We start from the raw sequence: 101514 nt of genomic DNA, 5'->3' as shown, positions 1-101514 counted from the left end.
AGGTGTTCAGGATGGCGATGACCGGGCGGCCCTTCCACTCCTCCGGCGCGTAACCCTGCTGCATCGCGCGCGAGCGATGGCCAAAGGCGCGCAGATCATCCGGCGCAAACCAGCGCGCGCTGCGGAGCTGGTCAGCGGTCTTGTTGCGAGTCGTCATTTTCCACCCTGCTATTTTTCCGCAATGTTGCAGGATCAGGGGTGGGTGGCAATGCAGCGTTCGACCAGCGCGTCTGCGCCGTGCCTTCAGCCTTTCAATTGTCGTCCCCGCTTTCACGGGGACGACAATTGACTTAATCGATGATCGCCACCGCCCGCGTCCAGCCGGCGGAGGCCTTTTCGATCTTCACCGGGAAGCACGACACCGTGAAGCCCGTCGAGGGCAGCTGTTCCAGATTGTGCAGCTTCTCGATGTGACAGTAACCGATATGACGGCCGGCCTTGTGGCCTTCCCAGATCAGGCTGGCGTCGTGAGTCTCGGCGTATTTCTTGGCGGTGTAGACGAACGGCGCGTCCCAGCTCCAGCCGTCGATACCGGTCAGGCGCACGCCGCGCTCCAGCAGGTACATCGTCGCCTCGTAGCCCATGCCGCAGCCGGACGTCACGTAGTCCTGCTGACCATATTTGATGCCGGCGGAGGTGTTGACCACGACGATTTCCAGCGGGCTCAGCGTATGGCCGATGCGCTTCAGCTCTGCCTCGACGTCGGCGGCGGTCGCGACATAGCCATCGGGGAGATGGCGGAAATCCAGCTTGACGCCGGGCTGCAGGCACCATTCCAGCGGCACTTCATCGATGGTCCACGCCTTCTCGCCGCGGTTCATCGTGGGGTGGAAGTGATAGGGCGCATCCAGATGGGTGCCGTTATGGGTCGAGAGATGGACCATCTCGACCGCCCAGCCCTCGCCGTCCGGCAAGTCTTCCTTCTTCAACCCGTCGAAGAACTGCAGCATCCGCGGCAGGCCCTGCTGATGGTCAATATATTCGATCGTCGGATGGTTGCCCGGCGGATCGGCGGGCACGTCGTTCTGCAGGGGAACGGAGATATCGATGAAGCGGCGAGCCATGGTGTTTCTTCCTAATGTTATTTTTCGCGTGTCATTCCGGGATGCGCGTCGATCGGCGAAGCCGTCCGGCGCGCAGACCCGGAACCGCGAATTGTTCAACTATCTCGGGATTCCGGGTTCGCGGTCGCCGAGTGGCGTCCGCGCCCCGGAATGACAGTGTGTAACAATCACCGTCAGTCCTGCCGAACGACCTTGTTCTTCAGGACGCCAATCTTCTCGACTTCGAGTTCGATCTCGTCATTGTGCTCAAGATACCAGCCGAGTTCGAGGCCGCAGCCGTTGCCGACGGTGCCGGAGCCGATGAATTCGCCGGGCATCAGGGTCTCGTCCTGGCTGATATAGGCGATCAGCTCCTCGAACGGGAACAGCATGCCGTCGGTGACGCCCGTCGAGCGCACCTTGCCGTTGACGCGGGCTTCCATCTTCAATGTGTAGGGATCGCCGATCTCGTCGGGGGTGACGATCCACGGTCCCATCACATTGCCGCCGTCGAAGCTCTTGCCCTTGGCGGGGCCGAGCCGACCTTCCATTTCCAGCCGCTGCGCGTCGCGTGCCGAGAAATCGTTGAAGATCGTGTAGCCGAAGATGTGGTCCTTGGCCTTGGCGGCCGTGATGTTGGCGCCCTTGTTCTTGGTGATGATGCCGAATTCGAGTTCGTAATCCATCACCTTGCTGTAGCGCGGCCATTTCACCGTGGTGTTGGTGCCTTTCACGCTGAAGCGGTTGGTGATGTAGAAGATCGGCTGGCGGCGATACACTTCCGGCAATTCGCCCAGCGGCTCGGCTTCGATACGCGCCAGTTCTGCCATGTCATTCTTGGCGCGGGCGGCGAGCTTGAGCTGGCCGCGCGGCGCCTGCAGGATGTGCAGCGGGAACGACATACCATCGCGACACTGCCGCGGCTCCGGCACCGGCGCGAGAATATCAGCGCCGACGACAGCCACCGACAGCGATTCGTCGCTGGCGTTCTTGTCGAACAGGCCGCGCGCCACATCGAGCGCGGCAGGGCCGGCGTCAATCAGCGCCAGCATCGACGCAAAGGCCGGATTGGCCCCGCCGGCACGGCTGGCAGCCGCGGCCACGTCGAACAGTTTGGTATCGTTTTGATGGACCAGACCAACCTTGTCCTGGCCGTTGGTGCGAAATGTCGCAAGTTTCACAGACGTCTCCCCTTGTTCTTGGATAAAATATATGATCAAAAAAAATATCGATAAACAAGAGGCGATGCAAAATATCGCGATCAGGGGGGAGGCTTTGATGAAAAATTGGATGGCAACGGCGGCATTCGCAGCGATGGTGATCGCTGGACCGGCGCACGCGCAAACCAAACTGCAGATCGGCTGCACGGCCACGACGGATTGCGCTTCCGCGATGGTCGCCGTGGATGAAGGTATCTTCAAGAAGCACGGTCTTGACGCCGAGATGATCCTGATCGGCATCAACTCCAACATCCCCGCGGCGATCCTGTCCGGCTCGATCCAGATCGGCGGACCGACCTCGACCGTGTTCCTTCAGGCCGCCGATGGCGGCCTCGATCTAGTGGCCGTGGCCGGCGCCACGATCATGAACCCGTCGTCCAACGCCAACATCACCGCCTTCGTGCGCAACGGCATCACCATCAAGGAGCCGAAGGATTTCGTCGGCAAGAAGGTCGGCGCGCCCGGTCTCGGCGCGTTCCTGCACGTGCTGTTCGTCAAGTGGCTGGTGGAAAAGGGCGTCGATCCGAAGAGCGTCAACTTCGTCGAAGTAACCTTCCCGACCATGCCCGACATCATCAAGTCCGGCGGCGTCGATGCGGTGCTGACGGCGGAACCGACGGTTTCGCGCATGCTCGCGGCCGGTAGCGGCACGATCGGCGCCCGTTATGCCTCAGAGCTAGAGCGCACCGAACCGATCATCTTCTATGCCTCATCGCGCGAATGGGCCGAGAAGAACCCGGAGACCGTCAAAAAATTCCGTGCCGCGATCGCCGAGGCCGCGCCGATCGTGAACAACGACAAGGAAAAGGCATCCGCCGCGATCGCCAAATTCACCAAGCAGACCATCGAACTCGTGAAGGCGTCGCCGCCGAACAAGTCCGAGCCGGTTCTCAAGGCCGAGCAGCTGGCATGGTGGATCGACATCATGTCGTCGCAAAAAATGTTGCAGACCAAGCTTGATCTCAACAAGCTGATCCTGAAGTAGGACTCAGACTGAAACAGGCAGCGAACATGGCAGGCTTGGCGCAGGATGGCCCGGCAGATGCGAATGGATCGGACACGCTGAGCGAACGCGCCGCCAGCCTGGTCGAACATGACATCATCGCCGGTCGCCTGGCGCCGGGCGCCAGACTCGGCATCGTCGATCTCGTACAGCGCTACGAGATCGGCGCCACGCCGCTCCGCGAGGGCCTGTCACGGCTGGTATCACGCGGGCTGATCGTCGGCATCGGCCAGCGCGGCTTTCGCGTCGCCGAAGTCAGCCGCGAGGATCTCGCCGACATCACCCGGATGCGTACGGTGGTGGAGATGGAAGCGCTGCGCCTCGCCATCCAGAACGGCGACGATGCCTGGGAGGCCGGCATCCTCGGCGCGCTGCACCAGATGCGCCGCCATATCGAACGGATCGGCGACAAATTTCGCGAGGGCGCACCGGATTTCGACCGGCTGCACAAGGGGTTTCACACCGCGTTGCTGGCGGCCTGCGGCTCGAAGCGGCTACTTTCCGCACATTCGGAATTGTACGACCAGGCCTACCGCTACCGCCGCGTGATGATGCGCGGCTTCGACAGCGGCACGCATTTCGTCGCCGCGCACCAGGTGCTTGCCGATCGCATCCTGGCGCGCGATATCGGCGCTTCCCAGGCCACGCTCGAATCGCATCTGCGTTCGACGCTGGCCTTTGTCTATCCGCCCGGTCAGGGAGATTGAAGATGATCATGTCCGCCACCGCGCGCCCGCAATCCACCACTGCCGCAACTGCGCCGGGAAAAGCGCAGATCGCTTTCTCGCATGTCACGCTCGATCTCGGCGGCAAGACCATCATCAAGGATGTCAGCCTCGACGTGAAGCCCGGCGAATTCCTCTGCATCATCGGCGCGTCCGGCTGCGGCAAGACCACCGCGCTGCGGCTCGCTGCGGGCCTGTATCAGCCGACGTCGGGTGACGTGATGTTCGACGGCGCGGCGATGCGCGCGCCGCGCCGCGACGTCGCCATCGTGTTCCAGGATTACGGCAAGGCGTTGCTGCCGTGGCGCACCGCCGCCGGCAATGTCTCGCTGGCGCTGGAGACCATCGGCATGCCGGCGTCGCAGCGCCCGGCGCGGATCGACGAACTTCTCAAGAAGGTCGGTCTGCCGAACCACGCCGACAAATATCCGGCAGAGATGTCCGGCGGCATGCAGCAGCGGCTGCAGATCGCGCGCTGCCTGGCGCAGGAGCCCAAGGCGCTCATGATGGACGAGCCGTTCGGCGCGCTCGATGCCATGACCCGGCAAGGCCTGCAGGACGAGGTGCTGGAGCTGGTCCGGGCGAGCGGCGCCACCGTGATCTTCGTCACCCACGATCTCGAAGAGGCGATTTATCTCGGCGATCGCGTCATCGGCCTGTTGCCGCATCCCGGCCGGATCGGCATCGAACTGAATATCGACCTGCCGCGGCCGCGCGACCAGCTGGCGACGCGGGAGATGCCGGAATTCCTGCGTCTGCGCCGCGAATTGTTCGACTTCATCAAGGCGTCGGAAGCATGAACCGCGAACGCCTGAAGGCGGCGATTCTGCCGGTCACGCTGCTGCTCGTGCTGGAAGTCTGTGCACGCTCCACCGAGATTCACAGCGACGCGCTGGCGCCGCCGAGCGCGGTCGCGATGGCGCTGGTCGAGGCCTTTGCCGACGGCTCGATCCTCGGCGCCACCCGGGACACGCTGGCCTCGGCCTTTGCCGGCCTGGTGGTCGGCGGCGCGGTCGGCTTGGCTTTCGGGATTGCACTTGGCATCTTCCAGCCGTTCGACCGACTGATGGAAGTCACCATCGAATCGCTGCGGCCAATCCCCTCGATCGCGCTGCTGCCGATCGCCCTGATCGCGCTCGGCTTCGGCTACCGCATGGAAATCGTGATCGTCGCCTTCGCCTGCGTCTGGCCGATCCTGATCCTGTCGCGCGCGGCCGTGCGCAGCATCGAGCCGCGGCTGATCGAGGTGTCGCGCGCGCTCAAACTCTCGCCCGGCGACCGCGTGCGAAAAATCATCATTCCGGCCGCTTTGCCGCGGATTTTTCTCGCCTTTCGCCTCGCCGCCGGCATCGCGCTCATTGTCGCCGTCACCGTGGAAATCGCGATCAATCCGATCGGGCTCGGCGCCGGCATCATGATCGCGCAGCAGGCGCTGCGGCCTGATTTGATGCTCGCTTATCTGTTGTGGATCGGGCTGATCGGCTACGCGCTCAACACCGGCCTGGTAGTGGCGCAGCGGCACCTGTTCGGGCCTGCAGCGCTGGCGGGAGAAGCCCGATGAACGCCACCGTCGTGATGTGGCGCGTCGCCAGCTTCCTCGTTGCCGCCGGCTTCGTGACGCTTTGGCAGCTGGTCGCCAACCTCAAGCTGGTGTCGCCGGTATTTCTCCCCGGCCCGGACCGCGCCTGGGCCTCTTTGGTTCGCGGCTTCACGTCGGGCGACCTGATGGCAAAGACCATCGGCACGCTGGAGCATATGGCCTACGGCTGGCTGCTGGCCTCGATCGTCGGCATCGCGCTCGGCGCGATGATCGGCTCCTCGAAGGCGATGCGCAGCTATGTCGCGCCGTCGCTGGAATTCCTGCGGCCGCTGCCGGTGTCGGCGATCATCCCGGTGGCGATCGCGGTATTCGGTCTGACGCAGGGTATGGCGCTGTTCGTGATCGCATTCGGCGCGATCTGGCCGATGCTGCTGGCGACCGTGCACGGTTTCGCCGCGGTCGAGCCGCGGCTCTACGAGGTGGCGCGCTCGCTGCACATGTCGCGGCTCGCGGTGATCTTCAAGATCGCTTTGCCCTCGGCCAGCCCCGACATCATCTCCGGCATGCGGCTCAGCCTGACGGTGTCGCTGATCCTCGCCGTGGTGTGCGAGATCCTGGCCGGCCTCGACGGCCTCGGCCACTGGGTGCTGCTCTCGGCACGCTCGTTCCGTTCGGCAGATTTGTTCGCCGGCGTGATCCTGCTCGGCGTGATCGGCTATATCACCGCGCAGGCGATGTCGATGGTCGAGCAGCGGCTGCTACGCTGGCGCACCAGCGGGCATTGAACTATATTTATCGATCCGGGAAGTGCGCGGCGCAGCCTCGCGCGAACCCGGAACCTCGATATGGCGAGTCTCATGTGGGGATTTCGGGTTCGCGACCGCCTCGGCGTTCGCGCCCCGGAATGACAGTCAGGCCGCAAACACCTTCGCGATCGAGGCCTGCGCGTCGTCCTGGATCTGGCGCAGGTGCTCCGGGCTGCGAAAGCTCTCGGCGTAGATCTTGTAGACGTCCTCGGTGCCCGAAGGCCGCGCCGCGAACCAGCCGTTGTCGGTCGAGACCTTGATGCCGCCAAACGCAACGCCATTGCCCGGCGCTTCGGTCAGCGTCGAGGTCACGGGATCGCCGGCCAGCTCGGTCATGGCGATCTGCGCGGGCGATAATTTCTTCAGCAGGCTCTTCTGCTCGACCGAGGCCGGCGCGTCGATGCGCTCGTAATAGGGCACGCCGAATTCCTGCGTGAGTTTTTCAAAACGCTGGCTCGGATCGTGCTTCGTCACCGCGGTGACCTCCGCCGCGAGCAGGCCGAGGATCAGCCCGTCCTTGTCGGTGGTCCACACCGTGCCGTCGCGGCGCAGGAACGAGGCGCCGGCACTCTCCTCGCCGCCGAAGCCGAACGAACCATCGTTCAGGCCATCAACGAACCATTTGAAGCCGACCGGCGTCTCGACCAGCTTACGGCCCATCTTCTTCACCACGCGGTCGATGATCGCGCTGGAGACGATCGTCTTGCCGATCGCAGCGTCCTTGCCCCAGTTCGGGCGATGTTCGAACAAATAGGAAATCGCGGAGGCCAGATAGTGGTTCGGGTTCATCAGGCCGCCTGAGCGGGTGACGATGCCGTGGCGGTCGGCATCTGTATCGTTGGCGAAGGCGACGTCGAACTTGTCGCGCATGCCAATCAGGCGCGCCATCGCGTAAGGCGACGAGCAGTCCATCCGGATCTTGCCGTCCCAGTCGAGCGTCATGAAGCGGAAGGTGGGATCGACGACGTCGCTGACGACGGTCGCATCGATCTTGTAGCGTTCGATGATCGGCTGCCAGTACTGCACGCCGGCGCCGCCGAGCGGATCGATGCCGATCTTCACCCCGGCGTTGCGGATCGCCTCCATGTCGACGACGTTGCCGAGGTCGGCGACGTACGGCGTGATGAAATCGTAACGCTTCACGAATCCCGATTTGCGGGCCCGCGCATAGGGGATCCGCTTGATGCCGGCGAGGTCGTTTTCGAGAAAGCCGTTGGCGGCCTTCTCCATCACGCCGGTGATGTCGGTATCGGCCGGGCCGCCGTTCGGCGGATTGTATTTGAAGCCGCCGTCCTCCGGCGGATTGTGCGACGGCGTCACCACCACGCCATCGGCGAAGCCGGAACGGCGGCCCTTGTTGTAGGTCAGGATCGCGTGCGAGATCACCGGCGTCGGCGTATAGCCATCGTGCTGGTCGATCATCACATGGACGCCGTTGGCGGCAAACACTTCCAGCGCGCTGACCAGCGCCGGCTCGGCCAGCGCATGGGTGTCGATACCGATGAACAACGGACCGTCGATGCCGGCTCCCTTGCGATAATCGCAAATCGCCTGGCTGATCGCGAGAATGTGGTTCTCGTTGAACGAAATGTTGAGCGCCGAGCCGCGATGCCCGGATGTGCCGAAGGCAACGCGCTGCGCGGCGATCTCTGGATCGGGCTTGCCGGAGAAATAGGCGGTGACGAGACGCGGCACGTTGACCAGCAAGGACGGATCGATCGTCTTGCCGGCCAGCGGATCTATATGGGAAGCCACATCATTCTCCTTCGCAAACCCTGGAACCGCCCCGCGCAAACGACGCGGGACGCCCCCTCATGGCATGTTTCGAAGGATTAATCAGCTAATTGGCCGGGGTCCAGAGGCCGGGTCGGGGGTCAGGCCTTGGCTCAGACCTTGGAGGTCTGCTGCACGGCCCAGGCTACTGGCACGGCGAAGCCAATGAACATCAGGACGACGCTTGCGGCGACCAGCATACTGTCGAGGGGCATTTTGCTCTCCATTGATTGACGGAGAGATTTTAGGCGGGGCGCGTCGGACCGCCTTGAGCTGAATCAAAAATGCGGCTGGATCGATTACAGCGCAGCGAGCTTGTCCAGCCGTTCGGGGGTCAGCAGGCGGATGCCGTCCGGCACCACCACGATCACCTTGGCGCGGGCCAGTTTGGTCAGCGTGCGGCTGACAGTCTCGATAGTGAGGCCCAGATAATCGGCGATGTCCTGCCGGCTCATCGGCAAGGGCACGTTGACGGAAACCGGGCCGATCCGGCTGTAGCGGGCCTGCAGATTGAGTAGAAAGGCGACGACTTTCTCTTCGGCCGTGCGGCGGCCGAGCAGCAGCATCTGATCCTGCGCGAGGCTGAGTTCATGGCAGACAAACTGGTGCAGCCGGCGCAAAAGATGCGGCTTGGTGTCGAGATATTCGACAAAGGCAGCGCGGGCGAAGCGGCAGACCTTGACGTCGGTGACGGCTTCGGCAGCTACGCCGTAGCGTTCCATAAAGGCAAGACCGAGGAAATCGCCCGGCAACGCAAAGCCTACGATCTGGCGACGGCCATCGGGCAGCGACTTGTAGAGTCGTACGCAACCTTCCGAGACGTTGTAGACGTTGCAGGCCAGCGCGCTCTCATCGAACAGCATCGTCCTGGCGGGGTAGGTCTTGGGTTGGCTAACTCGGGCGACTTCGTCCATTTCCGAAAGTTCCAGCGCACCGCAGACGCTGAATTTCCGCACCATGCAGACGCAGCCATTCGCACCGCGACCAACCCTGCAGTAGAACGCTTCTGCGCCGGCCGCGAAGACAACACTGGGCGCCTCTGAGGCAACGACAGGAGCCTCAAGGAGAGCGTTGGGTTCAGTCATGCTGCGCGACATACGGCAGCTTACCGGTGGCTCGCCAGATCGTTTTGATCCAGATCAACTGCCCCCGATCAGGCGCCCTCGTCCAACGCGACCAGTTCGCGCTTTCGGCGAAACGACGGCAGCAGCGGACCGACCAGCAGCACGACGGCGAGCGCCAGACAGACCGCGGAGATCGGCCGCTCGACGAAAGTCATCAGGTCGCCCTGTGACAGGATCAGCGATTTCCGCAGATTGTTCTCCAGCAGCGGCCCGAGCACGAAAGCCAGCACCAAGGGCGCCGGCTCATAGCCGAACTTGCGCATGAAATAGCCGATCACGCCGAAGCCGATCATGACATAGACATCGAACACGTTATTGCTGCTGCAATAGACGCCGATGATCGTGAACAGGATGATCATCGGAAACAGCACGTTGTAGGGCAGCTTCAGGAGTTGCACCCACATCCCGATCAGCGGCAGGTTCAGCACCAGCAGCATGACGTTGCCGATATACATGCTGGCGACGATGCCCCAGAACAGGCCGGGGTTCTGCGAGATCAGCAGCGGGCCGGGCTGCAGCCCGTGAATGACGAAGGCGCCGAGTAGCAGCGCCATCACCACGTTGGGCGGAATGCCCAGCGTCATCAGCGGAATGAAGGCGCCGCCCGCCGCGGCGTTGTTGGCGGCCTCGGGCCCAGCTACGCCCTCGATGGCGCCGCGGCCAAAACGCTCCGGCGATTTCGACAGCCGTTTCTCCAGCGCATAAGACGCGAACGAGGCCACCACCGCGCCGCCGCCCGGCAAGATGCCAAGGAAGAAGCCGAGCAGCGTGCCGCGCCCGATCGGGCCGGCGCTGGCCTTCCAGTCCTCCTTGTTGGGCAGCAGCTGCGTGATCTTCGCATTGATGATGTCGCGCTTGATCACCTGCTCGGTGTTGAGCAGCACTTCGGCGAGGCCGAACAGCCCCATCACCACGGGCACCAGGCCGATGCCGTCGATTAGCTCGATGCGGCCGAAGGTCAACCGCGGCTGCGCGGTGATGCCGTCGAGACCGACGAGGCCAAGTACGATGCCGATACACGCCATCAACAGCGCCTTGGCCATCGAGCCTTGCGTCAGGAAGGTGAGCACCACCAGGCCGAGCACCATCAGGCTGGCATATTCCGCGGGGCCGAAGGCGATGGCGACAGAGGCGAGCTTCGGCGCTACCAGCATCAGGGCGACCAGCGAGAAGGTGCCGGCGATGAAGGAGCCCAAAGCGGAAATGCCGAGCGCGGGCCCCGCCCTGCCCTGCTTGGCCATCTGGTGGCCGTCGATACAGGTGACGACGGAGGCCGCCTCGCCCGGGATGTTGACCAGAATCGAGGTCGTCGAGCCGCCATACATCGAGCCGTAATAGATGCCGGCCATCATGATGATGCCGGATTCCGGCGTGCCGGACAGCGTGATCGGCAGCAGCAGCGACATCGCCGAAATCGGCCCGATGCCCGGCAGCACGCCAACTAACGTACCGATGAAGACGCCGAGGAAGCAGTACAGGATATTGATCGGCTGCAACGCGACGCCGAAACCCTGCATAACATTGGTAATAACGTCCATGATGCGTGCTTTCGATCAGCCGATTTCAAAGATGCCCGAAGGCAGCTGGATCAGGAGCCCGCGCTTCAGCACCCACCACACGCCGAGCGGCGCCAGCACCGCGAGCGGCACCGCCAGCCGCCAGCGCACCGGATCGATCGCGCGCAGCAACAGCAGCATCAAAGGGATGGTGGAGATCAGGAAGCCGAGCTGATCAAGCGCTATCGCATAGGCGACCAGACTGGCGATGATCACCACCGGCTTCGCCCAGCGCGCGCCGTCCCACCGCGAACCGAAGGTTGGGCCGCCCTCGGTGACCGCGGCGATGACGATGGAGATCGCGAACAGGCACATCAGGACGCCGGTGTAGAACAGCACGTAGCCGGAGCCGGGATCGTTGATGCTGCCGAGTTTCAGTTTAAGCCCGGAGCGGATCACGAACAGGCCGAGCGCCAGGCCGAGTAGCCCGGTCCAGAATTCGGAATTATTGAGGCGGAAGGTGGGGCGGGTGGGAGAGGTCATGTCGGATGCTTTCGATTAACGCGAGACACTCATACCCCGGACGCGCTGCAGCGCACCGCCGTTGCGGCGGAATGCTGTGCAGATCCGGGGTCCCGGTTGGGCGAATAAAAACCGGGATCCCGGATCTGCGGAGCGGCATTTCGGACGATGCTGCGCATCGTCACTCACGCCGCACCGCGTCCGGGACACGCTTGCGCTAGTTCGCCTTCTTGCCAAGCCCTATGCCGTCGATCACCTTGCGCTCGGACGCCGTGACCTCGGTGACGAACTTCTTGTAGTCTTCAGTGTTCTTGTAGTTCGGCACCATGTCATATTTCGCCAACGTGGCGACGACGGCGGGGTCCTCGACCGCCTTCTTGAAGGCGTCGTGCAGCTTCGCCACGATCTTCGGATCCATGCCCTTCGGTCCGGCAATGCCGAACGGGGAATCGTAGACCATCGGATAGCCGATTTCCTTCAGCGTCGGCACATCAGGAAAATTCGGCGAGCGCACCGCGGTCCAGACCATCAGGAGGCGCAGCTTGCCGGCATCGACCAGCGGCCGCCAGCCCGTGGAATCAGCCTGCAGCATGGTATGCTGACCGAGCACCGCAGCGTTGGTCTCGGCGCCGCCCTTGAACGGCACCTGCGTCATCTTGATGCCGGCGAGTGCGGCGATCTGCTCCATGCCGACATGCAAAGAAGTGCCGGTGCCCGGCGTCGCATAGGTCACCTTGCCAGGATTGGCCTTGGCGAATTCGACGACATCCTTCCAGCTTTTGAACTGCGATTCCGAACTGGTGGTGACTCCGAACGTGTAGCCGGTGAGGTGGATGATGTAGCTGAAATCCTTGTCCGGATTCCACGATACTTCCTGCATCAAGGGCAGACGAAACACTGTGATCGGAATTTGCGAGATGGTGTAGCCGTCGGGCTTCGACGCCGCCGCCATCGTTGCCGGTCCCACCGTGCCGCCACCGCCGCCCTTGTTGTCGATGACGATCGGCTGGCCGAGATGTTTGGAAGCAGCGTCAGCAATCGCGCGCATCGAGATATCGGTGGAGCCGCCGGCAGGCCACGGCACGATCAGGGTGACCGGCTTGGTCGGATAGTCCTGCGCCACCGCGACGCCGCTGAACAGAGCAGCGACAGCGATCACGGCAACAGCAAAGCAATTGCGCTGCAACATCAAATTCCTCCCTGTGCGGCCATCAGGATCAAGTTCTGGCGATCAAGTCCCGGCCTGCATTCTTATTTTGCGATTGCGTCGCACGGGGATCAACGACTATTTTTCGAAGCCGCACAATGCGTAGCAGGTCATGTGCGACATTCGGTCCGCATGCGCGTGCATTCGTTGACGGAGAATTCCGCCAGCGAAAATATTTGAGCGCAGATGTCGGATCGCCGCACCGCCAGCCGTCCTCTGCGGGAAGTTCAGCAAAAGGAGATGCCAGTGGCCAAGATGATCTTCGTCAACCTGCCTGTCACCGACCTGCCCCGCGCTACGGCCTTCTACGAGGCAATCGGCGCGCAGAAAAACGAGATGTTCTGCGACGGCACAGCCTCCTGCATGGTGTTCTCCGACACCATCCACGCGATGCTGCTGACGCACGAGAAATTCAGCCAGTTCACGTCGAAGAAGATCGTCGATGCCAAAACAAGCAGCGAGGTGCTGATCTGCCTCTCTGCCGACAGCCGCGACGACGTCGATGCCCTCGTCAACAAGGCGACGAAGGGCGGCGGCGGTGCCGATCCGTGCCCGAAGCAGGACTACGGCTTCATGTATGGCCGCAGCTTCGAGGATCCAGACGGCCATATTTGGGAAGTAGTGTGGATGGACATGGCGGCCGCGATGGCCGCGCAGCCTGCCGCCGCGGATGCGTAACGAGGGAATCAGGGAGAACGCCGATGTCGAAGATTGCACCCTGCCTGTGGTTCGCGACCGAGGCCGAGGAAGCCGCGAATTTTTACGTCTCGCTGTTGCCGGATTCGAAGATCTGCAAGGTCCAGAAGAACGTCACCGACAGCCCGGGCGGCAAGGCCGGGTCGGTACTGGTGGTGATATTCACGCTCGCCGGCCAGGAGTTCATGGCGCTGAACGGTGGCAAAAAGTTCGATTTCACCCATGCCGTATCGTTCAAGATCGATTGCGCCGACCAGGCCGAGGTCGACCGATTATGGGATGCGCTGCTGGAAGGCGGGTCGCCCGAGCAATGCGGCTGGCTGAAAGACCGCTACGGTGTATCCTGGCAGATCGTACCCGCCGGGATGCCGGGACTGCTCGGCGGACCCGATCCGGCCGGGGCGCAGCGGGCGATGCAGGCCATGCTGCAGATGGTGAAACTCGACATTGCCCGGCTAAAATCCGCCTATGCCGGCGGCTGAAACGCCGCTTGTTATCTAAGCAGCTGATTTTGTTAGAATTTCAGGAAACACCATCGGGGATGCGGGCGATCTTTATTCGCGCCAAGCTTGCTTGACATCGAGTCCCCGGCCTCCTTATATGCCGCGCGTCCCGAGGGTTGTTTGGCCCACGCGGACCTGTGGCGGGGTAGCTCAGTTGGTTAGAGCACGGGAATCATAATCCTGGGGTCGGTGGTTCGAGTCCACTCCTCGCTACCAAATATCTCAATATTTGCAGCGGCTTACAGTCGAGCAGGTTGAGACACATTCAATCCAGATGACCTCTTGGCAGATCCGCAGCAAATGTTGCCTCGGTTCTCGCTCGACCTGTTCGGCGTTGCCGCGGGCGTCAGGCTCCGCTGCGATACGTCGCCCAGCCAGCCAGCCGAAAGCGAGCGCGGGACCGAGCGTGATACCCGGTCCCGGACAGGTGCCTTCCGTGATCGATGCCATGTCGTTCCCGCACGCATAGAGGCCAGCGATTGGCGATCCGTTTGCGGAGAGAACGCGCGCCCGCGCATCGGTCACGATGCCGGCTGACATCCCGAGATCAGCCGGATAGACCGTAACTGCAAAACACGGAGGCTGACGGATCGGCGCCTGCGCTTCCAGCGCGTCGGCTCGCTTCAGGTTTCGGCAACGACGGGATTGCGAAGAATGCCGATGCCGCTGATCTCCACTTCAACGATGTCGCCGTGCTTCATCCAGAGCGGCGGAGTTCTCTTGGCGCCGACGCCTCCCGGCGTGCCGGTCACGATGACATCGCCGGGCTCAAGCGTCATGATGGTCGAGCAATAGCGGATCAAGGCAGGAATGCCTGTGATCAGGAGATCCGTCGTCGATTTCTGAACAATCTGTCCGTTGAGGCGCGTTTCCAGCGAGAGTTTGGACGGGTCCGGGATTTCGTCTGCAGTGACCAGCCATGGTCCGAAAGACCCCGTCCGGGCGAAGGTCTTGCCGGCTACGAATTGCGACGTATGGCGCTGCCAGTCGCGAATGCTGCCCTCATTGTAACAGGCGTAACCGGCGATCGCGGCCAGCGCGCGATCTTCGGAAATGCGCCGACCACCCTTGCCTATCACCAGAGCCAGTTCACCTTCATAGTCGAAATGATCGGACTCCAAAGGCTTCACGATCGGCTGCAGATGACCGACCTGGCTCTCGGGGTATCTGGTGAAGATTGAAGGATTTTCCGTCACGGTGCGCCCGGTTTCCTGGACGTGGTCGCGATAGTTGAGGCCGATGCAGATGATTTTTCCAGGATCGGGGATCACCGGAAGGAATTCGACGTCGCCGAACTTCCAGTCCGGCGCGTTTTGTTCAACGAGCTGCTTCGCCAGATCCATCGCGTCCGCGGCAATGAGCTGACGGAGCGACGTTATCCCGCGATCTTTCAGAAGCGGTCCGAGTTCGACGATCCCCTCGCCCTTGACGGCGCCAAAGCGTGCGACCTTGTTAGCTTCAAACGATACAAACTTCATGGATAGCCTCTTCGGTTTCAAGTTGAGAAGATGGTGGGAAGGGGTTCAGGCCGCGCAGGACTTTCGATCCGCCGATGGTGAAAGACGCAGCGCGTGAGTGAGCAGGCCTGCGGCATCAGCCGACGTCTCGGCAACGGCGAGCACGTATCGATCGGGCCTGACGAGCGCCGCCGAAATTCCGGCCTGATCCAGCCACGCCTGAAGCGGGCCTGCTTCGTCGGCCGCCACGAAGGCCACGCCCTGCTGCTGGCACTGCCGCCGCAAGGCGTCGTCCGCAGCCGCGTCGCTGGCGCGCGCGATCAGCGCGAAGCCATATCCGACGCGATCGTCGAAAAGCCGGCCGTCGGGCATTCTCGGCTGCGGCGCGGGCGTCCCGACGGGGCGCTCCGAACTCAGCGCCAAACCGCGACCGAGGCTCGGCTTGATCGAACTCATGCGGACAGGCTCATCACCAGCCGATGCACCCGGCAATGCGCGCTCGACGGCGCGGGTATTGATCAGTCCGCCCAGGCGCACGGCCAGCTCGATATATTCCGTGACATGCGGAATGCGTTCGCTTGGGTAGGAATCGAGCAACGTACCCGGCGCACCGCCGCGAATGACCGCCGCGAGCTTCCACGCCAGATTGCTGGCGTCGCGAATCCCTGCACATAGGCCCTGGCCGAGAAACGGCGGCGTTTGATGCGCGGAATCGCCGGCGATCAATAGCCGTTCATGCCGCCATTTGCGCGCGACCACCGAGTGAAACATGTAGACGGCCGCCCGCTCGATATCGGCATCCTCGGGTGTGATCCAGCGCGACAGCAGTTGCCAGATCTTGGCCGGCTCCATCAGAGCCGCGTTGCTCTCACTATCCTTCGCGGTGATTTCCCAGCGACGCCTTTGTCCCACACCCCGCACATAGGTCGCGGGCCGCTCCGGCTCGCAAAACTGGATGCTGTGCTCGCCGAGCTCCGGCTTGTCGCGCTTCAGCAGACAATCGATCACCAGCCAGCGTTCGTGAAAGCCGAGATCGACCGACGTCGAACCGATCAGGCGCCGCACCAGCGAGCGCGCGCCGTCACAGCCGACCACGTAACGCGCCCTTACACTTTCAAGCTGGCCTGACGCCAGATCCTCGAAGCGCAACGTAGCACCGTCCGGATCCTGATCGATCGCAAAGACGTCGCGCCGGGCGAGCACCGTTACCGACGGCGCCGTCGAAAGCTTGCGGCGCAAGATGCGTTCAAGATCCGGCTGATGAAAGCGGTAGCTTTCGTGCCAGCCTTGCGGGCCGATATTCATGGCACGCGACCAATCGAGCAGCCGCCGCCCGGCCGCATCGACGAACAACATGCCGGGTGACAGATGTGTATGCGGCAGTACCTCGTCCGCGACGCCGATGGTCTGAAGGACACGCATCACCTCGTCGTCGAAATGCACCGCGCGCGGCAAGGTATAAGGTTCCGCCTCGCGTTCCAGAACAACGACAGAAAGGCCGGCCTGACCGAGCAGCAGGGCGAGCGTCGCGCCGACCGGCCCCAGACCGACGATGGCCACATCGGCGATAGCAGCCGGTTCATTGCTCACGGACATTCCGCGCTACTCCGCCCGGACCACGGAATCAAGCCACGCGCAATTGGCCGGGTTGGGCACGCGGACGCCGCGCCGGGCGGCATCGAGACGCATGTCGCGCAGCCGCGCGCGCTGCTCCTCGGGCATGTAGAGCCGTTCGTGTCCCCACAGGCTCGGCCCGTCAAAGGTCTCGAACGGCTCCCATGTCGTGGGTTCGATGACCTGCGCACCCCAGCCGTACTCGACGAAGAAATTCGACGGTGAGTGGGCATAAAACGACGTCATGTGATCGTTGGTATGGCGGCCGAGCGTGTAGGCAACCCGCCCCTCGTCGAGTTGGGCGAGATCGTAACCTTGCCCGACATCGTCGAGGCTCTGCAGTTCCACCATGAAGTGATGAAAACTCTGCTTGCCGGACCCGACCATCGCAAAGCTGTGATGACGCCCGTTGATATGAAAGAAATACAGCGGATAGGGCTTCAAGCCGTAGTCGGTGACGCTGAAACCGAGGACGTCGCGATAGAAAAGCATCGCTGGTTCGATATTATCGACGTTCAGAACGACGTGCCCCATGCCCAGCGGCCCGGTCTTGAATCCGGAAATCGGCCGGCCGGGAATGAACGGATCGGTCGTGATCTCCGGCGAATGGAAAATCTCGACACGGTGACCATTGGGATCGGTGAAGATGATCAGATCGGCGACGCGTCGCTCATCCGCCAGCGCGCGCGTCCCACGCTTGACCCGGACACCGTGTGCCTCCAGCCGCGCTGCCATCGCTTGCAGGTCATCGTGATTTTGGACTTCCCAGCCGAGAAAACCGAGCCCTTCACTGTCCGCGCCCGTCACCAACAGCCGCTGCTTGCGGTCGTCCATCCTGAACGTGCGGACGGCGCCGCCGCGATCGTACGGCTGCATGCCCAGCAGATGGGTGGCGAAACCGCTCCAGTCGTCCAGCTTGGTGGACTGGATACCGATATAGCCGAGAGACTTGAGAGCCATTGTATATCTCCTCAAAGAATCGCCATTGGTGCCGTGCCGCTACTGACGCTCGATGCCGCGGGCATCGATGACCTTGTTGAATTCGGAAATCTCCCGCTTCACGCGGCCAGCGAACTCGGCTGCGGTGCTCGGTGTCGCGTTGGCGCCGAGCGCGCGCATTTCTTTCTGGAAGTCGTCCGATTTCACGATCGCGACGACTTCTCGGCGCAGCCGGTCGGCGACGTCAGCCGGAATGCCCTTCTTCGCGGCAATGCCGAGCCAGGATTCGTATTCGAGCCCCGGCACTATATCGCCGGAGAACGCCACGTCCTTCATCTCGGCGGGCACCTGACGCGTGGTCACGGCGAGCGGCCGGACGGCTCCCGCGACGGACTGCGGGTAGGCAAACGTCATCGTATCGATCATCACCTCGACACGTCCCCCGAGGAAGTCGGCCAGCGCGGGTGTACTTCCGCGATACGGCACGTGGACCAGCCCCGCACCGGTCGCGGCATTGATCCATTCGCCCAGCAGATGATGGGCGGTGCCGAAGCCAACCGAATAGAAATGGATGGTGCCGGGCTTTTCCTTGGCCGCCGCAATCAATTCGGGCAGCGAACCGTATGGCGATCCCGGGCGAACGCCGACGACCATGCCGTAAGTCGCCACGGTGGAGATCCATTCGAGGTCATCAACCGGATCGAACGGCAACTTGGCGCGCATCGCGGCCGCCACCGAATGCGCACTCGCCAGCAACAACAGCGAATAGCCATCTGCCGGCTCGTTCAGAACCTGCGTCGTGGCCGACATACCGCCTGCACCGGGCTTGTTCTCGATCACCACCGGCTGACCAAGCCTCTTGGACAAACGCTCTCCGACCAGCCGCGCTGCGGTGTCGGAGCTTCCTCCGGGCGCAAAGCCGACGACCATGCGTATCAGCCGACTTGGATACTCGTCCGCCGCCCGCCCTTCCCTCGCGGTGAATGCGAGGGCAACGGCGATCGCCACCGCTGCCTTGACCCAAGACCCCAAGAGTCTCCGCCGTGTCATGAGGCGAGTCCTTCTTCCTTGAAGACGCGCACCGCCGCGTCGGTCGCTTTCAAGGCGGCGTAACGTTCCGAGCAGGCCGGCGGCGCGTCGAGCTTGACGCGATCGATGGTCCAGAACAGCACGTAGAACAAAGCTGCATCGGCAAAGGTCGCACCGCCATGCAGCGCACCGCCGGGCTTGAGCTCTCGTTCGACGACGGCAAGCCCGGCCTGAACGATCTCGCGGCCCTGACGCTGGATGGCTTCGTGAGAGGCTGGATCTTCGCAGAACTTCGCCGGCCGGAAGATGCGCGAGAAACCCTGCATATGCAGGGTCGCGACGAGGTAGTCGGTCAGCTCGGCGGCCCGCAACGCCCGCTCGGGATCGGATGGCACCAGCCCTGCCTCGGGCGCAGATGCTGCGAGGTAGTGCGCGATCACCGGAAATTCCGTCAACAGCGATCCGTCGTCACGCAGCAATGTCGGCACCTTGGCCTTCGGATTGATCTCCATAAACCACGGCTGGCGGTTCTCGCCGTTCTTAAGATCGAGCGTCTGCCGCTCGTAGGGACGCCCGATCTGCTCCAGCAAATAGTGGATGCCGATGGAACAGGCCCCGGGCGTATAAAAGAGCTTCATTGGTCGGTCCCCTAGTGAAGGCTGGTGGCGGAATTGTCGGGACGCCACGCCAAAGCACGGCGTTGAAACAGGCGCAGAACGGCGTCCGCGAGCAGCACAAGTGCAGCGGTGATGACCATCCCCGCATAGACGCCGGTGATATCGGCCATATTGTAGGAGTGGTGAATGTAGTAGCCGATGCCGTTTTCAGCGGCGAGGAATTCACCGACCAGCGCCGCGTTGATAGCCCACGGCAATGCAGCTCGCAGCGCCGCCCAGACGAAGGGCTGCGATGAATTCCAGAATACCTCGCGCGCGATCTCGACCTTGCCGGCCCCGAAGATGGCGACCGTCCGAATGAGGTTGGGTCCAACCGAACGAATGCCGACAAAGGTCGCGACGAAGACGAGAAAGAAGGTCATCAGCGCAACGAGCGCGATCTTCGACGTCAGGCCGATACCGAACCACATGATCAGGATCGGGCTCAGCGCCAGTTTCGGAATTCCGACCGCGGCCCGGGCAAACGGCTCGATCACCGCGGAGAGCCGTGGCGACATCTGCACGAGGAACGGCAGGACCACACCAAAGCCGGCACCGATCGCGAGTCCGCCGACGGTCTCCAGCACCGTCACCCAGACCATCGGGACGATCTCGCCGCTATGCACAAGTTCAACCAACCGCAGCAAGGTCGGCAGTGGGCCCGCGATCAGATCGGGCACCATCCGCCCAAGGCTCTCCCAGGCGAGCAGCAACACGACCGCGACGGCCGTGCGGGCCAGCGCAAGCCACGGCATCGCGCCCCGGCGCGGCAATGGACGCGCCAATTGGGGGATGATCTGGCTGATCGACCGGCCCATCAGACTTCCGCCCGAATGCGGCCGAAAATGCCAGGATAGTGCGGCTCGGTAACGAGGCTGTCGACCGAGCGCGGCCGCGGAATATCGATCAGGTGTTCGCCGCGAATACTGGCCGGCGACTTGGTCAGCGTCAGGGTACGATCGCCGAGCGCAATGGCTTCGGTGATATCGTGGGTGACGAACAGGATGGTCTTGCGGCCAAGCTCCCAGAGCCGGACGAGGTCGTTCTGGATATGCAGACGCGATTCGGCATCGAGGGCACTGAACGGCTCATCCATCAGGATCACGGGCGGGTCGTAGGCCAGCGTGCGGATGATCGATGCGCGCTTGCGCATGCCGCCCGACAGTTCGTGCGGATAATGGTTCTCGAAGCCGCTGAGGCCGACGGCCGCAATCAGCTCATCCACCCGCTTTCGGAACGGTGCATCGAGACGCCCCTGAATCTCGAGCGGGTATTCGACATTGGCGCGCAGCGTCCGCCACGGCAGCAGGTTGTCGTCCTGCATGATGTAGCCGATGCGACCTTGCGAGCCTGCATTCAGTCCCTGCTGTGATGGACTACTGATGACCTCGCCATGAAGCCTGATGTCGCCTGCGGACGGCGTGTCGATCTGGGCCAGCAAATTGAGCAGCGTGGATTTTCCGGAGCCGGAAGGACCGACCAAAGTGACGAACTCGCCTTCGCGCAGGGTGAAAGAAAGTCCCCGGATAATCCACCGCTCGCTCTGCGTGCCCCTGTCGGTGAAGGCTTTTCCGAGATCGCGAACTTCGAGAACGGGTGCGCAGGTCATGTCAGGCCGCCTTGGGAAGGCTGGAGGTCAGTTGCGGACGCCATGCCAGAAGCTTCGCCTCGGCTGCGGCGACTGCGATGTTGGTCAGCGCCACGATCAGCGTAAGGGCAGCGATGGCTGCGAGCGCGCCGGTGATCTCGAAATTGCCTGCGGAGGACTGGATCAGGTAACCGAGCCCGCGGTTCGACGAGATCAGTTCGGCAATCGCGGCGCCGCCGATCGACAGCGGCAGCGCTATCTGGATCGCCTGAAATATGAACGGCGTCGCCGCCGGTAACACCACGGTACGCAGCAGTTGCGTCTCGTTGGCGCCCACCACCTTGGCCATCCGGATCAGCCGTGGATCGACCGCCCGCACGCCCTCGGAGGTGCTGAAGAACACGATGAAGAAGCTGACGCTGGCGACCAGCGCGACCTTGCTCCAGATACCGATCCCGAACCAGACGATGAACAGCGGGATGAAGGCGATCTTCGGCAGTCCATAGCCGATCATGATGAAGGGATCGAGCACGGCGGCCAGGAACACCCGCCGACGCAGCACCAGCGGCAGCAGCAAGCCGGGAACCGCGCCGATCAGGAAGCCGAGCAGCGCCTCAAGCACGGTGTAACCGACATGGCCGGAGAGCACGCCGGACACGGTCCAGATATAAAGCTGCTGCATCACGAGGATCGGAGAGCTGATCTGCTCCGGCCCGGCCCACGCGCTTCCACCCTGCCAGATGGCAGCCAGTACAGCAGCAAAGATGATCCGATCCCACATCCGACGGTTCCATCGCTCTCAGTTGGCAGAGGCCGCCGAATACAGTTCGCTCGCAGGCGGGACCTTGGCATCTTCCGGAATGATGCCGCTGATCCGATCGAACGAAACGACGTTGCGATACATGTCGTCGGTCAGTTCGAGATCGGTCCGCGCATATTTGGCAAAGATGTCGAAGGACTGTTTCAGCGCGCCCGGCTCCATCTTGTCGAACGTCTTGCCCAGCGATGCGAGACTGGTGGCGGGATCGCTCTTCATCAGCGCAATCGCCTTCTTCAGCGCGGTCACGAAGCCGCGACAGATCGCAGCCTGCAACTGGCAATGATCCGGCCGAACCAGCACGGTGTTGTAGGGAAACGTCTTCATTTCCGGCAGGTCCACATCGGGACCGGTCACCCACATCACGCCGCCGTCTGCGACCGCCGTCAGCGAAAACGGCGGCGAGAACGCCATGGCGTCGATCGTTCCGCTCTTCATCGCCGCGACCATGGCCTGCGGCTGCAACGCCGTGATCGTGAAGTCCGTCTCCGGATTCATGCCGGCCTTGCGGGCCAGATAACGCAGGAAACTGTGCGGCAGGCCGTTGACGGCGTCGATACCGATCGTCAGCCCCTTGAGCGCCTTGACCTTGTCGAGCGCACTCGCGGACGAGGCCGTGCCGAGCTTGTCGGCAACCGCCTTGCGAACGATGATGTCGGTGGTGACGCGATCCTGGGTATTGGCAATTGCTACCAGCTTCTGATTGCGCACCGCAGCCGCAATCTGGATGCCGCCGGAGATCATGGTGAAGTCGGCACTCTTGCCGAGCACGGCAGGAATGACGCCGGGCCCCGCGACATAGATGATCTTGGGATCAATCCCCTGCTCGCGAAACAGACCGCGTTCGACAGCGATGTAAGCCGGTCCGAACAGCAGCGACTGCGCAGGCAACGCGATGGTCACGGGTGTTTCAGCCGTCGCCGTGCTGCCGCCCGCTCCGAGCAGCAGACAGCCCATCATCATTGCCGCGAACGGCATCCTTTGCTTGGTCATCATCACGTCCCTCCCCTGATTGTTAGCTACCTGTCTTTTGCAGGAATGCTTCTTGATCCGAAGTTCGCCTCGGCTTTTGTCCGAGCGCGACATCGAGTGCCCCGCCGAGAATGTCGGGTGGCCCCTCGCCAAGCTCCGTGGCCGTAGCCCGAACGGCAACATAGCCGTCGGGCCGCACCAGCACCGCGCCACCCTGGGGCAGCCCGTACAGCGCACCGAAGCGCCCGGACGGATCATTCAGATCGCCGCCCGCGCCGACGGTCCAGGCGCGCCCGTGCAATTGTCGATCCGCGATCGCCTGCATAAACGTTGCCCGCCATTCGGCACACTCGGGCGTCGTGAAAAACGTGAACTGGCCATGGCCGAGGATATCGATGGTCGATATCAACTGGCCGTCCTGCTCCAGCCAGAGATGCGGCGCACGATGCCCGGGACGCGCATCCGGCGCGTAGTCCATCACCGAAAAGGCCGGGGCCGCGGTGCCATCGCTGACGAGGGCGCCACTGTGATAGACAGGCCCGAACGTCTGGCCGAGGTAGTCGAAATGCTCCCTGAGCCCCGGCACGACGTTGCGCATATGCGTCTCGGCCGCCTCCCGGCCGTCGCCATCGAGGCTCCTTGCCATGGAACTGTCGGACGTCGCCATGCCGGACAGGCCCAGTTCGGCCATCTTCATGGCATTGGCGACGCTTTGATCGATGTTGATCTGCGCAATCGGCCGTCGCTCTGAATTGTAGGTGTCGAGCAGCGCCCGGGGTGCCAGCCCCCGCAGCACCAGCGCCAGTTTCCAGGCCAGATTGTGAACGTCCGCGATCCCCGTATTCATGCCCTGCCCGCCGGTCGGCGGCAGCGGATGAGCCGCATCGCCGGCCAGAAATATCGGACCGTTATTCATACGATCGGCCAACCGCGCCTGCATTCGCCACGGCAGGATCGAGTGGATCTTGATGTCGATCCCGTCGATGCCGATGACCTCACGCAGAACCCTGGCGCATCGCTCTGGCGTGAAGTCGGCCGCCGTTTCCTTCTGCTCGTCGAAGGCAAAATTGTAGGTCCAGCGATGACGCCCATCGAGGGCAATCAGTACCCCGCAGGTCTGTGTATTGTAGATCCACCACAGCAGGTAGGGGCGATCCTCGACGAGCGACCACAGATCCGCTTCGAAGTAGATGCCGATCTGGCGCCCGATGCGGCCAAGCCCGGACATTTCGATGCCGGCCTGCTGCCTGACGAGGCTGCGCGCGCCATCGGCGCCGACCACAAACGGCACCGTCATCTCGAAATCACCGTCGGGACCGATACCGCTCAGGCGCACCACCTCACTATCGCGCTCGACGCGACGAACCTCCGTTGAAAAGCGGAGCTCGATATTCGGGTCGCTCTGCGCAGCGCGCAGCAGCACCGGCTCCAGCCTGTCTTGCGGACAAGACGCGCGCAGGCTCGGACTGGCGGCACGGTGCGCCTCATCGCGCTCCGGCACGCCCCGCGTACGCAGCACTGCGACGGCGGGTTCGGCGAGCCGCCTCAAAAAAGCAACGCCTTGATTGCGGTCGGCCGGGAGACTTACAGATCGAACGGGCTCTTCGAGGCCGATGGAGCGAAAAATTTCCATGCTGCGTGCGTTGACGACATGCCCACGCGGGTGCGTGGACGTCGTTGCATTCCGCTCATAGATGACCGTCGAAATCCCCTGCTGCGACAGCAGAAGGGCGCACGTCAGCCCAACAGGACCCGCGCCGACAATCGCGACCTTGGGCATCACTTCCTCCACGAGCGACGCATTATGCTGCGTCAGCTTTATTGACTGCCAGTCAACATCCGATTTGATCGGCCGTCAAGTCGCTGTTTATAGATTTTGCGGTGCATCCTTTGCGCCCAGCAGGTGCGCTTGCGCCATCACGACAGGGAACAACCGGAGCGACGAGACGATCACGCCATCGCGCGGAACGCCGCGATCCTGGATCCATTCGAGGACCAGTTCGTCATAGTATCCAAGCCACGCGCGGGTCGCGACAACAAGGGGCACGGAGGGTTGTGCCACGCCGAAGAAGCCAAGGACGAGATGAATCGCATTGCTACGGGAATTCTCCCAGATCGCCTGGATCGCGGGCGTCGCGCCGCCGCGCGAATGGAAGACGTAGTCGGCACGCCGCTGCGACACCGCATCCATATGGCTTTCCAGGAAAGCGCGGAGCTTGTCATTCGGCGTCTTCGCAGCCTGCGTCGCTTTTATGTGAACCAGATCAAGCCGATCGGCGGCAGACTGCGATACATCTTCGTAAAGCCTGGCCTTGGTGCCAAAGTAGTGAAAGACGAGACCGTGGGCGACGCCAGCCAGCCGCGCGATTTCCTCCACGGGCACGTCCTGAAATCCAGTTTGCGTGAAAAGCGTCGTTGCCGCCTGAACGATCTTGTCTCTGGAGTCCGTTGCGCCGGACTTTGTCCTGGACCGCTTCATTGATGCCATCGCCCTCTTCACCGCCCCCCTGCTCGTTCCCGATCAGTCTGCGCTCACGATGAGGGATAGTTGCTGACGCGATAAAAGGCGATCAAAAACTTGTCACACACCACAGCCGATATCTTGGAGTTGCCCTCAATCGCCAGCTCCAAAGCAAAGGCGCAGCCTGCAATTCTGCTGAAATATTGGTTCGGTCCGTACGCCGCTAGCCAGTGTCCGACTTGCGCCACGAGCCGCGGTTCCAAAGCCGCGGACATCAAATCCGAAACTCAGTTGTGAGATCCCAAATCGCGGGAGCCCGGCATATAGGCAACGTCGAAATTGGGACGGACTTGACACGTTCCAGCCAACCAGCCACGGCCGGCCTTCGAGCCCAAAGGTCAGAACGCCCGCAATCCTCCAGCCGAACAATCGTGGGAGTCAAGCTGACGTCCGCTAACGTATACTGATCACCGACAATCCACGATCCGCCGTCGCGGTGCCGCTTCCATTCGATCGAGAGTCTGGCTCAGGCGCTCCAGCGAAGCATCTATTTCTTCTTGCGAAGATCCTTGGCGACCCATTTTTCTATAGAAATGTTTCCGAAGAGGAAGTCGGAATCCGCCGCAAGCTTGGTCGTCGCGACCTCGCACTAATCTGAAGCGCTATCAGAAAACAGGCTTTGCGCCAGAAGCGACCGTGCTCGGCTCTGCCCTCGGGCGACGCCCTATGGTTCAGCGAAGGTCTGCTTATCCTGCAGAATGACGTCTGCCGTCTGCCTGTAATGGGTGGTGAGCAGGTCGACGGCATGGTCGGCATTCCCGCTCAAGACAGCATTCATGATCGACTGATGCTCGTCGGTCACGTGTCGGGATGGAAAGGCTTTCCGGATCGACAGACGCCGGTATCGGTAGAGTTGGTCGGCCAGTTGTCCGCAGAACGCGATCAGGGACTGTGAGCCGCAATTCCCGATCAGCGTCCGGTGGTAGACGCGATGCAGCCGCTCCCATTCCGGATTGTCTTCGAAATGCTCGGCGTTGAGCGAACGCGGCGTCCGGCCGAGACGATGCTGCGCGAGCAAAAGCTGTTCTTCCCATTCCGACGTCGAGGCTGCCATGGATTCACGGAGAGCCAGGCTCTCGACCCAGCAGCGGGTCTTGGTCAGTTCGACCAGTTCGCTCCGGCTGATATCCGCAACGTAAAACCCGCGCTGCTCGCGACAATCGACCAGGCCATCGGCGGTCAGCCGGTTGAGCGCTTCACGCAGCGGGGTCTGCCCGGTCTGATACAGCTCGGTCAGGAACCGCATCTGCAATTTCCGGCTCGGCTCGAGCCGCCCGGACAGCAGATCCTCCCGCAACCGGTCATAGACGGTGCTGGCCTGTGTCGATGACGACGGCGACGGTGCTGATCCCACTGATGTTACGTCCACGCTCATAGGTCCCCAAAACCATCCTGTCGGCCGATTTCCGCTTCTATATACTTTTTCTAGTTTTTACATAATCTATAAATTTCTGTTGTTAAGCTAAGTTTCTATAGGTTATGAGTTCCGCAACGTCCTGAGAAACGGGTGGGAGGCAAGGAATGTTGGGCAAGACGGTCCAGGCGCGTGCAGTATCGGCTGTTCTCACGGCTACTCGGTTGCGCGTGGCCGGATTCCGAAGGCCATGAGCGCAATCTCCCGATGCGGCTGCGGGATCGATATTCACGCGCATGTCGTGCCCGCGTCCTTCCCGCTTTATATGGGCGCCACGGTGCCCGCCGATTGGCCGTCGATGGCCGACGCCAAGCCCTGCCACAAGCATGTCATGATGGCCGGCCGCGTCTATCGCACGGTGTCGGATCGTTGCTGGGATGTCGGCAAACGCGTTGCGGACATGGCGGAGATGGGACTTAGTCTGCAGGCCATTTCGCCGATGCCCGAGCTACTGTCCTACTGGATGGCAGCCGGACCGGCCAACGACCTGCTCCGCTACATCAACGACCAGATGGCCGAGATGATCGCCCATTCCGAGGGCCGGCTGGTCGGCCTCGGCGCGGTACCGCTGCAGGACATCGACCGCGCGATCACCGAACTGCATCGACTCAAACATGAACTCGGCTTTGCCGGCATCGAGATCGGAAGCAACATCAACGGCAAGCCGCTCGGCTCTCCCGACTTCGAGGGTTTCTTTGCCGAAGTCGCGAAGCTCGACATGGCGGTGTTCGTCCACGCCTTGCGACCGTGCGGCATGGATCGCCTGGTCGGCCCGGCGCAGTTGCAGCAGGTACTGGCCTATCCGTCCGATGTCGGCCTTGCCGCCGCATCGGTGATCACCTCGAACCTGCTGCTGCGTCACCCGCGCCTGCGCATAGCGTTCAGCCATGGCGGCGGCACGCTCGCTTCGCTGCTGCCGCGGCTTCAGGAAGGATATCAGGTATTCCCCGTGCTGCAGGAGAGCATTCTGGAATCGCCATCCCAGCAGGCACGCCGGCTCTATTACGACGCGCTTGTCTATGACGACCCGACGCTCCTGCATTTGATCGCCAAGTTCGGCGAAACGCAGATCATGCTCGGCACCGACTATCCTTTCGCATTTCACGATCGAACCCCGGTGACGCGCGCCGCATCAGCCATCAGCGACGAGACCACGCGCGATCTCGTTGTCTCTGCCAACGCGAAACGCTTTCTTGGTATTGGGGAGCACGTTGCACAATGACCCATTTTCCGATCACCGCGTTGCGCAGCGTAAATCTCGAAACTCCTGATCTTCCACGATCAGAGCAGTTCTACACCTCGGTCTGGGGTCTCGATCTGGTAACACGCCACGAGGGCGTCACCTATCTTCGCGCCAGCGGCACCGATCATCATGTGGTCGCCTTGCGGCAGGGCGATCGCCCCGCACTGAGGTCCATCACGTTTCGGCTGCACTCGGATGCGGCATTCGAGACGATCGCCTCCGCATCGCTGAAGCATGGCGCGACGCTGCTCGCCGGCCCCGCTCCAAATCCGGCGCCCGATGGCGGGATGGTGATGAGCATTCTGGCACCGAATGGCGGCGCGCTGCGCTTCGTCAGCGGTGACATGCGACACACTGACACCCTTGCAGGAGCCAATCGGCCGACACGGCTCGCGCACGTCAACGTCAACAGCACGCATGTCGATGGTCTCGCCGCGTTCTACGAACAGGCGCTCGGCTTTCGCCTCACCGACCGCTCCAGGATGATGGCCTTCGTCCGCTGCAACGGCGACCACCACGCCATCGTCATCGCCGACGCGGCGGTGAACGGACTCAATCACGTAGCCTTCCTGATGCCGGACCTGGAAGCGGTGATGCGCGGCTCGGGGCGCATGATCGACGCCGGATTCCCTATCGCCTGGGGCGTGGGCCGCCACGGCCCCGGCGACAACGTGTTCGCCTACTTCATCGATCCGGTCGGGACCGTCATCGAATATACCGCCGAAGTCTTGCAGGTCGATGACGGCTATGCGGTTCGCGGGCCGTCGGAATGGGTCTGGCCACCCGGCCGCACGGATCATTGGGGCATCGCCCCGCCCAAGCCAGATCACGTCAAGGCGGCGCAGACCGCCGTTGCCTACGCCGACAGAGGTCCTGAGTGACGCATACTTCCCAACAGCATCGCAGCGACTTTCAGGTCGTCGTGGTTGGCCATGGCCCCTCGGGCGCGATCGCGGTCAGCCTGCTCGGCGACAGGGGCATCCGCACCTTGGCCATCGACCGTCAGCACGACGTCTACGACAAGCCGCGCGCGATCGCGATCGATCACGAAATCCTGCGCCTGCTCGATAACCTCGGCGCCGCCGAGCGCGTGCTGCCCTATATCGCACCGTTTCCTGCCTCCCAGCATTTTGGCGCAAAGGGTCAGTTGATCCGCCGGATCGACATGGTCGCAGAGCCCTACCCGCTCGGCTATACGCCCAGCATGGTGTTCACGCAGCCGCCGGTCGAGGCCGCGTTGCGCGAGCACGCCGCGGCCTATCCCAGCGTCAAAGTTGAACTCGGCACCGAACTGCTTGGTTTCGAGCAGACGGCCGACCATGTGAAGCTGCATCTGCGCGACGATCGCGGCGCGACGCGCGACATCACCGCCGACTACGTCATCGCCTGCGACGGCGCGTCGAGCGGCACGCGGCAACAGCTTGGCATCGCCTTTGAAGACCTCGTCTTCGACGAACCCTGGCTGGTGGTCGATCTGCAGGTCAACCAAGGCGCCTTCGGCAAATTACCGGAGACCGCAGCGCAATTCTGCGATCCGTCGCGACCGACAAGCTTCATCATCGGTCCCGGCAACCATCGTCGCTTCGAAATCATGCTGCTGCCCGGCGAAGATCCGCGCGAGATGGAGTCGGCGGCGCAAGTCTGGCGACTGCTTGCGCGCTGGATCACCCCGGATGACGCCACGCTGTGGCGCGCCGCAAGCTACCGGTTTCATGCGCTCGTTGCGCAGGAATGGCGGCGCGGCCGGATCTTCCTCGCCGGCGATGCCGCGCATCAACAGCCCCCCTTCATCGGTCAGGGCATGTGCCAGGGCATCCGCGATGTCGGCAATCTCGTGTGGAAGCTCGATCGCGTTCTCGGCGGGAAATCCGACCCCAAACTGCTCGATACCTATGGTGAGGAACGTAGCGAACATGTTCGCCAACTCACCTCCCGTATCAAGGCGATCGGTCACGTGATCTGCGAACGCGATCCGGATACGGCGGCAATGCGCGACGAACGCATTCTTGCCGAAGGCGGCGGCGTTCCCCGCACCCTCACTCGCCAGGAGATCGTCCCGCCGTTGCAGACGGGCCTGCTCGCCTTCCCGCTGCATGCGGCGCATGGCACGCTGTTCCCGCAGCCCTGGATCCGGACGGCAGAGGGACGGCGCCGTCTCGACAGCGTTGCCGACACCGGCTGGCGGCTCGTGCTGGATGCGCGAAGCGCGCTGGAACCGGGTCCCGATCTGCAAGCGATCATGGCTCACCTCGATATCCGGCCGATCCGCGTTGGTCCTGCCGCCAGTGATGTACTCACGGAAGAGGACGGCGTTCTCGCCGCCTGGTTCGACCGTCACGGCTGCCGCGCCGCGATCGTCCGGCCCGACCATTACGTCTTCGGTGTCGCCAGTGACGCCGGCGCGCTCGGCATGTTGCTCACCGACCTTGCGGAGCGGCTGCGATGATGCGCCCTGCCATACAGCCTCACCATGCAAACACAACTCACGAACACGCAGCTTTTAGAGCAAGGACATCACGATGAAATTGGCAAGTTTTCAGATCGACGGAAAGACCACTTGGGGCGTGATCGATGGCGACCAGGCGCTCGATATCGGCGCGGTCCTCGGAGATCGCTACCCCGACCTCAAATCTGTCATCGCAGCCGACGCCCTGTCGGCCGTGCGCGACGCAGCCAGCAACGCCAGGCGGACGCCCACTGCCGGGATCACCTGGCTGCCGGTCATTCCGAACCCGGACAAAATCCTCTGCATCGGCTTGAACTACGAAACGCACCGCAAGGAAACCGGGCGCAGCGAGGTCGAAAATCCCACGGTGTTCGGTCGCTTCGCCAACAGCCAGACCGGGCATCTCGCCAATATCATTCGGCCCAAGGTCTCGACCGATCTCGACTTCGAAGGCGAGCTCGCCATCATCATCGGCAAGCCCGGGCGGCACATCGCGCGCGCTGACGCATGGGACCACATCGCCGGCTATGCCTGCTACAATGAAGGCAGCGTGCGCGACTTCCAGCGCCATACGCATCAGTTCACACCCGGCAAGAATTTTCCGGAGACCGGCGGCTTCGGCCCGTGGATGATGACACCCGACGAACTCGGCGATGTTGCGCCGCTGCGGCTGCAGACCCGCGTCAATGGACAGGTCGTGCAGGATGCCACCATCGATCAAATGATTTTCGATATCCCGCGTCAGATTGAATATTGCTCCTCGTTCACCCGTCTCGAGCCTGGTGACGTGATCGCTACCGGCACGCCCGGCGGCGTCGGCGCCAAGCGCACGCCTCCGCTGTGGCTGAAGCCGGGTGACACCGTCGAGGTCGAGATCGAACGACTCGGCGTGCTGCGCAACGGCGTCGCCGACGAGACTTGATGCAACAACAGCCCGCGCCGCCAGCGCCGCGGGCTGCTTTCTGACGACAAGACCTGCACGTTCACAAAAGCAAGCCTCAACAAGCGATCGCAAATCGCAGGCTAACCATTCCGGAGGAAGCCCATGCTTACATTGTCCCGCCGCGTCCTGTTGACCGGAGCCATCGCTTGTCTCGCAACTCCCGCTTATGCGCAGTCATGGCCGCAGAAGCCTGTGACTATCGTGGTGTCTCAGGCCGCCGGCAACAGCCCGGACGTGCTGTGCCGCATCATCACCGACAAGCTCTCCCGCGCGCTCGGACAGCAATTCGTGGTCGAGAATCGCCCGGGAGCCGCAAACCTGATTGGCACGCAGACCGTCGCGCGCGCCGCGCCCGATGGCTACACTTTCCTGTTCGCCACTTCCGCAGCGCTGGTCACCAATCCCTATACGTTCAAAAAACTGCCTTACGATCCCGTGAAAGATTTCATACCGGTGGCGATGGTGGCGCGGAGCAATCACGTCCTGCTCGTCAATCCCGACGTAAAGGCAACGACGCTGACCGAATTGATCACGCTCGAAAAATCGGCCCCCGGTTCCTTGAGCATGGCGGTCGACGGCCCGCGCAACATCTCCGGCCTGATCGCTCAGACCATCAACAAGCAGGCCGGCACAGGTTTCGTACTGGTCCCCTACAATACCATCACCAACGCGATTCAGGACAGCTTGACCGGGCGCACCCAGGTGACGATCCAGTCGGCCTCGGTCGCCGAGTCCTTCATCAAGGCCGGCACGCTACGGGCGATCGCCATTGCCGGCAGCAAGCGCGTCGCTTCCATGCCGGAGGTGCCTGCGATCGCAGAGACTTTGAAGAGCGCCGACCTGCAAGGCTGGTTCATGATGATGGCCCCGGCCGGCACGCCGAGCGACATCGTCGACAGACTCAGTTCCGAGATCGCGCTCGCCCTGAAATCACCGGATGTGCAGGAGCGCGCCCCGGTCCTCGGCTTCGACGTCGCCTCCGGTGACGTGGTGAACCCCGCAGGCGCAAAGCGGTTTTTCGACGCCGAGCTTGCGGCCACCGGCAAGATTATCCAGGAACTCGGCATCCAACCTGAGTAGGGAATGAACCGGCGGTTAGGGCACGCGCCCGTGCGACGGTGCGGGTGTTGGTTAGCCCGCCCAAACGCCCGGCCAGTTCGATATACGCCGTGACATGAGGAATGCGCTTGCTCGAACAGAAATCGAGCAGCGCATCGCCGCGAATGACCGCGGCAAGCTGGCCACGCCAGATTTCTCGCATCGCGGATCCCCGCGCACAGGCACTGGCCGAGCATCGACGCCGGCCACGTTGCTTCAGCCCGCGTCTGGCCGCTCAACCATCGTAACGTCCCCGGTCATCCCCGGCTGCGGCCAGTTCGAGAACATTTCGGCGTAGCTCGCCGACATGATCTCGATGACGGTCCCCCAAGGATCTTCGCAATAACAAAGCCGCCACGGACGGCCAGGCACGAAATCCACGGGGGCGGAGCGCTTTCTGCCGCCACAGGCAACGATCGTCTCGGCCAGACCATCCACATCGGGACAGGTCAGCGCAATATGAAACGGACCGCGATTCCAGTACGGCATGTTCTCATCAGTGATCTCGACCTTGGGCTCGATGAACTGAAACAGCTCGAGGCCGACGCCGTTGGCGAGCAGCAGATGCGCCTGGTAGGCCGAACCAAAACGCTTGCCGAAGATACCCGGCGTCTCGTGGGTGGCACTGTCGGCGGCGGCGAGCCGGCGCGGCCCCATGATGTGGCTGGCGCCGAACACGGCGCCGTACCAATCGATCGCCGCAAAGATGTCGGGTACGGTGAGCCCGACATGATTGAAGGCGAGCGCAGGCCGGCGCCCGGCCGTCCGATCGGCGGCGCTCATCCCTGCCGTCGCAGGAAGCCGGTGATCGTCACCTTCTCCCAGATGCCGGCGGCGAAGAACGGATCGGCATGATGGAATTTCTCGACCGCCGCGCGCTCCGCGGCCTCGACGAGAAACAGGCTGCCGATCATGGCCTCTCCATCGTCCGACGTCAGCGGGCCGGACATCACGATCTTCACGCCAAAACGCGTCGTATCGGACAGAAACGTCTTATGGGCTTCGTAATGCGACAGACGCTTGTCGAGCGCGCCAACGTGATCGACGGCATGGATGGCAAACAGCATGGGAAACTCCACAATGAGAAGAAACGGCCGCCGTTCAGCGGCGGCCGTTTCAGGATGCGGGTAATCGCTTATTTGGCGCCGAGCTTGGCAGCCTCGTCCCAGGTCGGGCAGCTACGGCTATCCAGCGGAACGTCATATGGCTGGTAGTTGTCTTTGCCGATCACGGTGGGTTTAAGAACGATCTCGGTAATCACCGGCTCGTTGCGCAGCGAGCGGATGGCGATCATCGTGCCGAGGCAGCCCTGCATGAAGCCGTTATAGTCGCCGCTCGCGAGCAGCTTGCCGGTCTTGATGGCGTCGATGGCCTCCTTGGTACCGTTTACGCCGATCACCTGCGCCTTGCGGTTGGCGCCGTCGAGCGCCTCGATCGCGCCGATCGCCATGGCGTCGTTGGCCGCCATGACGCCGTCGATCTGGCTGTTCGACTGCATCAGGTTCTCCATCACCTGAAGCGCCTGCAGCCGCTGGTAATTGCCGGGCTGCGAGGCCAGCAGCTTGGCGTTCGGATTTTCCTTCAGCGCATCGTTGAAACCGCGCACGCGATCGATGCTGGTCAGCGATCCCTTGACGCCTTCGATGATGACGAAGTTGCCCTTGCCGCCCAGCGTCTTCAGCAGATAGCGCCCTGTCTCGAGACCCAGGCTGTAATCGTCGGCCCCGACGAAAGCGACGAACTTGCCGCCATTGGATCGGTCGGTAACGTTGACCACCGGGATTTTGGCGTCGTTGATCTTCTCGACGCCCGGCACCATCGCCTTGTAGTCGACCGGAATGAAGACGATGGCCGAGGGCTTCTTCACCACCACGTCCTCGATTTGGCTGAGCTGTTCCGGAATGCTGTCCGGCTTGGTGGGAATGTAATGCAGCGTCTTGGCCTTCAACGCCTTGGCGGCCGCGTCAGCGCCGACCCGCACCGTCTGGAAATACGGATTGGTCTGGTTCTTGGTGAACACTGCAATGGTCTCGCCATCGGCGAAAGCGTGGGATGACAGGGCCGTCGTAAGCAGGATCGATGCGATCGCGCCACAGGTCTTTTTCATTTTCGTTCCTCCGTTTGTTTTTTTAGCCGAACACTTACGCCGTACGGCGCCGTGTTTTCATATCCAGCCATACGGCCAGAATAACGATGACGCCGGTGACCAATGGCTGCCAGCTCGCATTGACCGAGAGCAGATTCATGCCGTTGAGAACCAGCGTCAGAATGAGAGCGCCGACAAAGGTGCCGAACACCGTGCCGAGACCACCGAACAGCGAGGTGCCGCCGATCAGCACCGCGGCGATCGCCGGCAGCGTCAGGCTTTCGCCTATGTCGGCTTCTGCCGAATTCAGCCGCGCCAGAAAGATGATCGAAGCGAGGCCGGCCATCGCGCCGGAGACGATGTAGACCAGCAGCAGACGCCGCGCGACCGGGATGCCGGACAACCGCGCAGCGACCGGATTGGCGCCGATCGCATAGATCTCCTGCCCCCACGTTGTCCGTTGCGCGAAAATGGTGCCGACGGCGAGGAACACCAGCAGCAGATAGACCGGGATCGGCAGCCCCAGAAAGTAACCGCTGCCGATCTGGCGGAAGCCCGGGGGGAAACCATGGATGGTTTCGCCGGCCATGTACCAGTAGGTGACGCCGTGCAGCACCCAGAGCATGCCGTAGGTGGCGATAAACGACGGAATGCGCAGAGCCGTGACCATGACGCCATTCAGCAGCCCGACCGCCGCGCCGACGCCCACGCCGGTCAGGACACCCAGCACCGGTGATCCCGTCGTGTGGATCACCGTGCCGGCGATGCAGGCGGAGATGGCCACATTGGCGCCAATCGACAGATCGAGACCGCCGGTCAACACCACCAGGGTCAGGCCGGAGGCGATGAAGAACAGCAGGCTCGCCTGACGCAACACGTTCAGTATGTTGCCGAGGCTGAAGAACGAATTGGTGAGGACCGTCAGCGCCGCGCAGATCAGTAGCGCGGCGAACAGGCGGTAGAACACCTGGATCATGTCGTCGGACAGCAGCATTTTTCCGCTGGTGGCCGGCTTCGATATATCGGTCATGACCGGCTCCGCAATCCGTCGACGAACAAGGCAGCAATGACGAGAAGTCCGACGCTCGCAACCTGAATCGAGGATGGCAGCGCCAGCAGGTTCAATCCATTGCGCAGCACGCCGACCGTGACGACGCCAAGCAAGGTGCCAAGCAGCCAGCCGTTGCCGCGCTCGAAAGACGTACCGCCGACGGCGACCGCGGCGATGGCATCGAACTCCAGACCGAGGCCGGCGGTCGGGTGCCCGGAATTCATGCGCGCCGTCATCAGCAGGCCGGCGAGACCGACCATCGCGCCGCCCAGCGCATAGACCATGATCAGCAGGCCCCGCACGGAGATGCCGGCAAATTTCAGTGCCTCGCGGTTGCCGCCGAGCGCAAAGATGTAGGTGCCGAAACGGGTGTGATAGAGCAGCCCGTGAAACGCGAGGTAACTCGCCAGCGCCAGCAGGATCGGCAGCGGAATGCCGGCGACAGTTCCCGAATAGACGTCGCGGACCGCGGCCGGCATGCCGACGACGCTGGTGCCATCGCTGACGATCAGCGACAGGCCCTGCGCCATGCCCAGCGTGCCCAGTGTGGCAACGAACGGCGGAATGCCGACCGCGGCCACCAGCCAGCCATTTATCACGCCGAACACCAGGCCGACACCAAGCCCGGCGAGCAGGCCCAGCAGCATCGAGCCGGTGGACAGCGCGACGATGGCGACGATCAGCGACGTCAGCGTCAGCACCGCCCCCATCGACAGATCGAGGCCTTCGGTCATGATGATCAGCGTCATCGGCAGCGACAGCATCAGCAGGATGGTCGACTGCACGAGCACGTTGGAAATATTCGGCGCCGTTAGAAACCCGGGCGTCATCACACCGAAGATCGCGCATAGCAGCACCAGCATGACGGCGACGCCAGGAATCTGTTGCAACCGCTGCAGCGGATTGCTCCTCAGCTCGATGGCCTGTTCACGCATGATGCATCCCCAGCTTTACGATATTTTCTTCGCTCAACTCATGGCGAGACAGCTCGCCCGCAATCCGCCCGTCGCGCATCACATAGGCGCGGTCGCAGACGTGGCAGATTTCGGCCTGTTCCGACGAGATCATCAGCGCCGCAGCGCCGTCAGCCACCAGCCGGTCGATCAGCGCGAAGATTTCGGACTTGGCGCCGACGTCGATGCCGCGCGTCGGCTCGTCGAAGATGAACAACTTGGCGCCGGCGGCCAGCCATTTCCCGATCACGACCTTCTGCTGGTTGCCGCCGGACAGCAGGCCCACCGCCTGCTTGTCCGAGGGCGTCACGATCCTCAACTGCCGCACCAGATCGTTGGCGATATCCCGCGACTTTGCGTGGTCGAACAGGCCGCGCGGAAATATTTTTCGCAGGGCCGCGACGATCAGGTTGTCACCAACCGAGCGGATCAGCGCGAGGCCTTCGGTCTTCCGGTTCTCGGGGATCAGCGCCAGCCCCAGCTTCGCCGCTTCGTCCGGGCCGCCGAATTTCTCTTGGCCGTCGAACATTATCTGTCCGGCGGTGGTCTTGTCGGCGCCGAAGATCGCGCGCACCACTTCGGTGCGGCCGGAGCCGACCAGCCCGCAGAGGCCTACAATCTCGCCCTGCCGCACGACCAGGTCGATCCCCGAAATGCCGGAGGCGGCGGACAGGCCTTTCACCTCGAGCATGATCTTGCCGGGCTTGTCGGCGAAGGTGCGCGGATAGCTCATATCGATGCTGCGGCCGACCATCATCCGGATCAATTGATCCGACGACACGCTGGCGGGTCTGACCTCATCGATGCGGCGTCCGTCGCGTAGCACGGTGATGCGATCGCCGAGCGAGAACACCTCGGCCATGCGGTGCGAGATGTAGATGATGGCAACGCCGTCGGCCTTGAGGCGGGCGATCAGCGCGAACAACAATTCGGTCTCGCGGTCCGACAACGCCGCGGTCGGCTCGTCCATCACCAGGATGCGCGCGTTCTGGCTGATCGCCTTGGCGATCTCGACCATCTGCTGCTGGGCGACGCCCAGCTTCTCGATGCGGATCGTGGGATCAATGTCGAAACCGATCGAGGCCAGTACGCGCCTGGCATCGGCCAGGATGCGGCCGCGGTCGATGGTGCCCGGAATACGGCCGGCCGGCTCGCGGCCAAGGAAGATGTTCTGCGCGATATCCAGATAGGGAACGAGCGAGAATTCCTGAAAGATCACGGCGATGCCGAGCTTCTGCGCATCGGCCGGCGAAGCGATTTCGACCGGCTCGCCATTGTAGTGAAACGACCCGCTGTCGGCGCGGTAGGCGCCGCACAGCACTTTCATCAGGCTGGACTTACCGGCGCCGTTCTCGCCGAGCAACATGTGGACCTCACCGGGCCAGACCGCAAACGACACATCGTCGAGCGCCTTGACGCCGGGAAATTCCTTGGAAATGCCCCGCAACTCGAACAGCGGCACCGCCGGCCGGCCGGATGGCGCGGGCATGTCTGTTGGTTCAAGCAGCGTCATGATGCACCGGCGCGTTGGGCAAGAATATCTTACCGGGGTTCATGATGCCGTTCGGATCGAGCGAGGCCTTGATGCCGCGCATCACATCGACGGCGTCGCCAAGTTCATCCTGGAGAAAGCCGATCTTGCCTGTGCCGATGCCGTGCTCGCCGGTGCAGGTACCTTCCATCGCGATGGCCCTCGCCACCAGCCGCGAATGCAACGCGTTGGCGCGCGCAACCTCCTCCGCATTGTCCTGATCGATCAGGATCAGCAGATGGAAGTTGCCGTCGCCGACATGACCGACCACCGGAGCGATCAAGCCATTGGCATCGATGTCGCGGCGCGTCTCGATCAGGCACTCCGTCAGCCGCGAGATCGGCACGCAGACGTCCGTGATCATCGCGCGTGCGCCGGGCTTCAGGCTGAGGCCGGCATAGAGCGTGTTGTCGCGGGCATGCCAGAGTTTGGTCCGGTCTTCCGCCGCCCGCGCCCATTGGAAACCCTGGCCTTCGTGCTCGGCCGCGATCGACTGGGCCAGCTCCGCCTGTTCGGACACGCTGGCATCGGTGCCGTGGAATTCGAAGAACAGCGTCGGCGCCTCGCGGTAAGCGAGTTTGGAATAGCCGTTGATGCCACGCATCATGACCTCGTCGAGCAATTCCATGCGCGCGACCGGAATGCCGGACTGGATCACTTCAATCGCGGCATCGATCGCTTGGTCGAGCCGGCCAAAGCTGCAAACCGCAGACGAGATCGCCTGTGGCCACGGGTGTAGCTTCAGCGTGATCTCGGTGATTACGCCGAGCGTGCCTTCGGAGCCGACGAACAGCCGCGTGAGGTCGTAGCCGGCTGACGACTTCCGCGCCCGCTGGCTGGTCCGGATCACGCGGCCATCTGCGAGCACGACTTCGAGGGCCAGTACGTTGTCCTTCATGGTGCCATAGCGGACCGCCATGGTGCCGGACGCCCGCGTCGAGGTCATGCCGCCGATCGATGCATCGGCGCCGGGATCGATCGGAAAGAACAGCCCGGTGTCGCGCAGTTGCGCGTTGAGCTCTTTGCGGGTGATGCCCGGCTGCACGACGACGTCGAGGTCCTTGTCGTGCACCTTGAGGACGCGGTTCATCCGCGAAAAATCGATGCAGACGCCGCCGGCCACCGCGGCCGCGTTGCCCTCCAGCGAGGTGCCCGCGCCGAACGGAACGACCGGCATCCCGATCTCGCCGCACAGCTTCACGATCTCGGCGACTTCCTGCGTGGTCTCCGGAAACACCACCACATCCGGCGGACGGCTGGCGTGATAGGCCTCGCTGCGGCCATGATCATCCAGCACGCCGCGCGCAATCGTCGCGCGCGCTCCGACCAACTCGTTCAAGCGACCGACCACCATCTCAACGCTCATCGGCGCTCCCATCGCATCCTCCCTCCCGGCGCGCTGGACTCTGTCGGTCCATGCTGCGCCTGATAATTTCGGCCGTGTGCGCCCGTCAGGCGCCCGGCTTCAACCCGAAATCATAGTCCAAATGATAGTATGGCGTGTTCAGCACGTGGCCGTCCGGCGCCTCGCCGGCGTCTTTCCGGACGAATTCGCGAATGAGGGTATCCTTGACGCCGAACACCACATCGGAATCGAGATACTTGTCGCCCGCGACGAAGACGTGGGTGACCAGTTGCTCGTAGCCCGGCGACGAAATCATGAAATGCACATGGGCGGGCCGCCATGGGTGGCGTCCTTGTGCTGTCAGCATGTCGCCGACCGGCCCATCATGCGGGACCGGATAGGCCGCCGGCTTGATCGACCAGAAGCGGAAACGACCGTCAGCGTCGGAATGAAACCGCGCCCTCATCGCGAGGTGAACAATCTTGTCGAGTTGCTGGACGTCGTAGTAGCCGTCGTCGTCGGAATGCCAGACGTCGATCGTGGCGTCCGCGATCGGTCTGCCGTCAGGCGTCGACACCGAACCCGTGACAAACATCGGATCGCCCTCCATGCCGCCCGAAATATCGTCGCCGAGCATCTTTTCCGGCGCGGCCTGGACGAAAAACGGGCCGAGCACCGTGGTATCGGTGACGCCGGCATGGGCATCGTGATTGATCGCATCCACCAGCATCGATACGCCGAGTGTATCCGACAGCAGGATGAATTCCTGCCGCTTATCGTCGCACATGTGGCCGGTGCGGGTCAGGAATTCGATACCCTGCTCCCATTCCCGCTGGGTCGGTCTGATCTCCCGAACGAAAGCATGCAGATGGCGCACCAGCGCCTCGCTGATCTCCTTGATACGCGGTTGACCGGCATCGGTGATGCGGTCGAGCACAGCATCAGTGATGGTGTTCTCGTTGAAGTTACGCATGGTGTTCTCCCTAACCGAGCTTCGGTTCGCCAAGGCCGGACAGCCGTTCGACGTGGCGAACGGTAGCAATGAAGTCTGACTCGCCATCGCCCTGCGCCACCAGCGAACCATAGATTTCACGGACTTGCGCGGCGAGTTGCAGCGGCACGCCGACGTGGTGGCCGGCGTCCAGAATGAGATCGAGGTCCTTGGCCATCTGCCGACAGGAGAAAGTGGAGTCGAAATTGCGCAGCGCAAGCGGCGGTGTCTTGTATTTGACCATCGGCGAGGCGACCGCGCTGTCATCCAGCACCTTGAGGATATCGGGCCAGGAAATGCCGCCCTTGCGCGCCAGAGCAAGACTCTCGGCCATCATCCCGGCCGACACCGCGATCATCAGGTTGACCGCAAGCTTGGCGAAGCGCGCCTCTTCCGCCGTGCCAAGATAGGTCTGCGCACGCGTAAACGTCGCCAACAGCGGCTGGACCGCGTCGAATGCTTCACGCGGGCCGGAGACGAAACAGGTCAGCGCGCCGGTATGGGCGATGGCGGCGTTGCCGGACACCGGAGCCCGCAGATAGGCGACGTCCCGCGCCTTCGCGGCGACGCCGACCTCGGCCGAGATTTCGGCGCTGACCGTGCTGGTCTCGATCAGCACTGCGCCGTGCGCAAGTCTGGCCAGCAAGCCTTCCGGCCCGAGCACCACCGCGCGCAACGCGGCATCGTCCGGCAGCGACGTGAAGACAACCGTATGATCGCCGATCGCCTCGACGGCAGAGGCGGCGGCTTGCACACCTTGCTGCTGTGCCAGCGTCATGCGATCGCGGCTGGGATCAAAGCCGGTAACGCGGACGCCTGCTTCCACCATGCGGCCCGCGATCGGCAGACCCATCTTGCCGATGCCGATCCATGCCACTGCCGTCACCTGGTGCCCGGTTTGACTGCTCATGCCGCTTTTCCCTGACGTTCGATCTCGGCGACGATACGCATGCCCGATCGCCCGAGTTCATTCTTGTTGTTGTCGATCCCCTCGGCCAGCAGCCGCCCGCCGCGCTTGCGCCAGACGCCGTCGACCATGACGGATTCGACGTTGGCGATGCTGGTTTGCATCAGCACGGTGGAAACCGGATCGTGCACCGGACAAAGGTTGAGATCGGTGCCGTTGATGACGACCAGATCGGCTTTCTTGCCCGGGGTGAGCGAACCGATGCTGCTCTCGCGCCCGAGCATGCGGGCGCCTTCGATGGTGATCCAGCCCAGCGCCTCGCGCGTGGTGATCGTCGTTGAGGCTGGAATGGCGCCGATGGTCCGCCGGCTTTCGGCGTTGTCCAGTGCCCGCTGCATCGACAGCGCCACGCGCCCGACGCCGAACATGTCGCCGGCGAGCACCGATTCCAGATCGACGCCCAACGAGGGCCGCGCGCCCAATTTCAGCAATCGCCCGGTGATCGGAAAACCGTGCCCCTGATGCATTTCGTTTTCGGGCGTGACGGAGAAACTCACGCCGAGATCGACAAATTGGCGCAGCAGATCGTCCGGCAAATCATTGCCGTGCACGATATTGACGCCGGGGCCAACCAGACCGGCCGCGAGCAACTTTTCCCAACCGCCCGGCGTCTTGGCCGGGCCACCGCCCTGGTGCATCGAGGCGATCAGCCCGAATTCACGCGCCAGCCTGAAATCATGCATGGCGACGTCGATATTCGAATAATGCGGGCCGAGGATCGCGAGGCCAAGAGTGACACGGGCACTGCGGTCCGACAGCGCGCCAGCCAGCAACCGCTCGACCTCGCGACGCGGATGCGGGACATCGGAAAAATGCGGTTGGCCGGGCCTTGCTTCCGGCTTCGGCGAACCATGGAAGAACGCAGCGCGAATGCCGCTTTCTTTCAGGGCCGCGACTGCCGCGTCGCTATGCGCCGGGGTCGGATTGTTGTGGCACCAGTCGACCAGCGTGGTCGTGCCGCAGTTGATCTGGTTCAGGGCTCCCATCAGAGTCCCGATGTAGATGTCCTCCGGCCGGAACACGGTCGCAAGCCCGGCATGCATCCGGCGGAAATATTCCGGCAGCGTCCAGTTCGCGGAAAAGCCGCGCAACGCTGTCTGCCACGTATGCATGTGCGCGTTGACGAGACCGGGAATGACGATGCGCCCGCGGCCATCGACGATCTCGGCATCACCGGCATCGAGACCTGGCCTGACATCTACGATGCGATCGCCTTCGACCAACAGGTCGGCCTGCGCAAGATCACCGATAGCGGCGTCCATCGTAAGGATCGTGGCGGATTTGATGAGTGTGCGCTTCGCCATCATCGCGTCGCCGTCCCATTGCAGGCGGGATCGGCCAAGCGGGCCGAACCGAAGGCAACCCGCACGGGTGCCGCCTGACAGGAGAATATCTCCACCGTTTCCATCCCTGATCGAACACGCCGTTGAGGCGCCGTTGCTGCATTGCACCAAGGCGAGCAGCCAGTTTCGCTGCCATCCTCCGTCCCGTGCACACGTTTGTAAAGAGGTTCTGCACACGTTTGTCATCGCGCGCAAGATGGTTCATTGTCCAATTCTCTTCAGCGTACCCCGAAGTGTACGATGCGAGATCGGATCACGTGACATGCCGAAGAAGATCAAACAGACGGCTTCCATTCCGCGGGGGCGCTCGGTTCGCAAGACGATCATCGACGTGGCGAAATGCGCCGGCGTGCATTGGTCAACGGTTTCGCGAGGACTGAACCCGGAAAAGCGTCATCTGATATCACCGGAAATGATCGAACGCGTGGAGGCCTGCGCGAAGAAACTGGGGTACCGGGCCAATGCGATGGCCTCGGCGCTCCGGACGCAGAAGTCCCGCACCATCGGCGTGATCGTCTCCAACCTGGGCGACCCCGTTCACCCCCCCATCGTGCGGGCGATCGAGGACCGTTTCGCCGAGATCGGATACGTGACCATTGTCGGCAATACCGACAATCACCCGCTCCGGCAGGCCGCATTGATCGACCGCTTCATCCAGCAGGGGGTCGAGGGCCTGATCGTCGCGACGTTCGAACGAAACGACCCGGGGATCGCGGCCTGTGTCGAAGCCAACATTCCGACCGTCTCCGTCTTTCGCGACCCCGAGAACGAATTCATCCCAAGCGTGAGGGTCGATGACGCCAAGGCCATGGAGTTGGCGGTACACTATCTCTTTGATCAGGGGCATCGACGGATCGCGCACATCGGCGGTCCGCAGAACGTATCGACCGGCTACCATCGCTACCGCGGCTTCCGACGGGCATGCAAGTCGCTGTCGCAGAGCGGCGTCGCGCCCGAAGCCGTATTTGGCGCGGCGTTCACCGTCGAAGAGGGGCAATTTTCCTGTCAGCGCCTGCTGGAGGAACATCGCGACATCACGGCGATTGTCGCAGGCAACGACATGCTCGCCGTCGGCTGCTTACGGCATCTGCGCGATCGCAACATCGCATGCCCCGCCGAAATTTCTTTGGTCGGCATGAACGACATGCTTTTCATGGACGCCACCGCCCCAGCCCTGACGACGATTCACACGCCGACCGCGGAATTGGGCACGCAGGCGTCCAATCTGCTGATTTCCCTGATCAAGGGCACGCCCGTCCCAAACGAACGGATCGTACTGAAGCCCACATTGGTCATCCGGGCCTCCGTCGCCGCCGCGCAGCGCGAGGGCGTCAAACTTTCGGCGCCGAGCGACCGCGTGGAGCGCATTCCACGCAGCCGCGCCGCCAAGATCGTTCAGTAGGTGTAGGTCGCGATGCCGCGACCAGTTGCCTGGCGTACAACAGCGACAAGCCGAGCCGAAAGCACGTCGACCGCCCAAAATTCCTACGAAGCGAGTTTCAGCACGGCATTCAGCAACACGTCCGCGCCATCGCTGCACTGCGCAGGCGTGCTGTATTCGCGTTCGTTGTGACTAATTCCCGTGTCGCTTGGGATGAAGAACAGAGCCGTCGGGCAGAAATCCATCATCGGCACAGCGTCATGACTCGCCACCGCGAGAATGTCCCGCTGCGAGAAAGCAAGCTCGGCCGTGGTCTCGCGTATCAAGTCGCACATGCCGGCATTGCAATTGATCGGCCCGAATTCGAAATATTGGTCGAGGTCGATCGATAGACCGTACTCTTGCGCGATCCGACGGTACGCCTCGCGCAGCTCGACTTTCATCGCAAGCCATCCCGAGCGAGGTGCGGCTCAGCTGCGACGTCCGCCATTCCAATGCCGATGAGGGCGATCACGCCATAGGCGCCGTCGCCCCATTTCCATCAAGCTCGACCAGAGCCGTTCACCATTCACACGCTGCATGCTCATCCTGCATAGTCCCAGTTCAAAGATGCTCGACACCGGTCGTTTCGGGCTCTTTATGGGCAGCGTGCAGCGCGCCCCGTCAGTCCCACGGGCGGCAGGTCACCCAGCCGAAATCACCGGGAGTCTCGCGCATCTGGATCGCCGGCAATCAGGTGATGCGGCGGAGGTTCAGGAAAATGCGAAGTAGCACATCTTCGTCGGATGGCCGCCGCCACGGCTCAGCCGGTCGGCGTGAAACGCGCGATCAAGTCGTAGAGTTCGGCGGGGTGGATCATGCGCACCGCGGTGATCGGTTCACCACCGCGCCAGGTGGTACGATCAATCACCAGGCAGGCGGCGCCGGGAGCGATCTTCAGTTCGGCGGCGATGATGTTGTCGGCGTTGCAGGCGGTAATGCGATGCTCGGCTTCGGTCCACGGCACGTGGCCGACCAGCCAGATATTCGGCGGCACGATCGAGAAATCTTGCTGCAGGGCGTCTGGCACGGCGCGCAGGTTGATGAGACGGCCTTCGACGGCAAATGGCCGGCCATCGGCCTCGTGAAGGCAACGCATAGCAAGCACCGACGCGCGCGACGCCACCGCCAGCCTTGTCCTGTCATGCGCCGTGGCCGCGCGCTTGCCGCATTCGAGCAGTCGGTAGCCATAGCGCTCGCCGCGTTTCTCAACCTCCGCCTTGAGGTCCGGAATCTGCAGCACTGCAGAGGGCGCGCGCGGCCGCGCCACGAAACTGCCGGCGCGGCGGCGGCGCACCACCAGACCCGCTTCGGCGAGCGCCGAGATTACCTTGTTCACCGTCATGCGCGAGCAGGCATAGGTCTGCATCAGCTCGTGCTCGAAAGGCACGCGATGGCCCGGCGGCCAATCGCCGGACATGATACTGGCTTCGAGATCGTTCCGAATCCGCTGATACAACGCCATGGTGGCCGCGGGCTTCGGCCTGGCGATCATTGGCGCAACAGCCGTTGCAGCGTCGCGTGAAAACGCTGCGCTATGGCTTCGCCGGCATGATGGCGTCCGTCCTGCACGAGTTTGCGGCCACGGACCCAGACGGCATCGACGGCCGAACGTCGCGCTGCAAAGATCCAGCTATCCAGGATCGCGTCGCCAGCGCGTGCCGCCAAGGCTGCATTGTCGTGATCGAGCGCGACGATATCCGCGGACGCGCCTTCAACCAGCCCGACCGCTGCGACGCCGAGCGCTTGCGCGCCGCCTTTCAGCGCGTGGTCGAAAAGCGTCCGCCCGGTCGACGGGGTTGCCTCGGAGGTCACCGCGTTGCGCATCTGCCGCGCCAGCCGTTGCGAATATTCCAGCTGCCGCAACTCGTCGCTGACGCCGATCAACACGTTGGAGTCCGTGCCGATACCGAATGTCCCGCCTTGCCCGATGAAATCAGGCGCGCTGAATGTGCCGTCACCGAGATTGGCCTCGGTCACCGGGCACAGGCCGGCGACCGCTCCGCCGAGCGCCATCCGGCGGATCTCGTTTGGCGTCGCATGCGTCGCGTGGATCAGACACCAGCGGCGATCGACCTCGGCGTGATCCATCAGCCAGTCGATCGGCCGTTGCCCGCTCCAGGCCATGCAGTCATCGACCTCACGGGCCTGCTCGGCGATGTGGATGTGGATCGGCCCTTCCTTGCCGAGATCCACCACTGCCGTGAGTTCGTCCGGCATCGCCGCGCGCAGCGAATGCGGTGCGACGCCGACCACCGCACCCGGCAGATCCGCGACGGCGCGGCGACTGGCATCCAGCAGTCTGGCGTAACCATCGATGTCGTTGATGAAGCGTCGCTGCCCTTCGTTCGGCGTCTGTCCGCCGAAGCCGGCGTGGGCATAAAACACCGGCAGCAGCGTCAGGCCGATGCCGCTGGTTGCGGTCGCAGCGGCGATGCGCTCGCCGAGTTCAGCGAGATTGCCGTAGGGCGCGCCGGAAACATCGTGATGGATGTAGTGAAATTCGCCGACTCGCGTGAAGCCGGCTTCGAGCATCTCGACATAGGCCTGCGCGGCGACCGCCTCGATATCGTCGGGGGTCATGCGACCGACGAAGCGATACATCACCTCGCGCCAGGTCCAGAAACTGTCTGCGGTGGCGCCGCGGATTTCGGCCAGGCCAGCCATGCCACGCTGGAAAGCGTGACTGTGCAGGTTGGGCATGCCGGGAATGCCAATCGCGTGACGTTCATCGCCCGGCCGCGCCGGCGCGCCGATCTCGATCGACGCAATGCGGCCGACATCGACGCCAATCCGGACATCGCGCGCCCAGCCGGACGGCAACAGCGCTCGCGCAAAAAACAGATCAGCCACTCGCCCCTCCGAAAATCGCGCGCCATACTTACTGGACAGGCGCAGTTGCGTCCAATATGTATAGACAAATAGAACCCGTGCCAAGTCTCTCGCCAAGTAACCGCAAAGTAACTGCCAAGGGCCGCTTTCATGACCTCTGTCGATCGCATCTGGCACAATTGTCGGCTGGCAACCCTGGCGCCGTCGCACGAGGGGCTGGGTATCATCGAGAATGGACTGATCGCCGCCACGGATGGCCGCATCGTCTATGCGGGTCCCGCGGCCGAAGCCCCGGCCGGGCTCGATGCGAAAGAACGGATCGATGTCGGCGGCCGCTGGATCACGCCGGGCCTGATCGACTGCCACACCCACCTCGTCTATGGCGGCAACCGCGCGCATGAATTCGAGCGGCGGCTGGCCGGCGCCAGCTATGAAGAGATAGCGCGCAGCGGCGGCGGCATCGTCTCCACGGTGAAGGCAACGCGCGAGGCCAGCACCGAACAGCTCATCGTCGCAGCGCTGCCGCGGCTTGATGCGCTGATCGCCGAGGGCGTCACGACAATCGAGATCAAATCCGGTTACGGCCTTGAACTCGACACCGAACGCCGTCAGTTGCAGGCCGCGCGAAAGCTCGGCGAGATAAGGCCGGTATCGGTGCGCACCACCTTTCTCGGCGCACACACCATTCCGCCCGAGATGAAAGGCAACAGCGCCGGCTATATCGACGCGCTCTGCGGCACGATGTTGCCGGCAATTGCTGGTGAAGGTCTTGCAGATGCGGTCGACGCATTCTGCGAAGGCATCGCGTTCTCCATTGAGGAGACAACGCAGGTCTTCACCAAAGCGCGCGAACTCGGGTTGCCCGTCCGACTGCATGCCGACCAGCTTTCGAACCTGCATGGCGCGGCACTCGCGGCAAAGTTCGGCGCGCTGTCGGCCGACCATCTGGAATTCGCCGACGACGACGGCGTCGCCGCGATGGCCCACGCCGGCACCGTCGCCGTGGTGCTGCCGGGCGCATATTACTTCATTCGCGAAAAGCAATTGCCGCCGATCGAAGCGATGCGCCGTCACGGCGTCTCGATCGCATTGGCCACCGACAGCAACCCCGGCACCTCGCCGCTGACCTCGCTGCTGCTGGCGATGAACATGGCCGCGACGCTGTTTCGCCTCACCGTCGATGAATGCATCGCCGGCGCCACGCGCGAGGCCGCGCGCGCGCTCGGCGTGTTCGGCGAGACCGGCAGCCTGGAGGCCGGCAAGTCCTGCGACCTCGCCATCTGGGATATCGAACGGCCGGCCGAGCTTGTCTACCGCATGGGCTTCAATCCGCTGCACGCCCGTGTCTGGCGCGGCCAGACCACTTCCCGCTCCTGATCTCTGACGCCAAGGAATGCCATCATGACCCGCATCGACAATGCCCGCGTCATTCGCGCCGCGCATGGCACCGAGCTGACAGCCAAATCCTGGCTGACCGAAGCCCCGATGCGGATGCTGATGAACAATCTCGATCCGGACGTTGCCGAACGCCCCGGCGAACTCGTTGTATACGGCGGCATCGGCCGCGCCGCGCGCGACTGGGAAAGTTTTGATCGCATCGTCGCCACGCTGCAACGCCTTGAAGCCGACGAGACGCTGCTGGTGCAATCCGGCAAACCGGTCGGCGTGTTCAAGACCCACAAGGACGCGCCGCGCGTACTGATCGCCAACTCCAACCTGGTGCCGCATTGGGCGACCTGGGAGCATTTCAACGAGCTCGATCGCAAGGGGCTGATGATGTACGGCCAGATGACGGCCGGCTCGTGGATCTATATCGGCAGCCAGGGCATCGTGCAGGGCACCTACGAGACTTTCGTCGAGATGGGCCGCCAGCATTTCGGCGGCTCGCTCAAAGGAAAATGGATTCTCACCGCCGGGCTTGGCGGCATGGGCGGCGCGCAGCCGCTCGCTGCCGTCATGGCCGGCGCTTCCATGCTCGCAGTGGAGTGCCAGCCGTCGCGGATCGAGATGCGGCTACGCACGCGCTATCTCGACAAACAGGCGGCCACACTCGACGAGGCGCTGGAGATGATGGCGCAGGCCAAGCGTGACGGAAAGCCGGTGTCGGTCGGCCTGCTCGGCAACGCCGCCGATGTTTTCCCCGAACTGGTAAGCCGCGGAGTTCGCCCGGATGTCGTCACCGACCAGACTTCGGCGCATGATCCCGTCAACGGTTATCTGCCGAAGGGCTGGACCACCGACGAATGGGAACGCCGCCGCCAGACCGATCCCAAGAGCGTATCGAAGGCGGCACGTACTTCGATGGCCGAGCATGTCCGCGCAATGCTCGACTTCCATCGCATGGGGATTCCCGTCGTCGACTACGGCAACAACATCCGCCAGATGGCGCTGGAGGAAGGTGTCAGCGACGCGTTCGATTTCCCGGGATTCGTGCCGGCCTATATCCGCCCGCTGTTCTGCCGCGGCATCGGCCCGTTCCGTTGGGCGGCTCTGTCCGGCGATCCCGAGGACATCTACAAGACCGACGCCAAGGTGAAAGAGCTGCTGCCGGATAACAAAGCACTGCATCACTGGCTCGACATGGCGCGCGAGCGCATCGCGTTCCAGGGTCTGCCGGCGCGGATCTGCTGGGTTGGCCTCGGCGATCGGCATCGCCTGGGCCTCGCCTTCAACGAGATGGTGGCATCGGGCGAGTTGAAGGCGCCAGTCGTGATCGGCCGCGACCATCTGGATTCCGGCTCGGTCGCTTCACCGAACCGCGAGACAGAATCCATGAAGGACGGCTCCGACGCCGTCTCCGACTGGCCGCTGCTCAACGCACTGCTGAACTGCGCCTCGGGTGCGACCTGGGTATCGCTGCACCATGGCGGCGGCGTCGGCATGGGCTTCTCGCAGCATGCCGGCATGGTGATCGTCGCCGACGGCACACCGGACGCCGCAGCGCGCATCGGCCGCGTGCTATGGAACGATCCGGCCAGCGGCGTGATGCGTCATGCCGACGCCGGCTATGATTTGGCGATCGACTGCGCACGCGACAACGATCTCGATCTGCCGAGTTTGGGGTAACCGCCTTGCATATCCTTCGCGCCCGCGATCGTCGCGCAATGCCGTGGAAAAACGGCGGCGGCTCGACGACGGAGATCGCGATCGGCCCGGCCGGCGCGTCGCTCGACGCGTTCGACTGGCGCATCAGCATGGCGCAGGTGGCGACCGACGGGCCATTCTCGATTTTCGCCGGCATCGACCGCACGCTGGCGGTAATCAAGCGCGGCGGGATGGAACTGACGATCGGCTATCAACCAGCGGTGACGCTCGGCAGTGTTTCCGAGCCGCTGAGCTTCCCCGGCGACACGCCGACGACGGCGCGCCTTCTGGACGGCGAAATCACCGATCTCAACGTGATGACGCGCCGCGAGCGCTTCAGCCACCGCCTGCTGCGTGTCACGCAATCGATGTCGTGCACATTGGACGGCGACGATATCGCGATCGTGTTGTCGCTGGACGGCAGCACGGACGTTGCGACACCGCATGACCGCGTGACGCTCGATCACGCCGACGCTGTCCTCATCGAGGCCAGCGAGACGACGACATTTCAGATCGACCCAGCCGGCAACTGCTACCTGATCCGGCTCTACCCGTTGCGCCCAAGCGACTGATCGAGCGCCTTGACCGCCTGATAGATCGCCGCTGCGCCCGCCGCGATGGCTTCGCGGTCGGCCCATTCTTCCGGCGCGTGGCTCTTGCCGGCGCGGCACGGCACGAAGATCATAGCGGAGGGACAGATCCGGCTCATGAACGCCGCATCATGTCCGGCCCCGCTTGGCAGATCGATTTCACTCAAGCCCAGATCATGCGCGCCCTCGCGCAACGCCGTGCGCAAAGCGGGATCGCAGGCCACCGGCGGCCCGTCGGACAAGGTCGCAAAAGTCGCGCGCGTGACCCGCGCCGCCATTGCGTGCGCAGTGCTCTCGCGGTCGATGATCTCGACAAAGCGCTGCGTCAGCGCCGGCTGCGTGGTGCGCGCGTCGATCACCAGCCGGCAGCGGCCGGGCACGATGTTCGAGGCCGAGGGATCGACACTGAGGATACCGACGGTGGCGACGAAGTAATCTGCGCCCCCTGCCGCCAGTTGTTCTGCTGCGCGGCGCACCGAACTCACCGTCGCGGCAGCAGCAACCAGCGCGTCATGACGAAGCGCCATCGGCGTCGTGCCGGCATGGTCGGCCTCGCCCTGGAAAATCACTTCAATGCGGCGGATGCCGACGATCGAGGAGACGATGCCGACATCGAGCGACTGCGATTCCAGCACGATGCCCTGCTCTATATGCAGTTCCAGGAATGCGCGGATATCATCGCGCTTCGCCAGTTCGAGACGATCCGGATCGCCGCCGACACGGCGCAGCGCGTCGCGCAACGTCTCGCCACCTGGCTCGGTCAGCGCCAGCATCTTGTCGTCGAGCGAGCCGGTCATGCCGCGGCTGCCGACGCAGGATAGGCCGTATTCGCTGGGTTCCTCAGCGAGAAAGTCGATTACCTCGATCGTGTGTTCCGGCTGCACGCCGGAATCGCGCAGCGCACGCACGATCTCAAGGCCGGTGGCGACACCGGCGATGCCATCGAAACGGCCGCCGGACGGCACGGTGTCGCTATGCGAGCCGATCGCGATCACGCCGAGCGCTGGATTGCGGCCCTCCATGCGTCCGATCAGATTGCCGGCGGTGTCGATCCGCGTGGTGAGGCCCGCCTCATTGAAGCGCTGCACCAGCCATTCACGGCCTTCGAGAAATAGTGCGGTGAAGGAACGGCGCGTATAGGGCCGCTGGGGATCGGTGATCTCGGCCAGCGCCATCACGTCGGCCCACAGCCGGTCGGCGTCGAGCGGAAGGTTGGTCTTCACCATGCAATGCGCCTTGTCGTGCGAGCAGCGGATGGACGAAGCGTCCCGCCCCGGTTCGGCAATTACCTTGCCGTCGGGCGCAACGCAATCACCATGCACATAGCTCTCGACAGCCGATGGGAGAGACCCAATCGACCGCGTCAGGCCGCCGAGACCCGTCGGTACAGATGGAAGCCGCCGTAGATGCCGGAGCGGTCGGCCGCCAGTGCCATCGCGCTGGCCGCGTCGTCGCGCTGCCAGCTGTCGTTGAGCGACGACAGTTCGGGGCCGTCCAGCGGTGATTCCGCGCCGGCGGTGCGGAAGATCACGCGGACATCATCATGGCCGGCGCGGTCAATCGCATTCCACAGCGCGCGGATTTCATCGGGCGCCATCCAGTCCTGGGAATCCAGTAGCACCACGGCATTGACCTGTCGCGCCGGCTGCGCCTCGAGGAACACGCGCAGATTGGCATGCAGCGGCGTGACCCGCGCAGCGCCTTCCGCCATTTCGGCAAAGCGGCCCTGTTGCAGATACAGCGGCAGACAAATGTTGCCGGGGCCGAAATAACGGCGCGCCAGCGCCTGCCAGGCGAAGTAGTTGGTGCCGTTCGGATGGACATCGATCAGACGCATCAGCCTGTCGTGCAGCACCTCGTTGAGCGGCTGGTCACCGCCGAGCAGCTTGCGTTGCTGCGGCGGAATGCCGAGGCTGAACAAAAGAGCCGGCATCCGCGTCACCACGCGCGCCAGCCGGGAATGAAACAGGCCGTGCAATTTTTTCAACGCGGCAATCCGCGCCGGCGAATGTGCGTCGTCCTTCAGCAGAACCGCAAGATCGATGCGAAAGATTTTCGCAAGCATATGGGCGAAGCCGATGAAGCGCCCGAGCGCGCCGTGGCGATAGAAGCCGTCGGTGAAGTAGCTGGAGCGCGGCCGGCCACGGATATCGCGTTCATCCCAGTAATCGCGTGCATCTGTGTCGAGCGCCGGGCGCAGGCGGAAGCTATACAAATCGGCGTTGGCGGCCGACGATCCATCGCCGAAGAACTGCCAGAACGATGCGTAATCCGGCAGAGCGCGCAGGCCGGCGAGCTTCAGCTTGAGCAGCGACAGATGCGCCTCGTTGAGATCCACGGCGTAGACCTGCGCCGGCTTTGCCGACAGATAAGACAGCGCATTGCAGCCGCCGCTGGAAATCGTGACGATGGTGGCGCCCGGCGCCAGTTGCAGCGCTGCGAGATCGGCTTCGGGGTCTTCCCAGATCTGGGTATAGACCAGACGGCGAAACCAGAAGGCAAACAGCCGGTCCCAGATGCCGGCGTCCTCGCGGGTGCGGCTGTTGCGCACGGCGTCGGTGATCAAATGCGTGTTCATCGTTCCCTCGAATCGAGCATTTGAACCATTTATCAAGCGCAGACTGCGGTTTTGCGACAGACCTGTCCTCCCCCACCGCTATCACTCGCGCCGCTGTCACACCGGTGTCGTGAAGCGGTGGAAAGCATGAGCTTTGCGCCGGCCGTTGCGAGGGACGCCATGACCATTACTTCCGATTTCGACGACGCCGATGCCCCGCTCTGGCAAACGGAAGCCACCGGCCACATGAACCGGATGTATCGCTGGCAGCGCTACATCTACGATGCGACGCGCCGTTACTACCTGCTCGGTCGCGACCAGTTGATCGACGGCATCCGGCCCGCTGCAAGCGCCACGGTGCTGGAGATCGGCTGCGGAACCGGGCGCAACCTGGTCCACGCCGCGCGAAAATATCCGAATACCACCTTCTACGGCATCGACGTTTCCACCGAGATGCTGACCACGGCGATTTCAGCGATCGAGCGTGGCCACCTCGTCGGCAGCGTCCGCGTCGCGCATGGCGACGCCACGGCGTTCGATCCCGCCGCCTTGTTCGGAATCGCGGCGTTCGATCACGTGATGATCTCCTACAGCCTGTCGATGATCCCCGACTGGCACGCCGTGCTCGACAATGCCGTGCTGCGCCTGAAGCCGGCCGGCCAGTTACACATCGTGGATTTCGGCCATCAGGAACGGCTGCCGCGCATGGCGCGCGTTGTCCTGCTCCGCTGGCTGGCGCTGTTTGACGTGATGCCGCGGCGTTCATTGCAGGACGCGCTAAAGGCAATCGCCGCCAACACCGGGGCCAGCCTCAGCTTTGAACGGCCGTTCCGCGGCTACGCGCAGTCCGCCGTGTTGATACTGCCTAAGCGGCCGGACTGAGCCGCCGGTGAACGGCATTGCGATACGCCTCGACGGCGCCGAACAGCAGCAGCGAGAGCACGAACGGCGTCAGGTGATAGAACAGCCGGAACAGAAGCAGCGTCGCCAATAGCGCTTCGGTGTGCTGACCGCCGAGCCCGATCAGGATGGTGGCGTCGAACACGCCGATCCCGGCTGGCGCGTGGCTGGCGAAACCGAGCAATGTTGCGACGATGAACACCACTACGACGCGGGCGATGCCGATATCGAGGCCGGCGGGCATCAGCACATACATCGCCAGCGCGGCAGTACCGAGATCGACCAGGCCGATGCCGATCTGCAGGAACACGTTGCGTCCGTTCGGCAGCGGCACCGACCATTTGCGGCGGCCGATCTGCCGGCGTCCGTTCCAGGTCCAGCCGACATAGAACACGATAGCAATAAGGATCGCGATGGCGATCGCACTGTTGGCAATGGACGACAGGTGGTCGATCCGGCTGATTGCGTCCGGCTCGTAGAGCACGCTGAGGCCGAGCGCGGTGAGGTTGCCGAGCCAGAAGGTCAGGCCCGTGAGGAAGCAGATGCGCGCGACGTCGGCGACGCCGATGCCGTGCGGCGCATAGATCCGATAGCGAACCGCCGACGACACCAGCAGCACCGCGCCGGTGCCGTGGGCAATCGGGTAGCTGGTGAAGCTGGCGAGTGCCGCGATGCGAAACGGAATGTCGCCGCGGCCGATCAGCACCAGCGCCAGCCGGTCGTACAATGTCAGGCTGGCATAGGAGATCGCGACCAGCCCGAGCGACAGCGCCATGCAGGCCGGCTGCGTCATACGCATCGCGGACAGCACTTCGGCGAAATCGACGCCCTTCAGCGCGTGGCTAAGGGAAACAAAGGCGATGGTTGCAATTGCAAGGCTGACGATGACGCCAAGGCTTTTCCAGCCCAGCGCGGCACCGATCGCCTTGAGCCTGTTCGATGCGCGCAGCGGACTCTCCATAGCAAGGGGCGCGCCCTCAAACGGCGCCTCCGGTCGCTATGGCAGGTTGATATGACAGCCGCGTAAACAAACGGCGCTCCGGCCTCAGCCGTAGCGACGCAGGTTGAAGTCGTCGGCGTCGATCTCCGGCGCGCGGCCGGCGACCTGGTCCGCCACCACCCGCGCGGCGCCACAGGCCATCGTCCAGCCCAGCGTGCCGTGGCCGGTGTTGAGGAACAGGTTCGGATAGCGCGCAGTGCCGATGATCGGCGGGCCGTCCGGCGTCATCGGCCGCAATCCGCTCCAGAACTCGGCGCGCGACAGGTCGCCGGCGGCCGGAAACAGATCCACCAGCGAACGGTCGAGCGTCGCCCGGCGGTTGGGATGTAGCTTGATGTCGTAACCACTGAGTTCCGCCGTGCCGCCGACGCGGATGCGGTCGCCCATCCGCGTGATCGCGACCTTGTAGGTCTCATCCATCACGGTCGACTCCGGGGCGAACGCGGCATCGACGATCGGCACGGTGATCGAATAGCCCTTGACCGGGTAGACCGGCACCTTGATGCCGAGCGGGCGCAGCACGAAGGGCGAGAAGCTGCCGAGCGCGACGACAAAGCTGTCCGCCGTATACGCGCCCTTGTCCGTCGTCACCTGCGCGACACGTCCACCGGCGACATCGATCGACGTGACATTGACGCCATATTCGAATTTCACACCCATCCCGGCCGCGACCTGCGCGAGCCGCTGCGTGAACTTGTGGCAATCGCCGGTCTCGTCGTCCGGCAGCCGCAGACCACCGACGAAACGGTCGCGCGTCGCGGCCAGGCCCGGCTCGACGCGAATGCAGCCTTCGACGTCCAGCACCTCGTAGGGCACATTGTATTGCTTGAGCACGGCGATATCACCGCCGACGCTGTCGAGTTGATATTGCTTGCGGAACAGCTGCAGCGTGCCCTGGCTGCGCTCGTCATAGGCGATGCCGATGTCGGCGCGCAGCTCGCGCAGGCAATCGCGGCTGTATTCGGCGATGCGCACCATCCGCGACTTGTTGAGCGCGTAACGATCGGCCGTGCAGTTGCGCAGCATCTGAAAGATCCAACGCCACATCGCGGGATCGACCTGCGGCCGGACCACCAGCGGGCCGTGCTTGTCCATCATCCAGCGGATCGCCTTTAGCGGTACGTCCGGCCCCGCCCAGGGCGAGGCGTAGCCGGGCGATACCTCGCCGGCATTGGCAAAACTGGTCTCGAGACCCGCACCGGGCTGGCGCTCCAGCACCGTCACGTCAAAGCCGGCGCGGGCGAGATAATAGGCCGATGTCACGCCAACGACGCCAGCGCCGAGAACAACAACTTTCATGAAAACATTCCTCGGCGGGCTGGATGCAGCAGATGGCGCCACATCACCATGCCAGCCCTGTCGCGGTAGTTCCCGGCGTAGTCACCGGTAAAATTGGCGTATTGCGGCGGATTTCTGCGTCAGGTAGACAAAATCCAGCATTATTCACCGGAAACCAGCTCATGACGCACGACTCGTTCGACCTGAAAATTCTCGGCGAGCTGGTGAAGGATGCCCGCATCAGCCAGGTGCTGCTGTCCGAGCGCGTCGGCCTGTCGCCGACGGCCTGCGCGCGGCGGCTGGTCCAGCTCGAGGAGAGCGGCGTAATCCGCGGCTATTCGGCCGAGATCGACGCCACCCAGCTCGGCTTCATGATGACGGTGCTGGTCAACATCACGCTGGAGCGCCAGAGCGAAGACGCGCTGGCGGCCTTTGAAAAGGAAATCCGCAAATGCCCGGACGTGGTGTCGTGCCACCTGATGTCCGGCAATGACGATTACCTGGTCCAGGTGCAGGCGCGTGACATGGCGGATTATGAGCGCATTCACAAGCTGCACCTGTCGCGGATGCCAGGCGTATCGCGGCTGCATTCGAGCTTCGCGATGCGCAGCGTCGTCAAGCGCAGCATCTCGCCCGCCGCGCTGGCCGGCTAACCCGCGTCAGCGCCAAGATCCACCTGCACCTCACCGTTCGCGATCCGCGCGGGATAGCGCCGCAACGCGCGGCTGGACCAGCCCGGTGAAATCCCGCCATCCTGCAGGCTGAACCAGGCGAGATGGCGCGGGCAGTACAGCTTGCCGTCATCGACGCGGCCAAGGCTGAGATCGGCCTGCTCGTGCGGACAAGCGCGCTCGCAGGCAAAGAGCCGGTCGCCGTCGCGGATCACCAGCAGCGCCACGCCGGCCGCTCTGCCGCAGATCATCGTCTGCTCGCTCAGCCGATCGGCCGCGCAAACAGCGACCCAGGCCACCTCATCCGCCAAGATAGGCCCGCCGGACATGCTCGTTCTCGATCAGGTCGCTGCCTGCGCCTGACAGCACCACGCGGCCGGCTTCCAGGAGATAGGCATGATCGCACATGTCCAGCGCGGCAAAGGCATTCTGTTCGACCAGCAGCACCGTGGTGCCGGCATCGCGGATGGCGCGAATGATCGCGAAGGTGCGCTCCACGATGTTGGGCGCGAGCCCGAGCGACGGCTCGTCGAACATCACCAGCCGCGGCCGCGACATCAGCGCGCGCCCGATCGCCAGCATCTGCTGCTCGCCACCGGACAAGGTGCCGGCTGCTTGCTTGCGGCGCTCCGCCAGCCGCGGGAATTCGCCGTAGATGCGGTCGCGGTCAGCGACGATCTCCGACGTGTCCGAGCGCAGATAGGCGCCCATATCGAGATTTTCCGCCACCGTCATGTGCGGAAACACCCGGCGGCCCTCCGGGCAATGCGCGATACCCTTCTTCAGCACCCGCTGCGGACCGGCTGACGTGATGTCCTCGCCCTCGAAGGTCATGGTGCCGGCGCGCGGCGGCACCAGGCCGGAGATCGCGCGCAAAGTCGTGCTCTTGCCGGCGCCGTTGGCGCCGATCAGCGCCACCAGTTGCCCGGCCTTGACGCTCAGCGTGATGCCTTTCAGCGCGGTGATCTGGCCGTAGCCGCAGACCATGTCGGTGATCTCAAGCATGCGGTATGGCCTTTCGCGCATCAGGCTTCGCGACCTGCTTGGCGCCCTGGCCGAGATAGGCCTCGATGACAGCGGGATTGTTGCGGATCTCGTCGGGCGTGCCTTCGGCGATGATGCGGCCGTAGTTCAGCACCACGATGCGGTCCGACACGCCCATCACCATCGGCATGTCGTGCTCGACCAAGAGGATGGTGATGCCGCGGTCGCGGATGGTGCGGATCAGCTGCACGAAAGTATGCGTCTCCGAAGCGTTCATGCCGGAGACTGGCTCATCGAGCAGCAGCATCTTCGGCTGCGCCGCCAATGCCAGCGCGACGCCGACCAGCCGCTGCTCGCCATAGGACAGCGAGCCGGCGAGATCGTTGGCGCGGTGCTCGAGCCCGATCCACGACACCAGTTCGGCGGCGCGCTCGCGCTGCGCGCGCTCGGAGGCGCGCGCGCGCGGCAGACCGAGCAGCGCCTCGAACAGGCCAAGCTTGCCCTGGCGGTGCAGGCCGATCAGCACGTTGTCGAACACCGTATCGCGCGGAAATACACTGGTACGCTGGAAAGTGCGGATCAGGCCGAGGTCGGCGATCTCATGCGACTTCAGGCCCTTCAGCACGACGCCGCGATACTTCACCTCGCCCTTGGTCGGCGTGAGGAAACCGGTCATCAGGTTGAACGCGGTGGTCTTGCCGGCGCCGTTCGGGCCGATCAGGCTGAGAATCTCGCCTTCACCGACGGAGAAGTTGAGATCCGACAGAGCAACAAGGCCGCCGAACTGCATGCCGACATGATCGACGCTGAGAATGGTTTCGCGAGGCGCTTGCATGGTCATGCCCCCTCCTCCACCACAGCGACCGGTTTGCGCGAGGTATTGCCCTGCTTGCGCGACAGCCCAAGGAGCGGCGCCAGCGTTGGTACGATGCCGCGCGGCAGCACAAACAGGATCACGATCAGCACACCGCCATAGGTGATCCACTGCGCCTCCGGCGGCATGATCGGCCGCAGGAACACCGGCAGCAGACCGAAGATCACGCCGCCGATCACCGGCCCCGCCAGCGAGCCCTTGCCGCCAGACACCACCATGATCACCATCGTCACGGTGCTGATGAAGGCGAACACGTCGGGATCGATGATGCGGATGTAATGCGCATAGAGACTGCCCGCGGCGCCGGCTATGCCGGCCGAGATCACTGCGGCCAGCGTCAGCGTCCTCGTCACGTCGATGCCGACGGCGACGGCCAGGGTTTCGTTCTCCATCAGTCCGCGCATCGCGCGGCCGTAATGCGAATGCACCAGCCGCGCGATCAGGAGATAGGACACAGCCGCGACCGCCAGCACCAGATAGTAATTGTGCAGCTTGGTCTTCAACACGAGATAGCCGAGGCCGGGCAGCCCTATGGTGATGGAGGGAATATTGGTCAGCGCCAGCGGGCCTTGCGTCAACTCGACCCAGTTCAACGCCACCAGCCGCACCACTTCGGCGAAGGAAATGGTGACGATGACGAAATAGGCGCCGCGCACGCTGAACGAAAGCCGGCCGACCAGATAGCCGCAGAAGCTCGATATCACAATCGCCAGCGCGAAGCCGGCGACCGGTGGCCACGGCACATGCACGACGTGGAAATCGCCGATGAGCGGGACATCGAAGCCGAGCGAGGTCAGCGAGCTGACATAGGCGCCTATGCCGAAGAAAGCGATATGGCCAAGGCTAAGCTGGCCGGTGAAGCCGAGCAGCAGGTTGAGGCTCATCGCGCCGATGATGAAGATGCCGGTGGTGATCAGCGCATTCAGCAGATAAGGGTCCTGCAGCCACAGCGGCACGGACACGAAGATGGCCAGACAGATCAGCGTCGCAATCCGGTTCATCCGACGCGCTCCGCCCTGGCGAACAGCCCGGTGGGTTTGAAGATCAGCACCGCGATGATGATCAGGAAGCCCATCGCGTCACGGTAGCCCGACGAGACGTAGCCGGCGCCTAGTTCTTCGGCCAACGCCAGAATGAAACCGCCGATCACCGCGCCGGTGATGTTACCGAGGCCGCCGAGAATGACGATGGCGAAGGCTTTCACGGCCGCGAGGTCGCCCATTTGCGGGAAGATCACGTATACCGGGCCGAGCAGCGCGCCGGCGGCTGCCGCGAGACTGGAGCCGATGGCGAAGGTCGAGGTGTAGATCCAGCTGACGTTTACGCCCATCAGAGCAGCCGTATCTGAATCCTGGAAGGTGGCGCGCATCGCCTTGCCGAGCCTGGTGCGGTTGATCAGCAGATAGGCGATCACGATCAAAAGAGCCGCCGCGGCGAGCACGAACAGCCGCAGCCAGGATACCGAGACCGGGCCGATTACCAAGGGCGCGTCGGGAAACGGGTTATCGACCGATTTTGCCACGCCGCCCCAGATCCACAGCGCGCCGGATTGCATGGCGATCCAGGCGCCTATCATCACCAGCATGGTGGTGTCGATATCCGCGCCACGCAGGGGACGCAACAGCAGAAGTTCGATCGCGGCGCCGAGCAGCCAGCCGGCGACGATGGACAGTGGCAGCGCCAAAAAGAAATTCACGCCAAGCTGATGCACGACGATGAACATCATGTAGGCGCCGAAGGTGTAGAGCACGCCGTGAGTAAAATTCACGACGTTCATGATGCCGAAGATCAGCGTCAGCCCGATACCTAGCAGCGCATAAGTGCCACCGAGCACCAGCGTGTTGAGGAGATGTTGCAGAAGCTGATCCAAAATTAATCCTCTATGTCATTCCGGGCTACGACCGACGGCGAAGCCGGCTGGTGCAGACCCGGAATCCTGAACTGTTCTGAACTTGTCTGGATTCCCCGCCACTCCAATTGGAGTGGCGGCGGTTCGCGCGCCGCTCGCGCGGCACGCGAACCGGAATGACAGTTGGCGTTAGAGCGTCTTCATGCCGACTTTGCCGTCGGTGATTTCGATCAGATAGACGTTCGGGAAGCTCTGGCCGCTCTCCGAGCCTGCGGGGCCAGACTTCCTGAACACGATGTCGCCGTTCAGGCCCTTGATATTGATCTCCCACAGCGCCGCCTTGATCGCCGCCGGCTCGGCCTTGCCGGCCTTCTCGATCGCCGCCGCAATGGTGCGGATGCCGTCATAGCCGCGAAAGCTTTCGGTGACGCCGGCGAATTCAAAGCCGCGCTTCTTCCACTCACCGATGAAGTAGTTGGTAGCTTCCGGGTTCGGCGTCTTGTCGGGGTACCACGGCAGGAAGGTGGTCAGGTGCATCGTGCCGTTGGCAGCAGCACCCGCCTGGGCAATGATCTGGTCGGGGTTCTGCGAGCCGCCGGTGGTGATGATGCGCTTCTTCAGGCCGATCGCGGCGGCCTGCTTGAAGATCAGCGTCAGCTGATCGACCGCGGTGGTGACGATGACGGTCTCGGAGTCCGACGCCTTGATCTTGGCAAGCTGGGCGCTCATGTCCTGTGCCGACTGGTCCATGGTCTCGACCAGACCGATGGTGATGCCGTGCTCCTTCATCATCTTGCCGAAGTCCTCGGCGGTCCCGCGACCCCAGTCATTGTTGATGACCAGGAAGTCGGCCTTCTTGATCGCGAGCTTGTCGATGATCTTGCTGAACGCCGCGCCTTCCACCGCCGACGGCGGCGAGATGCGGAAGATGTAGGGATTGCCAGAGGTAGTGATCTTGCCGGCCGACGAGGTCTCAACCACCATCGCGGTCTCGTATTCGATCAGCTTCGGCATCACGGCGAGCGTCAGGCTGGAGCCCCAGGCGCCGAGCAGCACCGGTGTCTTGTCGCGGGTGATGAGTTTCTCCGCAACAGCGGCGGCTTCGGTCGGGTTGCTCTTGTTGTCCTCGATGACCAGCTCGATCTTCTTGCCGAGCACGCCACCCTTGGCGTTGATTTCGTCGGCGGCGATCTTGGCGCCGTTGACGACATAGGTGCCCGAAGCGGCGAAGGCGCCGGTGAGCGGTTCGTTGACGCCGATCTTGATGGTTTGCGCATAGGCTGCGCCATTGAACACGGCGAGCGCCAGAGCGATCGCCGGAATGGCCTTGAAGGTTCGTGTCATGTCATTCTCCCAATGAACGCTGGTGAAGTGGCGCAGTCCAAACCTCGCCGCCCCGCAGGATGCGCGAACGTCGATTCATGATGCCCGGTCTCCGCGCCCGATGATCCGGCGCAACGCCCGAATTGCGCGGTCGCGCAGCAGGCCGAAGACAAGCGAGATTCCATTCAAGTCGGCGACCGGCGCGATGGCTGCGCCCGCGTCGCCGGACAGGCGACGATCGAGATTGCGCGCAAATTCGGCGATCAGCCTTGCGGCGAGATCGCGCACCAGCCCCGAGCGTCCGACCTGCGCCAGCATGCCGGTCAGGCTGAAACCGATCGACAGTTCGACCCGCGTCGCAGCACCACCATCGATCGGCAGCAGCCGGTAGCGAATCTCGCCCTGCGTCTGCGAACGGCTCCGCTGGTCGTGGCCAATCCCGAGGATACGGCCGGACAGCGCGGCAGGATCGCTTTCGACGCGCGCCGCGCCGTTGAAGTTCGCGGAGATCGGCCCGATCTTCACGCGGATCGCGCCCTCGACGCGCTCCGGCACCGGCACGCCGGTCAGCGACGCGCCGGGCAGGCAGGATGCGACGGCGGCGATGTCGCCGAACATCGCGAACACCGTTGCTGGTGGGTGCGCGACGTCAAAGTGCTGCTGGAGAATGGTGGACGGCGTGAAATCGGGAATGACGAGGGGCGCGACCGTAGCAGCGGCCTGCTCCATCATCGCGGGCGGCCGCGCGGCGAGCTTATGCGATGCCGTGCAGGCCTGATGCCCCGAGCCGACCGGGCCGAGTAGCTTGCGGCCAGCATCGGGTTCCGGCGCAATGTCGCGGGCACGGCGCGCCGAGATCACCAAGCTGATGGCGTTGACGATGCCGACATAACCGGTGCAACGGCACAGGTTGCCGCTCATACCGACGCGGATGGCCTGCTCATCGGCGTCCGGCAACCGCTTCACCAGATCGCGCGCCGAGACCAGCATGCCCGGCGTGCAATAGCCGCATTGCAGCGCGTGCTCGCGGGTGAACGCCGCACGAAGCTCAATGGCAATCTCGTCATCATCGAGGCCTTCGATGGTGGTGACATCCGCGCCGTCGCAAGACACCGCAAAAGTGATGCAGGAGCGCGCCGGCACGCCGTCGAGCAAGAGCGTGCAGGCGCCGCAGACTCCATGTTCGCAGCCGAGATGGGTGCCGGTGAGATCACGCTCGTCGCGCAGGAAATCGGCCAGGCTGGTGCGCGGCTCGACCAGCGCGTTGACGGCGCGGCTATTCACCGTGAGTTCGATATTGTTCATGCCGCGGCCTCCGCGATAGCCTTGCGCAATACGGCGATGTGAATATGCCGGTCGGCGGCGTCCGTGATGCCGGCATTCGACAGCAGCTTGTCGGCGACGCGCGGATCGAACTTTCGGCCGAAGTCGCCATCGATTCGACCACCGAAAAATTCGGCCGCGTCGTCGATGACGATGGGCGCGGCCTCGACCGCGCCGATCACAACGCGCGCCGTCGCCGCCGCCGGATCGATCAGCACAGCGCCAATGGCATGGGCGAATTCGCCGGTCTTGCGGCAGGCCTTGACGTAGCCCCAGCGCGCCGAAGCGGACATTGCGGGCACTCGCACGGCCTCGATCATCTCGCCGGGCACCAGCACGCTTTCCAGCGCGCCAACAATAAAGTCCTTCATGGCGACATGACGCGCGCCGCTCGCGCTGCGCAGCGTTAGCGTTGCGCCGAGCGCCGACAGCGCCGACACCCAGTCTGCGCTGGGATCGGCGTGGCTGAGCGAGCCGCCGATGGTGCCGCGGTTGCGCACCGCGCGATAAGCGATGCCCGCGGCGACGCGCTGCATGGCGCCACGGGTGACGTCAGCGATGCGGCCGTCCTCGATGTCGGCATGGGTGACGCAGGCGCCGATCACTAAATCTTCACCGACGCGCTCGACATGCTTCAACTCGGCGAGGCCCGCAATATCAACGATCAGGTCCGGCTGGACGAGACGCAGGTTCAGCATCGGGCCGAGCGACTGACCGCCGGCGATGATTTTTACGACGCCATCGTAGCTTCCCATCGCGGCAAGCGCCGCCGGCAGGTCGCGGGGACGTTCATAGGCGAAGGGGGCGGGCTTCATGCCGCTGGCCTTTGCGCGTCGCGGGCCTCGATGATCGCCGACACGATGCGGCGCGGCGAGATCGGCGACTGCAGCATCTCAACGCCAAGGCCACGCAGCGCATCGTTCACGGCATTTCCAATGGCGGCCGGTGGCGCGATGGCGCCGCCCTCGCCGATGCCCTTGACGCCGAACTTGGTGTAGGGCGACGGCGTTTCCATGTGGTCGAGGCGCGGCTGTGGCACTTCCGTAGGCCCCGGCAAAAGGTAGTCCGCCAGCGTCGTGGCGAGCGGCTGGCCAGCGCTGTCGAACGGCATCTCCTCGTACAAAGCGGTGCCGATGCCTTGCGCGAGGCCGCCATAGATCTGGCCATCGACGATCATCGGATTGACCAGCACGCCGCCGTCTTCGACGATGACATAGTCGAGAATTTCTACATCGCCCAAATCAGGGTCGACAGCAACGATCACCGCATGGGCGGCATAACTGAACGTGCCGCTGTCGCGCTGCGGCTTGTAGCCGGAGGTGGCTTCGAGACCGCCGGGATCGACATCGCCCGGCAGATCTTGCGGGCGGCGATACCAGGTGTGCGCGATTTCCTTCAGCGTCACGCTGCCATTGGGGCCGCGGATTTCGCCATCCACCAGCACCACATTGGCTTCATCGACCTGCAGCAGTTTTGCACCAATCTTCTTGGCGCGTTCGCCGAGCTCAAAGCAGGCGGTGGCGACCGCGCCGCCCGCCATCACCATGCAGCGCGAGCCCCAGGTGCCGGTCGAATACGGCGTCATGGCCGTGTCGCCATGCACGACGCGAATCTTGCCGACATCGACGCCGAGCATTTCGAACGCGACCTGCGAGAGCGTCGTTTCAAGCCCCTGGCCGTGCGAGTGCACACCGACCTTCAGTTCGAGCCCGCCATCAGGCGTCAATCGCGCGGTCGCCTGTTCATGGCCCGGCACCATCGGAACGCCCCAGCCGGCATAGACCGAGGTGCCGTGCGCGGCCTGCTCGCAATAGATCGAGAGGCCGACGCCGATCAGCCGGCCATCGTTCTCGCCCTTGCGCTGCCGCGCGCGCACCGCATCTATGTCGATCATCGTCAGTGCGCGGCGCATCGCTTCCGGATAATCGCCGCTGTCGAAATGCTTCTTGGTGATATTGTCGAACGGCATCTGCTCCGGCCGCACCAGATTGCGCAGACGGACGTCACCTGGCTCAAGGCCGGCTTCAGCGGCAACCAGATCGAGCATCAGTTCCAGCGCAAAACAAACCCCGGTGCGGGCGACACCGCGATACGGCAGGATCGGGCACTTGTTGGTCGCGACCGAATAGGTGCGACAGCGATAGGCCGGCATCTGATAGGGGCCGGGCAGAATGCTGACAACCTGCGCCGCTTCCAGGCAGGCAGAGAACGGATAGGACGAGTAGGCGCCGGAATCGACGGTCGCTTCGCAATCAATGCCACGCAGCGTGCCGTCGCGATCGGCATAGACGGTGATCTTGTAGTGATGCTCGCGGCAGTTCGAACTGGCCACGAGGTGCTCGCGGCGATCCTCGATCCAACGCACCGGAAAGCCGAGCTTCATGGTCAGCCACGACAGGCAGACTTCTTCCGGCAGTAGAATGCCCTTGTAGCCGAAGCCGCCGCCGACATCGGGAGAGACAATCCTGATCTGTCCTTGATCCATCTCAAGGCAGTCGGACAGACCGTTGCGCACAATGTGTGGCATCTGACTGCCCGTATAGAGCGTGAGCTGATCGAGACGATGATCAAACGTGGCGACGACACCCCGACCTTCCAGCGGCGACATGCATTGACGTGCGGTCGAGATCTCGCGCGTCACCTTGATCGGCGCATCGAGAGCCCCGGCGATATCGAGCTCGAAAAAACTTTCAAGAAAGACGTTGTCACCCCAGTGCTCATGCACCAAAGGCGAGCCGGGCTCGCGTGCTTTCAGCATGTCGTAGACGGCGGGAAGCTCTTCGAGATCGAGCGTAACGGAGGCCGCGATATCCTCGGCCTCGGCACGCGTCGACGCGACGCACATGGCGACGAGTTCGCCGACCTGTCTTATTTTATCGGTCGCCAGTATCGGCTGATCGGAGATCTTGAAACCGGCGAGACTCGTCACCGCGCGGATCGGCTTGACCCCGACGAGGTCCGAGGCGGTAAACACGACGTCGCGATAGCGCTCCGGCACGTGGATCGCCTTGATCCGCGCGTGTGCGACCGGGCTGCGGACGAAAGCGACGTCCTGCAATCCGGCCAGTCGTATGTCGGCGACGAACTGGCCGCGGCCACGCAATAGCCGATCATCTTCCTTGCGCGGGACGCGCGCGCCGACGCCCTGCTTTTCAGCAGGCGCCGCAGAAGAAGAATCGCGCGCATCGCTCATGGCCTGCCCCCCGCCTTCCGTCTGATTGATCGCCGCTTATGCGGCGACCGCCTCCGGCAGAATCGCAGCGACGGCGTCGTAGCGAGTGCCAGCGCGCAGGCAGAATACCGGCTGTAGCAGCCCGTTCGCCACCACTTCGGTGTTCTCGTTGTCGCGCAGGATGTAGCGGCCGGGCTTGTTGGTGATCACCGAGACGTCGGCATCCATGCCGACCTTGAGCGCGCCGACCGTATCCGACAGGCCGATCATCTTCGCCGGGTTCGACGTCACCATCGGCACCACCTGCTCCAGCGTCAGGCCCAGCGCCATCATCGAACTCATCGCCTGCACCAGACTGAACTTGGCCTGGCCGGCGAAGGGATGGTTCTCGTCGTCCTCATGCTGGTCCGGCGTGCCGGCCGGCGCGGGAACGTGGGTGTTGTAGCCGTGGATGTCCGCGCCCAGCGTGTTCGGCACGATGCCGGCGGCGATCGCCTTCTTCGCCAGCCGATAGGAGAAGTGGCTGCCGTGGCCGACGTCGATCTTGAGGCCGCGATCGATCGCAGCCTGGATCACCGGATGCACCTCGCCCTCGCGGTTGACGAAGCCGCCGGGATGCCGCGTGAACGGATGCGCCAGCACGTCGCCTTCCTTGAGCAGCGGGATCACGCGCTCCAGAATCGTATCGACGTCCTCGCCGTTGGTGCCGCTCTCCGGCAGGCCCCAGAGCTGGCCGAAATGCACATAGACCGGCAGTTCGGTCTGGCGGCCGATTTCCGACGCCATCTCCAGCACGCGAATGCCCCAGCGCGCGAAGCCGCCGATCTCGGCATGCGCCTTGATGCCGCGCACCAGATCGAGATTGGCCATCGCTGATTTCACGGTGGCGTCGATGTCGACGCCATCCGGGCTGTACAGGTTGGGATAGAAGTGGCCTTCGAGACCGCCGACCAGATAGGCAGACAGGAACGCATAGACCCGCGACTTGGCGGGCTCGGCGATGAAATGGCGGAAACCTGGCAGCGTCATGCAGGACGGGCCGCCCTGGTCGATCAGCGTGGTGACGCCGGACTGCACACCGACCATATCCGGGTTCATGCCGAAACGCCCGGTGACATACTGATATACATGGCCATGCGTATCGATCAGCCCCGGCAGCACCAGCTGGCCGGTGACGTCGATCACCTCTTTGGCGCTGGTCGGCAGGATGTCGGACTGCACGGCGGCGATCTTGCCGTTGCGGATCGCGACATCCTTGAGGCCGTCGATGCCCGAGGCCGGGTCGATGACGCGGCCGCCGCGAAGCAGCAGATCGAAAGTCGGGGTGACGGACATGGTGATCTCCTTTGACATCCAGGTGCCCCCGGGGGGCCACACCTAAATACGAAGCATACTTCGTATTTTACAAAAGCAAAGGTCGTGCCATATTTATTTTATGGTATTCGAAGGATGCCACGATAAGGAGGGTGCGGTGCAAAAAGTCAAAAAGTCGCAGGAAAAGACCGCAACCAAACAGGCACACCGCCCGTGGCCGTTGGCGCAGCGGCCGGGATTTCTGATCCGCCGGCTGCACCAGATCCACGTCGCCTTGTTCCAGGAAGCCTGCGCCCACTCCGACATCACGCCGCTGCAATACAGCCTGCTGTCGGCGCTGGCTGGCCGCGGCACCGCTGATCAGACGAGTTTAGCCGCCGATATTGCGCTGGATCGTACCACGACCACGGGCGCCCTGAAACGATTGGCAGCCCGCAAGCTGGTCGAGCGCACGATCGGTGGCGACGATCGCCGCGCGCGTATCTGCCGGCTGACGCCATCGGGCGCCGCGCTGCTCGACCGGCTGGAAGCTCCCGCGCGCGAAGCCCATCGCGCCACGCTGAGCAATTTGAGCAAAAAGGAACAGGCGGTTTTCATCGCGATGATGCAGCGGATAGTTGCAGGACGCGCGAATGCCAGCGCCCAGCTCACAGCGGAGGATTGAGCGCCACCGGACTTTCCGAGCGACCAAATGGCGCCGGCGTGACTACAAGATAAGCAGCATGCTTCCGAAAGTGCAGCGCGGAAAATCTCACACGCCTAGCTAATTCAAGACGACGGCATACAATTTCAGGATCAACCTGCGGTCGTTTCCGCTGGTACGCTTTTTGCTACCCCTGTTTCCCGAGCATCGTTTTGTGCACAGGGGGCGAGCATGACGAATTCCGAGTTGCGGGCCGACATTCACAGCATCGAGCCTATTCCCGACGCGGACCGGGATTCCACCGGGCCGCAGCAGATGTGGATCTGGGCCGGGGCGAACATCGCGCCGGTGAACTGGGCGCTCGGCGCGCTCGGCATCATTCTCAAGCTCGGCCTGCTGGAAACGATCGCGGTGATCGTGATCGGAAACCTGTTCGGCTGTGCGATCTTCGGGGCCTTCACGGTGATGGGCCACAAGACCGGCGTCAACCAGATGGTTCTGAGCCGCGCTGCCTTCGGCCGCCGCGGCGCCTATCTGCCGAGCCTGCTGATGTTCCTGATGACGCTCGGCTGGATCGGCGTCAACACCTACTTCCCCGTCAAGATCTCGATGGCGATCCTCGCGCAGTTCGGCATCGCCGATACCTGGTTTGCGAACTTCGTCGTCATCACCCTCGTGATGGTGCTGCAGGTGCTGATCGGCATCTACGGCTTCTACGCGATCCGCACCTTCGAGAAATACACGGTGCCGGCGACCGTCGTGATCATGGTGCTGATGAGCATCCTGGCCTGGAGCCAGGCCGGCGTCGTCAACTGGGGGCTGAAGAGCGAGCTGCCGCCCGGCGCGCACCTGGCGATGCTGACGCTATTGATGACCGCGGTCGGCGTCGGCTGGGGGATTTCCTGGGTGACCTGGGCCTCGGACTATTCGCGCTTCGTGCCGCGCAGCGTCTCCTCGAAGCAAGTGTTCTGGTACAGCTACATCGGCATGTTCGTTCCCTCGGTGTGGCTCGCCATCCTCGGCGCCACCATCGCCTCGGTCACGCTCGACGCGGATCCCGCCAAAATGGTCAGTGCGGTGTTCGGCGGCGTTGCGAGCCTTCTGGTGCTGCTGATGGTGCTGCACGGCCCGATCGCTAGCAACATCCTCAACGTCTATTCCGCAGCACTGGCGGCCTTGAGCATGGGCCTCAAGCTGTCGCGGACGGCGCTGGCGCTGATCGTTGGCGTCGCCGGCTACGCGGTGACGATCTACTTCATCTCCGCGCCGTCATTTGCCAAAGCCTTCGACAACTGGCTGATCAGCCTGCTGATGTGGATGAGCCCCTACGCAGGCGTCATCCTGGCCGATTTCTTCATCAAGCGGAAAGGCCACATCGACATCGCCGAACTCTACAAATCGCCGGAGGCCAGTGCCTATGGCGACATCAACTGGACCGGCATGACCGCCTTCATCGTCGGCCTGATCGCCGCCTGGCTGTTTCAGGATGGCCTTGTGCCGGCGCTGCAGGGACCGATCTCGATCAACCTGCTGGGCGGTGCCGATCTCAGCTGGCTGGCCGGAATCGTCGTGGCGGGCGGCGTCTATCTGGCGCTCGACAAGTACAAAGCGACGGCACCGGCGGTCGCCAGCGCCGCCGAATAACCAGAGTTTTTAAAAAAGCAGCCCGGGCGCATTATTCGTCCGGGCCGCATTCCTTGAAGTGCACGACTCGAAACCGTGGAATAGAACGCTAGATCGTCTGCTCCGCGCTGATGCTGGCGAAACGGTCGTCGAGGGCGTAGCCGGCGCCGCGCACGGTGCGGATCGGGTCCTGCTCGCCGCGCGGGTTGAGGATTTTGCGCAAGCGGCCGATGTGCACATCGACGGTACGCTCATCGATATAGATGTCGCGCCCCCAGACGCTGTCGAGCAGCTGCTCGCGGCTGAACACACGGCCGGGATGTTCGAGGAAAAACTCCAGCAGTCGGTATTCGGTCGGGCCAAGATCGATCGGCCGGCCGGAGCGCACCACGCGGCGCTTGTCGCGGTCGAGTTCAATGTCGCCGAACGACAGCACGGTCGCCAATCGCTCCGGCGCGGCGCGCCGCAACAGGCCTTTCACCCGCGCAAGCAATTCGGGCACCGAGAATGGCTTGACGATGTAGTCGTCAGCGCCGGTCGCCAGGCCGCGAACACGCTCACTTTCCTCGCCGCGCGCCGTCAGCATGATGATCGGCAGCGACTTGGTCTCCGGCCGCGCCCGCAGACGACGGCACAACTCGATGCCCGACAGGCCCGGCAGCATCCAGTCCAGCACTACCAGATCCGGCACGCGCTCCTTGAGGCGCGTGTCGGCATCATCACCGCGGGCCACGGTTTCCACTTCATAGCCCTCGGCGTCGAGGTTGTAGCGCAGCAGCGTGGTCAGTGCTTCTTCATCTTCGACAACCAGAATGCGCGCATTCATCGGTATGGCCTTCTCGGTTTAGACGGGAGCATTCGCAAAGGTGGTCATGTCGCCCTTCGGGCGCTTGTCGAGGATCGCCTGACCTTCGATCATGTAGAATACGGTTTCCGCGATGTTGGTGGCGTGATCGCCGATCCGTTCGATGTTCTTGGCGCAGAACATCAGATGGATGCAGAACGAGATATTGCGCGGATCTTCCATCATGTAGGTCAGCAATTCGCGGAACAGCGAGGTACAGATCGCGTCGATCTCCTCGTCGCCCTTCCAGACCACCATCGCCGCCGGCAGGTCATGCGCGGCATAGGCATCGAGCACGGCCTTGACCTGCGACTGCACGAGATCCGTCATATGTTCGAGCCCGCGGATCAGCTTCAGCGGGTGGAAGTCGTTGTCCAGCGCATTGACGCGCTTGCCTATGTTCTTGGCGAGATCTCCGATCCGCTCCAGATCGCTGGCGACGCGCATGGCGCCGACGATCTCGCGCAGATCCACCGCCATCGGCTGGCGCCGGGCAATGGTCAGCACGGCGCGCTCCTCGATGACGCGCTGCAACTGGTCGATCTCCTGATCGGCCGCAGCGACCTTGGCGCCGAGCGGCACGTCGCGGCGCACCAGCGCATCGACGGAATCGGTGATCTGCCGTTCGGCAAGGCCACCCATCTCGGCGACCAGTCGGGTCAGTTCCTGCAGATCGCCATCGAAAGCCTTGGCGGTATGTTCAAAAGCCATGTCAAATCCCTCCCGCGTTCAACGCGTCAGCCGAACCGGCCGGTGATGTAATCTTGGGTGCGGCGATCGGTCGGCGAGGTGAAGATCTTGTTGGTCGGACCAAACTCGATCAGCTCGCCGAGATACATGAAGGCCGTGGAGTCAGAGACGCGCGCGGCCTGCTGCATGTTGTGGGTCACGATCGCGATCGTGTAATCGTTCTTCAATTCATCGATCAGCTCTTCGATCTTCGCAGTGGAGATCGGATCCAGCGCCGAGCACGGCTCGTCGAACAGGATCACCTCGGGCCTGACGGCGATGGTGCGTGCGATGCACAGACGCTGCTGCTGGCCGCCGGACAGGCTGAGGCCGGAGGCGTTCAGCTTGTCCTTGACCTCGTTCCACAACGCGCCGCCGCGCAGCGCCTTCTCGACGCGGCCGTCCATCTCGGACTTCGAGATCTTCTCATAGAGTCGCACGCCGAAGGCGATGTTCTCGTAGATGGTCATCGGAAACGGCGTCGGCTTCTGGAACACCATGCCGACACGGGCGCGCAGCAGGTTGAGATCCAGCTTAGGATCGAGGACGTTCTGGCTGTCGAGCATGACCTGGCCTTCGGCACGCTGGCCGGGATAGAGGTCATACATGCGGTTGAAAATCCGCAGCAGCGTGGACTTGCCGCAGCCCGACGGCCCGATGAAGGCCGTGACGCGGTTGGCAACCAGCGTCAGGTTGATGTGCTTCAAAGCGTGGTGTTCGCCGTAATAGAAGTTCAGGTCGCGGACGCTGACCTTGGAACGCTCCTCGCCCATCGCGACCTGCGGCGGCAGCGATACGTTGGAGATGGCAGAAGATACAGAGAGCTCACTCATTTGGCTGTCCTCTCGGCGCTGAGGATGCGCGCGCCAATGTTAAGGGCAAGTACGGTCAGGGTGATGATCAGGGCACCGCTCCAGGCGAGCTGTTTCCAGTACTCGTAGGGGCTCTGAACGAAGTTGTTGATGGTCACCGGCAGGTTGGCCATCGTTTTGGAGAGGTCCAGGCTGAAGAACTGGTTGCTCAGCGCGGTGAACAGCAAGGGCGCCGTTTCGCCGGCGACACGGGCCGTCGCCAGCAGCACACCGGTGATGAGACCGGCGCGGGCTGCGCGGTAGGCGATCCGCTTGATCACCAGCGAGCGCGGCAGGCCCAGCGCGGAGGCCGCTTCTCGTAGCGGATTGGGCACTAGGCCGAGCATGTCCTCGGTGGTACGCACCACCACAGGGATGACGATCACGGCGAGCGCCAGCGAGCCGGCGAAGGCCGAGAAGCCCCCCATCGGCACCACCACCGCGCCATAGACGAACAGGCCGATAATGATCGAGGGCGCCGACAGCAGGATGTCGTTGATGAAGCGGATCACCGAGGTGAGCCGGTCGTTCTTGCCGTATTCGGCAAGATAAGTGCCGGCGAACAGGCCGAGCGGCGCACCGATGCCGACGCCGATCACCGTCATGATGATCGAGCCGACGATGGCGTTGAGCAGGCCGCCTTCCGCCGAACCGGGCGGCGGCGTGTTCTGGGTGAACAGCTGCACGCTGATGCCGGCGAGGCCGTTGGCGAACAGCGTGAACAGGATCAGCGCCAGCCAGGTGACGCCGAAGATCGCGGCCCCGAAGCACAAGGTGCGGATGATGAAATCGGTGCGGCGCCGGGAGGCGTAAATCGGGTTCATTTCAGTTGCCCGCCTTCTTCTCAAGACGCATCAGCATGAGGCGCGCGCCGGAAAGTACGAAGAATGTCAGGACGAACAGCAGCAATCCGAGCAGGATCAGCGCGGACTGATGCAGCCCGTCACTCTCAGCGAACTCGCTGGCGATCGCCGCGGAGATCGTGGTGCCCGGTCCGAACACCGAACCGGAAATCCGGAACGAGTTGCCGATGATGAAGGTCACCGCCATCGTTTCACCGAGCGCGCGGCCAAGCGCCAGCATCACGCCGCCAATCACGCCGACGCGGGTATAGGGGATGACGACGTTGCGGACGACTTCCCAAGTGGTGCAGCCGACGCCGTAGGCGGCTTCCTTGAGCACCGGAGGCACCGTCTTGAACACGTCGACCGAGATCGAGGTGATAAAAGGCAGCACCATGATGGCGAGGATCAATGCTGCGTTGAACAGGCTGAGATATGAGGGAGGTCCCGCGAAAATGGTACCGAGCACCGGCACGCCTTCGAAGGTGGCGATCATGAACGGCTGTACGTGGTTGGCCAGGAACGGGCCGAGCACGAAGAAGCCCCACATGCCGTAAATGATCGACGGAATGCCGGCGAGCAGTTCGACGGCCATGCCGATCGGGCGGCGCAGCCACTGCGGGCACAATTCGGTGAGGAAGATCGCGATGCCGAGGCCGACCGGAATGGCGATGGCCATAGCGATCAGCGAGGTGACCAGCGTGCCGTAGATCGGGCCAAGCGCCCCGAGCACCGGCGGATCGGCGGACGGCGCCCAGCGCTGCGTCCACAAGAACGCAAAGCCGTATTCCTTCATCGCCGGCCAGGCGCCGGCGATGAGCGATAGAATAATGCCGCCGAGAATGAGCAGGACCGACAGCGCGCAAATGCGCGTGACCCAGTAGAACGCCTGATCGCCGAATTTAAAAGCGCTCAGCGCCTTCGCGCGATCATACGGTCCGGCGGCTTCCATCGACGAGCTCTGTACGGCCATATCTGCCACGCCAGTCCCCTGTTCGTTTGACTCTACCTGAAAACTCATCGGCATGCCGTCTTTGCGAGGAGCGAAGCGACGAAGCAATCCAGTCTTGCCGTGGCTTTCTGGATTGCTTCGCTACGCTCGCAATGACGATCTTCCAGCTCAGCTCTTGATGTCAGCCGACCAGGTCTTCTCGATCAGCTTGACCACCGGCTCCGGCATCGGGATGTAGTCGAGTTCTTCGGCCATCTTGCCGCCCTTGGCGAAGGCCCAGGTGAAGAACTTGACGGCTTCCGTGGAGGCAGCCTTGTCGGCCGGCGCCTTGTGCATCAGGATGAAGGTCGCGGCAGTGATCGGCCAGGAGGCTTCGCCCGGCTGGTCGGTCAGGATCACATAGTAGCCGGGAGCCTTGGCCCAATCGGCGTTCGACGCGGCAGCCTGGAAGGCGGCGATAGTCGGCTGCACAGTCTTGCCGGCCTTGTTGATCAAGCCGGCGTAGGTCAGCTTGTTCTGCTTGGCGTAGGCGTACTCGACGTAGCCGATCGCGTTCTTGGTCTGGCTGATGTTGCCGGCAACGCCTTCATTGCCCTTGGCGCCAACGCCGACCGGCCATTCGACGGCGGTGCCCGAACCGACCTTGGTCTTCCAGTCAGCGCTCGCCTTGGCGAGATAGTCGGTGAAGTTGAAGGTGGTGCCCGAACCGTCCGAACGGCGAACCACGGTGATGGCGGCCGAGGGCAGCTTCAGCTTGGGGTTCAGCTTGGCAATCGCGGCATCGTCCCACTTGGTGACCTTGCCGAGATAGATGTCGGCCAGCAGTTCGCCGGACAGAACCAGCTCTCCGGAATTGATGCCTTCGAGGTTCACGACGGGCACGATCGCGCCCATCACCATCGGCCACTGCACCAGGCCGTCCTTCTCAAGGACTTCAGCCTTGAGCGGCGCGTCGGTGGCGCCGAAGGTCACGGTCTTGGCCTGGATCTGCTTGATGCCGGCGCCGGAGCCGATCGACTGGTAGTTCAGGCCATTGCCGGTCTCTTTCTTGTAGGCATCAGCCCACTTCGAATAGACCGGGAAAGGGAAGGTGGCGCCCGCGCCGGTGATGTCGGCAGCGAATGCCGAGGTCGACGCGGCCATCAGGCCGGCGGCGACGATTGCCTTGAGGAATTTCATGGTGGTCTCCATCTGGGTCAAGAGCTTGTTGTTCCGAAGCCCTGTGCCGCCTCTTTAGAAGCCTGCTGTGGAGCTAATATTGCAGCTGGATGACACTCGTGTGACACGCCAATTTGAGTAATAATTTCAATGATCCGAGAGTTTTGGACGCTCGTTTTTCCGGTATTTTTCTGCAACTCGGCGCTACCGCCGTCGCGAAATCGAAAATTCAGCGGCCACTACCGGCACCCAGGCACCTGTTAACCAATTCCTAACGATGATCACCCATGGAATAGAGACGCGATTTATCTTCCGCGCGATTGGACGGGGCGGCGCGACATGTTCCAGCGATTTCTGCGATCTCGTGCCCAGAGCTATTTGCGAGGCATCCTCGGCGACCGCGAGTTCAAGGCGCGTTCCGCCGCGCGTGACGCCGAGACCGATCGCGGGCGTATCGATGCCATCATGGCCTCGCTGGATCACGCACTGACCGGCGCCGAAGCCGAACAGGTCGGCCTCACCCGCCGGGTCGATGACGTGCTGTCGCGCGCAGCGGTCACCTTCGGCAACGGCAATGACGAATATCTCACGCGCGAAAAGATCGACAGCGAACACCTGGACCTGTTCGAGAAGGACATCTCCAATGGTCAACGCCGACTGCGTGAACTCACCGTCAGCATCTCACATTACAAATTCCTGAAAGCCGCGCTGCTGTCGCGCTTTCCCGAACACGGCGCACGCAGGCCTACCGATCAGGTCAACTGATTACGCCGCCGGCGTTTGCTTGCGGCGCTCGTCATCCGTCCAGCGCCGACGCCGGCCCGTGCTGTCGGCAGCGCCGTCAGGCGCGCGTCGTCGTTCGCCCGTGAAGGTGCCCATCTGGGCGTCCACAAAAGCCACAAACTCCGCGCGAAAACGCTCGGCCGAAAATCCGGCGGCCCGCGCCCGGCAATCGGCCCTGGAAAACGTATCCTCTTGCGCGACAAAGGCGCGAACGCATTGCGCGATCGCTGCCGGCTCGGTTGAATCGAAAAACATTCCGGTGCGATTGCCCGGTGCGGCCGAGACCGTCTCACGCGCACCGCCGCGCCCCAGCGCCAGCACAGGCGCGCCTTCCGCCTGCGCTTCGACGACGATGATGCCGAAATCTTCCTCCGCGGCGAACACGAAGGCGCGCGCCGTACCCATCAACTCGCGCAGATCCGCGTCGCTGACAAAGCCGGCAAAGGTCACATTGGGACCCGCCATCTTCTTCAACCGCTCGGCGTCAGGACCATCGCCTGCAACGACCAGTCTGAGGTCCGGCAATTCGGCGAAGGCCTGGATGACGGCTTCAATCTTCTTGTAGGGCACCATACGGCTGGCAGCGAGAAAATGACCGGCGATGGGACGGTCGATCACCTCGGCAGGCATAGTCACCGGCGGATAGATCACAGTGGCATCGCGGCCATAGACCTTCTTGATGCGCTTGGCGACGAAGTTGGAATTGGCGATCATCGCGTCCGGTCCATGCGCCGTGCGCACGTCCCAGATCCGCATCCGGTGCAGCAGCGCGCGCGCCAGCGCGCCCTTGATGCCCGCGGTGTAGCCGCTTTCATTCAGATAAGCGTGCTGCAGATCCCACGCATAGCGCATCGGCGAATGCACGTACGAGATGTGCAACTGGTTTGGTCCCGTGATGACGCCCTTGGCGACGGCGTAGCTGCTGGAGATCACGAGATCATAGCCCGACAGGTCGAACTGCTCGATCGCGATCGGCATCAGCGGCAAATATTTGCGGTGCATCTTGCGGATGAACGGCATGTTCTGCAGGAAGCTGGTATGTGCTTTCTTGAAGCCGATCTTGGCGCGGTCTTCCGGCGACAGAACGTCGAAAAGCGTGAACACGTCGGCATGCGGATAGCAGCGCAGCAGTTCGCGCAGCACCTGCTCGGCGCCGCCCATCGTATAAAGCCAATCGTGGACGATCGCGACGCGCATCTGAACTCCAAAGTACAGCCGATGTCTTTTCGGCCTATGGAGTTCATAGCCTATTCACGCGTCGCCACAACAAACCGCTAAAACTGTCCTTAATCGAGTAATGCCCGAATGCTCAGTTTTTAGGGCCCTCTTTAAGATTTCGCCTACCATCTTACGCGCGGCGATGGTTTTGCGAAATTTCAGGTACGTCGCCACAGGGTGAGGCTTGTTGCGTCCGTTCACCAGGAATACAGATGCCTTGCTTCATCGACCTCGCAGCGATTGCGAAGTCGAATGCATCCTGGATTTGAAATTATTCTGGACGAACGCTCCGGTCGCCGCCGGGGCTACCGGGCGGCGGGATCACCGGCGTGTTGGTGCCGCCGTCGGGCGTGGGGACGTGCATCTCCGTATCAACGCCACCGGGCGGGCACAGCACGCCGCCGGATTTCGCCAGTTGGTCGCTCAACGGCTCTGCGTTCTTACCGGTCGTCGTGCCGTTCGGCGACAGCGTGCCCTGCTGCGGACGGGTCTCGGTCGGCGTACAATTACCCGCAGGCGAGGTCGCTTGCGCGAAAGCAGCCCCCGAACTGGCGAGCCAAAGACCGGAAATCAACAGGGATGACTTGATCTGCATCGAAATCAACGGCCCGGCGAACCACAGGTTCCCATGCCCAAACGTCGCATCAGGTCTTGCGATAACGGATCAGCGAGAAATGCCCCATCGGCGGCATCGGCCGGCGCTCGGCCAGCGTGACACCGCCATGCCTGGCCGCCCAGTCCACCAGCCTGCCCCACGGGAATTCCGGGCGCCAGCCGAGCCGGCGGGCCAGCGGCGCAAAGGCCAGCTCGAACAGCCGCCGCGGGCCGCTTTCGGCGCCGATGTGATTGACCAAAATCAACTCGCCGCCCGGCTTCAGCACGCGGACGAAATCGTCCAGCGTGGCTTCCGGATCCGGCACGGCCGTAATGACGTATTGCGCGACCACCGCATCGAAATAATCATCGGCAAAAGCGAGGTTCTTGGCGTCCATTACCGCCAATGCCTCGACATTGGTCAGGTTGAGCGATCGGACCCGCTGATACGCCTTGCGCAGCATCGGCTCGGAGATGTCGACACCACAGATCCGGGTGGTGCGGGAATAATCGATCAGCGACAGTCCGGTGCCGACGCCGACATCGAGAATACGGCCGCCGATCCGGTCGGCTTCGATGATCGTGGCCTGCCGGCCGGAATCGAACACCTTGCCGAACACGATGTCGTAGATTGGTGCCCACAGCCCGTAAGCCTTCGCGACCCCCGCGCGGTCGATATCGCCAGCCATTTCCTGCCCTGAACTTTATAGACGCGCCGCTGCGACCAGCGGCTGCTCGACGTTAGCATCCCGCACTGGAATACCAACAGGGCTTCTCGCGGCGGCGCTCTTGATGAAACCACCGCCCAGCACGCGGGCCTGGCCATCGGCCGCGTCGTAAAACACGCAGGCCTGGCCGGGCGACACGCCCTCTTCGCCCCCGACCAGTTCAACTTCGTAGCCGCCATTGACGGCGCGCAGCCAGGCCGGCTGCGGGCCGCGGGTCGAGCGCACCTTGACGAACAGTTCGAGCCCTTCGCCGACCGCGCGATCCAGCGGACCGTTGCCAATCCAGTTGAGATCGCGCAACGCAATGCGGTGCATCCGCAACGCTTCGCGCGGGCCGACGATGACGCGGCGGGCGGCGGCGTCGAGCTTGATGACATAAAGAGGCGCGCTGGCGGCGATGCCGAGACCGCGGCGCTGCCCGATGGTGAAATGCACGATGCCTTCATGGCGGCCGATGACGCGGCCATCCAGATCGACGATATCGCCGGGCTCCAGCGCGTTCGGCTTCATCCGCTCGATCACGTCGGTGTAGCGGCCGGACGGCACGAAGCAGATGTCCTGACTGTCCTGCTTGTCGGCCACCGACAGGCCGAACTGCCGCGCCAACTCGCGGGTCTGCGGCTTGGTCATGTCACCGAGCGGGAAGCGCAGATAGTCGAGCTGCTCCTGGGTGGTGGCGAACAGGAAGTAACTCTGGTCGCGGTCGGCGTCCGCGGCGCAGACCATCGCGCGCGAGCCGTCATCGAGACGGCGCGAGGCAACGTAATGGCCGGTCGCCAGCGCCGCGGCGCCAAGTTCGCGCGCGGTCGCCAGCAGGTCGCGAAACTTGACCGAGCGGTTGCACTCGATGCACGGCACCGGCGTCTCGCCGATGGCGTAGCTGGCAGCGAAATTGTCGATCACCGACTCGCGGAACCGGCTCTCGTAATCCAGCACGTAATGCGGGATGCCGAGACGCTCGGCAACGTCACGTGCGTCGTGGATATCGCGGCCGGCGCAACAGGCGCCCTTGCGGTGCGTCGCGGCGCCATGATCGTAAAGCTGCAGCGTGATGCCGACGACGTCGTAGCCTTGCGACTTCAGCAGCGCGGCCGTGACGGACGAATCGACGCCGCCGGACATCGCGACAACGACACGAGTATCCTGCGGGCGGCCTTCGAGATCCAGACTGTTGAGCATGGGTTCGGTCATCAATGCGACCGGGCTGGCTGCAAACCGCCGCGATCAGGAAAACTGGAGCAGATCGGGGAACGAGAGCGTGTTCCGGCGATGGCTGGAATGATGCACTTTAATATAGGCCGGCACCCGCGCAGGCAATCGCGCCGCGCCGAATTGCCGCCGACAAACGGCAATTCTTGCCGGGAGGCAGGAACAATGCGGCCCCGCCACCCCCGCCACAGCCCCACCAATTCTTATAACCACTTGTAATATATATACATTTCTTCTTCGAAAATGCTGGCCCGGTCCTTGCTCAATCAGTTGGGAACTCTTCTTGAAAGGCCGCCCGTGTTCAGCGTGACATCAGATACCGCCAGCACCTTGTCGCTCCAGAATGCGCGCGCGAAGTCAGCGCAGGACAATACGTCGGCTTCCGACAGCTTCGGCTCGCTGGTCGACAGCAATACCCCACCCCCCGCGACAGTCGACACCAACCTGAACCGCCAGCCGGCCGACACGGCCCGCCGTGACGACCGCACCGCCCAAAGCAGTGATCGCGCGGATGCCGCCGCGGCGCGGGATGCCCGCAATGACGACGCCAGGACTGCTTCCGCCAATCGCGCCGATGCTGCAAAGGACGCAAGGAGCGAGACAGCCGACAGGACCCTAACCAGGTCCGACGCCAGACCTGACGCAAAATCCAAGTCCGACACGAAGTCCGACGCCAAGTCAGACGACAAATCCGATGCGACAGCCGGCAACAAGACCGACAAGGATTCATCGATCAAGGAGACAAAGACCGAGGGGGCCACCGCCACCGACGCCACCACGCCTGAACAGGCCGTGCCGGTGACCGCGGTCGCTGTGGTGATCCCCGCGGTGGTCGCCCCGACGGATGCCACGGCAACGCCGAATACGACGGCCGATGCCGGCGCGGCGCAACCGGGGGCAATTGCCGCGGCGGTTCTGAAAGCCCAGGCCGCCGCCGCCAAGACCGCAACTACGACCGGCACTGGCACCGGCACCGAAGCAACCCCGGAAGCCGCCACGCCCGGCTCAACCGATCCGGATTTCGCCGCGCTGATCGCCACCGCGACGCCGGCTGGCCCCAAGACCGCTGCCAAGACGGGGGGGAAGACGGCCGAAACCGCGACCGCGGCACCGACCGGCGCCGCGGCGGCCACGCCGACCACGCTCGCCGGGCAAACGCCCGTCGATTCCAAGGCCGCCGCTGAAACCAAGCCGGGCGAAGTGACGGCCGAGGGTGCCAAGCCCGACGCCACCGCGACCGACGCGACCGCCAAACCGACGCCACACGCCGCGCATGAGCATCAGGCCCCGGACGCCGCGCCCGCGCCGCTCGCCGCGGCCGACATCACCCCGACCAACACGACGCAGCAGCAGCCGCTGTTGCAGACGACCGCTTCTGCGGCCGTCACCGCACAGCAACTTACGGCGAACGTCGCAACCGATGCCGCGGTGCCGCTGAACGGCCTCGCTGTCGAAATCGCGCAATCGGCGCAATCCGGCAAGAGCCGCTTCGACATCCGGCTCGATCCCGCCGAACTCGGCCGCATCGACGTCCGGCTCGACGTCGATCGCCACGGCAACGTCACGTCGCATCTGACGGTGGAGAAGCCGGAGACGCTGGCAATGCTGCGCCAGGACGCGCCGCAACTGCAGCGCGCGCTGGAACAGGCCGGCCTCAAGAGCGACGGCAACGGGTTGCAGTTCAGCCTGCGCGACCAGTCGTCATCGGGTCAGCAGAACAATGGCGACAACTCCGGGCGCCAGTCCCAGCGCCTGATCATCCGGGAAGACGACGCACTGCCTGCGGTGACCGCGGGCCGGAACTATGGCCGCATGTTGGGATCCAGCCGCGGCATCGACATCAGTATCTGAGGAGAGAGCCATGGCAGTTGATTCCATCACCACGCCGGCAGCGGTCGTATCCGGCACGGTAGCCGGCACGTCAACGTCCACCGACACCAGCACGACGGCGTCGCCGGGAATTGCAGATAATTTCCAGACCTTCCTGACACTGCTGACGACGCAGTTGCAGAACCAGAACCCGCTCGACCCGTTGGACACCAACCAGTTCACCCAGCAGCTGGTGCAATTCGCAGGCGTCGAGCAGCAGTTGAAATCGAACGACCAGTTAAAATCACTGGTGGCGATGCAGAAGACCGCGCAGGCCACCCAGGCGCTGGTCTATGTCGGCAATACTGTCGCCGTCGATGGCGCAACTGCGACGTTCAACGGATCGGCGACATGGAATCTGACCGCCGCCAAGGACACCGAGACATCCACGGTGAGCATCACCAATTCGGCCGGCTCCACCGTCTACAGCGGCAGTTTCGCCTTGAAATCCGGCGGCTCGAGCTTTGTCTGGGACGGCAAGGGAAATGACGGCACGCAGTATCCGGCGGGATCCTACACGCTGACCGCGACCGGCAAGGACCAGAACGGCCAGACCGTGGCGATCTCCACCGAGGTCCAGGGCATGGTGGATTCCGTCGATCTGTCGGCGAGCCCCGCTTTGCTGTCGATCGGCGGCACCAATTACACCGTCGATCAGGTCAAGCGCGTCGTCCGCACGGTTGCCGCCACGACACCGGCAACCTGACCGCGCAGCAACGGACCACGAGATCGCCCGGACCATCGGTCCGGGCGATGCCTTTTTCGGCTCATGGCGGCGCTTTCATGTCCGATCCGGATCAATTCACATTGGAGTTACAGGCTTAGGCAAATTTTAAGTCGCAGGGCGTAGCTTCTCATAGTGAGTTCAGTGGTTGAGAGTTTGTGAGTACGCCATGACAGAACCCCATCGCCCGAGGGTAAAATACGTCATCGGGCCTGACGGCAGTCCGTTAACAATTGCGGACCTGCCAGCACCCGGGACAAAACGGTGGGTCATCCGCCGCAAGGCTGAAGTCGTTGCGGCGGTTCGCGGGGGCCTGTTGTCCCTCGAGGAAGCCTGCAGCCGCTACACGCTGACGGTCGACGAATTCCTTTCCTGGCAATTCTCGATCGACCAGCACGGTCTCGCGGGCCTGCGGACGACCCGCATCCAGCAGTATCGCCAATAAGCGATTCGTCCCCATTACTTTGCATTTAACGAAAACCGGCTCCCTCACGGGAAGCCGGTTTTTGTCATTTGGCCCAATGTTTTCGATATATTAATCCTCGTTAACCATATCGAAACCATACCATAGGCAAAATCTGCCCAGTCGGTCCCTCGGGCCGAGTTTCAGGGGCTGGTTCGTGCAGAGTCTGCTAGGTTTCCTCAAGGGATTGGGCGCGGCGCGCCTGATGGCGATGGTTGCGGTCACAGCCGCGCTGATCGGATTCTTTGCGTTCGTCATCATGCGCGTGACCACGCCGCAGATGACCACCCTGTTCACCGACCTCAGTGTCGAGGACTCCTCGGCGATCATGAAGGACCTGGAACGCCAGGCGATCCCGTATGAGTTGAAGAACGACGGCGCCGCCATCATGGTGCCGAAGGACAAGGTCACCAAGCTGCGCATGAAGCTGGCCGAAGGCGGCCTGCCCAAGGGCGGTGGCGTCGGCTACGAGATCTTCGACAAGTCGGACGCGCTCGGCACCACCAGCTTCGTCCAGAACATCAACCATCTCCGCGCCCTGGAAGGCGAACTGTCCCGCACCATCCGGGCGATCGACCGCGTCCAGGCCGCCCGCGTCCATTTGGTGCTGCCGGAACGTCCGCTGTTCTCGCGCGAGACCCCCGAGCCGTCGGCCTCGATCGTGGTCCGCGTTCGCGGCGCGCTCGATCCGCAGCAGGTCCGCGCCATCCGCCACGTGGTGGCATCGGCCGTCAACGGCTTGAAGCCGAACCGGGTCTCGATCGTCGATGAAGCCGGGCAATTGCTGGCCGACGGCGCCGCCGATCCGACCACCGACGGCGCCACCGGCGACGACCGTCGCGCCAGCTTCGAGAAGCGGATGCGCAACCAGATCGAGGCGATCGTGTCCTCGGTGGTCGGTTCGGGCCGCGCCCGCGTCCAGCTCACCGCCGATTTCGATTACAACAAGGTGACGCAGACCTCGGACAAGTTCGACCCCGAAGGACGCGTGCTGCGCTCCAGCCAGACCCGCGAAGAATCGGCAGCCACCGGCAATGCCGAGGGCCAGGTCACCGTCAATAACGAGCTGCCTGGCAACCAGAACAACGCCGCCCCGCAGACCGCGCGCGACCAGAGCAAGAAGTCGGAAGAGACCAACAATTACGAAATCTCCCGCACCACCAAGACCGAAGTCACCGAAGCCGGCCGGGTCAACCGGATCTCGGTCGCCGTGCTGGTCGATGGCGCCTACGCCAAGGGCGAAAAGGGCGAGATGGTCTATCAGGAGCGCAGCAAGGAAGAACTCGACCGCATCGGCCAGCTGGTCCGCTCGGCGATCGGCTTCGACCAGAAGCGCGGCGACCAGGTCGAGATCGTCAACCTGAAATTCGCCGAAGGCCCCGCGATCGTACCGAACACGGAGCCCACCGGCTTCCTCGGCGCGCTGCAATTCACCAAGGACGACGTGATGTACGTCATCGAGCTGGCGGTCATGATGCTGCTCGGCCTGGTCGTGATGTTCATGGTCATCCGCCCGTTGGTGCGCCGCATCCTCGCCAGCGAGCCGGTCGCCGCCCTCTCCGGCCCGGGCGGCGCACATGCCGCGCTGACCGACGGCACCGCCGCCGTCGGTCCCGACGGCCTTGCACTCGCCCACCCCGGTGGCCCCAGCGCCATCGATATCGCCACCGTGCAGGGCCAGGTCCACGCCCAGTCGGTTCACCGCGTCGGCGAGTTGGCCGACCGCAATCCCAACGAAACCGCAGCCATTGTTCGTCAATGGCTCACCGAACCGGCGTGATCTGAATGGCCGTTCCCGCAACCACCAGCGACAATTCCAGCGACATTTCCAGCGTGATCGCTTCGCTGGCCCAGCGTCAGGGCGGCCGCCCGGTGCCGAAGCCGCTGAGCGGCCCGAAGCGCGCGGCGATCCTGATGCTGGCGCTCGGCGAACAATATGGCGGCAAGGTCTGGTCGCTGCTCGACGACGAAGAGGTGCGCCAGCTTTCCGGCGTCATGTCGACGCTCGGTACCGTCGAGCCGGAGACGGTCGAAGACCTGATGCTCGAATTCGTATCGCGGATGTCCGCGTCGGGCGCGCTGATGGGCACCTTCGACGCCACCGAACGGCTGCTGACGCAATACCTGCCGTCCGATCGCGTCAACGGCATCATGGAAGAAATCCGCGGCCCCGCCGGCCGCAACATGTGGGAGAAGCTCTCCAACGTGCAGGAAGAGGTGCTCGCCAACTACCTCAAGAACGAATACCCGCAGACCATCGCCGTGGTGCTGTCGAAGCTGAAGCCTGAGCATGCCGCGCGCGTGCTGGCGATCCTGCCGGAAGATCTAGCCCTCGACGTCATCGGTCGCATGCTGAAGATGGAGACGGTACAGAAGGAAATCATCGAGCGCGTCGAGCAGACGCTGCGCACCGAGTTCATGTCGAACCTGTCGCAGACCCGTCGCCGCGACGCGCATGAGGTCATGGCGGAAATCTTCAACAATTTCGATCGCCAGACCGAAACCCGTTTCATCACCTCGCTGGAAGAAGACAACCGCGAAGCCGCCGAACGCATCAAGGCGCTGATGTTCACCTTCGACGATCTCGTCAAGCTCGACGCCGGTTCGGCGCAGACCCTGATGCGCAACATCGACAAGGACAAGCTGGGCATCGCGCTGAAGAGCGCCAACGAGGATGTCCGCGCCTTCTTCATGGGGAATATGTCGTCACGCGCCGCCAAGATGCTGCTCGACGACATGGCCGCGCTCGGGCCGGTGCGCTTGCGCGACGTCGACGAGGCGCAGGCGCTGCTTGTCAATCTCGCGAAGGACCTCGCCGCCAAGGGCGAGATCGTGCTGACCAAGAACCGCGCCGACGACGAACTGGTGTACTGATGGCAGCTCCGGCAAAATTCCTGTTCGACGTCGATTTCGCCGCGCCCGACAAGGCACGCGTACCTGTGATCACGCCCGCCGAGATCGCGGAGAAGATCGCCAACGCCGAGGCCCACGCCTACCGCGCCGGCTTCGATGCCGCGCAGCGCGAGGCCAAGGCCGAAAGCGATCGCCGCGCCGCACTGGCGCTGGAGGAAATCGGCGTCGCTATCTCTTCGATCTCGACGCGGTTCTCAGGGATCGAGACCCGGATGGAAACCGAAGCCGTCGATGTCGCCGTCTCCGTCGCGCGCAAGCTGTGTAACGAGCTGGTCGCCGCCGAGCCGCTCACCGAGGTGATGGCGCTGGTGCATGACTGCTTCAAGCATCTGGTGGCGACGCCGCATATCGTCGTGCGCATCAACGACCAGCTGTATGACGACGCCCGCGAGCGGATCGAGAAGCTGGCCAAGCAGAGCGGTTTCCCCGGCAAGCTGGTGATCCTCGCCGAGCCGGAAATTGCGGGCGGCGATTGCAAGATCGAATGGGCGGACGGCGGCGTGCTGCTGGAGCGCTCGGCCATCGAGGCCAAGATCAACGAACTCGTGGGTCGCTACATGGCGGCTCGCAACCTGGCACGGCCATGAGGACTGAACGATGAGCAATCAAGACTCCCACGTGCCGCTGCCCGACCTCAATTCGGCTGAGCCGATGGCGATGGGCGACATCGGCTACAACGACGACGAACAGGTCACCCGGATCGCCGCCGACCTCGAAGCGGTGTTCGACGTGCCGGTGCAGGTTTCGGCCGTGCTCGGCCGCTCCAAGATGGATGTCGGCGAGCTCTTGAGGCTCGGACCGGGCACGGTGCTCGAGCTCGATCGCCGCGTCGGCGAGGCGATCGACATCTACGTCAACAACCGGCTCGTCGCGCGCGGCGAAGTGGTGCTGGTCGAAGACAAGCTCGGTGTCACCATGACGGAAATTATCAAGGCAGAGCGCGCCTGACGCGCCCGATCCGGCGCCTGAACGGCGCCACCAAGAGATAACAGGAGACCACCATGCGGCTTCTTATCGTCGGCACCCTCAAGGGTCAGCTCACCACCGCCACCAAGATCGCGATGGATAACGGCGCTTCGGTCGTCCACGCCGAGGATCTCGATCAGGCGATGCGGGTCCTGCGCGGCGGCAAGGGCGCCGACCTGCTGCTGGTCGATGTCGCGCTCGACATCCGCGACCTCGTGATCCGGCTCGAAGCCGAGCACATCCACGTGCCGATCGTCGCCTGCGGCATCACCAACGATGCCCGCGCCGCGGTCGCCGCGATCCATGCCGGCGCGAAAGAATACATCCCGCTGCCTCCGGATCCGGAACTGATCGCCGCGGTGCTGGCCGCCGTCGCCAACGATTCCCGCGACCTGATCTACCGCGACGAGGCGATGGCCAAGGTGGTGCGGCTGGCGCAGCAGATCGCCGGCTCCGACGCCTCGGTGATGATCACCGGCGAATCCGGCACCGGCAAGGAAGTACTGGCGCGCCATGTTCACGCGCGCTCGCATCGCGCCAAGAAGCCGTTCATCAGCATCAACTGCGCCGCGATCCCCGAGCACCTCCTGGAATCCGAACTGTTCGGCCACGAGAAGGGCGCGTTCACCGGCGCGATCGCCCGCCGCATCGGCAAGTTCGAGGAAGCCACCGGCGGTACGCTGCTGCTCGACGAAATCAGCGAGATGGACGTGCGGCTGCAGTCGAAGCTGCTGCGCGCGATCCAGGAGCGGGTGATCGACCGCGTCGGCGGCACCCGCCCGGTGCCGATCGACATCCGCATCATCGCGACCTCGAACCGCAACCTCGCCGACGCCGTGCGCGAAGGGACGTTCCGCGAGGATCTGCTGTTCCGGCTCAATGTCGTCAACCTCAAGATCCCGCCGCTGCGCGATCGCCCGGCCGACATCCTCGAACTGGCGCAGCATTTCGCCAAGAAATACGCCGACGCCAACGGCGTGCCGATGCGGCCGATCTCCGCCGAGGCACGGCGGGTTCTGACCATCAATCGCTGGCAAGGCAACGTCCGCGAGCTGGAAAACACCATGCACCGTTCGGTGCTGATGGCGTCAGGCGACGAGATCGGCGCCGATGCGATCCTGACCCCGGACGGCGACCGCCTCGACCTGGCCAAGACCGTGCCCGCCGTGGCGCACGCGACCTTCGCCGCCGAGCAGGTGACGCGGGCCTTGGTCGGCCGCACCGTGGCCGATGTGGAGCGCGACCTGATCCTGGAGACGCTGAAGCATTGCCTCGGCAACCGGACGCACGCCGCGAATATTCTGGGCATCTCGATCCGCACGCTGCGCAACAAGCTGAACGAATATGCCGACGGCGGCCTGCCGATCACGCCGGCGGGCTCGGGCGACTACCGCGCCATGGTGGCGATGGGCTAGGAACGACGCAGACCGGGCGCCTGCGAATATTTCGGCGCGTCCGGTTTGCGGAAAATCTTGATCGGCTCGCCCGGCACCAGTTGAGGCCGGGTGAACATCACATAGGCGTACAGCGCCAGATAGCCGATCGCGAGCGCGCCGATCAGATAGACGATTCCGCTTCCGACGCGCTTCAATTTGCTTCCCACCCGGGATCTCCTGTCCGCCAGCCGCAAATCCGGCGGCATCCGGCCCATACCTGCGCCATGCGGCGATATTGGGCAACCGCCGGGCGGCGCGCTTGCACCAGACGCCCGAATGGTTAGCTTGCCCCTGTGAGTCGCGGCCGCATCCTGCTGGCCGGGCTTTTCCCGAGACGCCATGCCGACCTTTACCCCGCATCAGGATGCCGCGCTGAAAGCCGTCGACGACTGGCTGAAGGCCAAACCCGGCAGGAACGGCACGCCGCCGGTATTCCGGCTGTTCGGTTTTGCCGGCACCGGCAAGACGACGCTGGCGCGGCACATCGCCGACAATGTCGATGGCGAAGTGAAATACGCCGCCTTCACCGGCAAGGCGGCTCTGGTGATGCGCAACAAGGGCTGCGACGGCGCCTCGACGATCCATTCGCTGATCTACCGCGCCCGGGAATCCGGCGAGGAGCAGCCGAATTTTGAATTGTGGGACGACGCGCCGGCTTCCAAGGCCAAGCTGATCGTGATCGACGAATGCTCGATGGTCGATGCCGATCTCGGTCGCGATCTGATGTCGTTCGACTGCCCGCTGCTGGTGCTCGGCGATCCCGCGCAGTTGCCGCCAATCCAGGGCGGCGGCTTCTTCACCGACTGCGAACCCGACATCATGCTGACCGAGGTGCATCGCCAGGCCGAGCACGATCCGATCGTGCGCATGTCGATGGATGTGCGCGAAGGCCGCGAACTCGAGATCGGCCGTTATGGCGAAAGCGAAGTGGTGTCGCGCAGGGAGCTCGATCCGGAGCGCGTGATGGCCGCCGACCAGGTGCTGGTCGGCCGCAACAACACGCGGCGGTCCTACAACATGCGGGTGCGCCAGAAGCTCGGTATCGAGGATCTCCTCCCCGTCGCCAACGACAAGCTGGTCTGCCTGCGCAACAACCGCAAGAAGGTGCTGTTCAACGGCGGGCTGTGGCGCGTGAAAGCGCGCGCGACGTCGAAATCCCAGATCATCACCATGCGGCTGGCGCCGGACGAAGACTTCGGCGGCAAGGTCACCAAGGTTTCGGTGCGCGCAGATTGTTTCAGCGGCGGCGTCGAGACGCTGAGCTGGGAGCAGCGCAAGCCCTATGACGAGTTCGACTATGGCTACGTGCTGACCGTGCACAAGAGCCAGGGTTCGCAATGGGACGACGTGGTGCTGTTCGACGAGAGCTTCGCCTTTCAGGAAAGCCGCGCGCGCTGGCTGTACACCGGCATCACACGCGCCGCGAAGCGGCTCAGCATCGTGATCTGACGCGCGGTGTTATGACGCAGCCTTGGTGCGGAGGCATTTGGAACGTTGGTGCGTTACACCCGTTAGCCTTCACGCAACACGCAGGAGTTTTCATGTCCACATTCAAGACTTTGACGTCGGCGGTACTGATCGGCGCGACCGCGCTGACCTTCTCGGTTCCGGCGATCTCGGCGCCGATGATCAATCAGGCGCCGCTCGCTGCTTCCGTCCCGACGGCGACAGAGAACGTGCAGTATTATGGCGGCGGTGGACCCCGCCGTGGCTATGGTTATGGCGGCGGTTACCGCGGACGCGGCTACGGCCGTGGCGGCGGCGGCAACGGCGCGCTGATCGGCGGCCTTGCGGCCGGCGCGATCATCGGCGGCGTTATTGCGGCCGGTGCGGCCAACCAGGCGAATGCAGCGGCACAACAGAATTACGATTACTGCTCACAGCGCTACCGATCGTATGACCCGCGTTCGGGCACCTATCTGAACAATGACGGCAATCGTTACCCCTGCCCGTAAATAAAGCCCCAATTGCTTCAGCCGCGAAACGCAAGTTTCGCGGCTTTTTCATGCGTGGTTGCTCTCACGAACTCGTGTCCGGGAAGTTGTAACGACGGCGGCGCTGCTGCGTATCTTGAGGTATCGGACAGCCCTGCGGATTGCGAAGCGCGCGGCACGGTCTAGAATGCCGATGCTCCCGGCTCGTACCCAAGAGGATATGCCATGCGCTCTACCCTCAGCCGTCTCACACTCTGCGCCGCCGCGATCGGCGCGCTGGCGATCTCAACCGTTTTCATCGCGCCAGGCTTCGCTGCCGAAGACGCCGTAATCATCCCCGCACCTGCCGTTGATGCCAAGGCATCCGACGGCATGCAGACCGCGGTGATTGCCGGCGGCTGTTTCTGGGGCGTGCAGGGCGTGTTCCAGCACACCGCCGGCGTCGTCAATGCCGTGTCGGGTTATGCCGGCGGACCCAAGAGTGCAGCGAATTACAGCGCGGTCTCCACCGGATCGACAGGCCACGCTGAAGCCGTCGAGATCAAATACGATCCGCGGAAGATCAGCTACGGCAAGATCCTGAAGATCTACTTCTCGGTGGCGCACGACCCGACCCAGCTCAATCGCCAGGGACCCGACTCCGGCACGCAGTATCGGTCGGAAATCTTCGCCACCACCGCCGAGCAAAAGCAGGTTGCGGACGCCTATATCGCGCAGCTCAATGCCGCCAAGGTGTGGAAGAAGCCCATCGTCACCAAGGTCGGAACGCTGGACGGCTTCTTTCCGGCCGAGGCCTATCACCAGGACTACCTGACGCTGCACCCCAACCAGCCCTATATAGCGATCAATGATATTCCGAAGGTTGAGAACCTGAAGAAGATCTTCGCCCCAAACTATATCGAGAAGCCAACGCTGGTGAGCAGCGCCAAAGCCACCAACTGACGGCTTCGGAAGGAGACATGATGAGCGACACCAGAAGCATCGCCGGCAAGGTTGAAAAGTCGGAGGCCGAATGGCGCCGCGAGTTGACGCCTATGCAATATGCCGTGCTGCGCGAAAAGGCGACCGAGCGGCCGGGCACCGGCGAATACGAGCATGACCACACGCCCGGCACCTTCGTCTGCGCCGGCTGCGGCCAGACATTGTTCGAGTCGGATGCCAAGTTTGATTCCGGCTGCGGCTGGCCGAGCTTTACGCAACCGGCGCTGGAGAGTCATGTCGATGAAGAACGCGACGTGACGCACGGCATGGTGCGCACCGAAGTGCTGTGCTCGAAGTGCAACGGCCATCTCGGACATGTATTTCCCGATGGCCCGGGACCGACGGGGCTGCGCTATTGTATCAACTCCGCAGCCTTGAAACTACAAACGAAGTAATTATCTCGGTTCTATCGAACTTGTTAACCGCCCCGTGTGACCAAGGCTTGTGATCGAGCCCTATCGCGCGGGGCGTTTCTGTCTCGGGATCAGTGCCTGCCTCTTAATATGACATGCCTCATCCGCATGCACCCTACGAAAATCAGTAAGAAAGCTACCGTTATGTCGACCCGTTCAAACCGCTGGCTGCTTGGCCTCGGCCTCGCCGGCCTGTTGCTCGAGACCATCGTCTCGCATCCCGCGCTGGCCACCGACAAGGTCTCGCTGTTCAAGGTGATATCCGCGCGCGACGAGATCGTGATCGGGATGACCGACGATCAGATGTCGAAGCTGGAAGCCCCCAATGCCGGTGGCCTGGCCCGGCAACTGGTGTCCAAGGGCACAATGACGGTCTGGCAATATGCCGTGCGCAAGGCCGAGGCCGGCGCGCTGGAACAGGCGCCGCTGCGCCAGATCGGCCTGATGTCGCACGACGCGCTGCGCATCGAGCCCTATACGACGCCGCTGAAGGTCGTGCGTATCCCGGATCTGACCGAACAATAGCGATAAATCCACGGGCCGCCGCTGCGCTGCGCACGCGAATTGTCCCCTAAGCCGTTTCAAACACAGCCATAATAGCGAAATACCACCGCGAAACAGCGATTCATCATGCTGTATCCGTGCTGTCGCATTTTGTCGAAACGTGCTTATATTGGGGTCTGTCCAGAAATGATGTTCTGCGGGTGGCCAATCGGCTGCTGTCGCGAAGAAAGCGTCGTTTCGTTGCGTACATTCATTTGAGGTCCCGGACCATGGCAGCCTTCAGCTATAACACCGCCGCAGAATTGTTTCCCGCAGCCATCCGCAAGAAGAAGCGCGCCGGCTTTGCCTATCGCCGCTTCGACACTGCAGCCGCCGCGGTGCAGTTTGCGATCGAGCAGCTGCCGGCGGATTCGTTGAACGGCGCCTATCTGCAGGTCGAAGAGGCCCGCTTCGACCAGAGCGGCATTCGCACGCTGTATGAGAGCGAAGACTTTCCGCTTGAGCGCCGTGCGATCGAGCCGGCCGCCGAGCCCGCCACCGACGACGCGGACGCTGCTTAAGGCATTTTCCAGAGGCGTCATCTGATCGGAAAACCACTCCCCACCTTTCCGGATCGCGCCTAGATCCGCGGCTGCTTGTCGAGCCACTTCCGCAACATCCTCATGTTGCGGACGTTGGCTCGGAACATGACGTCGAAGGCATCGCCGACGAACGGCATGATGCCGACAACGCCGTCCAGCGCCACATTGCCGAGCATGCGTGATGTCACGTGCCAGGGCGCGCCGAGCGCACGGGCCTCGCGCACCAGCCACAGCGAAATCGCCGTGGTGATGATATCGCCGATCACCGGAACCAGTCCGATCAGCCCGTCGATGCCGTAGCGGATATTGGTGCCCGGCACGACAAAGGCGACATCCAGCAGTTTCGCCAGCGCCTCCAGCCGCGCCACGCGCTCCTCGCGCGTGAGCGCCGCGAACGGGTTGGCCTGCGACGTCCCGAATTCAAAATGAAAGCCGGACGCATCCGGGCGCAGGCCCTCGGGCCGGATCTCGCGGCCGTCCTGATCGATGATCGGGCCGCTCGCCATACCCGGGTGGGCGGCAGTGGCGGTGCGGGAAAATGGGCGCTGGTTCGGCATTCCCGTCACATGGGGAGCACGTCTGCTTTCCGCAAGCGGCACGGCGTCACGCCCGGCTGCGCTCGTGTCTTGCCGGCATCGCGTCACCGGCCTCAGGCGCCAGCGGCGGCGCGTGCAGCGGGCTGACGGCACAGGCGTTCTTGCCGTTGTGCTTGGCGGCGTAGAGCGCGCGATCAGCGCCAGCGACCAGGAGCTCGGGATCGGCGGCGATATACGCCTCCCATTGCGCGACGCCGATCGAGGCGGACAGCGGCTGTTCTGCGGGGCCGCAATCCGCGGCATCCAGCCGGCACGCCTGAAGGATACGCTCGGCGATCGAGGCCGCATCAAGCAGAGCGGTGGCCGGCAGCACGACGCAGAATTCATCGCCGCCGGTGCGGGCCAGCATATCGCCGGGCCGCAGCATGCTCTGCGCCATCAGCGTGAAGTGGCGCAGGCTGGCGTCGCCGGCGGCGTGGCCGTGGCTGTCGTTGATCGCCTTGAAGCCGTCGAGATCGATCGCCAGCAGTGCGAACGGCACCTCGGAGCGCACCGCACGGGCGCACTCCTCATCGAGCCGCTGCAGGAAATGGCGGCGGTTGGCGACGCCGGTGAGATCGTCCACCAAAGCGAGATCGGCGAGTTCGCCGCGCAGCGCATCGATCGCCATCAGCAGCAATCCGAAATTCCACGCCATCGATAGAAACACCAGCAGCAGCACCATCGTTGCCTGCACGGCGTTGAAATCAATCAGCGTGACCTCGCCGCCGAGCGCGACCATCGCCGCGCCCGAGCGCAGTAGATAGACGACGATCAGCAGCGCCCCGGCTATACCGGCCAGCCGCGCCACCTGCGTGGACCGGCGCCCGCGCCCCGCCAGCAGCATATGCGTCGCGGCCGCCAGAGGCGCGGAATGGACCACCGAATAGATCGTGATACGCATCGCCATGTTGTCGTGCCACAGCGTGAACAGCGCCAGGCCCGCCATGCCGAGCGCGGTGCCGGCGATGGCATAGCGCCAGGACACCGGGCGGCCATAGAACTTGAACACGCCGAACGCGCTGAGGAAGCTGATGAAGATCAGGATGCCGCCGCTGGCCAGGATCGGGATCGCCGGATCCATCGCGCCGCGCAGCAGCGAGATGCCGGCGCCCACCGAGGTGCCGAAGCTCGAGACGGCCCAATAGCGCGCCGGGATAAATTTCGGATAGGCGTAGGCGACATAGGCCCAGACCAGGCCCAGCGCGAAGAAATTGACCAGAAACACGGCCCACAACGTCGGCATGCTCAGCATGGCAGCCAACGCCGCTGGCCGCGGGCGCTGTGCGCCTCGCATATTTCCATCGTTTTCATCTGCTTCGCACGTCCCGTATTTCGTGGGTAACGTGCAACCGGGCGGGTTAAGGGAGTCTCACCGCGCGTGCGAAATCCACAGCCTGGTTATGAAACCGTGAAGGTCGCGCGCGGACGCGAGGAAGCCGCTAGCCGCCACGCAGCCGGTCGGCGAAATAGCCGATGGTCTTGCGGTAGATCGTGGCCCGGTTCCACTCGCGCATCGCCTCGAAGTTCGCGGTGCCCTCGCCGTAAGGCTGGCCGCCCTTGAAGCCCGCGGTGCGCAAGAGGTTGGCGGTCGAGGCCAGCACGTCGGGCACCGAGTGCCTGAGATCGACATGGCCGTTGCCGTCGAAATCGACGCCGTATTTGATGTAGGACGACGGCAGGAACTGGGTCTGGCCGAGCTCGCCGGCATAGGCGCCGATCAGGTCGGACTTCGGCAGGTCGCCGCGCTGCAGGATCTTCAGCGCCGCCAGCAATTCACCCTGGAACAGCTCGGTGCGTCGGCAATCATGCGCCATCGTCGCCAGCGTGCGGATCACCGGCATCTTGCCAATGTCGCCGCGGCCGAAATCGCTCTCCAGCCCCCAGATCGCCACCACGATTTCCGGCGGCACGCCGAAGCGCGCCTCGATGCGCGACAGCAAAGCGGCGTGCTTGCTCAGCATCTGCCGCCCGATCGAGATGCGGCCGGCGCCGACCCGCGTCGAGACATATTGCTCGAAGGTCTTGTTGAAGGTGCCGCGCTGGCGGCGATCGAAATTCAGCACCGCGGGGTCCTGCGTGACGCCGGCAAACGCGCTCTGGATTACGCCCTGCGAGACGCCGGCGGCGGCGGCCTCCTGCTGCATCGTCGCCACGAAGGCGTTGAAATCGCCGCCGCAGCGCGCGGCGAAGGCCGGGGCTGCGAGCACGAACGGCGCCAGCATCAGCGCGCCTGCAGCGATCACCCAACGACGTCCCAGCATTTCGCGATTCCTTTTGATTGAGCGACGATCATGCCATGCGCGGCATCGACCCGTCAAAACCGTGGCCGGGCGCGGACGCGGGGCCGCGATCCCGCGGCGCGAAGCGCGCCCGGGGGGGGGGTCATTCCCCGCCCTCTCGGATGAGAGAGCGCGCGGAACGCCGGGTGCCCGATGCACCCTTGGGCCTGGACGCCAGCCGTATTCGGCAGGGAGTGATGCGCCAGGACTTTCGGACAACCGGATCAACCGGCGTTCCGCACGCGGTGGGTTTACGACTTGCTTCGCGACACCCCCTGGTGCCCGACCAGCCTTAGCGCACCATCCATGATCCAGGACGAGGATCGGGGCCATCGCAACTTGGGCCGTTCGCGGAAGATGCGTCCGTCCGTCGTGCGGCACGCGGGATTGGTCGTGGTCCGGATGGCGACGGCGCCACCGCGCCAGTGGAGTTCTGGCACCGCGACTGTGTCCCGACCCGGCGTCGGACCTCCCCCTTGCACCGCGCGACGCCGCATCTCCGGCGTCCACCGCATCCCGCCCCGCAGACCGTGACGATCGCGAGCCGCCTCTCTCAGTGAGACGAGACGGAGGGGATTATAATGAGGATTATTATCCACGTCAACACGATAAGGAAAATAATCTCCAACCCTATTGCGAAGCCCCTAGATATATTCGAATCGAGATTAAGCCGCTTCTTGAGGCTGGATTACTAACTCGTTGAAGCCCTTTATCTTACTACCAAGAGTGCGCCGAATGTGACTGCACATCCAATATCGCTGCATAACTACAGTGGTGAGCGCCTCACGAGAAATGGCTCGATCAAAGTCATCTAAATTCCAATGTTGCCTATTTCGCAGGGACAAAGCCCCAGCGACGCTTTCGATCAAAACCTGCTCAAATGCTTCCTTCACCACATCCTCAATTACGGGCAATAACTCCGGCGTATCGTGGTGATTTTTGGAAAAATAGGAAATCAAATCTGTTAGTCCTAAAAAATTTTTGTTTGCGACTATCTGATTATCAGACGGTAGATATTCCGCAGCTCGGTCCCTGAGCGATTCAGTTTCTTCCAACCAGCTCAATTTTGGAAACGGGTCGGGAGAAACTAGATCGGCGGGCACGCCGCTTTCATCGTCCACCAATTCGCTAAGCAAGGACGTCGCGAGCGCGCCAGATTGTACACCCGTCCCGCCGGCGCCATTGATAGAACCCTGGTTTCCCTCTGTTGAATGTGCAGTTCCAAGAGGCACTTCGAAATCTGGATTGGCCCGAAGCGCGCCTTTACTCGATCGACGATAGCGACTAATTCGGAAAAGTTCTTTCAACGACTTAAGTCGCTCGCGAATCGAATCTGCATGCGAGTCTTTCGAATTATCATTAATCAGCTTATCGAGAAATTGGCGCAGGACCGGCGGCATATTCTGGCGGAATTCATCCTGCCAAACGTCCCATTTTAGTGGAGATCCGTCAGGCCGAACCAAGCCCGTCCGCGAAGTGTTTTGCACTACATTCTCGGGTTCGACGTAGATAACGACACGATCACGACCAAAAATTACTCCAAAATAGGCAAGTCGATTTGATCGAGCGTCGCTAATATCAAATATTTCATCTTCGTTAAGCAGAGCGGAGTGCCCCTTGACTAACTCCCTGCCATGCCCATCCGCCGCTTCCGGCATGATCCACCAGTAGACCTTGGCGCCTGTAACCTGAACTTCACCAAAGTTTTCAGCCTTACCATCCAAGACGGATTTCTGGCCATATACTCGAAGAAGGTGATTGTGTTTTTTGTCCGAGATTTCTCGATAGTACCCAATTCGCGCAAAAAGATCGACACACTCAGGAACCTTAAAGAAGCGGGTATTAAGGTATCGAATGATCCACGACTCCCGAATCCCACCGACTCCTTCGGGAGGAAGCATCGTATCCTGATCAGGCAGCATACCCAGCAAAGTCACCCTTGTGCCATGCTTGGTAATGATCTTCGGCTTTTTATTTAGAGGAATTTTCGGGGCATATTCAGTCAGACCGCTAGACTGCACTACCCCTTGAAGCCCGTAGACTCCCTCATCCGAATTATAGCGAATAACCACTGCATGGCCGCCCCCGTCGCGCCAAGACTCGTAAAGAATGCCTTCGTGATTTCGGGTAAGCGCACTGATCTTCGCCCCTACGCCGTAGTTCCTATGATGATTCGTCGAACCGGTCGCTGACAAGTTGTTAAGCAGGCTCACCATCTGGCCCGCGGTCATCCCGTCACCGCTGTCGGTGAATGAAATTTTATAATGACTCGTTGAAGCGTGAAGCGAATCGTTGAAGTCTACTTCAACTCTACCAACACCGCCCGCTCTCTGTCGGGCCTCGAAGGCATTTTTAACAAACTCTCTCAAAAACTGAGTAGGAGTGCAGTCGCGGCCGAGATTTTGGATTAGTGCGGTCAACCCACTCGAATTTACACCTGTCGGCTGAAAGTTATTCGACATGGAAACCTCATTACATTGAAAGAATGAGGATCCCGGCCCGCAAAGGAGGCAAGCCAAGGCACTGAAGACCACCCTTGGAAATCACCGATACACAGCTTAGGGGACAAGATCCGCGGAAATTATCTCAGATGCTTTTGGCCGTACGAGGTAACCCTTTCGACCAGCCAACTGCACCGTCTAACTTCTTAAGCCTATTCACGAGTTAAAACTGAATGCAAGTACTTGTGATCAAACATCATAAATCGTAGTTCGGACGAGCGGATCTATATCCGGGATTTCAAGCGTAGCACCGGAGATGATACTGGGTGTCGCTTCGCTCATCCGGGCTACATGCGACTATCAGACTTGTCCGCGTACTTGCCTCTCCTCGCCCCCCCCCGATCAAATCGAGAGCAGCCCTCCCCCGCAAGGAGGGAGGGGGCATGACCGACAGCGCATGGGGTTGGGGGTAACGCCGGATGAACCTATGCGGCCGCGTTCCGGACCAGCGCGCCGGCGGCTTCGATCTCGCGGCGAAGCCACTCGGGCGCCATGTCGTAGCCGTTCGGCCAGGTCGGCGCAGCGTCTTCGAGAAAGACGCGGGCGAAGTAGGCGGGATCGCGCAACGGCTCGATCATCGGTCCGGTCTCGGTGAGTGCGTCGGAAAAGTGGTACTCGCCCATCGTCCCGTCGCTGAACGTGGCGTGCAGACGGTGGCCCTCAAGGCATCGGAGTTTGGAGACCTTAGCGGTTGCCCATCACCTGGGTCAGCCATTGCCACGGCATGAGCGTCTGCGCGACGCCGCCCGAGAGCGGCGACGTTCCGCCGGAGGCTGCGGGGACATCGAGATGATGGAGCGCGAGCGGCGCGAGCATCATGGCCATCGGCAGCCTCCTTGAGTGAGGTGAGAACCCGGATGGATCGTGATTTCAGGGGCAGTCTGATTTGCGACGTTCGCTTCCGCCGTCGCGCGTGGCATGTTCGCGGACACGTCGCCCTCCCCGGCTACTCGCCAACCCCCTGAACGGCTTCGCCCGTCGCCGCCCTCTGCCGGTTGGTCATCAGTTGCGCGGCGATGATGATCCACGGGATCACCAGCTCCGGCGCGAGATAAGTGAGCCACAAAGCGGCGGGTTCGGGCAGGCCAACCTTGCTGATCGACAGCACGCGGCCGAGGCCGCCGACGAAGGCCGTCAGCGCGAACAGGAAGATCAGCGTGTTGTGCTGGCGGATGGTGGAGGCCGCCCACAGGCCGGTGACGCCCGACATCAGATAGACGCCGCCCATGAAGCGATGCACGTTGTCTAGCCGCGGCGCGGTCTCCGGCTGGCCCAGATACATCTGCAACGCGCCGCCGAACACGGCGATGGCGCCGACCAGAAACAGGCAGACCTGGGCAACGCGCTGGCTGGGCAGCATCGGTTCGGCAGACATGGCAATTCCCCTGTGCAGGCCGGAAATGGCCCAGCCCGACGCTAGCGCGGGAATCAATGCAATCAAAGGGTGTGTTTTTGGGGTGCAGGATGGGCTTGCCCTCTCCCCGGCCCTCCCCCGCAACGGGGGAGAGAACAGAAGCCGCGGCGCGCGTCTCGTGCCCCGGATGCGATGCGATACGCAGTATCGCTTCGCTGATCCGGGGCCCATCCTTGCTGAGCGTGTGGCCTGTGGGTCCCGGACCTGCGCAGCAGCGCTTCGCGCTGCGGCGCGTCCGGGACACGAGAGTGTGGAAACAAAAATGCCCGGCGTGAGCCGGGCATTTTAGTATCAGTCAATATTGACTGACCGAAGCTTAGTTGTCCAGGAAGCTACGCAGCTTGCGCGACCTCGACGGGTGCTTCAGCTTGCGCAGCGCCTTGGCTTCGATCTGGCGGATGCGCTCGCGGGTCACCGAGAACTGCTGGCCGACTTCTTCCAGTGTGTGGTCGGTGTTCATGCCGATGCCGAAGCGCATGCGCAGCACGCGCTCTTCGCGCGGCGTGAGCGACGCCAGCACGCGCGTGGTGGTCTCGCGCAGGTTCGACTGGATCGCGGCATCGATCGGCAGTATCGCGTTCTTGTCCTCGATGAAGTCGCCGAGATGCGAATCTTCCTCGTCACCGACGGGGGTTTCGAGCGACAGCGGCTCTTTCGCGATCTTGAGAACTTTCCGGACCTTCTCCAGCGGCATGCCGAGCTTTTCAGCCAGCTCCTCCGGGGTCGGTTCGCGGCCGATTTCGTTGAGCATCTGCCTGCTGGTGCGCACGATCTTGTTGATCGTCTCGATCATGTGCACGGGAATGCGGATGGTGCGCGCCTGATCGGCGATGCTTCGCGTGATCGCCTGGCGGATCCACCAGGTCGCGTAGGTCGAGAACTTGTAGCCGCGGCGGTATTCGAATTTGTCGACGGCCTTCATCAGGCCGATATTGCCTTCCTGAATGAGATCCAGGAACTGCAGGCCGCGGTTGGTGTATTTCTTGGCGATCGAGATCACCAGACGAAGGTTGGCCTCGACCATTTCCTTCTTGGCCTGGCGGGCTTCGCGCTCGCCCTTCTGCACGCCGTGCACGATCTTGCGGAATTCGCCGATCTCGAGCCCGGTGAGACCCGCGAGCTGCTGGATCTCGCTGCGCAGTTCCTTGATACGGTCCTTCTCCACCGCGACGAAGTTCTTCCAGCCCTTGGCCGAGAGTTTCGAGACGCGGTTCAGCCACTTCGGATCGAGCTCCGATCCGACGTAGTTGCGCAGGAAGTCTTCGCGGGCGACGCCGTGGCTGTCGCCGAGGCGCAGCAGGCGACCCTCGAACGACACGAGGCGCTTGTTGATGTCGTAGAGCTGCTCGACCAGAGAATCGATACGCGCCTGGTTCAGCCGCAGCGACTTCACCTCGACGATGATATCGTCCTTGAGCTTCTTGTACTTGCGCTCCTGCGCCGGCGACAGCGACTCGCTCTGCAGCTGGTTGGCGATGTCCTGCTCCTGCAGGCGGCGCAGCTTCTTGTAGGCATCGGCGATCTTGTCGAAGGTCTCGACGACCTTCGGCTTCAGCTCGGCCTCGATGGCCGCCAGCGACATCTGGTTTTCGAATTCGTCGTCGTCACCGTCACCGTCGCCTTCGGCGGCGCTTTCAGACGGCGCGGCGGGAGCGGGTCGCGGCGGCGCGGCGCGGAACGGCGTGGCGCCCGCGGGGGCGGCCGGCGGCGCCGAAATGGCGTCCGGCGAGGTCTGGCCATCGGCGCCGACCGGGGCCGCTATCAGCGCCGGGTTCATGTTGTTCTTGGCGTCGGGGCCGGCGTAGGTCGCCTCGAGATCGATGATGTCGCGGAGGAAGATCTTTCCCTCGTTGAGTTCATCGCGCCAGATGATGATGGCCTGGAAGGTCAGCGGGCTTTCGCAGAGCCCTGCGATCATCGCCTCGCGGCCGGCCTCGATGCGCTTGGCGAT

Annotated in this window: 100 protein-coding genes, 1 tRNA gene and 2 pseudogenes; 36 read left to right on the top strand and 67 right to left on the bottom strand. The window is 63.2% G+C overall.

The genetic code is table 11. The features are described from left to right. Positions 1-290: 290 nt before the first annotated feature. Positions 291-1064, bottom strand: a complete 774-nt coding sequence (locus tag JWQ24_RS12350; protein WP_299808020.1) for a cyclase family protein — start codon at positions 1062-1064, stop codon at positions 291-293. Positions 1065-1237: 173 nt separating this feature from the next. After that, entirely contained in the window at positions 1238-2224 is a 987-nt protein-coding gene (locus JWQ24_RS12345) for a fumarylacetoacetate hydrolase family protein (protein WP_299808019.1), read from the bottom strand. A 109-nt stretch (positions 2225-2333) separates the two neighbouring features. Here JWQ24_RS12345 and JWQ24_RS12340 point away from each other — a divergent pair, with 109 nt between their 5' ends. Genes JWQ24_RS12340 through JWQ24_RS12320 form a run of 5 tightly spaced genes read left to right on the top strand, consistent with a single transcriptional unit; the run spans position 2334 to position 6316 of the window. Next, on the top strand, positions 2334-3248 hold the full coding sequence (locus JWQ24_RS12340; RefSeq protein ID WP_366521436.1) for an ABC transporter substrate-binding protein: 915 nt from the start codon (positions 2334-2336) through the stop codon (positions 3246-3248). 26 nt (positions 3249-3274) lie between these two features. Next, positions 3275-3973 (top strand): FCD domain-containing protein, encoded by a 699-nt coding sequence (locus JWQ24_RS12335; RefSeq protein ID WP_299808015.1) that lies wholly within the window; start codon positions 3275-3277, stop codon positions 3971-3973. A gap of 8 nt (positions 3974-3981) precedes the next feature. After that, positions 3982-4791: an ABC transporter ATP-binding protein gene (locus JWQ24_RS12330; protein WP_366521435.1), complete on the top strand. Its 810-nt coding sequence runs from the start codon at positions 3982-3984 to the stop codon at positions 4789-4791. Beyond that, positions 4788-5552, top strand: a complete 765-nt coding sequence (locus JWQ24_RS12325) for an ABC transporter permease (RefSeq protein WP_299808011.1) — start codon at positions 4788-4790, stop codon at positions 5550-5552. Before JWQ24_RS12330 ends, JWQ24_RS12325 begins: the two co-directional genes overlap by 4 nt. Further along, positions 5549-6316 carry an ABC transporter permease gene (locus JWQ24_RS12320; protein ID WP_299808009.1) on the top strand — a complete coding sequence of 256 codons (768 nt, stop codon included), beginning with the start codon at positions 5549-5551 and terminating at the stop codon, positions 6314-6316. Before JWQ24_RS12325 ends, JWQ24_RS12320 begins: the two co-directional genes overlap by 4 nt. A 126-nt stretch (positions 6317-6442) precedes the next feature. Here the strand turns inward: JWQ24_RS12320 and pgm are convergent, their stop codons facing one another. From pgm to JWQ24_RS12295, 5 genes are all read right to left on the bottom strand, one after another. Continuing rightward, positions 6443-8092: a phosphoglucomutase (alpha-D-glucose-1,6-bisphosphate-dependent) gene (gene pgm / locus JWQ24_RS12315; RefSeq protein ID WP_299808007.1), complete on the bottom strand. Its 1650-nt coding sequence runs from the start codon at positions 8090-8092 to the stop codon at positions 6443-6445. Positions 8093-8409: 317 nt separating this feature from the next. After that, complete coding sequence (locus tag JWQ24_RS12310) at positions 8410-9024, bottom strand: helix-turn-helix domain-containing protein (RefSeq protein WP_299808005.1); 615 nt, start codon at positions 9022-9024, stop codon at positions 8410-8412. Positions 9025-9263: 239 nt separating this feature from the next. Next, a complete protein-coding gene (locus JWQ24_RS12305; RefSeq protein WP_299808003.1) occupies positions 9264-10772 on the bottom strand; it encodes a tripartite tricarboxylate transporter permease in 1509 nt (502 codons plus the stop codon). 15 nt (positions 10773-10787) lie between these two features. After that, positions 10788-11273, bottom strand: coding sequence for a tripartite tricarboxylate transporter TctB family protein (locus JWQ24_RS12300; RefSeq protein ID WP_299808001.1), 486 nt, complete (start codon positions 11271-11273; stop codon positions 10788-10790). A gap of 196 nt (positions 11274-11469) precedes the next feature. Then, the gene (locus tag JWQ24_RS12295) at positions 11470-12441 is read right to left on the bottom strand and encodes a tripartite tricarboxylate transporter substrate binding protein (RefSeq protein WP_299807999.1); all 972 of its coding nucleotides are present in this window, start codon (positions 12439-12441) and stop codon (positions 11470-11472) included. 264 nt (positions 12442-12705) lie between these two features. Between JWQ24_RS12295 and JWQ24_RS12290 the strand changes: the two genes are divergently transcribed. From JWQ24_RS12290 to JWQ24_RS12280, 3 genes are all read left to right on the top strand, one after another. Continuing rightward, positions 12706-13137 carry a VOC family protein gene (locus JWQ24_RS12290; protein WP_299807997.1) on the top strand — a complete coding sequence of 144 codons (432 nt, stop codon included), beginning with the start codon at positions 12706-12708 and terminating at the stop codon, positions 13135-13137. 23 nt (positions 13138-13160) lie between these two features. After that, entirely contained in the window at positions 13161-13637 is a 477-nt protein-coding gene (locus JWQ24_RS12285) for a VOC family protein (protein ID WP_299807995.1), read from the top strand. 160 nt (positions 13638-13797) lie between these two features. Then, positions 13798-13874 (top strand) — tRNA-Met (locus JWQ24_RS12280). A 141-nt stretch (positions 13875-14015) separates the two neighbouring features. On the opposite strand, the pseudogene JWQ24_RS12275 reads toward JWQ24_RS12280, so the two are convergent. The 14 genes and pseudogenes from JWQ24_RS12275 to JWQ24_RS12215 form a co-directional block, all read right to left on the bottom strand. Further along, positions 14016-14255 (bottom strand): annotated as a pseudogene (locus JWQ24_RS12275) (FAD-binding protein); the annotation flags it as partial. 26 nt (positions 14256-14281) lie between these two features. Continuing rightward, a complete protein-coding gene (locus JWQ24_RS12270; protein WP_299807994.1) occupies positions 14282-15136 on the bottom strand; it encodes a fumarylacetoacetate hydrolase family protein in 855 nt (284 codons plus the stop codon). 45 nt (positions 15137-15181) lie between these two features. Continuing rightward, complete coding sequence (locus JWQ24_RS12265; RefSeq protein WP_299807993.1) at positions 15182-16705, bottom strand: bifunctional 3-(3-hydroxy-phenyl)propionate/3-hydroxycinnamic acid hydroxylase; 1524 nt, start codon at positions 16703-16705, stop codon at positions 15182-15184. A 12-nt stretch (positions 16706-16717) separates the two neighbouring features. After that, a complete protein-coding gene (locus tag JWQ24_RS12260) occupies positions 16718-17689 on the bottom strand; it encodes a VOC family protein (protein ID WP_299807991.1) in 972 nt (323 codons plus the stop codon). A gap of 39 nt (positions 17690-17728) precedes the next feature. Further along, positions 17729-18718: a tripartite tricarboxylate transporter substrate-binding protein gene (locus JWQ24_RS12255; RefSeq protein ID WP_299807989.1), complete on the bottom strand. Its 990-nt coding sequence runs from the start codon at positions 18716-18718 to the stop codon at positions 17729-17731. Then, complete coding sequence (locus JWQ24_RS12250; protein WP_299807987.1) at positions 18715-19335, bottom strand: glutathione S-transferase N-terminal domain-containing protein; 621 nt, start codon at positions 19333-19335, stop codon at positions 18715-18717. Before JWQ24_RS12250 ends, JWQ24_RS12255 begins: the two co-directional genes overlap by 4 nt. An 11-nt stretch (positions 19336-19346) precedes the next feature. Then, complete coding sequence (locus tag JWQ24_RS12245) at positions 19347-20171, bottom strand: ABC transporter permease (protein ID WP_299807985.1); 825 nt, start codon at positions 20169-20171, stop codon at positions 19347-19349. Beyond that, positions 20171-20962, bottom strand: a complete 792-nt coding sequence (locus JWQ24_RS12240; RefSeq protein WP_299807983.1) for an ABC transporter ATP-binding protein — start codon at positions 20960-20962, stop codon at positions 20171-20173. Before JWQ24_RS12240 ends, JWQ24_RS12245 begins: the two co-directional genes overlap by 1 nt. A 1-nt stretch (position 20963) precedes the next feature. Further along, positions 20964-21722, bottom strand: a complete 759-nt coding sequence (locus JWQ24_RS12235; RefSeq protein WP_299807981.1) for an ABC transporter permease — start codon at positions 21720-21722, stop codon at positions 20964-20966. An 18-nt stretch (positions 21723-21740) separates the two neighbouring features. Next, the gene (locus JWQ24_RS12230; protein WP_299807979.1) at positions 21741-22751 is read right to left on the bottom strand and encodes an ABC transporter substrate-binding protein; all 1011 of its coding nucleotides are present in this window, start codon (positions 22749-22751) and stop codon (positions 21741-21743) included. A gap of 22 nt (positions 22752-22773) precedes the next feature. Further along, complete coding sequence (locus tag JWQ24_RS12225) at positions 22774-24510, bottom strand: FAD-dependent monooxygenase (RefSeq protein ID WP_299807977.1); 1737 nt, start codon at positions 24508-24510, stop codon at positions 22774-22776. 87 nt (positions 24511-24597) lie between these two features. After that, positions 24598-25218: a TetR/AcrR family transcriptional regulator gene (locus tag JWQ24_RS12220; RefSeq protein WP_299807975.1), complete on the bottom strand. Its 621-nt coding sequence runs from the start codon at positions 25216-25218 to the stop codon at positions 24598-24600. A gap of 247 nt (positions 25219-25465) precedes the next feature. Continuing rightward, a complete protein-coding gene (locus JWQ24_RS28575) occupies positions 25466-25705 on the bottom strand; it encodes a glutathione S-transferase C-terminal domain-containing protein (RefSeq protein ID WP_366521434.1) in 240 nt (79 codons plus the stop codon). Between the two features lie 210 nt (positions 25706-25915). After that, positions 25916-26626 carry a GntR family transcriptional regulator gene (locus tag JWQ24_RS12215; RefSeq protein WP_299807974.1) on the bottom strand — a complete coding sequence of 237 codons (711 nt, stop codon included), beginning with the start codon at positions 26624-26626 and terminating at the stop codon, positions 25916-25918. Between the two features lie 229 nt (positions 26627-26855). Between JWQ24_RS12215 and JWQ24_RS12210 the strand changes: the two genes are divergently transcribed. From JWQ24_RS12210 to JWQ24_RS12190, 5 genes are all read left to right on the top strand, one after another. Next, positions 26856-27887, top strand: coding sequence for an amidohydrolase family protein (locus JWQ24_RS12210; RefSeq protein ID WP_299807973.1), 1032 nt, complete (start codon positions 26856-26858; stop codon positions 27885-27887). After that, positions 27884-28789, top strand: a complete 906-nt coding sequence (locus JWQ24_RS12205; protein WP_299807972.1) for a VOC family protein — start codon at positions 27884-27886, stop codon at positions 28787-28789. Before JWQ24_RS12210 ends, JWQ24_RS12205 begins: the two co-directional genes overlap by 4 nt. Then, entirely contained in the window at positions 28786-30354 is a 1569-nt protein-coding gene (locus tag JWQ24_RS12200; RefSeq protein WP_299807970.1) for a bifunctional 3-(3-hydroxy-phenyl)propionate/3-hydroxycinnamic acid hydroxylase, read from the top strand. Before JWQ24_RS12205 ends, JWQ24_RS12200 begins: the two co-directional genes overlap by 4 nt. Before the next feature lie 73 nt (positions 30355-30427). Beyond that, positions 30428-31276 carry a fumarylacetoacetate hydrolase family protein gene (locus JWQ24_RS12195; protein ID WP_299807969.1) on the top strand — a complete coding sequence of 283 codons (849 nt, stop codon included), beginning with the start codon at positions 30428-30430 and terminating at the stop codon, positions 31274-31276. 123 nt (positions 31277-31399) lie between these two features. Beyond that, positions 31400-32377 carry a tripartite tricarboxylate transporter substrate-binding protein gene (locus tag JWQ24_RS12190; protein WP_299807968.1) on the top strand — a complete coding sequence of 326 codons (978 nt, stop codon included), beginning with the start codon at positions 31400-31402 and terminating at the stop codon, positions 32375-32377. 234 nt (positions 32378-32611) lie between these two features. Here the strand turns inward: JWQ24_RS12190 and JWQ24_RS12180 are convergent, their stop codons facing one another. The 10 genes from JWQ24_RS12180 to JWQ24_RS12135 form a co-directional block, all read right to left on the bottom strand. Beyond that, the gene (locus JWQ24_RS12180) at positions 32612-33178 is read right to left on the bottom strand and encodes a VOC family protein (RefSeq protein ID WP_299807967.1); all 567 of its coding nucleotides are present in this window, start codon (positions 33176-33178) and stop codon (positions 32612-32614) included. Then, positions 33175-33462: a YciI family protein gene (locus tag JWQ24_RS12175; protein ID WP_299807966.1), complete on the bottom strand. Its 288-nt coding sequence runs from the start codon at positions 33460-33462 to the stop codon at positions 33175-33177. The genes JWQ24_RS12180 and JWQ24_RS12175 overlap by 4 nt, the downstream gene beginning before the upstream one ends. A gap of 68 nt (positions 33463-33530) precedes the next feature. After that, positions 33531-34502 carry a sugar ABC transporter substrate-binding protein gene (locus JWQ24_RS12170; RefSeq protein ID WP_299807965.1) on the bottom strand — a complete coding sequence of 324 codons (972 nt, stop codon included), beginning with the start codon at positions 34500-34502 and terminating at the stop codon, positions 33531-33533. Between the two features lie 34 nt (positions 34503-34536). Continuing rightward, a complete protein-coding gene (locus JWQ24_RS12165; RefSeq protein ID WP_299807964.1) occupies positions 34537-35511 on the bottom strand; it encodes an ABC transporter permease in 975 nt (324 codons plus the stop codon). After that, the gene (locus JWQ24_RS12160; RefSeq protein ID WP_299807963.1) at positions 35508-36467 is read right to left on the bottom strand and encodes an ABC transporter permease; all 960 of its coding nucleotides are present in this window, start codon (positions 36465-36467) and stop codon (positions 35508-35510) included. The genes JWQ24_RS12165 and JWQ24_RS12160 overlap by 4 nt, the downstream gene beginning before the upstream one ends. Continuing rightward, positions 36460-37998, bottom strand: coding sequence for a sugar ABC transporter ATP-binding protein (locus JWQ24_RS12155; RefSeq protein WP_299807962.1), 1539 nt, complete (start codon positions 37996-37998; stop codon positions 36460-36462). Before JWQ24_RS12155 ends, JWQ24_RS12160 begins: the two co-directional genes overlap by 8 nt. Continuing rightward, the gene (locus tag JWQ24_RS12150) at positions 37985-39394 is read right to left on the bottom strand and encodes an FAD-linked oxidase C-terminal domain-containing protein (protein ID WP_299807961.1); all 1410 of its coding nucleotides are present in this window, start codon (positions 39392-39394) and stop codon (positions 37985-37987) included. Before JWQ24_RS12150 ends, JWQ24_RS12155 begins: the two co-directional genes overlap by 14 nt. Before the next feature lie 73 nt (positions 39395-39467). Further along, positions 39468-40334: an intradiol ring-cleavage dioxygenase gene (locus JWQ24_RS12145; protein ID WP_299807960.1), complete on the bottom strand. Its 867-nt coding sequence runs from the start codon at positions 40332-40334 to the stop codon at positions 39468-39470. Positions 40335-40344: 10 nt separating this feature from the next. Next, a complete protein-coding gene (locus JWQ24_RS12140; RefSeq protein ID WP_299807959.1) occupies positions 40345-41262 on the bottom strand; it encodes an NAD(P)-dependent oxidoreductase in 918 nt (305 codons plus the stop codon). Continuing rightward, positions 41259-42626 carry an amidohydrolase family protein gene (locus JWQ24_RS12135; protein WP_299807958.1) on the bottom strand — a complete coding sequence of 456 codons (1368 nt, stop codon included), beginning with the start codon at positions 42624-42626 and terminating at the stop codon, positions 41259-41261. The genes JWQ24_RS12140 and JWQ24_RS12135 overlap by 4 nt, the downstream gene beginning before the upstream one ends. A 298-nt stretch (positions 42627-42924) precedes the next feature. Here JWQ24_RS12135 and JWQ24_RS12130 point away from each other — a divergent pair, with 298 nt between their 5' ends. Next, entirely contained in the window at positions 42925-44064 is a 1140-nt protein-coding gene (locus JWQ24_RS12130; RefSeq protein ID WP_299807957.1) for a LacI family DNA-binding transcriptional regulator, read from the top strand. A gap of 83 nt (positions 44065-44147) precedes the next feature. On the opposite strand, the gene JWQ24_RS12125 is transcribed toward JWQ24_RS12130, so the two are convergent. The 3 genes from JWQ24_RS12125 to JWQ24_RS12115 form a co-directional block, all read right to left on the bottom strand. After that, positions 44148-44486 (bottom strand): M20/M25/M40 family metallo-hydrolase, encoded by a 339-nt coding sequence (locus JWQ24_RS12125; protein ID WP_299807956.1) that lies wholly within the window; start codon positions 44484-44486, stop codon positions 44148-44150. Positions 44487-44845: 359 nt separating this feature from the next. Beyond that, positions 44846-45577, bottom strand: a complete 732-nt coding sequence (gene hutC, locus JWQ24_RS12120) for a histidine utilization repressor (RefSeq protein ID WP_299807955.1) — start codon at positions 45575-45577, stop codon at positions 44846-44848. After that, positions 45574-46935 (bottom strand): formimidoylglutamate deiminase, encoded by a 1362-nt coding sequence (locus JWQ24_RS12115; protein WP_299807944.1) that lies wholly within the window; start codon positions 46933-46935, stop codon positions 45574-45576. The genes hutC and JWQ24_RS12115 overlap by 4 nt, the downstream gene beginning before the upstream one ends. Before the next feature lie 129 nt (positions 46936-47064). Here JWQ24_RS12115 and hutI point away from each other — a divergent pair, with 129 nt between their 5' ends. Genes hutI through JWQ24_RS12100 form a run of 3 tightly spaced genes read left to right on the top strand, consistent with a single transcriptional unit; the run spans position 47065 to position 50570 of the window. After that, complete coding sequence (gene hutI, locus JWQ24_RS12110; RefSeq protein ID WP_299807942.1) at positions 47065-48291, top strand: imidazolonepropionase; 1227 nt, start codon at positions 47065-47067, stop codon at positions 48289-48291. Between the two features lie 21 nt (positions 48292-48312). Beyond that, a complete protein-coding gene (gene hutU / locus JWQ24_RS12105) occupies positions 48313-49980 on the top strand; it encodes a urocanate hydratase (RefSeq protein WP_299808025.1) in 1668 nt (555 codons plus the stop codon). 5 nt (positions 49981-49985) lie between these two features. After that, positions 49986-50570 (top strand): HutD family protein, encoded by a 585-nt coding sequence (locus JWQ24_RS12100; RefSeq protein WP_299807940.1) that lies wholly within the window; start codon positions 49986-49988, stop codon positions 50568-50570. Here the strand turns inward: JWQ24_RS12100 and JWQ24_RS12095 are convergent. Continuing rightward, positions 50546-51811 carry a Zn-dependent hydrolase gene (locus tag JWQ24_RS12095; RefSeq protein ID WP_299808024.1) on the bottom strand — a complete coding sequence of 422 codons (1266 nt, stop codon included), beginning with the start codon at positions 51809-51811 and terminating at the stop codon, positions 50546-50548. The genes JWQ24_RS12100 and JWQ24_RS12095 overlap by 25 nt on opposite strands. A 140-nt stretch (positions 51812-51951) precedes the next feature. After that, on the bottom strand, positions 51952-53166 hold the full coding sequence (locus JWQ24_RS12090; RefSeq protein ID WP_299807938.1) for a BtaA family protein: 1215 nt from the start codon (positions 53164-53166) through the stop codon (positions 51952-51954). A 159-nt stretch (positions 53167-53325) separates the two neighbouring features. Here JWQ24_RS12090 and JWQ24_RS12085 point away from each other — a divergent pair, with 159 nt between their 5' ends. Further along, positions 53326-54027 (top strand): class I SAM-dependent methyltransferase, encoded by a 702-nt coding sequence (locus tag JWQ24_RS12085; RefSeq protein WP_299807936.1) that lies wholly within the window; start codon positions 53326-53328, stop codon positions 54025-54027. On the opposite strand, the gene JWQ24_RS12080 is transcribed toward JWQ24_RS12085, so the two are convergent. Further along, positions 54011-55006 (bottom strand): YbhN family protein, encoded by a 996-nt coding sequence (locus tag JWQ24_RS12080; protein ID WP_299807934.1) that lies wholly within the window; start codon positions 55004-55006, stop codon positions 54011-54013. The genes JWQ24_RS12085 and JWQ24_RS12080 overlap by 17 nt on opposite strands. 84 nt (positions 55007-55090) lie before the next feature. After that, a complete protein-coding gene (locus JWQ24_RS12075) occupies positions 55091-56344 on the bottom strand; it encodes a D-amino acid dehydrogenase (protein WP_299807932.1) in 1254 nt (417 codons plus the stop codon). A gap of 161 nt (positions 56345-56505) precedes the next feature. Between JWQ24_RS12075 and JWQ24_RS12070 the strand changes: the two genes are divergently transcribed. Next, entirely contained in the window at positions 56506-56976 is a 471-nt protein-coding gene (locus tag JWQ24_RS12070; protein WP_299807929.1) for an Lrp/AsnC family transcriptional regulator, read from the top strand. Here JWQ24_RS12070 and JWQ24_RS12065 read toward each other — a convergent pair. From JWQ24_RS12065 to JWQ24_RS12020, 10 genes are all read right to left on the bottom strand, one after another. Then, positions 56973-57323: a Rieske 2Fe-2S domain-containing protein gene (locus tag JWQ24_RS12065; protein WP_299807927.1), complete on the bottom strand. Its 351-nt coding sequence runs from the start codon at positions 57321-57323 to the stop codon at positions 56973-56975. The two genes, JWQ24_RS12070 and JWQ24_RS12065, sit on opposite strands and share 4 nt — an antisense overlap. Beyond that, complete coding sequence (locus tag JWQ24_RS12060) at positions 57295-57999, bottom strand: ABC transporter ATP-binding protein (protein WP_299807925.1); 705 nt, start codon at positions 57997-57999, stop codon at positions 57295-57297. The genes JWQ24_RS12065 and JWQ24_RS12060 overlap by 29 nt, the downstream gene beginning before the upstream one ends. Then, positions 57992-58819 (bottom strand): ABC transporter ATP-binding protein, encoded by an 828-nt coding sequence (locus tag JWQ24_RS12055; RefSeq protein WP_299807923.1) that lies wholly within the window; start codon positions 58817-58819, stop codon positions 57992-57994. Before JWQ24_RS12055 ends, JWQ24_RS12060 begins: the two co-directional genes overlap by 8 nt. After that, positions 58816-59853 carry a branched-chain amino acid ABC transporter permease gene (locus JWQ24_RS12050; RefSeq protein ID WP_299807921.1) on the bottom strand — a complete coding sequence of 346 codons (1038 nt, stop codon included), beginning with the start codon at positions 59851-59853 and terminating at the stop codon, positions 58816-58818. The genes JWQ24_RS12055 and JWQ24_RS12050 overlap by 4 nt, the downstream gene beginning before the upstream one ends. Continuing rightward, positions 59850-60722 (bottom strand): branched-chain amino acid ABC transporter permease, encoded by an 873-nt coding sequence (locus JWQ24_RS12045; RefSeq protein WP_299807919.1) that lies wholly within the window; start codon positions 60720-60722, stop codon positions 59850-59852. Before JWQ24_RS12045 ends, JWQ24_RS12050 begins: the two co-directional genes overlap by 4 nt. 168 nt (positions 60723-60890) lie before the next feature. Beyond that, positions 60891-62045: an ABC transporter substrate-binding protein gene (locus tag JWQ24_RS12040; RefSeq protein WP_299807917.1), complete on the bottom strand. Its 1155-nt coding sequence runs from the start codon at positions 62043-62045 to the stop codon at positions 60891-60893. Positions 62046-62120: 75 nt separating this feature from the next. Further along, the gene (locus JWQ24_RS12035; RefSeq protein ID WP_299807915.1) at positions 62121-63329 is read right to left on the bottom strand and encodes a 2Fe-2S iron-sulfur cluster-binding protein; all 1209 of its coding nucleotides are present in this window, start codon (positions 63327-63329) and stop codon (positions 62121-62123) included. Continuing rightward, positions 63326-64162: an FAD binding domain-containing protein gene (locus JWQ24_RS12030; protein WP_299807913.1), complete on the bottom strand. Its 837-nt coding sequence runs from the start codon at positions 64160-64162 to the stop codon at positions 63326-63328. The genes JWQ24_RS12035 and JWQ24_RS12030 overlap by 4 nt, the downstream gene beginning before the upstream one ends. Beyond that, complete coding sequence (locus tag JWQ24_RS12025; RefSeq protein WP_299807911.1) at positions 64159-66540, bottom strand: xanthine dehydrogenase family protein molybdopterin-binding subunit; 2382 nt, start codon at positions 66538-66540, stop codon at positions 64159-64161. Before JWQ24_RS12025 ends, JWQ24_RS12030 begins: the two co-directional genes overlap by 4 nt. Positions 66541-66576: 36 nt before the next feature. Beyond that, positions 66577-67854 (bottom strand): amidohydrolase/deacetylase family metallohydrolase, encoded by a 1278-nt coding sequence (locus JWQ24_RS12020; protein ID WP_299807909.1) that lies wholly within the window; start codon positions 67852-67854, stop codon positions 66577-66579. A 136-nt stretch (positions 67855-67990) separates the two neighbouring features. On the opposite strand from JWQ24_RS12020, the gene JWQ24_RS12015 reads away from it, so the two are divergent. Next, positions 67991-68497 carry a MarR family transcriptional regulator gene (locus tag JWQ24_RS12015; protein ID WP_366521431.1) on the top strand — a complete coding sequence of 169 codons (507 nt, stop codon included), beginning with the start codon at positions 67991-67993 and terminating at the stop codon, positions 68495-68497. 210 nt (positions 68498-68707) lie between these two features. Continuing rightward, positions 68708-70120 carry a cytosine permease gene (locus JWQ24_RS12010; RefSeq protein WP_299807907.1) on the top strand — a complete coding sequence of 471 codons (1413 nt, stop codon included), beginning with the start codon at positions 68708-68710 and terminating at the stop codon, positions 70118-70120. An 88-nt stretch (positions 70121-70208) separates the two neighbouring features. On the opposite strand, the gene phoB is transcribed toward JWQ24_RS12010, so the two are convergent. The 6 genes from phoB to pstS all read right to left on the bottom strand — a co-directional run bounded on the left by phoB (position 70209) and on the right by pstS (position 75496). Next, complete coding sequence (phoB, locus tag JWQ24_RS12005; protein ID WP_299807905.1) at positions 70209-70925, bottom strand: phosphate regulon transcriptional regulator PhoB; 717 nt, start codon at positions 70923-70925, stop codon at positions 70209-70211. 18 nt (positions 70926-70943) lie between these two features. Next, positions 70944-71654: a phosphate signaling complex protein PhoU gene (phoU, locus tag JWQ24_RS12000; protein WP_299807903.1), complete on the bottom strand. Its 711-nt coding sequence runs from the start codon at positions 71652-71654 to the stop codon at positions 70944-70946. Between the two features lie 26 nt (positions 71655-71680). After that, complete coding sequence (pstB, locus tag JWQ24_RS11995) at positions 71681-72505, bottom strand: phosphate ABC transporter ATP-binding protein PstB (RefSeq protein ID WP_299807901.1); 825 nt, start codon at positions 72503-72505, stop codon at positions 71681-71683. Then, positions 72502-73347, bottom strand: a complete 846-nt coding sequence (gene pstA / locus JWQ24_RS11990) for a phosphate ABC transporter permease PstA (RefSeq protein ID WP_299807899.1) — start codon at positions 73345-73347, stop codon at positions 72502-72504. The genes pstB and pstA overlap by 4 nt, the downstream gene beginning before the upstream one ends. 1 nt (position 73348) lies before the next feature. Next, complete coding sequence (gene pstC / locus JWQ24_RS11985) at positions 73349-74347, bottom strand: phosphate ABC transporter permease subunit PstC (protein ID WP_299807897.1); 999 nt, start codon at positions 74345-74347, stop codon at positions 73349-73351. A gap of 138 nt (positions 74348-74485) precedes the next feature. Next, a complete protein-coding gene (pstS, locus tag JWQ24_RS11980; protein ID WP_299807895.1) occupies positions 74486-75496 on the bottom strand; it encodes a phosphate ABC transporter substrate-binding protein PstS in 1011 nt (336 codons plus the stop codon). A gap of 318 nt (positions 75497-75814) precedes the next feature. Here pstS and JWQ24_RS11975 point away from each other — a divergent pair, with 318 nt between their 5' ends. After that, on the top strand, positions 75815-76240 hold the full coding sequence (locus JWQ24_RS11975) for a hypothetical protein (RefSeq protein ID WP_299807893.1): 426 nt from the start codon (positions 75815-75817) through the stop codon (positions 76238-76240). Here the strand turns inward: JWQ24_RS11975 and JWQ24_RS11970 are convergent, their stop codons facing one another. The 4 genes from JWQ24_RS11970 to mnmA all read right to left on the bottom strand — a co-directional run bounded on the left by JWQ24_RS11970 (position 76241) and on the right by mnmA (position 79977). Further along, positions 76241-77455, bottom strand: coding sequence for a glycosyltransferase (locus JWQ24_RS11970; RefSeq protein WP_299807891.1), 1215 nt, complete (start codon positions 77453-77455; stop codon positions 76241-76243). It lies immediately after the preceding gene. Positions 77456-77747: 292 nt separating this feature from the next. Continuing rightward, positions 77748-78071 (bottom strand): hypothetical protein, encoded by a 324-nt coding sequence (locus JWQ24_RS11965; protein ID WP_299807890.1) that lies wholly within the window; start codon positions 78069-78071, stop codon positions 77748-77750. 49 nt (positions 78072-78120) lie between these two features. Further along, complete coding sequence (locus JWQ24_RS11960) at positions 78121-78759, bottom strand: class I SAM-dependent methyltransferase (protein ID WP_299807889.1); 639 nt, start codon at positions 78757-78759, stop codon at positions 78121-78123. A gap of 15 nt (positions 78760-78774) precedes the next feature. Beyond that, positions 78775-79977, bottom strand: a complete 1203-nt coding sequence (gene mnmA / locus JWQ24_RS11955) for a tRNA 2-thiouridine(34) synthase MnmA (RefSeq protein ID WP_299808022.1) — start codon at positions 79975-79977, stop codon at positions 78775-78777. Between the two features lie 360 nt (positions 79978-80337). Here mnmA and JWQ24_RS11950 point away from each other — a divergent pair, with 360 nt between their 5' ends. The 8 genes from JWQ24_RS11950 (at position 80338) to JWQ24_RS11915 (ending at position 88357) form a co-directional block, all read left to right on the top strand. After that, positions 80338-81858, top strand: a complete 1521-nt coding sequence (locus JWQ24_RS11950; RefSeq protein WP_299807887.1) for a flagellar hook-length control protein FliK — start codon at positions 80338-80340, stop codon at positions 81856-81858. 10 nt (positions 81859-81868) lie between these two features. After that, complete coding sequence (locus tag JWQ24_RS11945; protein WP_299807885.1) at positions 81869-82582, top strand: flagellar hook capping FlgD N-terminal domain-containing protein; 714 nt, start codon at positions 81869-81871, stop codon at positions 82580-82582. Positions 82583-82769: 187 nt separating this feature from the next. Further along, positions 82770-83045, top strand: a complete 276-nt coding sequence (locus JWQ24_RS11940) for a DUF1153 domain-containing protein (protein WP_002714638.1) — start codon at positions 82770-82772, stop codon at positions 83043-83045. Between the two features lie 175 nt (positions 83046-83220). Continuing rightward, complete coding sequence (fliF, locus tag JWQ24_RS11935; RefSeq protein WP_299807883.1) at positions 83221-84843, top strand: flagellar basal-body MS-ring/collar protein FliF; 1623 nt, start codon at positions 83221-83223, stop codon at positions 84841-84843. Between the two features lie 5 nt (positions 84844-84848). Beyond that, on the top strand, positions 84849-85937 hold the full coding sequence (fliG, locus tag JWQ24_RS11930) for a flagellar motor switch protein FliG (protein ID WP_299807881.1): 1089 nt from the start codon (positions 84849-84851) through the stop codon (positions 85935-85937). After that, entirely contained in the window at positions 85937-86563 is a 627-nt protein-coding gene (locus tag JWQ24_RS11925; RefSeq protein WP_299807879.1) for a FliH/SctL family protein, read from the top strand. Before fliG ends, JWQ24_RS11925 begins: the two co-directional genes overlap by 1 nt. A gap of 10 nt (positions 86564-86573) precedes the next feature. Then, positions 86574-86924, top strand: coding sequence for a flagellar motor switch protein FliN (gene fliN / locus JWQ24_RS11920; protein ID WP_299807877.1), 351 nt, complete (start codon positions 86574-86576; stop codon positions 86922-86924). Positions 86925-86977: 53 nt separating this feature from the next. Next, positions 86978-88357, top strand: coding sequence for a sigma-54 dependent transcriptional regulator (locus tag JWQ24_RS11915; RefSeq protein WP_299807876.1), 1380 nt, complete (start codon positions 86978-86980; stop codon positions 88355-88357). Here JWQ24_RS11915 and JWQ24_RS11910 read toward each other — a convergent pair. Continuing rightward, on the bottom strand, positions 88354-88533 hold the full coding sequence (locus JWQ24_RS11910; protein WP_299808021.1) for a hypothetical protein: 180 nt from the start codon (positions 88531-88533) through the stop codon (positions 88354-88356). The two genes, JWQ24_RS11915 and JWQ24_RS11910, sit on opposite strands and share 4 nt — an antisense overlap. Positions 88534-88717: 184 nt before the next feature. Here JWQ24_RS11910 and JWQ24_RS11905 point away from each other — a divergent pair, with 184 nt between their 5' ends. From JWQ24_RS11905 to JWQ24_RS11880, 6 genes are all read left to right on the top strand, one after another. Further along, positions 88718-89827, top strand: a complete 1110-nt coding sequence (locus JWQ24_RS11905; RefSeq protein ID WP_299807875.1) for an ATP-dependent RecD-like DNA helicase — start codon at positions 88718-88720, stop codon at positions 89825-89827. Between the two features lie 92 nt (positions 89828-89919). Beyond that, complete coding sequence (locus JWQ24_RS11900) at positions 89920-90333, top strand: BA14K family protein (protein ID WP_299807874.1); 414 nt, start codon at positions 89920-89922, stop codon at positions 90331-90333. Between the two features lie 204 nt (positions 90334-90537). Further along, complete coding sequence (gene msrA / locus JWQ24_RS11895) at positions 90538-91254, top strand: peptide-methionine (S)-S-oxide reductase MsrA (RefSeq protein WP_299807873.1); 717 nt, start codon at positions 90538-90540, stop codon at positions 91252-91254. A 20-nt stretch (positions 91255-91274) separates the two neighbouring features. Further along, on the top strand, positions 91275-91688 hold the full coding sequence (gene msrB, locus JWQ24_RS11890) for a peptide-methionine (R)-S-oxide reductase MsrB (protein WP_299807872.1): 414 nt from the start codon (positions 91275-91277) through the stop codon (positions 91686-91688). A gap of 162 nt (positions 91689-91850) precedes the next feature. Beyond that, on the top strand, positions 91851-92231 hold the full coding sequence (locus JWQ24_RS11885; RefSeq protein ID WP_299807870.1) for a hypothetical protein: 381 nt from the start codon (positions 91851-91853) through the stop codon (positions 92229-92231). A 248-nt stretch (positions 92232-92479) separates the two neighbouring features. Next, entirely contained in the window at positions 92480-92770 is a 291-nt protein-coding gene (locus JWQ24_RS11880; RefSeq protein ID WP_299807868.1) for a hypothetical protein, read from the top strand. 59 nt (positions 92771-92829) lie between these two features. On the opposite strand, the gene JWQ24_RS11875 is transcribed toward JWQ24_RS11880, so the two are convergent. From JWQ24_RS11875 to rpoD, 8 genes and pseudogenes are all read right to left on the bottom strand, one after another. After that, positions 92830-93348 carry a DUF4112 domain-containing protein gene (locus JWQ24_RS11875; protein ID WP_299807866.1) on the bottom strand — a complete coding sequence of 173 codons (519 nt, stop codon included), beginning with the start codon at positions 93346-93348 and terminating at the stop codon, positions 92830-92832. Positions 93349-93394: 46 nt separating this feature from the next. Then, positions 93395-94621 (bottom strand): GGDEF domain-containing protein, encoded by a 1227-nt coding sequence (locus JWQ24_RS11870; RefSeq protein WP_299807864.1) that lies wholly within the window; start codon positions 94619-94621, stop codon positions 93395-93397. A 187-nt stretch (positions 94622-94808) separates the two neighbouring features. Next, positions 94809-95630, bottom strand: a complete 822-nt coding sequence (locus JWQ24_RS11865) for a lytic murein transglycosylase (protein ID WP_299807862.1) — start codon at positions 95628-95630, stop codon at positions 94809-94811. 683 nt (positions 95631-96313) lie between these two features. Continuing rightward, on the bottom strand, positions 96314-98110 hold the full coding sequence (locus tag JWQ24_RS11860; RefSeq protein WP_299807860.1) for an ATP-binding protein: 1797 nt from the start codon (positions 98108-98110) through the stop codon (positions 96314-96316). Between the two features lie 464 nt (positions 98111-98574). Beyond that, positions 98575-98817: pseudogene (locus tag JWQ24_RS11855) on the bottom strand (DUF2442 domain-containing protein); the annotation flags it as partial. Positions 98818-98833: 16 nt separating this feature from the next. Beyond that, positions 98834-98974, bottom strand: coding sequence for a hypothetical protein (locus JWQ24_RS11850; protein WP_299807858.1), 141 nt, complete (start codon positions 98972-98974; stop codon positions 98834-98836). Between the two features lie 121 nt (positions 98975-99095). Beyond that, a complete protein-coding gene (locus tag JWQ24_RS11845; RefSeq protein WP_299807856.1) occupies positions 99096-99524 on the bottom strand; it encodes a DUF4345 domain-containing protein in 429 nt (142 codons plus the stop codon). Between the two features lie 355 nt (positions 99525-99879). Next, positions 99880-101514 (bottom strand): RNA polymerase sigma factor RpoD (gene rpoD / locus JWQ24_RS11840; RefSeq protein WP_299807854.1); only part of this gene is annotated, 1635 nt, incomplete at its 5' end.

Origin of the sequence: Tardiphaga sp. (assembly GCF_028290495.1) — a bacterium.
Lineage (GTDB): Bacteria > Pseudomonadota > Alphaproteobacteria > Rhizobiales > Xanthobacteraceae > Tardiphaga.
This window is presented reverse-complemented; position numbering and strand designations above follow the sequence as displayed.

Bases quoted from the DNA above. Each gene is read 5' to 3' on its own strand.
- JWQ24_RS12350 (WP_299808020.1), bottom strand. From the start codon at position 1,064: ATGGCTCGCCGCTTCATCGATATCTCCGTTCCCCTGCAGAACGACGTG.
- JWQ24_RS12340 (WP_366521436.1), top strand. From the start codon at position 2,334: ATGGCAACGGCGGCATTCGCAGCGATGGTGATCGCTGGACCGGCGCAC.
- JWQ24_RS12335 (WP_299808015.1), top strand. From the start codon at position 3,275: ATGGCAGGCTTGGCGCAGGATGGCCCGGCAGATGCGAATGGATCGGAC.
- JWQ24_RS12330 (WP_366521435.1), top strand. From the start codon at position 3,982: ATGTCCGCCACCGCGCGCCCGCAATCCACCACTGCCGCAACTGCGCCG.
- JWQ24_RS12325 (WP_299808011.1), top strand. From the start codon at position 4,788: ATGAACCGCGAACGCCTGAAGGCGGCGATTCTGCCGGTCACGCTGCTG.
- JWQ24_RS12320 (WP_299808009.1), top strand. From the start codon at position 5,549: ATGAACGCCACCGTCGTGATGTGGCGCGTCGCCAGCTTCCTCGTTGCC.
- JWQ24_RS12310 (WP_299808005.1), bottom strand. From the start codon at position 9,024: ATGGACGAAGTCGCCCGAGTTAGCCAACCCAAGACCTACCCCGCCAGG.
- JWQ24_RS12305 (WP_299808003.1), bottom strand. From the start codon at position 10,772: ATGGACGTTATTACCAATGTTATGCAGGGTTTCGGCGTCGCGTTGCAG.
- JWQ24_RS12300 (WP_299808001.1), bottom strand. From the start codon at position 11,273: ATGACCTCTCCCACCCGCCCCACCTTCCGCCTCAATAATTCCGAATTC.
- JWQ24_RS12295 (WP_299807999.1), bottom strand. From the start codon at position 12,441: ATGTTGCAGCGCAATTGCTTTGCTGTTGCCGTGATCGCTGTCGCTGCT.
- JWQ24_RS12285 (WP_299807995.1), top strand. From the start codon at position 13,161: ATGTCGAAGATTGCACCCTGCCTGTGGTTCGCGACCGAGGCCGAGGAA.
- JWQ24_RS12270 (WP_299807994.1), bottom strand. From the start codon at position 15,136: ATGAAGTTTGTATCGTTTGAAGCTAACAAGGTCGCACGCTTTGGCGCC.
- JWQ24_RS12260 (WP_299807991.1), bottom strand. From the start codon at position 17,689: ATGGCTCTCAAGTCTCTCGGCTATATCGGTATCCAGTCCACCAAGCTG.
- JWQ24_RS12255 (WP_299807989.1), bottom strand. From the start codon at position 18,718: ATGACACGGCGGAGACTCTTGGGGTCTTGGGTCAAGGCAGCGGTGGCG.
- JWQ24_RS12250 (WP_299807987.1), bottom strand. From the start codon at position 19,335: ATGAAGCTCTTTTATACGCCCGGGGCCTGTTCCATCGGCATCCACTAT.
- JWQ24_RS12245 (WP_299807985.1), bottom strand. From the start codon at position 20,171: ATGGGCCGGTCGATCAGCCAGATCATCCCCCAATTGGCGCGTCCATTG.
- JWQ24_RS12240 (WP_299807983.1), bottom strand. From the start codon at position 20,962: ATGACCTGCGCACCCGTTCTCGAAGTTCGCGATCTCGGAAAAGCCTTC.
- JWQ24_RS12235 (WP_299807981.1), bottom strand. From the start codon at position 21,722: ATGTGGGATCGGATCATCTTTGCTGCTGTACTGGCTGCCATCTGGCAG.
- JWQ24_RS12230 (WP_299807979.1), bottom strand. From the start codon at position 22,751: ATGACCAAGCAAAGGATGCCGTTCGCGGCAATGATGATGGGCTGTCTG.
- JWQ24_RS12225 (WP_299807977.1), bottom strand. From the start codon at position 24,510: ATGCCCAAGGTCGCGATTGTCGGCGCGGGTCCTGTTGGGCTGACGTGC.
- JWQ24_RS12220 (WP_299807975.1), bottom strand. From the start codon at position 25,218: ATGGCATCAATGAAGCGGTCCAGGACAAAGTCCGGCGCAACGGACTCC.
- JWQ24_RS12215 (WP_299807974.1), bottom strand. From the start codon at position 26,626: ATGAGCGTGGACGTAACATCAGTGGGATCAGCACCGTCGCCGTCGTCA.
- JWQ24_RS12210 (WP_299807973.1), top strand. From the start codon at position 26,856: ATGAGCGCAATCTCCCGATGCGGCTGCGGGATCGATATTCACGCGCAT.
- JWQ24_RS12205 (WP_299807972.1), top strand. From the start codon at position 27,884: ATGACCCATTTTCCGATCACCGCGTTGCGCAGCGTAAATCTCGAAACT.
- JWQ24_RS12195 (WP_299807969.1), top strand. From the start codon at position 30,428: ATGAAATTGGCAAGTTTTCAGATCGACGGAAAGACCACTTGGGGCGTG.
- JWQ24_RS12190 (WP_299807968.1), top strand. From the start codon at position 31,400: ATGCTTACATTGTCCCGCCGCGTCCTGTTGACCGGAGCCATCGCTTGT.
- JWQ24_RS12180 (WP_299807967.1), bottom strand. From the start codon at position 33,178: ATGAGCGCCGCCGATCGGACGGCCGGGCGCCGGCCTGCGCTCGCCTTC.
- JWQ24_RS12175 (WP_299807966.1), bottom strand. From the start codon at position 33,462: ATGCTGTTTGCCATCCATGCCGTCGATCACGTTGGCGCGCTCGACAAG.
- JWQ24_RS12170 (WP_299807965.1), bottom strand. From the start codon at position 34,502: ATGAAAAAGACCTGTGGCGCGATCGCATCGATCCTGCTTACGACGGCC.
- JWQ24_RS12165 (WP_299807964.1), bottom strand. From the start codon at position 35,511: ATGACCGATATATCGAAGCCGGCCACCAGCGGAAAAATGCTGCTGTCC.
- JWQ24_RS12160 (WP_299807963.1), bottom strand. From the start codon at position 36,467: ATGCGTGAACAGGCCATCGAGCTGAGGAGCAATCCGCTGCAGCGGTTG.
- JWQ24_RS12155 (WP_299807962.1), bottom strand. From the start codon at position 37,998: ATGACGCTGCTTGAACCAACAGACATGCCCGCGCCATCCGGCCGGCCG.
- JWQ24_RS12150 (WP_299807961.1), bottom strand. From the start codon at position 39,394: ATGGGAGCGCCGATGAGCGTTGAGATGGTGGTCGGTCGCTTGAACGAG.
- JWQ24_RS12145 (WP_299807960.1), bottom strand. From the start codon at position 40,334: ATGCGTAACTTCAACGAGAACACCATCACTGATGCTGTGCTCGACCGC.
- JWQ24_RS12140 (WP_299807959.1), bottom strand. From the start codon at position 41,262: ATGAGCAGTCAAACCGGGCACCAGGTGACGGCAGTGGCATGGATCGGC.
- JWQ24_RS12135 (WP_299807958.1), bottom strand. From the start codon at position 42,626: ATGATGGCGAAGCGCACACTCATCAAATCCGCCACGATCCTTACGATG.
- JWQ24_RS12130 (WP_299807957.1), top strand. From the start codon at position 42,925: ATGCCGAAGAAGATCAAACAGACGGCTTCCATTCCGCGGGGGCGCTCG.
- JWQ24_RS12125 (WP_299807956.1), bottom strand. From the start codon at position 44,486: ATGAAAGTCGAGCTGCGCGAGGCGTACCGTCGGATCGCGCAAGAGTAC.
- hutC (WP_299807955.1), bottom strand. From the start codon at position 45,577: ATGATCGCCAGGCCGAAGCCCGCGGCCACCATGGCGTTGTATCAGCGG.
- hutI (WP_299807942.1), top strand. From the start codon at position 47,065: ATGACCTCTGTCGATCGCATCTGGCACAATTGTCGGCTGGCAACCCTG.
- JWQ24_RS12090 (WP_299807938.1), bottom strand. From the start codon at position 53,166: ATGAACACGCATTTGATCACCGACGCCGTGCGCAACAGCCGCACCCGC.
- JWQ24_RS12085 (WP_299807936.1), top strand. From the start codon at position 53,326: ATGACCATTACTTCCGATTTCGACGACGCCGATGCCCCGCTCTGGCAA.
- JWQ24_RS12080 (WP_299807934.1), bottom strand. From the start codon at position 55,006: ATGGAGAGTCCGCTGCGCGCATCGAACAGGCTCAAGGCGATCGGTGCC.
- JWQ24_RS12075 (WP_299807932.1), bottom strand. From the start codon at position 56,344: ATGAAAGTTGTTGTTCTCGGCGCTGGCGTCGTTGGCGTGACATCGGCC.
- JWQ24_RS12070 (WP_299807929.1), top strand. From the start codon at position 56,506: ATGACGCACGACTCGTTCGACCTGAAAATTCTCGGCGAGCTGGTGAAG.
- JWQ24_RS12065 (WP_299807927.1), bottom strand. From the start codon at position 57,323: ATGTCCGGCGGGCCTATCTTGGCGGATGAGGTGGCCTGGGTCGCTGTT.
- JWQ24_RS12060 (WP_299807925.1), bottom strand. From the start codon at position 57,999: ATGCTTGAGATCACCGACATGGTCTGCGGCTACGGCCAGATCACCGCG.
- JWQ24_RS12055 (WP_299807923.1), bottom strand. From the start codon at position 58,819: ATGACCATGCAAGCGCCTCGCGAAACCATTCTCAGCGTCGATCATGTC.
- JWQ24_RS12050 (WP_299807921.1), bottom strand. From the start codon at position 59,853: ATGAACCGGATTGCGACGCTGATCTGTCTGGCCATCTTCGTGTCCGTG.
- JWQ24_RS12040 (WP_299807917.1), bottom strand. From the start codon at position 62,045: ATGACACGAACCTTCAAGGCCATTCCGGCGATCGCTCTGGCGCTCGCC.
- JWQ24_RS12035 (WP_299807915.1), bottom strand. From the start codon at position 63,329: ATGAACAATATCGAACTCACGGTGAATAGCCGCGCCGTCAACGCGCTG.
- JWQ24_RS12030 (WP_299807913.1), bottom strand. From the start codon at position 64,162: ATGAAGCCCGCCCCCTTCGCCTATGAACGTCCCCGCGACCTGCCGGCG.
- JWQ24_RS12025 (WP_299807911.1), bottom strand. From the start codon at position 66,540: ATGAGCGATGCGCGCGATTCTTCTTCTGCGGCGCCTGCTGAAAAGCAG.
- JWQ24_RS12020 (WP_299807909.1), bottom strand. From the start codon at position 67,854: ATGTCCGTCACCCCGACTTTCGATCTGCTGCTTCGCGGCGGCCGCGTC.
- JWQ24_RS12010 (WP_299807907.1), top strand. From the start codon at position 68,708: ATGACGAATTCCGAGTTGCGGGCCGACATTCACAGCATCGAGCCTATT.
- phoB (WP_299807905.1), bottom strand. From the start codon at position 70,925: ATGAATGCGCGCATTCTGGTTGTCGAAGATGAAGAAGCACTGACCACG.
- phoU (WP_299807903.1), bottom strand. From the start codon at position 71,654: ATGGCTTTTGAACATACCGCCAAGGCTTTCGATGGCGATCTGCAGGAA.
- pstB (WP_299807901.1), bottom strand. From the start codon at position 72,505: ATGAGTGAGCTCTCTGTATCTTCTGCCATCTCCAACGTATCGCTGCCG.
- pstA (WP_299807899.1), bottom strand. From the start codon at position 73,347: ATGAACCCGATTTACGCCTCCCGGCGCCGCACCGATTTCATCATCCGC.
- pstS (WP_299807895.1), bottom strand. From the start codon at position 75,496: ATGAAATTCCTCAAGGCAATCGTCGCCGCCGGCCTGATGGCCGCGTCG.
- JWQ24_RS11975 (WP_299807893.1), top strand. From the start codon at position 75,815: ATGTTCCAGCGATTTCTGCGATCTCGTGCCCAGAGCTATTTGCGAGGC.
- JWQ24_RS11970 (WP_299807891.1), bottom strand. From the start codon at position 77,455: ATGCGCGTCGCGATCGTCCACGATTGGCTTTATACGATGGGCGGCGCC.
- JWQ24_RS11965 (WP_299807890.1), bottom strand. From the start codon at position 78,071: ATGCAGATCAAGTCATCCCTGTTGATTTCCGGTCTTTGGCTCGCCAGT.
- JWQ24_RS11960 (WP_299807889.1), bottom strand. From the start codon at position 78,759: ATGGCTGGCGATATCGACCGCGCGGGGGTCGCGAAGGCTTACGGGCTG.
- mnmA (WP_299808022.1), bottom strand. From the start codon at position 79,977: ATGCTCAACAGTCTGGATCTCGAAGGCCGCCCGCAGGATACTCGTGTC.
- JWQ24_RS11945 (WP_299807885.1), top strand. From the start codon at position 81,869: ATGGCAGTTGATTCCATCACCACGCCGGCAGCGGTCGTATCCGGCACG.
- JWQ24_RS11940 (WP_002714638.1), top strand. From the start codon at position 82,770: ATGACAGAACCCCATCGCCCGAGGGTAAAATACGTCATCGGGCCTGAC.
- fliG (WP_299807881.1), top strand. From the start codon at position 84,849: ATGGCCGTTCCCGCAACCACCAGCGACAATTCCAGCGACATTTCCAGC.
- JWQ24_RS11925 (WP_299807879.1), top strand. From the start codon at position 85,937: ATGGCAGCTCCGGCAAAATTCCTGTTCGACGTCGATTTCGCCGCGCCC.
- fliN (WP_299807877.1), top strand. From the start codon at position 86,574: ATGAGCAATCAAGACTCCCACGTGCCGCTGCCCGACCTCAATTCGGCT.
- JWQ24_RS11915 (WP_299807876.1), top strand. From the start codon at position 86,978: ATGCGGCTTCTTATCGTCGGCACCCTCAAGGGTCAGCTCACCACCGCC.
- JWQ24_RS11905 (WP_299807875.1), top strand. From the start codon at position 88,718: ATGCCGACCTTTACCCCGCATCAGGATGCCGCGCTGAAAGCCGTCGAC.
- JWQ24_RS11900 (WP_299807874.1), top strand. From the start codon at position 89,920: ATGTCCACATTCAAGACTTTGACGTCGGCGGTACTGATCGGCGCGACC.
- msrA (WP_299807873.1), top strand. From the start codon at position 90,538: ATGCGCTCTACCCTCAGCCGTCTCACACTCTGCGCCGCCGCGATCGGC.
- msrB (WP_299807872.1), top strand. From the start codon at position 91,275: ATGAGCGACACCAGAAGCATCGCCGGCAAGGTTGAAAAGTCGGAGGCC.
- JWQ24_RS11885 (WP_299807870.1), top strand. From the start codon at position 91,851: ATGTCGACCCGTTCAAACCGCTGGCTGCTTGGCCTCGGCCTCGCCGGC.
- JWQ24_RS11880 (WP_299807868.1), top strand. From the start codon at position 92,480: ATGGCAGCCTTCAGCTATAACACCGCCGCAGAATTGTTTCCCGCAGCC.
- JWQ24_RS11875 (WP_299807866.1), bottom strand. From the start codon at position 93,348: ATGCCGAACCAGCGCCCATTTTCCCGCACCGCCACTGCCGCCCACCCG.
- JWQ24_RS11870 (WP_299807864.1), bottom strand. From the start codon at position 94,621: ATGCTGAGCATGCCGACGTTGTGGGCCGTGTTTCTGGTCAATTTCTTC.
- JWQ24_RS11865 (WP_299807862.1), bottom strand. From the start codon at position 95,630: ATGCTGGGACGTCGTTGGGTGATCGCTGCAGGCGCGCTGATGCTGGCG.
- JWQ24_RS11860 (WP_299807860.1), bottom strand. From the start codon at position 98,110: ATGTCGAATAACTTTCAGCCGACAGGTGTAAATTCGAGTGGGTTGACC.
- JWQ24_RS11850 (WP_299807858.1), bottom strand. From the start codon at position 98,974: ATGGCCATGATGCTCGCGCCGCTCGCGCTCCATCATCTCGATGTCCCC.
- JWQ24_RS11845 (WP_299807856.1), bottom strand. From the start codon at position 99,524: ATGTCTGCCGAACCGATGCTGCCCAGCCAGCGCGTTGCCCAGGTCTGC.